This is a genomic window from Bacteroides sp. ZJ-18 (assembly GCF_011038705.2).
Lineage (GTDB): Bacteria > Bacteroidota > Bacteroidia > Bacteroidales > Bacteroidaceae > Bacteroides > Bacteroides hominis.
Window position 1 is genome coordinate 3690979 of the sequence record NZ_CP072198.1, and the last position, 115343, is coordinate 3806321.

The following is a 115343-nucleotide window of genomic DNA, read 5'->3' on the forward strand; positions in this document are numbered from 1 at the left end:
TGGGAAAAACGGATGTAGAACGCCAGCATATCAATGTAGAGAAGATGAAGATGCTGGGAGCCACAGTCATCCCGGTAACATCGGGTAACATGACACTGAAAGATGCTACGAACGAAGCCATCCGCGACTGGTGCTGCCATCCTTCGGATACGTATTACATCATCGGTTCCACCGTAGGACCACACCCGTATCCGGATATGGTGGCACGCTTGCAGTCGGTCATCAGCGAAGAGATAAAAAAGCAACTTCAAGAAAAAGAGGGACGTGACTATCCGGACTACCTGATTGCCTGTGTGGGCGGAGGAAGCAACGCTGCCGGAACCATCTACCACTACATCGATGACGAACGGGTTCAGATCGTCTTGGCCGAAGCCGGTGGCAAGGGGATAGAAACCGGAATGACGGCAGCTACCATTCAATTGGGTAAAATGGGAATCATCCATGGTGCACGCACGTTCGTGATCCAAAACGAAGACGGGCAGATTGAAGAGCCTTACTCTATCTCCGCCGGACTGGACTATCCCGGTATCGGACCGATGCATGCCAACCTCGCCGACAAAAAACGGGCATTGGTGTTGGCCGTCAACGACGATGAAGCCATCCGTGCCGCTTACGAACTGACCCGGCTGGAAGGAATCATTCCCGCACTGGAATCGGCACATGCACTGGGAGCCTTGGATAAAATGACCTTCAAACCGGAAGATGTAGTCGTGCTGACCGTATCGGGACGGGGAGATAAAGATATAGAAACTTATTTGGGATAAATCATTTCACCACAGATTACACGGATTAACACAGATTTTTTAATCTAATTACCCACAAAACAGATCGTCAATCTGCGAAAATCTGTGTAATCTGTGGTGAATTCAAAATCAAATTAAAAAGAAAAAAATTATGAATACCTTTCATTATACCACCCATAGCAAGCAGGTCTTGGGCGACCTGCACACTCCGGTAAGCATCTACCTCAAAGTGCGCGATATGTATCCGCAATCGGCATTAATGGAAAGCTCGGATTATCATGCCGGAGAAAATTCCCTCTCGTTCATCGCACTCTGCCCATTGGCAAGCATCGGCATAAACAGTGGAATAGTGACCACTACGTATCCCGACAACAGCCGCCGGGAAGAACCACTCAGCAAGACGTTCCACGTAGAGAATGCGTTCAACCGCTTCATCAACCAGTTCCATGTAGTGGGAGCCGATAAGAAATTCTGCGGACTGTATGGCTATACCACTTTCAACGCAGTGAAGTACTTTGAGCACATCCCCGTGAAAGAAAGCCACGACGAGCAAAACGACGCTCCGGACCTGCTATACATATTATATAAGTACATCATCGTCTTCAATCACTTCAAGAACGAGCTGACTCTGGTGGAAATGCTGGCGGAAGGAGAAGAAAGCAGTCTGTCACAACTGGAATCGGCCATAGAGAACCGCAACTATGCCTCGTACAACTTCTCAGTGACCGGTCCCGTCACCAGTACCATCACCGACGAAGAGCACAAAGCGAATGTACGCAAAGGTATCGCCCACTGCCTCCGGGGAGACGTCTTCCAGATTGTACTGTCCAGACGGTTCATCCAGCCTTATGCCGGTGACGACTTCAAGGTATACCGCGCGCTACGCAGCATCAACCCCTCCCCTTACCTGTTCTATTTTGACTTCGGCGGATACCGCATCTTCGGTTCGTCACCGGAAACACACTGCAAAGTAGAAGACGGACAAGCCTATATCGATCCGATTGCCGGAACCACACGGCGTACGGGAGACACCATAAAGGACAAAGAACTGACGGAAGCACTTCTGGCCGACCCGAAAGAGAACGCAGAGCATGTGATGCTGGTAGATCTGGCACGCAACGACCTCAGCCGCAATTGCCACGACGTGCGGGTGCTGTTTTACAAAGAACCGCAATATTACAGCCATGTCATCCATTTGGTAAGCCGCGTCAGCGGAGCACTGAACAAAGGGGCGAATCCGCTCAAGACTTTCATCGACACTTTCCCGGCCGGGACGTTGAGCGGCGCACCGAAAGTACGTGCCATGCAGCTTATCAGTGAGATAGAGCCGCACAACCGCGGAGCTTACGGAGGCTGCATCGGTTTCATCGGACTGGACGGGGAACTGAACCAGGCTATTACGATCCGTACTTTTGTAAGCCGCAACAATGAATTGTGGTTCCAGGCCGGAGGAGGCATCGTGGCACGCAGTCAGGACGAATACGAACTGCAAGAGGTCAACAACAAACTGGGAGCACTGAAGAAAGCAATAGATCTGGCCGTAAAACTAAAAAACTAAAAGGCATTCACCACAGAGGACACAGAGGACACAGAGATTAATTAGCTGCGCTCCATCTGTTTTCAGATAAAAGAACCTAAGAACCCATAAAGAATTATCTGTTCTTTTGTTCTTATGTCTAAAAAAAACTTTGTGTACCCTGTGTCCTCTGTGGTGAACCCAAACTCTAAAACAAATAAAAAAACAATGAATAACAAGATAGATCCCCTTAACAGACGGGAAGAAGCGATTCTGCTCCTGGACAACTATGACTCTTTCACTTACAACCTGCTGCACGTGGTAAAAGAGTTGGGAGCCACTAACATTGAAGTGTTCCGCAACGACGAAATTTCACTGGAAGAAGTGGAACGTTTTGATAAAATCATCCTTTCGCCGGGACCGGGCATACCGGAAGAAGCCGGACTGCTGCTACCCATTATCCGGAAATATGCACCGACCAAAAACATCTTAGGAGTTTGCCTGGGACATCAGGCCATCGGTGAAGCCTTCGGGGCAGCACTCGAGAACCTGACAGAAGTATACCATGGCGTACAGACTCCGGTCAACATCCTGAAAGAAGATGTTCTTTTTAAAGGTTTGGGACACGAAATACCCGTAGGCCGCTATCATTCGTGGGTAGTAAGCCGCGAGGACTTCCCCGAATGCCTCGAGATCACCGCCGAAAGCCGTGAAGGACAAATCATGGCATTACGGCACCGCACGTACAACGTACATGGCATCCAGTTCCATCCCGAATCGGTGCTGACTCCGCAAGGAAAAGAAATCATTAAAAACTTCTTAAACCAATAAACCCCATGAAACAGATTCTATATAAATTATTCGAACATCAATACCTGGGACGGGACGAAGCCCGTACCATATTGCAGAACATTGCACAAGGCAAATACAACGACGCACAAGTGGCCTCACTGATAACCGTCTTCCTGATGCGCAACATATCGGTAGAGGAACTTTGCGGATTCCGTGATGCGTTGCTCGAAATGCGCGTACCGGTGGATCTGAGTGAATTTGCGCCTATCGATATCGTAGGAACCGGAGGGGACGGCAAAAATACATTCAACATCTCTACCGCAGCCTGTTTCACTGTGGCAGGAGCCGGATTTCCGGTAGTAAAACATGGCAATTACGGTGCCACTTCCGTCAGCGGAGCCAGCAACGTAATGGAACAGCATGGAGTAAAATTCACCGGCGATGCAGACCGGCTCCGCCGTTCTATGGAAAAGTGCAACATCGCCTATCTGCATGCCCCTTTGTTCAACCCTGCCCTGAAAGCAGTGGCACCGATACGGAAAGCGTTGGCCGTACGTACCTTTTTCAATATGCTCGGTCCGTTGGTAAACCCTGTCATACCGCAATATCAGTTACTTGGAGTCTACAACCTCCCGTTGCTCCGTCTGTACACATATACCTATCAGGAGAGCGCCACCCGCTTTGCCGTTGTACATAGTCTGGACGGGTATGATGAAATCTCCCTGACCGACGAATTTAAAGTGGCTACCTGCGGCAACGAAAAAATCTATACTCCGGAAAGTCTCGGCTTCAACCGTTACGGAGAAGCCGACCTCGACGGCGGAAATACCCCGGAGGACGCAGCAAAAATATTTGATGCTGTTATGGAAGGAACGGCTACGGAAGCACAAAAGAACGTAGTGGTTGTCAATGCTGCCTTCGCCATCCAGGTGATCTGTCCGGATAAACCGATAGAAGAATGCATCGCCCTCGCCCGTGAATCACTGGACAGCGGCAAGGCAAAAGAGACCTTAAAGAAATTTGTTGAACTAAACAGATAGGAAAACTATCGCCCACCCAAAAGCATGAAAGATATATTATCCGAAATCATCGCCAACAAGCGTTTCGAAATAGACTTGCAGAAACAGGCCATCCCATCGGAACAGCTTCAGGAGAAACTATCTGACGAAATACAGCCCGGATACTCCATGAAGCAGGCACTAACTTCTTCGTCTACCGGTATTATTGCAGAATTCAAACGCCGCTCTCCATCCAAAGGATGGATTTATGAAGACGCACGCCCCGAACAGGTAGTGCCGGAATATGCAGCCTCAGGTGCTTCGGCGCTTTCTATCCTCACGGACGAAAAGTTCTTCGGAGGAAGCCTGAAGGATATCCGTACGGCACGCCCGCTGGTAAATATTCCGATTCTGCGCAAAGATTTCATAATCGACGAATATCAACTGTATCAGGCCAAAATAGTCGGAGCCGACGCCGTACTGCTGATTGCTGCCGCACTGGATACAGAGAAGTGCCATGCCCTTGCTGAAAAAGCTCATGAACTGGGATTGGAAGTCTTGCTGGAAATCCATACTGCCGAAGAGTTACCATTTATAAATAAGGAGATCGATATGGTGGGGATCAATAACCGCAATCTCGGCACTTTCTTTACGGATGTGGAGAACTCGTTCCGATTGGCCGGACAACTGCCCCGGAACACAGTATTGGTGTCGGAAAGCGGCATATCCGATCCGCAAACCGTGAAGCGCTTGCGTAATGCCGGATTCAGAGGATTCCTGATCGGAGAAACGTTTATGAAAACCGGGCAACCGGGCAAGAAACTGGAAGAATTTATAAACGAATCGAACCCAGTAACCCATTCCCATGACAAATTCACCACAGAGTAGCACAGAGGACACAGAGGGAAAATTTAAGATATTTCTGTGGACTTGAAAATTAAAACTCTGTGTCCTCTGTGTCCTCCGTGGTGAATCGAAATCAAAACCATTCAATTAAGAACAAGAATGATAAACGACAAACTGATAAAAGTCTGCGGAATGCGCGAAGCCGACAATATCCGCGATGTAGAACAACTAAAGGTCGACATGATAGGCTTTATCTTCTACCCGAAGTCTCCCCGCTGCCTATGCGAGCTTCCGGCTTACATGCCGGATGCGGCAAAGCGTGTGGGTGTCTTTGTCAACGAAGACAAAAAAGAAATCGAGATACTTGCCGACCGTTTCAGTCTGGATTATATCCAGCTGCATGGCAATGAATCACCGGAATACTGTCATTCACTCCGGTCAACCGGGTTAAGGCTGATCAAAGCGTTTTCCATCGCCCGGAGAAAGGATTTTGAGAACACCGAAGCATACGAAAAATCTTGTGACTATTTCCTGTTTGACACCAAATGTGAACAACATGGCGGCTCGGGCAATCAATTCGACTGGACGATGCTGAACAGTTACAAAGGGAAAAAGCCTTTCTTACTTAGCGGCGGAATCAATCCATACAGTGCTCCGACCCTGAAAGAATTGCGTCATCCCCAATTGGCGGGTTTTGACCTGAACAGTCGTTTCGAAACCAAACCGGGACTGAAAGAGGTAGAAAGACTCAAGTTCTTTTTAGAGCAACTGGGGAAATAAAACTCCACCGACCCTGAATATAAAAAAGTAATGAATTAAAAATAAAAGTGTATGAACAGAATAAACCAACTTTTCAGTAGCAATCCCAAGGATTTGCTATCCATCTATTTTTGTGCCGGCACTCCTACACTGGAGGGAACAGCCGAAGTGATCCGTGCCCTCGAGAAACATGGAGTAAACATGATCGAAATCGGTATCCCTTTCAGTGATCCGATGGCAGACGGCATTGTAATCCAGAATGCAGCCACACAAGCCCTACGCAACGGGATGTCGCTCAAACTTCTGTTTGAACAGCTGCATAATATCCGCCGGGATGTAAAAATCCCATTGATATTAATGGGATACCTCAACCCGATTATGCAGTTCGGCTTCGATAACTTCTGCCGGCAGTGTGCCGAATGTGGAATCGACGGTGTCATCATTCCCGACCTTCCCTTCAAAGACTATCAAGAGCACTTCCGCAACATTGCGGAGCAATATGACATCAAAGTGATTATGCTTATCACTCCCGAAACGAGTGAAGAGCGTGTACACGAGATTGACGAACATACGGACGGTTTTATCTATATGGTTTCGTCGGCTGCCACCACAGGGGCACAACAGGACTTTGACGAACAAAAACGTGCGTACTTTAAAAAGATTGAAAAGATGAATCTGCGCAATCCACGCATGGTAGGTTTCGGCATCAGCAACCGGGCCACTTTCCGTGCTGCCTGCGATAATGCCTCGGGAGCCATTATCGGCAGCCGTTTTGTTACTCTGCTCAATGAAGAAAAGGATCCGGAAAAGGCCATTCTCCGATTAATTGACGGAATAAAATAAGAACCAAACTCACCACAGAGGACACAGAGCAACACAGAGACGATTTTAAGTCGTTGTTTGTTAGTAAAGAGCTCTGTGCTACTCCGTGGTGAAAAGAGTCTCGACACAGTCTCTTTTATCATTTATAGTTTATAGTTTATAGTTCTTTTTTGTATCTTTGTCGGCAAAACAGCAAAAAAGATACAGATATGAAAGCAGATTACCCCTCCGTATTACTCATTTATACTGGTGGAACTATCGGAATGATAGAAAACCCGGAAACCGGTGCTCTGGAAAATTTTAATTTCGACCATCTACTAAAGCACGTACCCGAACTGAAAAGATTCAATTACCGCATCTCTTCCTATCAGTTTGATCCCCCTATTGACTCTTCGGACATGGAACCGGCATTCTGGGCCAAACTGGTTAAGATTATAAACTATAACTATGACTCTTTTGATGGGTTTGTCATCCTTCACGGCACCGATACAATGGCGTATACAGCTTCTGCCCTCAGCTTCATGCTCGAGAACCTGAGTAAACCTGTCATCCTGACCGGCTCTCAACTCCCGATCGGTACACTACGCACAGACGGCAAAGAAAACCTGATTACAGCTATTGAAATTGCAGCAGCCAAAAATCCGGATGGCACCGCAATCGTTCCCGAGGTCTGCATCTTTTTTGAAAACCATCTGATGCGTGGCAACCGCACGACTAAAATCAACGCTGAAAACTTCAACGCTTTCCGCTCGTTCAACTATCCCCCATTGGCACGAGTAGGCATCCATATTAAATATGAACCTAACCTGATCCGCAAACCGGATCTGACCAAGCCTCTGAAACCTCACTATCTGTTCGATACGAACGTAGTCATTCTGACACTCTTCCCCGGGATTCAGGAGGGGATCGTATCTGCACTGCTCCATGTGCCGGAACTAAAGGCAGTAGTATTAAAAACATTCGGTTCAGGCAATGCACCCCAGAAAGAGTGGTTTATCAGGGAACTGAAAGACGCTACGGACCGGGGTATCATTATCGTCAATATCACTCAATGTGCCTCCGGTGCCGTCGAAATGGAACGCTATGGCACCGGTATCCAGCTGCTTCAGGCAGGAGTCATCAGCGGATACGACAGCACACCGGAATGTGCGGTCACCAAATTAATGTTCCTCTTAGGGCATGGACTCGACAATAAAGAGATCAGGTATAAAATGAATTCTTGCCTGATCGGCGAAATAACCAAAAGGACCGAATAAACACTCCATGCACCAGGCCTCTTTGGCATCTTCGTTATCACCGGATCGTATTATTCCTAAAAAATATTAATGACGTTATAATAAGTTATATTTCAAACAATACAGGCCGATTAATAGTTGTACATTTGTGTCGAATATTTGCAAATACTGAACAAAACAAACAAATATGAAAACAACAATTAACAAACTATTTTTTGCATCGTCAATGATCCTATCGACGGCGTGCATTACAGCTTGCGTTGATGATAACAAAGATCTCTATGACCCCTCTTATCAAACTCCCAATCCCATGGAGGATATCAGTGCTCCGGCGGGATTCGACTGGTCGTCTACAAATTCCATAAAATTTAGCGTGGAAGTCGATGATGAGTTTGACGGACAGTATTATTATACCGTAGAAATATTAGATAAGAATCCGCTTGAAGCAACAGCAGAGGATCCCTACAATACTTTAGCCAAAGGAGTTGCCAAGAAAGAAGAAGCTTATCAGACCGAAGTAGTGTCTTCCAAGGATATAAAGTATCTTTATGTCCGTCAGACTGACCCACGTGGCAGGGACCAGATAAAACAAGTGGAAATCAGCGAATCAACTTCCCATGTTCAATGCTCTTTTACAGGTACGTCTGCCATCAAAACGAGAGCTTTGGTAGCCACCAGAGGGAATAACGGAGGAATTGACATTCCTAAAAGAGCAGAACAAAGCTATGACACCAATGGAGCTATCCCGATAACAAGTTCTTCCCAAGTTTTGGAAGGAGGGAAAGCCTATATTGTAACCGGAAATTTCCAAGGAAAATTTAAAGATACCTCTCTCAGCAACTCCAACAGAGCGACTGTCTATATACAAGGAAACTGGGAACCGGCACAAACTACTACTCAAGACTTCCTGGATATTATTGTTCTGAAGGGTGGAACGATTAAGGGAACGGGAACATACCTGAAACTACAGAATGCAAGTAATTTAACGATCCAATCCGGAGCCACGATTACGATAACTAAATTGGAAGGTAATACGCAAAGTACGATCTGTAATTTCGGTGAAATAAAAGTGGGTAATCTACTATTAAATTCTTTTGATCTCCTCTATAATGGGAATAAAGTAGATATTGAACACAATATAGATGCCTCTCAGGGAGGAAATATTCATAATTTCGGAGAATTAGATGTAGAAGAAGAAATAAAATTGAATACTTCTTCAATTGTATACAATGCTGCCGGAAGTGAGTTGGAAGCGAAGAAATATACAGCAGCCGGAAGTAAGAACGTGAACTTCGGAGAAATGGAATTCGATACATATGATAGCGGTGAAGCGGGAGGTTCCCTATATAATAACTGCATGCTCTTTGTAGAACATATGAAAGCAGGAGGCATTATTTATCTGGATCATGGAGTCATAGCAGAAGAAAAAGAAGATGACAAGAAAAAGGATTATTTTGAAGAAGCTGATGATATATACTTTTATGACAATGCCAAACTGACGTTGGCCAATGGTTCAATGATAAAAGCAGAAAAAATAACCATTAACTCCGGTTTTTCAGCTATAGGCGAAGGAGATGAAGCTTCTCTATTGAAAGTGACCGATAAATTACAGATCGATAACTGGTCAAATAAGTTTAGTGGTAAACTTTATATCAGCGGTAAAATCAGTTGTTCCCATAATGACATGTATCAAGCGGGAAGTGAGGTGATCTTTTCAAGCGAGCCCGATATCATCATAACCGGCTGCAATGGAAAAACGGAACTGCCGGATCCTGCTCCGGAACCTTCTGATCCTAACTTCCCGATTATTGTGGATGACAACCATAATTATACATACCTGTTTGAAGACCAGTGGCCTCTGTATGGAGACTACGACATGAATGATATCGTTCTGGAAATAAAACACAGAAAGATAAGTATAGACAAATGGAATAAGATCACAGAACTCGACCTGACGATTGAGTTAACTGCTGTCGGTGCCCAGAAAGCAATTGCAGCCGCCATCATGTTCGACGAAATTCCGGCATCTGCCATCACGCAGCCTGTTACTTACGCAAACAACTATCGTCCGATATCATTCGACCTTACTGATAAGAATATAGAGAAAGGCCAGGACTATGCGGTAGTTCCCTTGTTTGACAATGCACATGCACTGATGGAGCGCCCGGCAGGTTCGTTCGTCAATACAGTTTCCGGTAGTGACAATAACCAAAAGGACTCCAAGATCATCAACTTTACACTCAGATTCGACCAGGCGTCGGCACCAAGCAGTGATGCACTCAATATAAACAAACTGAATCTCTTCATCATCACTGACAGAGGCAGCAAACGAAAAGAGATCCACGTAGCCGGATATCAGCCAACCAAACTGGCAAATACTGAACTGTTCGGAGGCAACAATGATGCATCCTCCGTAAACGGAAAGAAATATTATATCAGCAAAGATAATCTGGCATGGGGCATCATAGTTCCCACCCAATTTAAATGGCCGTTAGAATATACAAAGATTCAAAATGCATATAAACAGTTTGCCGGATGGGTAACCAGCGGTGGAGTGAATAACACAAAGTGGTGGAACGATTTTGATAATACCAAAGTGTTCCAGACCAATAAAAATTAGAACAGACTATTGAACAGAAGGCTGTGTCAAAACTCACCACAGGAGGACACAGAGTAACACAGAGGCAATTTTAAATTGTTGATTATTAGCAAAAAGACTCTGTGCTACTCTGTGTTACTCCGTGGTGAAAATAGTTTCGACCCAGCCTCTTTTCGTGTCTAAAAGAGAGCCTTCAGATAAAAACACTTCTTTTAGAGAACATTGTTACAGAAATATTATATATATTTGCAGTACTGAGTAAATATACTCTATCTTACACTTAAACAAACAACAAAGCAAACATCATAACGATACTTAATCACATTATGAGAAAGAAGATATTACTTGTTGACGATAAAGAAACGATTGGTAAAGTAGCGTCAATCTATTTAGGCAAAGATTACGATTGCCAGTATGTACAAAATCCGATAAAAGCAATTGAATGGTTATATGAAGGTAATTTACCGGACCTGATAATATCAGACATACGAATGCCGGAGATGAGAGGAGATGAATTCCTGCATTACCTGAAGCACAATGAATTGTTCAAAGACATTCCCGTCATTATGCTCTCCAGTGAAGAAAGTACAACCGAAAGAATCAGATTATTGGAAGAAGGAGCCGAAGACTATATCCTGAAACCTTTCAACCCCATGGAGCTAAAAATCCGTGTCAGAAAAATCATAGACTAAATGCCACATCTCATTTATATCGGGAGACATACTGCTACTATCGAACATTTCTCTAAGATAGCTGAAGGTGCGTTTTATGCCATTCAAAACAGCAAGAAAGCGAGCGAATTTATCGATAAGATTCGTGAAAAGTATGATATAGCGATCCTTTTCGAAGAACGGGATCTATCAAAAGATATTCCTGAGATCCAGTATCTGAGAAAAAAATTCCCGGGTGTATACATCGTCCTTGTCACTGAAGGAATCAATAAAGAAGACAGGCCCGTCTATCTGAAAGCCGGTATCAATAATTCAATGTCGTTTGATTCTACCTCCGAAGCATTTAAAAACATGTTGGAGTTTATGATGCGACGGAAACAGCAAAAAATTAACGATATCAACGAAAAAGGATCGAACTTACAGGCTTTCAGACTGCCTTTATGGAAAAGATTATTTGATATAACTTTCTCGTCGATAGCCATACTCTGCTTATCTCCGATACTGTTAATCACAGCGTTAGCCATCCGGATGGAGAGTAAGGGTGCCGTAGTGTATAAATCCAAACGGGTAGGAAGCAACTACAAAATATTCGATTTCCTGAAATTCCGTTCCATGTATACCGATGCGGACAAACATCTGAGAGACTTCAACCAGCTTAACCAATATCAGGCCGAGGAGGAGGAACAGAACCCGGCGGAAGAAGAACTGCTGATCAGCGATGATATGGAGCTGAATGAGGAAGAAATCATGCTTATTTCAGATGATTTCGTCATATCCGAACAAAGCTATACAAATAAAAAGTCCGTAGAAAAGAAAAATGCGTTCGTTAAACTGGAGAATGATCCCCGCATCACCAAAGTGGGACGCATCATCCGTAAGTACAGCATCGACGAACTGCCGCAACTTATCAATATCCTGAAAGGAGATATGTCCATCGTGGGCAACCGCCCTCTCCCGCTTTACGAAGCCGAACTGCTGACAAGCGATGAATATATCGACCGCTTCATGGGACCAGCCGGACTAACCGGACTTTGGCAGGTAGAAAAACGCGGAAGCAGTGGGAAGATGTCCGCTGATGAACGTAAGCAACTGGATATAAAATATGCCAAAACGTTCTCCTTCCAACTGGATATGAAAATTATCCTGAGAACTTTCACGGCGTTTATACAAAAAGAGAACGTATAACCGTACATATGAAACTATGGATACTTTTATTCAAATAACAGATTTTATTCTGTTTCTGTGCTTCAGCCTGTTTACCATCTATCTGGGAATACCGGCAGTGGCAGCTTCTTTAAAGAATGCCACGCGATACCCGAAGACAGGAAAGAAACATAGATTTGCCATTCTGTTCCCTACGGATACTCCTTTCTCTTTTTCGCCCGACTATCCGGAAGAGCTGTATAAAGTATTCACTTACGAAGACCTGACAGAAACCGTAGGTACGCTGGATGAAAAGGACTTTGATGCCGTAATCATCCTCGGGAAAACAACCCGGATTGAACCTGCGTTTCTGAATGAAATAAATAAAGCATTCGATGGAGGAGCCAGAGCTATCCAACTTCATCCTATCACAGAAAACCGTTCTACCCGGAAGCAATACTTTCAGGCATTGAACGAAGAAATCAATCATTCTTTCTTCCGGAAAGGCGCCATCCGCCTGGGAGTATCATCGGCCTTATGCGGTACGGATATGGTGTTAGATCTGGCATGGCTGAAGAAGAACCAAAAGAGCCGTAAGAGCAATCTGGAAAGAAGATTAGTCCGGCAGGGCATCTTCGTCGAATATCTGGAAACGGTAAAAGTCTACAGCAATGACATACGTATCCCACAATATAAAGTAAGATTCTCCAAGGCCCTCTCAGCACTTCCGGAAGCAATGCTCACGGCACACTGGGATTATTGCAACAAGATTTTCAGATGGGTTCTGCCTTCCTGGAGAACAGGCTTAACCGCCATTTTTTTCATCGCAATACTGTTGCTTTGCTACAACTGGACTCTGTCTTTAAAGTGGTGGGCCTTACTTTACGTCCTGATATTCATCGTATGTCTGGCTATCCCGGATTATCTGGTAGGACAGAAAACCAAGAAATAACCAACTCTCCCCGACTATGGCACTGAAAGAGACAATCAAACAGAACCCTGCACTTAAACAAGCCGTACACCGATTCATCATGCATCCGGTGAAAACACGTCCCAACTGGTGGATACGCATATTCTCTTTTCTCTACCTGAAGCGGGGGAAAGGTTCCGTGATATACCGAAGCGTACGCCTCGACCTCCCTCCGTTCAACCTTTTCTCTCTTGGAAAATACTCGGTAGTAGAAGATTTTTCGTGTCTGAACAATGCGGTGGGTGACCTGATTATCGGTGATTATACCCGGATCGGACTGGGAAACACAATTATCGGCCCTGCAACCATCGGTCACCATGTAAATCTGGCACAGAACGTAACGGTGACCGGTCTTAACCATAACTATCAGGATGCAGACAAACGTATAGATGAACAAGGAGTGAGCACTCGGCCCGTCACGATTGAAGATGACGTGTGGGTAGGCGCCAATGCAGTCATCTTGCCCGGCGTGACACTGGGAAAGCACTCGGTGGTAGCCGCAGGAAGTGTTGTCAGCCGTTCTGTTCCCCCCTACTCCGTATGTGCAGGCAGTCCGGCCAAAGTGATCAAGCAGTTCAATCCGCAAAGCAAAATCTGGGAAAAAATAAGCCCGAATGGGCGAAAGTAACTACATATAGTGAGATATCTTACGTAATATACCCTAAAAAGGGGATTGTGGCAACTGTGAAAACACGCTATCTTTGCAGTATCAGAATTCAATTAATTAGTCATAATTTTATTACGTAGCCACATTTGAGTAAAAGGAACAATCCCGCCGAAGTGATTTCGTCGGGATTTTGTTATTTATATGGTTACCGGACAGATCAACCGGATATGAGACAGTGAAGAGAAAACAGTAAAATCCGGACATAAAAAAACGAGTAAATTCTTCAGTAGAATTACCCGCCCCACATCAGAAAAGCCATAAAGGCTTTTCTTTAATACCTCAAAATTCCTAAAAACACAATCTTCTTTTTACCTAAAAACTCTCAATACCTATTATTCTTTTACCTTTAAAAATCTTTACCTAATTGAAAATCACTTGAAACTTTTAATACCTTAAATCTTTATCTAATACCTAATATTCTATTTTACCTTAAAAAGCAATTTCCCAACTGCACTGCAAAGATACGGCTTTTTTCTAACCCGACAAGCGGTTTTATGTTTTATAACATTCTTTTAGAGCTATAAATCCTTTACGTCACTTAGCTCAACCAGCTTATTTACAATAGCATAGATGGTCAGACCGGCCGCACTGTGTATTTGCAGCTTCTTGCTGATATTTCTGCGATGTGTGATCACCGTATGGATAGAAAGAAAGAGTTTTTCGGCAATTTCCTTATTGGTCATTCCCTTCACCACACAAATCACGATCTCTTTCTCACGTTGACTCAGAGCCTCCTGGCTATCCTCCTCTTCTTCGGGTTCTATATTCTGCAAGAGATTGATTTTATTGGCCAACGCCTCCAAGTCATCGAAAATAGAAATGGACGCATCGTACTTACTGAGCAGCGAAGCATCGATAAACGAACTGACCAATGCCACTACCCTGATTCCCTTGCCGGCAGTCTCTTCACGGAAACGCGACACATCGAAAAAGTCGCCAAATGTAGGGTTGACCACCAATATATCGGGGAACTGTGTACGCAGGCAATCGTTGAGTGCCTCTACCGACAGCAGTTCTACCGGTTGAATTTTCAGATTGGGTAAACGTTTCAAAGCCAGCGTCAGGCCACTGCGAATAATCACCGACGTCTCGGCTACAGCTATACGGATTGATTCGTTATTTTTCATTTTCTCGCATCCTCCTTTCCAGTTTCAGAATGGCAGGAACAAACAAATAGTCTTCTACTTTACAGTGTGATTCAAGCCCTTCCTCACAAGCATAAATATCAAACAAGGCTGCATTCAGCACATTGGTATTTGCCTTGGCCGGACAATATTTAATAATAATGTTTTTCAGCTCCGTAAGCCGCTCTCCTACCTGCTCGTGATGTTTTGAGAAAGTGCTGATCTGATAATTCTTAGGCGCATTGCCATGAATCAGCGTATCCACATACTTAAACACTGTTTTTTCTTCATACTCCATATGTTTGCGTACCTCCCGCATATATCCGTCGAAGAACTTCAGAATAAGGAATGAAACATCGTCCTGCGAACAGTCAATGGCTTCAATCAACTTCCTCCGAATGGCCGGCAGACAGTAATCGAGAAAATAGATATGCGCTTGTCTCAGATAATCGACCAAAGCCGGTATGGAAATATCGTCGGCACTGCCGTCCATACGTGAGAACCCTTCAGCCATGAAATTCACAACAACCAAAAATGTATGGCAATCTACATTGTTCATCTCACAGACCTCTTTCACTGTCTTGTCACCAAACCCTAATGAAAGCCCAAAGCGGCTCATAACTTGTAAAAGAGAATAATTATCACCGATAAGGTCGATCATTTTATCGGTTGGTTTATATTTTTGTAGTTTATCCATCAACACCTTAATTATATTACGGGTGCAAAGAAACACAATATTCAGATGGTACGCAATCACTATAAATAGGTATTTTCACGATAAATAAACTAAAAAAACACAAGAAATGACGAAACAGGACGGCATGTAAACAACAAAATCATGGATTATCCTTCATCGTTCACCACTATTTTTTACCTTTGCATCAATCAACTAAAACATAACAATATGACAAACGAACTGGAGCTGAAATATGGTTGTAACCCCAACCAAAAACCCGCGCGTATCTTTATTAAGGAAGGCGAACTGCCCATCGAGGTCCTGAACGGCAGACCCGGATATATCAATTTGCTGGACGCCTTGAACAGTTGGCAGTTAGTGAAAGAACTGAAAGAAGCAACCGGACTTCCGGCTGCCGCTTCATTCAAGCACGTAAGTCCGGCAGGTGCTGCGGTAGCAGTGGAAATGAGCGAAACATTGAAGAAGATTTATTTCGTAGACGACATGGAACTTTCTCCGATGGCAACTGCGTACGCCCGTGCCCGGGGTGCCGACCGGATGTCATCTTACGGAGATTTCATCGCCCTTTCTGATGTTTGCGACGAACCGACAGCCCGCATCATCAACCGTGAAGTGTCGGACGGAGTCATTGCTCCCGGCTACACTCCGGAGGCACTCGAGATTCTGAGAAACAAACGGAAAGGTACTTATAATGTAATCAGGATAGATCCGGCATACCGTCCGGCCCCCATCGAACATAAAGACGTATTCGGCATTACATTTGAGCAGGGACGCAATGAACTGAAGATTGACGAAAGCCTGCTAAAAGAAATGCCTACCCGGAACCGGAACATTCCGGCTGATGCCAAACGTGACTTGATTATCGCCCTGATCACTTTGAAGTATACACAGTCCAACTCCGTATGCTATGCCAAGGACGGGCAAGCCATCGGCATTGGTGCAGGACAGCAATCACGCATCCATTGTACCCGCCTGGCCGGAAACAAAGCCGACATCTGGTATTTGCGCCAACATCCGAAAGTGATGAATCTGCCTTGGAAAGAAAAGATACGCCGTGCCGACCGTGACAACACGATCGACGTATATATCTCGGACGACTATATGGATGTGCTGGCCGACGGCGTATGGGAACAGTTCTTCACCCGGAAACCGGAAGTGCTGACCCGTGAAGAAAAGCGTGCATGGCTCGATACGCAATCGGGCGTAGCTTTAGGCTCGGATGCCTTCTTCCCTTTTGGAGACAACATTGAACGTGCGCACAAAAGCGGCGTGAGCTACATTGCCCAGCCCGGTGGATCAGTTCGTGACGACCATGTGATAGATACCTGTGACAAATACGACATAGCGATGGCCTTTACGGGCATCCGGCTATTCCATCATTAATAACAATCGCCCCCTTTACTCCCCATTTATAGTGATAACTACCCTGTTATTTCCACTATAAATGGGGATTTTCTGTTTCTTCCGAACCTCTTATCTTTGCCACATCATTTAAAAACAAGATCAGAAAATGAATAAAATTGGAGTATTTTACGGTTCCACAACGGGAACTACCGAAGATGTAGCCCGCCGGATTGCAGAAAAACTGAACGTTCCTAAAGGTGATATCCACGATGCCTCAAAACTGAACGACGAGTTAGTGAAAGAGTATGATGTATTAGTGCTGGGCACCTCTACATGGGGAGCAGGCGAACTTCAGGATGATTGGTATGATAGCATTAAAGTGCTGAAAAAGGCCGACCTGTCTCACAAATTTGTAGCGCTCTTCGGTTGCGGCGACTCAGATTCATACGGCGATACCTTCTGCGACGGCATCGGCATCCTGTACGAAGAGCTGAAAGACACCCATTGCACCTTCTGCGGAGCAACCGACCCGTCCGACTACACATTCGACTCTTCTGTCGCAGTAGTCAACGGCAAATTCGTGGGACTTCCTTTGGATGAAGTTAACGAAGACAACAAGACCGACAAGCGTATTGCCCAATGGACTGAATCTTTAAAAAAAGAATGTATCAACTAATTTAAAATTCCGACGAACGTTATGGCTATCGAACGAAAAGTTCCGGGTGAAATACGAATTTTCCTGAACCATGTATACGAATTCAAGAAAGGGATACGCAACATGGTGCTCTACACCATGAATAAGGAGCACGAAGCGTTTGCCATACAACGTCTGGAAAAACAGAATATCAGTTACCTGATACAAGAAGTAAATACCAATAAGATAAATCTGTTCTTTGGTAAGGCCGAATGTATGGAAGCCATACGGCATATCATTATTCGGCCTTTGAACCATCTCACTCCGGAAGAAGATTTCATATTAGGCGCCATGCTCGGATACGATATCTGCCAACAATGTAAACGATATTGCAGTAAAAAAGAAAATATAAAGATTGCCGGCTAAGTTTCAGATTGTTTTCAGTACAAGGACACGGTTCATCCGGCAGAAGGATACAGCCACGCCGGAATGAACCAACAGGATGACACAGAGTTTCGCAGAGGGAAAATAACAGCCAGCCCTGCGGAACTCTGTGTCACATTGTAGCGAGCCCACTTGCCCCCATACAACCACACAGTCGCCTGATAAACCGTGCCGGTTTCGCCTACCTCTATTTCATAAAGAATGTTATCCCCGTAGTACTTTCCGCAGGAAATTTGTTTTATAAGAAAACAATTAATTAAAAATACCCGAAAACAAGATGATTAAAGCATTCTTCAAAAAGAACCTGCTCACATTTGTCGGACTGGCAATAGGAGCTGTAGGAGGATTCCTGTATTGGAAATACGTAGGCTGCACCGACGGCACTTGTCCCATTACCTCCTCGCCGGTCAACAGCACCCTTTGGGGAGCTGTGATGGGCGGATTACTTCTGAACCTGTTTAAGACAGGCAGTACCCCGAAAAGAACCGACTAATCCCCACATCTTATGGCAACCGCAAACGAACAAGAACAATCAAGAGCCTACTTACTTGCAGGCATGTTTACGCTTTCACTGCGCCTCGTAGTGGGATGGACTTACTTTTCAGCCTTCTGGCGACGCCTTGTACTCGAAAATAAACTGATACCGGACAGTGCCGGATACATCGGAGAAAAGTTCAACCATTTCCTTCCGAACTCGATAGGTATCCGTCCGGTAATCGAATATCTGGTATCCACCCCCGATATGCTGTGGTGGGCAATGGTGATCTTCACCCTTGTCGAAGGGGTAGTCGGGTTACTCTATATGTTAGGGTTCTTCACCCGCCTGATGAGTATCGGTGTATTCAGTCTGGCCACCGGTATCCTCTTAGGATCCGGATGGTTAGGAACAACCTGCCTGGACGAATGGCAGATCGGTATTCTGGGAGTAGCTGCCGGATTCACTATCTTCCTTTCCGGTGGTGGAAGATACTCGGTCGATTATCTGACAGAGCGAAAATTCGCCTTACGGAAGAAAGCAGGCTGGCTGGTATGGCTGACCTCCGGAGAATTACCTTTAAAGACCAAACGCTTTGCCAATATCAGTGTGGCAGGTGCCATCGTCATCTTCGTACTGACCCTGTACACCAACCAAGAGTTTCACAACGGTGTCTGGGGACCACTGCACAATAAGTCCGTCAAACCGAAGATTGAAATATCCGACGCACAAATAGAGAACAACTCTTTGTCATTCAGTGTTTATCGTGTTGAAGGTGCCGATGTATACGGCTCTTTCCTGATCGGTATCAGCCTGAAAGACGCCAACGGACACGTTGTGTTAGAAAAGAAAGGAGAAGAACTGGCTGACTTCCCAATCGGAAATATCGATAACAAATACATTGCCCGGGTAGCTCCGGGTAAGCATAGCCTGGTGATTCCGCTCGGAAGCAAAGCAACCCTTACAGTCAATGATCCGGCTATGGGAACTTTGCCCAAAGGAAAATACGAATTGGTACTGACCGATATCAGTGGCATCACCTGGAAAAAAGAGATCGTCCATTAATAACCATTAAAAAGCAGAAAAATGAAAAAGAGCATTCTTATCCCCTTCCTATTTATAGGATTGCTGGCCTTTGCATCTTGCAAAGGGACATCCGAGAACAAGACAACTGCCGGCGCAGATACGGTACAAACGGAAAAACCGCAACCGGGAACCATCCACCTGACCCGTGCAGAGTTTCTAAAGAAGGTGGCCGACTATGAAAACCATTCGAAGGAATGGAAATACCTGGGTGACAAACCGGCTATCGTAGACTTTTATGCCGACTGGTGCGGTCCCTGCAAAATGGTCGCTCCGATCCTTGAAGAATTATCCAAAGAGTATGCCGGAAAGATTTATATCTATAAAGTAGATGTAGACAAAGAACCGGAACTGGCAAAGGCTTTCGGCATACAGAGTATTCCCACCCTCTGGTTTGTACCGATGAAGGGAGAGCCCCAAGTAAGCATGGGGGCTTTATCCAAAGAGCAACTAAAAGGGTATATCGATAAAGTTCTGTTGAAACCATAAACGATGATGCGGCCTCACCCGGCAAACCGGTACTGAGGCCGTTTTTGGGGATTTATCGTTTTTCTGATCTATGAACTTTCATGTAGCCATCGGTCAACGTTTTCATAAAGGCCACGATGTCAGCTTCTTCTTCCTGTGTCAGTCCGAGATTTCCCAATTCATCCTTGTTCACGGTAGCAGGATACTCGGCAGGTGGAAATTCATCACTCACGTCCCGCACATTATAGAAATGCACAATCTCCTCAAGTGTCTTAAAATAACCGTTATGTCCATATGGAGCCGTGAGTTCCACATTGCGCAACGTAGGCACACGATACTTGCCATTCTCACTTTCAGCATTGACAATAGCCCCCAACCCCAAATCCACCGAATCGGCAGTTAGCAGGAAATATTCTGCCGGCACCTTATAATGCGGATGATCCGGCAACTTCGGTATACCCAGATTATCATAAGTATGATCGGTAAACAACGTGCGGTGTGCCCGCTTGTCACGATCCAGGACATGGCATTCGGCACATTGCCCTTTCTCCTTGAAAAGCTCCTTTCCACGCGCTTCCTGTGCGGTCAGCTGATAATTTCCTTTTTTATAGGCATCGTACTTGGATGTAAAAGGATTGATTTCTTTGGATGACTGATAAGCCACCAGTGCGTCCGTAACGTAAGCAAACAGCGAATCGGCATTACCCGTTTCGCCATATATCCGTATCAAACGGTCATAATACGGAGTACGTCTCACCTTTTCGGCCACCATTTGTTTGTCCTTATTCCCCATTTCCACCGGATTCAGCAAAGGAACACCCGCCTGATCCTGCAAAGAAGGAGAACGGCCGTCCCAAAACAGACCTCCCACATAGCTTTCATCTTCATCATCATAATGTAACTCAGGCACAAAAGCGGCATAACATACCGACATGGAATTGCGCTGAGAAAAGAGTCCCTGCACTGCGCCTTCGGATATGGCACGCGACTGTTCATCGGCAAATCCCCGGGAGACGGCATGGCAAGTGGCGCACGACTGTCCGGATGGTTCAGAGAGCGAAGTATCATGGAAGAGGAGTTTACCCAACGCTTCTTTCTCGCTTCCGCCTTTGTGAGGCGGATGTCCGCACGAGATGCAGACAGAACCCATCAGTGCGGCTAATAGTAGTTTATGTGTCATCATAGTTGTAAAAACAGGGATATAGTTGTTTCAGGGTTCAAAGATACATCATTTTCTGAAAAAGGTATAAAAAAGCCCGGTCGAAATCACATCGCCCGGGCCCCTCTAAACAGGCTCTTACGAATCTGTTCCACGAAAATATACTATAGTTATAAAGAAGTTCTATTCCTCTTCGGGCCAAAGTTCTCCCGCAACCATTTCAGCCATTCTCAGCGTATGCCATTGCTTCTCCTCAGCCTCTTCATAAGATTCCGAAGGTAGTACCTCAGCATTGGGAATGCAGAGTGAGAAGCGGTGCGAGGGAATATAACGTACAATCTGGTCGATCTTAGCCCTTAGTTCTTCCAACTCTTCCTCTACGGGATAATGGGAAAGGACGAAACCAAAAACCGATTGCTTTTCCCGTATGAACCACAGCAAACGGTTTTTGCCACAACATTCCGAATCATAGTCGAGGAAAAAAGCATTGATGCCCTGTAGTGAGAAAAGCATTTCGGTAGGCGAGTGAAAAGCGATGTAAAGGTCGGCAGGCAGATTTTCCAAAGCCATGTTGTTGACACGAATAGCATTATCTGTCACCGTGCGCGTTGCGTCATCGAGTTGCAGATAACGGCATCCCGATTTATACAATTCCATAATCAGCTTCTGATACACCTGTGCAATATCCACCAGCAATGTCTCGAGTTCGGGATAAATCAGATCAAGTTGCGTCCGGTTTGCGTCCTTCATCAATTCGGCCAGCAGGCGCGAAGGCGCCGGAAGCACCTGCTTAGCTATTACATCTCCGCCGGTTACCCCGGTAAGAAAAACAAAATCATCGAGCACCGGATGACGATGCACATCGATCCTGCCGGTCAGTTCGACAGAAGTCTTTCTGTCATCCCGGAATCGGATGCCATCCAATCCGCACATAAAGTCGAGCGGCCACGCATCACTGCGGAAACGGCCGTCGGTGACCACCTTCAGCCCTTCTGCCTTCAGTCTGTCCACCAGATTCCGTATTTCGGCATCTTCGACAGCACGCAAAGTAAGCAGGCTGATTTGTTCGTTTCGATATTGCTCACGGGCTTCTCTCAATGCAGGAGGCAGAAGAAAAGTACCGGCAACGTCTACTTTGAACGGAGGAACTACTTTTTCCATACGCTCTACGTTTTTAATATTGATTGTTACTATTGTGCTTTGCTCCTAACCCACGAGGAACCAAGACTTATCAGCGAGAGTGGCAGGTCTTCTGACTTAGCTTCCATTCCGAACGCCTTCCCGGCTTACACGAGCCAGTGGCAAAAGAGTATCCGATCGGAATGTTTGTATTAAAGCCTCACAGCAGCGGGACTGTCCGGGAGTCACACCCGGTTCCCTTTTAATCGCCAGAAGCAGGAAAGCTTTGGCGAACCAATCTGCCGACAAATATAAAAACAATAAATCAGATATTTGTGTTCAGAGAGATACTTTTTTCAATCGGAGCCTCTGCCGAAGTAAAACAGAGGCTCTGTCCGGACAGAACAAAGGCTCCGTCCGACCGGGACAGAGCCTTCGTTTCAACCAAGCAGAGGCTCGGTTTCCAGACTAATTGCAACGGGCTTAATAGCTGATCTTTACTCCGGCAAAATAGCTTCGCGGAGCAGCCGGCCCATAGATATATCCGGAGTCACGTTCCACTCCCTGGTCAAAGTCATTCTGATAAGCGTTGAACACATTTTGTACACCGGCGCTCAACTGGAGGTCTATCGTCTTATAAAGTTTGAAATCATAGGCCAACTTAACTCCCATATCGAAGAAATCGCGCGTATTGACCGCTATGTCATTCTTGATATAACCTGCCATATGCTGTACCAGCATCGAACCGGTATAGGTTCCCGACAAGGAAACGGAGAGCGGTTTGACAGGGGTATAGGTTGCCGTGAAATATCCATAGGTATTCGGAGTACGGAAAATCTTCTTCTGAGCCGGTGCCGTTTCACTCCATTTTTCGGGTTCGTCATAGCGGCTTTGCTGCAAGGTGACTCCCGCCTGCAACTGGAACAAAGAGAGGTAAGCCATTTTTCCTTCCATCGACAGTCCCAGCACTTTCGCTCCCGAACCATTGCGACGTTCTTTAATCAGAATCCCGTCCCGCACTCCGATGTTCTCGAGAACAAACACATCCGACAGCTTGGTATAGAAACCTTCTACCAGGAAGTTCACCTGAAAAGCACCGAAGCGGTGATACATATCCGCCGAAGCACTGAAACTCTGCGACTTCTCTTCTTTGAGATTCTTGGCGCGCTCAATCATAGACACCGTTCCGCCCACATTCTCAATATGCAGGTCTTCATCAAAAGCCTGGGGGGCACGGAATCCGGAAGAATAGCTCAGACGGAGGTTGACGTCTTGTGTAGGATTGAAACGCAAATTGGCACGGGGACTGAAGATGACATGGTTGATCAGATTATGCTTGTCCAGACGTCCGCCCAGCAAGATACTCCACTTTTCATTTTTCCATTCGTTCTGGAAGAAAGCGCTACCAATATTCACCGTCTGCCTGGTATAGCGATTGTATCCCCACATATCATCCTTCAGATTGTCCCGGTTATATTCCAGCCCGGCAGTCAGATCGGCAGGCATAAAGAGGCATTTATCGAAACTGTACACATACTGGGAACCGCCGATAAAGGTCAGGTCCGTCGTCTTTCCATAGGCATTCAGGTCCTTTTTACTACCGTAATAGCTGTCGCGGTCCGTATGCTGTGCCGATGTATACAGTGTCAGGCGGTGCTTTTCGTTCGGAGCAAAATAGTCGAACTTCAATCCCCCACCATTGATGGAATGTTGAATCTGCTCGGCAATATCGGCTTCGTGAGGCGGACGGTTCAGCATGTTGCCGCCACGGCGGAACTCCTGCAAGTGATGATACTCAAATGTTAGTTTGGAGTATGTACTTGTTTTCAGGAACGAACGGAAACCTACTGTCTGGTTTTTGAGTTTAGGCATTTCGGAATAACCGTCCCCGTCGTGATCATACGCATCGCGATGTCGGTTCTGACCGAACACATAGAGTCCTGCCCGGTGATCGTCGGTCACCAGCGAAGCATTCAGCGAGGTATTATTGTCGAAAGACGAGCTGCCGCCAATAGAAGTAATGGTGTGTGCCAACTGCCCCGAATTGCGTAACGGCTCTTTAGTGATGATATTGATGGTTCCGGCAATGGCAGACGAACCAAACAGCGCAGAACCTCCACCACGCATCACCTCTACCCGCTCAATCATGTTGGCAGGAATCTGCTCCAAACCATAAACACCGGAAAGGGCACTGAAGATGGGACGCGAATCGATAAGAATCTGCGTATAGGGGCCGTCCAGACCATTGATGCGCACCTGCTGGAACCCGCAGTTCTGGCAATTCGTCTCCACACGCACACCAGGCTGAAAGTTCAGTCCTTGCGAGAGTGTAGGCGAGTTCGTATTCTCGAACATCTTCATATCCACCACATTGACCAGCGTAGGTGCCAGCCTCCGTTTGGTCACACTTCGATTGGCAGACACCACCACTCCGTCGAGGGCTACGGCATCCTCTTCCAGCTCGAAGTTTTCTTCAAGCGTCTTCCCCTTTTTAAGCGTGACGTTGCGGCTGATGGTTTTATAACCAACCGAACTGGCTTCGAGGACGAAATCCCCTTCGGGAAGGTTTTTAAGGAAATAGTGTCCGGTGGCATCCGTCACGGTGCCAATCGTGGTTCCTTTCAGAGCAATCGTTATATAAGAGAGGTGTTCACCCGTTTTTTTATCGAGTACATGTCCGATGATATTCGCATCGGAAGCTTTCAGTTCCGGGTGTTCCGGTTGGTCGGCCATAGCCGGCAACAAGGCACAGCACAGGCTAACGAGGAAAAATATGTATTTCTTCATTTTCGTTTCTGGATAGTAAAATTACTAAATAAGTTTCTCTAAATAAAGCAGTAAAAGTGAGAGAGATGCTTTATACGGCTGAAGGCGGCGCTCTCAACGATACCACGCCTGTAACAGACGAATGGTATCCTGCCCTCTCCGGACGCCACGAAAGCGTATAGAGCAGACAAGCAATAAACTGAAGGGATAGAAAGAAGATACCGGCTCCGGTAGTCACCACATGGTTCAGCAAATGAATCAATTGAAATTCGACTGTGGTGTGACTATGGGGAGAATCTTTCTTAAACGGGTGCGAATGGACAATGGTCACCCCGTTCACTACATGTGAGTGGGTGAAGAGCGTGATACCTGCCATGTACGATATAAAGAGTACAGGCAAAAACCATCGCATTATGTTCTGACAGCATTGTTTCATCCGTTTAGTTTTGTGGCAAAGATAAGAAGTATTCCCTTACGGAACAATCCCTATTTATGGGGATAATAAGTGTAACACCGCTTCAAGGTAGATTGTTCACACATTTTCATCATTATTAGGTATTTCAGATTCAGAAAATGGTCACCACCTTTGTGAAACACATTTAACATCATCTCTAAATTTAATTGATATAGGACATGAAAAAGAAAAAAGGACTGCCCCGCCTGTTTGAGATAGCGGGCGAGAAGAAAGGCCTGCTGATACTGGCAGGTGTATTATCGGCACTCAGTGCCTGTTGCATGCTGATTCCTTACCTGGCAGTCTACCAGGTACTGAATAATTTACTGGAAAATGCGGGCGAGATAAACAACGTCGACAAAGAGTATCTGACCGATTGGGGCTGGATAGCTTTTGCCGGACTCATCGGCGGATTGCTACTTCTGTACGGCGCACTGATGTCCTCACACATGGCCGCTTTCCGTATCCTCTATGGACTGCGGGTCAGGTTGTCCGAACATATCGGAAGACTGCCTCTCGGCTATCTGAACAACAGTTCTACCGGAGCGATCAAAAAAGCGCTTGAACAGAATGTAGAGAAGATCGAATTGTTTATCGCGCACACCATCCCCGACCTGGTGAATGCGGCCGCTACGGTAGCAGTGATGTTCGTCCTCTTTTTCAGCCTCAACGGATGGATGGCAGCAGCCTGCCTGCTGGCCATTGTCATCAGCATACTCGTTCAATTCTCACTGATGTTCGGCCGGAAGTCAAAAGATTTTTTCCGCCAATACTTTGACACATCGGAACAGATGAGTGCCTCTGCCGTGCAATACGTACGAGGCATGCCGGTCGTAAAGATATTCGGGCAGACAGTCGCGTCTTTCCGTCAGTTCAGCCAATCTATTTATGCATTCAAAAAATACGCACTGCACGTATGCGACACCTACCAACCGGGTATGGTGTGGTTCACCGTACTGCTCAACTCCATCGTGACGTTCATCCTCCCGGTGGGCTTACTGCTGCTGAGCCGCGAACCGGGCAATGTGGTACTGGCCGGAGTGTATCTGTTCTTCATTATATTAGGGCCGGGTGTAGCCGCCCCGTTTCACAAGCTCACTTTTCTCGCATCGAATACTCGGGAGATTGATGAAGGGGTCAACCGCCTGGATGCCATCTTTGAAGAAAAACCAGTGCCGGAACCCGTCATACCGCAATCACCCCATAAGCACGATATCCGCTTTGAGCATGTCAGTTTCTCGTACGAAAACACCAAGGAAACCACACGTACAGAAGCATTGAAAGACATCAGTTTCACCGCACATGCCGGCGAAATAACCGCACTTGTAGGTCCTTCCGGTTCCGGTAAATCGACCATCGCCAACCTGATCCCCCGCTTCTGGGATGTCACACAAGGAGCCATTAAAATAGGCGGAATCAATATCCGGGAGATTGCGACCGGGCAACTGATGGACCGGGTCTCGTTCGTATTCCAGGATTCATTTCTCTTCTTCGACACTCTCTACGAAAACATACGCGTGGGCAAACCCGACGCTACGGAAGAGGAAGTGCATGCGGCAGCTCGTGCGGCACAGTGTGACGAATTTATCGGACGGCTGCCCCAAGGTTACCAAACGCTGATAGGAGAAGGCGGTGTATATCTTTCCGGAGGAGAAGAACAAAGAGTGTCTGTCGCCCGTGCCATCCTGAAGAACTCTCCCATCCTGGTACTGGATGAAGCCACCGCCTTTGCCGACCCCGAAAACGAATACAAAATGCAACTGGCTCTGCAGGAACTGATCAAAGATAAAACGGTGATTATCATCGCCCACCGCCTGTCGTCCATCATCTCTGCCAACCAAATCATCGTCCTGAAAGAAGGAGAGATCGTACAGAAAGGCGTACACGCCGAACTGAGCCGGAAGGAAGGAGTATATAAAAAGATGTGGGATGCCTACACCGACGCCTTCCAATGGACTCTGAAAACCGAATGCCCATCCTGACTGATGTATCTTCCAAAATATAAATAAATCAATGAATGCAATTAAAAATATCACCATCGGCCACACGGAACGCCTGCGTAAACCTGTCGGCTACACTGTACTCGCTAATTTAGTGAACATTATTCCGTTTATGCTGTCTATCGAAGTGGTCAATATTCTTTTTCGCGCTTTTGACGGCAGCGGGCAGGGACCGGACATGCAACGGTTGTGGATCATCTTCGGTATCCTTGTCGCCTATATGTTCGTCATGGCTATGGCCGAAAGACAGGCATACAGATATAACTTCCGCGGAGCCTACGAAATGAGTGCCCAAGGAAGGATCGAACTCGCAGAGCATTTGCGTAAACTTCCCCTTGGCAGCCTGTTCCGTCATGATCCGGGCGACCTGGCAAGCATGATGATCAGCGACTTTACCCTTGCCGAGACAGGCATATCCCACCATCTACCTCAATTGATGGGGGCTCTTGTGATGCCTCTCCTCGCCTTCTTCTCTCTGCTCTGGATTGACTGGCGCATGTCTGTAGCCATGTTCATTGCCCTCCCTCTGGCCGTACTGGTTTTGCTGGGCAGCAACCGGTTGCAGATGCGTCTCGGTAAAAAGCATATCCGAGCAAAAATCAATGCCGGCAGCCGCCTTGAAGAATACTTGCAGGGAATACGCATCATCAAAGCTTACAACCTGTTAGGAGGAAAATTCGAACGTCTGCGCCATGCCTTCGCAGAATTACGTCGTGCCAGCATGCGTCAGGAAGCGTTAATGGGTCCCTTTGTGCTATTGTCCATCACGCTTATCCGGGCAGGACTGACACTGATGATCCTCTGCGGTGCCTATCTGCTGATAGGCGGCGAACTTTCCCTGCTGACTTTCGTCATGTTTCTGATCGTCGGTTCGCGTGTGTTCGATCCATTGACTTCGGCACTGACCAACTTTGCGGAGTTCCGCTACTTCTCTATCGCAGGCGGACGTATCCTGAGCCTGATGCGCGAACCGGAAATGCAAGGGAACAAACAGAGTCCCCAAAGCGGTGACATCCGTTTTGAGCACGTCACCTTCGGCTACGGAGAAACGGAAGTGCTGCATGACATTTCCATCACTTTGAAACAAGGATGTCTTACTGCGCTGGTCGGCCCTTCCGGCAGCGGAAAGAGCACGCTGCTCAAACTATGCGCCCGCTTCTACGACCCGCAACAGGGAAAAGTTACCTTCAACAACACCGACATGTCGGAGATAGAACCGGAAGCCCTCATGAAGCAGATCTCCATGGTTTTCCAGAATGTTTATCTGTTTCAGGATACCATAAAGAACAACATCCGCTTCGGAAAAGCAGACGCTACGGATGAAGAAATCGAAGATGCCGCCCGGAAAGCCTGCTGCCACGAATTCATCATGAAACTCCCCAATGGGTACGACACGATGGTGGGCGAAGGAGGTTGTACGCTTTCGGGAGGAGAAAAACAACGCGTCTCCATCGCACGTGCCATCTTGAAAGAAGCTCCCGTCGTATTGCTGGATGAAGCAACGGCCTCCCTCGATCCGGAGAATGAAGTAGATGTACAGAAAGCAATCAACACGCTGATTGCCGGACGGACGGTGATTGTCATCGCACACCGCCTGAAGACCATCAAGAACGCGGATAAGATTATCGTGCTTGAAAACGGATGCGTCACGGAACAAGGTACACACCGAGAACTGATCGGACGGGAAGGACTCTATTACAAGCTATGGTCCATACAAGAGAAAACAATGGGCTGGCAAGTATAACGGTGTCATATACAGAAGCGGGGCTGTGTCGAAACTCTTTTCACCACAGAGTAACACAGAGTAGCACAGAGTCTTTTTATTAATAATCAACAACTTAAAATCTCCTCTGTGTTACTCTGTGTCCTCTGTGGTGAGTTTTGACACAGCCGCTTTGTGTACGAACGGCCGATGGATTCACTCCACCCGTTTATTCCGAACGAAGCCAGGTCAGTTTGTGCCAAAGGCTTTCCAACGGTCCCTGCTTATGTCCTTTCAACCACCATTTGCAGAAGCGAACCTGCAAGAGGAAGAACAGAAAACCGATCAGCAAACTGACGGCATACCCGCAATAAGGCGCCAAATAGAGCGCAAACGGGAAATAGATAATGGCTCCGGCAATGGACTGGGAGATGTAGTTCGTCAGACTCATCTTACCGTAAAAGCGCAAGTCGGCAGTCAGCTTCCTGAACTTTTCCGTTTGGTATAACAATACGAACGAAGCAACCAGCACTACTGTGAAAGCAAACTTTTGCCACATATCCATCACCACACCCACCGTCTGACGTATCATGTCCGGCTGGCCGGCATCCGTCAATTGTACTTTCAACTGATAGAGAGGACCGAATAACACAGCACACCAGATCAGTGCTTTTACCCAGAAACGGGTCGTGCTCTCCGAGGTGACAAATAATTGTTTCCGTCCGATCAGCATTCCCAGCAAAAACAGTCCGGCCGTTTGCAGGAAACGCCCTGCACCTATCGCCCAAAACAGGCTCGCCTTCTGCCCCAAGGTCACATTCCCCCAGATGAACTTCCAGAAATCTCCCTCTTTGGTATAGTCCGCCACTTCAGCATACATCTGCCCTACTCCTAAATCGGGTAAGGAATGGGACGGATTGACAAGGTTCATCACGTAGTGGTACCACTCCACGGGCTGCAACAGCAGGAAGACAGCCAGGATAAATACTGCCCGGTCACTCCATTTGCGGACAATAAACAGAAAGATACCGACCACACAAAACAGCAGCAGGACATCTCCCGCCGGAAAGAACGCTGCATTCAAGGTAGCAAAACCACCCAGCAGGAGCAGACGCCAGAGAAAACGGTAACCGAAATCTTTCCCTTTCTTCTGTTGATTGGCATATTGTATGTAGAACGTTAATCCGAAGAGCAGAGCGAAGATGGCATAGGCTTTTCCTGCGAACAGGGAAAACGTGACACTGAACACTCCTTCGTTGAGAATATTGAGCCACTCCGGCTGGGAAGCAGCATCGGGATACACAGGAAAGATAAAATGTTCAAGGTTGTGAACCAGCAGGATCGCCATTACGGCAAAGCCGCGCAAGGCATCTACAACCTCGATACGGGGAGTTTTTGAAGCAATTGTTTGTCGCATGTTTTTTGTTGTTTTTAAGATACGGTTATTGAATAAGTGGCAAAAGTAATAAAATGAAGTGATAAATCATTCACTTCATACCTATATGTAAGTACGAAACTACATACATTATCTTTTTTTCGTCCTGAGAAACAGTACCGGAACAACGCACAGCAACGTGACAATAAAGGCAATGAAGAAATCGTCGTTGATGGCACTGATATATCCCTCCAGATCGATACGCTTCAGTACCAGCATTTCTGCCACTTCCTTGGCGGTATCGGGTGTGTTGCCTCCCGTATGTTCTATGAAGCGGCTTAAAGAGTGGATAGTCTGGCGGTATACGTCTCCCGTATAGTTCAGGGCTTCGCTGTATCGCTGTGTATGAAAAGCCGTACGCTGCGTCAGCAGATGGCTGAAGATGGCCACCCCAAAACTTCCTCCCATCTGCCGGACAATATTGGTGATACTGGAGGCTTGTGCCATATCGCTGTTACGGATATTCACCAACGACAGAGTCAGCAACGGAGTGAAAAGCAAGCCCATACCCAACCCACGCAAATAGAGACTCAGCATAATATACCACTTTTCGGTCAGGAAAGAGAGGTAATAGTTCATATAGAAACTGACGGCCATCAACAGAATGCCCGACACAATAAAGACTTTGGGATTGATGCGCTGCATCAGTTTACCCGATAAAGGCGAAGCGACTCCCTGGATAATGCCCACAGGCATAAAAAACATACCGGCCTGCAAAGCAGAGTACCCCAGATTGTCCTGCAAATAAAGAGGAATGAGGAACGTACTGCCGAACATACCGATACCAAAGACAAACAGGATCAGGTTGGATAACGCAAAGTCCTTGTCAACAAACAGGCGCAGATTGATAAGCGGTGTCCTGACAGTGAACTCAAAGTAGAGAAACAAAATAAAGGTGACCACCGCAATCCACATAGCTCCGAGCACTACGGGGCTGTTCCATCCCATGGAGTTGGTGGACGAATTGACTTCGGAAAGCCCATACATAAAGACAGGCAGGAAAATGGCAGAAGTAATGAAGCCGGGAATATCGAAGGGAACTTTGGTTCCTTTCACATGTTCCTTCTGTACAATGGCAGTTACGATCAAAGCGAGAATCCCTATCGGGATATTGACGTAAAAGATATAGTTCCAGTCCATGTAATCAACCAGGTATCCACCAATGGTAGGACCAAAAGAGACCGAAGCGGCGGAAGCGATAGACCAGAATCCCAATGCCGTCCCCCGTTGTTCGGGCGGAAATACATCGCTCACAATAGCCATACCGACGGGAAGGAGCATGCCACATCCAAAACCTTCGATCACCCTCCAGAAAATAAGTTCTTCGATAGTGGACGAACTTCCACACATGAAGGAGCCGGCTGTAAAGACAAGCAAGGATAAGAAATAGATCTTTTTATAACCGAAGCGTTCGGACAGCCATCCGGCGGCAGGCAGAATACTTGCCATCGAAAGCATGTATCCCGTCAGTACCCATTCGGCCACATTGATGTCCGCACCGAGCGTACCCATTATCACAGGCAGTCCGGTGTTGACAACAGTAGAGTCCAGCACCGCCATAAAGGTGCCTATCATAATGTTGCCCAGTACGATCCACTTATAAGAAGAACCTTCTTTCATTCTTTGATAATCTTCACGTTAGCAGACATCCCCGAAAGCAGGCGGAGATTTGCTTTCAATTTCTCTTTCCCTTCCACCCGGTCGATCGAGATTCTCAATGGAATCCTTTGGGCTACCTTCGTATAATTGCCGGAAGCATTATCGGGAGGAATCAGGGAAAACTCGGATGCAGCGTTGGCACCAATGTAGAAAATCTTTCCATAAAACGTCAGTCCGGGATAGGCGTCGAGGGTGAAAAGGGCCGATTGTCCCATACGGATCTCGTTAAATTTAGTCTCCTGCAAATAGACAGCCACCCAGAGTTCTTTACCTTCGTTCAGAGTGAAGATGTTTTCGCCCGGCTGCAACAAATCGCCGGGAACCACCCACTGTTTGGCTATCAGGCCATCTACCGGCGAAACGATCCGGCAATTCTCAGTCGCCGTACTGTCCAGCATGGCCAGTAATTCACCTCTCTTCACGCTGTCTCCTTCGTGTTTGAAGACCGCAGACAGCGGAGCCATCACACGGGCGGAAACGTTGACACGGCCGCCATCGAGATTTGCGTCTATCGTAGAGACGTATTTCCGATAGTTCCACCACCATACAATGGCAACGACAAAAGCGATGATAAGCAATATCACCAGCCAGATAAACTTTTTCTTATCAGAAGTATTCGATGTATTTGCAGCGTCCATAATTCTTGGGATTAGAGTTACAAGGATGGAAACAAAATCCGCAAGAAAAGGTTTGGAAAGGGAAGGAAAAGGAATCGGATTCCACTGAAAAACTCACCACAGAAGGCGCAGAGTAACACAGAGTGATTTTTAAGTCATGGAGGTGCGTCGAAAGTCTTTTCACCACGGAGTAGCACAGAGTATTTACTATAGTAATCAACAACTTAGAATTATCTCTGTGTCACTCTGTGTCCTCTGTGGTAAAATTTGACATGCCCCCGGAACTCTCCGGTGGAATAACTTAGTATACTACCGTTGCTATCACCTGTATAAACAGGATCAGGAATACCATTGCAATCGGGTATACCGTTGCATAAGCTACACTCGGGATATTGCTGTCTACCATGGAATCGGCAGCGGCAAGCCCCGGTGTACTGGTCATGCCACCGGTTATGGTACCCAGCAAATCGAGCAGACTGATTTTAAACACCAGACGCCCAACGAACGCAGCGATCAACATCGGTACGAGGGTGATGGCCGCACCTACTCCGAACAGCAACAAACCGCTCTCCTGGAAAGTAGCAACCAGATTCTTACCGGCCGATGTGCCTACCTCGGCCAGGAAAAGCAACAATCCCAACTGACGGAGCAACTGGTTGGCAGGGCCTGACATAGACCAGAGGATAGGACCTGTTTTACCCACCGCGCTCAGCAGCAAAGCCACCATCAGCACACCACCAGTCAATCCCGGTGAGAAAGATAATCCTCCAGGGAACGAGATATTAAGCTTACCGAAAATGACTCCCAGCACAATACCCATGGCAATAGGGAAGAAATCGGTGTCGGACAGCTTCTTGGCATTGTTTCCCAGTAAACGGGCTACTCCTTTGATACCTTCCTTCTCGCCCACCACCATCAGTTTATCACCAAACTTCAGTGCCAGATCGGGTGACGGTGAAAGGTCGATACCACTTCGGCGAACACGGGTCACGGTACAGCCGAAATTCTTCATCAGGTTCAAGTCGCCCAGCTGTTTATTTATCATGTCCTTTTTGGTCAACAGCAACGATTCTATCTCCTGCGTGTTTTCCAATGGAAGTTCACCTTCTTCACGTTCACCCACCAGTACGGCCAGTTGGGTCAATGCTTCCTCGCTACCCACTGCCTGGATGTAGTCTCCTTCACGAAGCACTGTATGGGCTGTCGGGATGGATATCTGTTCCTGATGTTTCAGACGTGAAATAACGGCTCCTGTCATGGCACGTGCATTGATCTGCATCAGGCTGCGGCCAAATACGCTCGGATTCGTGATGCGGTAGATACAGGTCCCCAACTCCGGGAATTGTCCCCGGCGTTCTATCTCGAGGCGACGGGCCTCCTTGTCAAGATCAATACGCATAATCTTAGGCAACAGCTTCACGAACAGGATGACGCCAATCACACCGAACGGATAGGCAATACCATAAGCGATAGACGCCAATGGAGAATTGGTGCTGTCGATGGCAACAGCCAGACCCGGCGTACTGGTCAGCGCTCCGGCAACCAGACCTACCACACTGGGAGTATCTATATCGAAAGCATACTTCAAACCGATAGCCGTAAAGCAGGCCGAAGCAATGATAAGAAGTGTAATGATGATCAGCGTCTTCCCTTTACTACGGAAAGAATCGAAAAATCCCGGACCTGCCTGGATACCGATCGTAAAAATGAAAAGTACCAATCCGAAATTACCCAGTTCCTTTGGGATAATTACACCAAAATGCCCAAAAAGAAGGGCAATGAAGATGACCGCCGACACATCGAGCGATAGCCCCTTGATCTTGATTCTTCCCAACATGAAGCCTAACGCTACGATAAGGAAGAGCGAGAAATAAGAGGAGTGCAATAAGTCAGTAAACATAAATAAAAAGGTTAATTTTAGTTGTTAGTGGTGCAAAGGTACGTAAAAAACTGTTTTCGGTTATAGTAAAAGAAGAAGTAATTTCCAAGGTCTGCAAAGTATTTATAAACATAAAGATAGACATATGGGGTAGATCATTAACAAAAAGATGCAAAAGAAAAGAATTCACTAACACGTACAACCGCAATAAGAGAGCAAACAGAAGAAAATTCGGCAGAAGCGAACGGATTCCCCCCTTCCCAGGGCAGTATAAACAGGGTGAATTTACGGACTTCCGGGCAAAAACGGGTAAGGATAAACACAAAAGGGTTACGCCATCCGGCGGGGATGGCGTAACCCTCCGGCTAATATACCATAATGATACGGAGTGGAAGGTATTATCCAAGTGAGGAAAAGACATTGAAAAGATCTTTTCCTTCTATTTCACCTACTGTCCAAGTTATAGACAAATGATCAAATAGAAAGTAGAAATATAAAAGAAGACCCTTATTTACCAAAATGGATTCCAATTGCTATCGGATGGCAACCGGACGGATGTAATATCTGCCAATACAAAAAAGAGTGAAGCGATTTCCCTGCGTTTTTTTCCAAGGCCTCCGGACAGGAAGCCAAACAGGGGATTCTGACACGTTTTAAATATCAGATTGACAAATTGCTTTTCAAGAAGAACTGATTTTCTCAACACATACAATCTTCCCCTTCACAACAAGCCCCTTTATACTCAAACTCTAAAGTGACATGGCTGACACCGGCATGTGCCAGTTCGTTCTTGATCTTGTGCTTCACCTCTTCCATACGGCGTAAATCGTTTATCACAATATGGGCAGTCAAGGCTGTCTCGGTAGTGCTCAACGCCCAGATGTGTAGATGATGGTATCCCTCTACCCCAGATTGTTCCAATATAACCTGTCCGATCCTCCCACTATCGATGCCTACAGGGACTCCATCAAGTGAGAGGCGAAGGCTGTCATGCAGCAAGCCCCAGGTTGATATAACAATTATAACAGCAATCACCAGACCGATAATCGGATCGACAATCGTCCAGCCGGTGTACATGATGACAATACCCGAAATGACTACTCCCACTGATACCAACGTATCGGCAGCCATGTGCAGATAAGCTCCCTTCACATTAAGATCCTTTTCTTTGTCCTTCATAAAGAGCCAGGCTGTGATGGCGTTGATGACTACCCCTACCCCGGCTGTCCAAGCAATGGCAGCACCTTCAACGGGAACAGGATGAAATAATTTCTCCACACTTTCAGTGACGATAATACCGACAGCAACCAGAAGGATGACAGCATTGAGCAAAGATACCAATACCGTACTTTTTTTATAACCATACGTATAACGGCTGTTAGGGTGCACTTTTGCCAACCGGAAAGCAAGCATAGCCAACACAAGACTTGCCACATCGCCCAAATTGTGTCCGGCATCGGAGAGTAAACCCAAAGAATCATAATAGAAACCGATGCCGAACTCAACGAGGACAAACAAAATGTTCAGCGTAATGCCAATTATAAAAGACTTATTGAGCGACGTCAACTCATGGACGTGCTCATGATGATGTTCGTGAGAATGTACCATTATCGATAAGATATTTATCTACTTTTAAAACAGTCCGGCAGACAAATTAGTTCAATGAAATATCATACATAAAAGAGATCAGGTGGTCTGCCTCTTCACCGACCGGTGCCTGTAGTAACACCAGAGACTTCAGTTCTTCAAGTTCAGCCTGGCAGACACAGAAATAAACATTCTGTGCCGGCAACTTCAGAAAGATCTTCCGGTTAGCATTCATTTTCCGGTTTACCTTCTCACAATAAGATCCGTTGATTGATACAATATAATTGCGGAGACATTCAAGACCAGCCTCGGACAGACGAAAGAAGAGGTTGCCAAATTCCAGATGATACACTTTACAGTGGGCACAGTAGGTTATCATTCCATTACGGGTTTTGCTGATTAATTCCATCATAACTTCGAAATTTTAGTAATGGCACAAAAGTACGCAGAGCACTGTGGGAAGACAATACCTATTAATGCCTAATTATCAGGCAACCGGTAATCACATATAGGGAGTCGGACCAATGATATTATCCGACAATACAAAAATGAATGTGCTGTAACGGGGCTGTTTCTCAGCATTTTGCTTCCCATAAGCGCGACAAAAACACTATAAATCCGGCAGGATAAACGGATAATATCCTCAAAAGAGCTTACTTATTTATGGGTATCCGCCAAGTTCTTTTTCACACTATTTAGGTATTGTAAGCCCTTTTTATTGAGCCTACCTTTGCATCCGAATTCAAAAATAATTCAATACTTATATAATAGTAAGACATACACATTTATCAGAATACTAACATTAAAAATAAGAAAACAAATGAGAATTAAGAATTTACTGACTATGATGTTTGTGTTGTGCGCCTGCGCAGCCTGCAATGACGACAAGAATGAAGAAACACCCCTCAACCAAGTGGTAGCCGGAAAATACGACGGATATACCAAAGCTGTAGCGCAATATTTCCCTGCCGGACAATATGCCGACAAGCAAAGCATCACACTGACCGCTAACGAAGACGGGACTGTGAACGTGACATACACTTCCGACTCCTTCGGTGAGTTCACCATCAACAATGCGACCGTAAAATCAGAAAGCAATACATACACCCTTAGCGGAAAAGGAGAGACCGTAATGGCCATGGCAGGAAAAGATCCCAAAACGTATGATTGCACCTTGAAAGGAACCATCGACGCGGCGAAAGCGGCTCCTTCTTTTGAAATATCCGTACCGGCCGTGATGGGCGGGCTGACTATCACTTTCACTCAGGGAGAGGCTCCGGCGGCGGCAATGGTTGCAGGCTCTTACGCGGGTTATACCAAAGCCGTAGCGCAATATTTCCCTAACGGAGAATATGCGGCAGACCAGACGATCAAAGTGACTGCTAATGAAGACGGGACCGTGAACGTGACATACACTTCCGACTCCTTCGGTGAGTTCACCATCAACAATGCGATCGTAAAATCAGAAAGCAATGCGTACACCCTTAGCGGAGAAGGAGAGACCGTAATGGCCATGGCAGGAAAAGATCCCAAAACGTATGATTGCACCCTGAAAGGAACCATCGACGCAGCGAAAGCGGCTCCTTCTTTTGAAATATCTGTGCCGGCCGTGATGGGAGGACTGACTATCACTTTCGCCAAAGGTGACGTACCGGCAAATAAATAAGTTAAGAACAGAATAGACCTGATAACAGAACAATCTCACTTACATGAAAATACATTCTCTGTTAATGAACTTTACTCTGCTGGGAACGATACTCGTATCGTTCTCAGCTTGTAATGGGATATTGAGTAACATCTATGACGAACCGGAAACTGCAAAGGATTTCGGTTTCATTGCAATAGACCGTGCCAATCACAGCGGTACAGTCCGGGTGGACGCAACCCAATATACAAAGTGGAACTACATCAACCTGCACACCCTGCGGATTGACTCGGCCAAGATTACCTCCGAAGGCGCAGAAGATCCGGCTGCATGGGACCTCGCCATTCATCGGTATGATGTAAAGACGAATGGCGGTGAAGTGCTTGAAACCGACTTCCAGAGCCTGAATGCACTGAAGAATGCGGACAGCATGCCGCAAGGAACATTCGTGGCAGACGAATGGACGACGAACAAAATTGCCATCGACGTCTCACACATGATGGAGGATGACGGATACCTGATCTACGCCCCGTCGGACTACAATCCGGAGCTCTCAAAATGGCTCGATGTAGACACCCGAGAGATGCCTCCCATTTACACTCCGTCCAATAAGGTATATCTGCTTAGGATGGAGGACGGCACCATGGCTGCCATTCGTCTGACGAGTTATATGAACGCCAAAGGAGCCAAAGGGTACATGACTTTTGATTACCTGTATCCATACGAACCGTAATCCCCCTCTGATAAAGATAAAAACAAATAAAATAAATATGCAAAGACTACTTAAACAGGCATGTTGCCTCTTCGCAAGCCTCTTGCTGACAAGTGTAGCTGCCGCACAACATAAAATATCCGGTAAAGTGATCGATACCGACAAAGAAGCACTGGTCGGCGCTACCATCACTTTGAAAGAAAAGCCATCCGTCGGTACCACCACCGACACGGAAGGGCACTACACCCTGACACTTCCGGACCAGAAGGAGTACACCATTCAGGTCTCATTCGTCGGCTATGTAACGACTTCAAAGAAAACAACGGCTGCTCGGCAAGGCCGTCTCGACTTCGTCCTGAAAGAAGACCTGATGGATCTGGGTACAATAGTCGTCACCGGAACACGTACCCCGAAACTGCTGAAAGATGCTCCCATCATCACCCGGGTAATCACAGCGGGCGATCTGAAAAAGGTGGATGCCACGAATATCGGACAATTGCTTCAGGTAGAACTACCAGGCATCGAATTCTCTTACTCGATGGACCAACAGGTGCAACTCAACATGCAAGGATTCGGCGGTAACGCCGTCCTCTTCCTGGTAGACGGCGAACGCCTGGCGGGAGAGACACTTAACAATGTAGATTATAACCGCCTCAACCTGGACAACGTGGAGCGGGTGGAGATCGTGAAAGGGGCAGCTTCTACGCTGTATGGCTCGAATGCCATCGGCGGCGTAATCAATATTATCACCAAGGCTTCGGATGATCCGTGGAACCTGAACCTCAATACCCGTTTTGGAGTACACAACGACCAGCGACACGGCGGTACGGTGGGGTTCAATGCCGGTAAGTTCTACAGCCAAACCAACGTGCAATATACCAACATAGACTCCTACGACGTGAAACAGGGAGACTATACAACCATCAATGGCAACAAGACCTGGAATGTGAAGGAACGACTGATGTTCACCCCGAACGAACAGCTACGGCTGACGGCACGTGCCGGTTATTATTTCCGTGAACGGGATGCATCACCGGAGACCAAGAACCGCTATCGCGGATTCAGCGGCGGACTGAAAGGGAACTATGACTTAAATACCCAAAGCAACCTGGAAGTTGCCTATACATTCGACCAGTACGACAAGAGTGACTATCTGGTATCGTACAAGAATGACATCCGCGACTACAGCAACGTGCAACACAGCGTACGCGCCCTTTACAACTACACGTTCGACGATAAAAACACGTTGACCGTCGGAGCGGATTACTTGAGAGATTACCTGATGTCGTACCAATTTGAAGACAACGGTGATTACACGATGCACTCTGCCGACGCTTTCGGACAATTCGACTGGAACCCGACGGAACACTTCAACGTGATTGCCGGATTGCGGTTCGATTACTTCTCCGAATCGAACGTGCGCCACTTCTCACCCCATCTGGGATTGATGTACAAGATAGGAAACTGCTCCCTGAGAGGATCATATGCGCAAGGATTCCGTTCGCCCACCCTGAAGGAGATGCACATGGACTTCTACATGGCAAGCACCATGATGATTTATGGTAACCCGGATCTGAACCCGGAAACCAGCCACAACTTCTCACTCTCGGGAGAATACACCAAGAATCGTTACAACTTCACGCTGACGGGTTATTATAACCTGGTGCACGACCGCATTGATTATAGCTCTTTCAGAGATACCGACGGAACAATTGCTCAAATATATACCAATACTCCACGGGTGGACATCGCCGGAATCGATGCCAATGTTTCTGCCAAATATCCCTGCGGCATAGGCGCACGCATCTCGTACACGTACATCCATGAGTTTATGCGCGAGGGACAGGCAAAGACCACTTCTACCCGCCCCCACTCGGCTACAGTACGACTGGAATACGGCAAAACGTGGGACCACTATGACTTCAACCTGTCACTCGACGGACGTGCTTTGTCGCAAGTGAAAACAAACCAGTATACCTCCAACGATCCGAATGCCGGAACGGAAAAGGTTACTTATCCGGGTTATACCATGTGGAATCTGACTCTCACGCAACGAGTATGGAGAGGAATCAATGTGAATATGGCCGTCAACAACCTGTTCAACTATCGTCCTGATTATTATTACGCCAATTCGCCCTATACAACGGGAACCAATTTTTCCGTAGGGCTTTCGTTAGACGTTGACCGGATATTCAGAAAATAACAAACAAGATTAGGACAGTCGTATTCTCTGGGTACATCAGCATACGAATGAGTTCAATTCGTTTTAAAATCACTGATAATCAAAGCATTGAACAATTCACTCAAACAGTCTGATATATCAATAAACAGATCATTGAACCAGCAATTAAAACAGATAAAATAAACCAAAGAACAAGAAGCAATATGAAAAAGAAACAAATCATCACAGCCTGTTGCGTGGCCGCGGCAATACTCGTCGGAGTATTTGTCTGGCAGACCTGTTTCAGCGCCACGAAGATTGCCTTTGTCAATTTCCAGACCATCAATCTGGGAAATATTTCAAAGGCGAACGACAACTCGTTTGTCAAACTAAGAGAAGTCTCTACGGATCACCTGGACGAACTGACGAACTACGATATGGTGTTCGTCAACGGTATGGGATTGCGCATCGTCGAAGAGCAGCGCCAACTGATACAACAGGCAGCCGACAAAGGCGTACCGGTGTACACCTCCATGGCAACCAACCCCGCAAACAATATCTGCAACCTCGATTCGGTACAGATGAAACAGATACGCCAATATCTTACCCATGCCGGAAAGGTAAACTACCGGAATCTGCTTTCGTATGTCCGCAAAGAGATTGACGGCAAGCTGATCTCGGCACCTGCACCGGAAGCACCGGTAGAGAAACCGACCGATCTTCTCTACCACGCCGGAGTGAAAAATCCGGATGACGAAATGGAATTCCTAAACGTGTCCGATTATGAAAAGTTTCTCCGCGAAAACGGACTCTATAAAGAGGGGGCACGCAAGATTGTGATCACCGGACAGATGGCGGATGCCACGGAACTGATTAAAGCACTCGAAGAGGCGGGACACAACGTGTATCCGGTCTCTTCTTTCACCCGGTTCATGGAGTTCGTCCGTGAAATCGGACCGGATGCCGTTATCAACATGGCACACGGACGCATGGGCGACGCCATGGTGGAATATCTGAAAGAGCACAACATTCCTCTCTTCGCCCCGCTCACCATCAACAGTCTGGTGGAAGACTGGGAAAACGACCCGATGGGTATGTCCGGCGGGTTTCTTTCGCAAAGCGTAGTGACACCGGAAATTGACGGTGCCATCCGCCCGTTCGCCCTCTTTGCCCAATACAAAGATGACGAAGGATTGCAACATTCATTTGCTGTTCCCGAACGGTTGGAAACGTTCGTAAGCACAGTGAACAACTACCTTTCCCTGAAAACAAAACCCAACAGCGAGAAGCACATAGCCATCGTCTACTATAAAGGTCCCGGACAGAATGCGCTGACAGCAAGCGGAATGGAAGTAGGCCCCTCGCTCTACAACCTGCTGTTGAGAATGAAGAAAGAAGGTTACCGAGTGGAAAACCTCCCTGCCAATGCCAAGGACCTGGAGAAAATGATCCAGGCACAGGGAGCCGTATTCGGCATGTATGCAGAGGGAGCTTTTGATGAATTTATGAAAACCGGTAACCCCGAACTGGTGACCAAAGAGCAATACGAAAGCTGGGTGAAAGCATCGCTCCGTCCCGAAAAATACGCTGAAGTGGTAGCTGCCAACGGTGAGTTCCCCGGCCAATACATGACTACGTCCGACGGACGTCTGGGCATCGCACGGTTGCAGTTCGGCAACGTAGTACTGATGCCGCAGGTGGCAGCCGGCAGCGGAGACAATGCCTTCCAGGTGGTGCATGGCACCAATGCCGCACCTCCCCACACTTACATCGCTTCGTACCTCTGGATGCAGCACGGGTTCAAGGCAGATGCGATGATTCACTTCGGTACGCACGGAAGCCTTGAATTCACTCCACGGAAACAGGTGGCGCTGTGCAGCAACGACTGGCCCGACCGCCTTGTGGGAACTCTTCCGCACCTTTACATTTATTCCATCGGCAACGTGGGAGAAGGCATGATAGCCAAACGCCGTTCGTATGCCACCCTGCAATCTTACCTCACGCCTCCTTTCCTCGAAAGTAGCGTACGGGGTATCTACCGTGACCTGATGGAGAAAATCAAGATTTACAATAATGCCACCGGATCGAAAGAGAAGCAGTCGCTTGCCGTGAAAGCACTCACCGTGAAACTGGGCATTCACCGTGAACTGGGACTGGACAGCTTGCTGACCCGCCCATACAGCGAGGATGAAGTGGCACGTGTGGAGAACTTCGCCGAAGAACTGGCCACGGAAAAAATCACCGGACAGCTTTATACAATGGGTATACCCTATGAACCGGAGCGTATCACTTCTTCCGTACTTGCCATGGCAACCGAGCCGATAGCTTACAGCCTCCTGTCACTCGACAAACAACGTGGCAAAGCGACAGCCGATGTAGAGAAGCACCGCTCCCTCTTTACGCAGCGTTACCTGAATCCGGCCCGTGCTTTGGTAGAAAAACTGATAAGCAACCCTGCACTGGCAACAGACGAACTGATCTGCCGTACAGCCGGTGTCAGCCCCGAAGAACTGGCGAAAGCACGCGAAATAGAAGCTTCACGCAATGCTCCGAAAGGAATGATGGCGATGATGATGGCTGCCGCTGCCAAAAACAAGGCAGAGGACAAGACCGGAAAGGCAACACATAAGATGCCGGAAGCCATGAAGGAGAAAATGAAAGAGATGGGTGCTCACATGGATTCGTCCAAGGCCATGGAAATGGCAAAGAAAATGGGTGCCAGTCCGGAAGCCCTGAAGAAGATGGAAGCAAAGATGAATCCTCAAAAAGTGGAAAAGAAACCTGCCCAAAAAGAATACAGCAAAGAGGAAATCAACTTCGCCCTTGCCCTGACGGAGGTGGAACGCACCATCCGAAACGTGGGTAACTATAAGACAGAGTTGGCCGACAGCCCCGAGAAAGAGTTCGCCAGCCTGGTCAATGCCCTGAATGGCGGATACACTGCGCCTTCACCCGGTGGTGATCCGATTGCGAACCCCAACACTCTGCCTACAGGACGCAACATGTACGCCATCAACGCAGAAGCCACTCCTTCGGAGTCGGCCTGGGAAAAAGGAGTGGCACTGGCCAAACAGACCATCGAAACTTACCGAAGCCGTCATAACGACAGCATTCCCCGTAAAGTCAGCTACACACTCTGGTCTGCCGAATTCATTGAAACGGGAGGAGCTACCATCGCACAGGTATTGTATATGCTCGGTGTAGAGCCGGTTCGTGACGCCTTCGGGCGTGTCAGTGACTTGAAGCTGATTCCATCGGCCGAATTGGGGCGCCCCCGTATCGACGTAGTGGTACAGACATCGGGACAGCTCCGTGATATTGCAGCATCCCGCCTTTTCCTGATCAACCGTGCGGTAGAGATGGCCGCGGCTGCCAAAGACGACAAATATGAAAACCAGGTAGCGGCAAGTGTGGTAGAAGCCGAACGGGCACTGACCGAGAAAGGGGTAAGCCCGAAGGATGCCCGTGAGATGGCTGCTTTCCGTGTGTTCGGCGGTGCCAACGGAATGTACGGCACAGGTATTCAGGAGATGGTCGAATCCGGTGACCGCTGGGAAAATGAATCAGAAATAGCCGCCACTTACCTTAATAATATGGGTGCTTACTACGGTAGCGAAAAGAACTGGGAGGCCTTCCGGAAATATGCTTTTGAAGCCGCACTGACCCGTACGGATGTAGTGGTTCAGCCTCGTCAGAGCAATACATGGGGGGCACTGAGTCTCGACCACGTATACGAGTTTATGGGAGGCATGAACCTTGCCGTACGCAACGTGACCGGCAAGGACCCCGACGCTTACCTGAGCGATTATCGCAACCGTAACCACATGCGCATGCAAGAAGTCAAAGAGGCTGTCGGTGTAGAAAGCCGCACCACCATCCTCAACCCCGCTTACATTAAAGAGAAGATGAAAGGCGGTTCTTCCTCTGCCGCCGAGTTTGCCGAAACTGTAACCAATACATATGGCTGGAACGTGATGAAACCTGCCGCCATCGACAAAGAACTTTGGGACAACATTTACAATGTATACGTAAAAGACGAATACAATCTGAACGTGAAAGAGTTCTTCGAAACACAAAGTCCCGCCGCCCTTGAAGAGATGACTGCCGTCATGCTCGAAAGTGCCCGCAAAGGTCTGTGGAAAGCAAGCGCCGAGCAGGTTGCCGAACTGGCAAAACTCCATACCGAAACGGTAAACAAGTATCGTCCGTCGTGCTCGGGTTTTGTATGCGACAATGCCAAACTGCGCGAATACATCGCTTCCAAGTCGGATGCTCCGGCTGCCGCACAGTACAAGGAAAACATCACCAGGATACGTGAAGCAAAAGCTTCGGGCGATGCCAAAGGAATGGTGATGAAGAAAGAAGAGATAAACCGGACACCGGAAGAACAAAAGACAACCCTGAGCAACATTGCCGTGGGTGCAGCCGTAGTAGTGGTGATACTGGCACTCGTACTCTTTGTCCGCAAACGTCGTAAAACATCAGAATAATCAGGAGTATGGATACAGTCGTACTTGTATTAATGCTGTTAATAGCATTCAACTTTCTGCTGAAACAGACTTTCTGGAAAGCAGTGGCGGTAGGCATCATCGCTGCCGTTGCCGCCCTGTTTGCGGGACTGATGTGGCCGTATGCCATCGAGCAGTCGAAAACACAGATTGCCGACTGGCTGGGCAACACCGCCCTGATGCTGGACACTTCCGTTTTACTGACTATCGAGGTCAGCCTCCAGATGGCCTATGCCATGCTGGCGGTACACGTTGCCAGTGCCTATCCGGTAAAGCCCCGCACGCTGCTCACCTACCGATTCCTGAGATGGTTTCCGGGACTGCTTATCTTCCCGGTATTATTCAGCGGGCTGGTCTATCTTATCTTTGCTTTCCCGGGGACACCATTCACCACCGTGGCGTGGGGGTATGCCGCTTGTGTGTTAATAGCCATCCCCGTGGGACGCCGGGTGCTGCTCTATCTCCTTCCGGAGAAAGAACTGCGGTTGGAACTCTTCTTCCTCACTAACGCATTGGTAGCCATCCTGGGGATTGTCGCTACCGTGAACGGACGGACTTCCGTAGCCGGAGTCAGTGAAGTGAACTGGGGAGCACTGGCCGGCGTCGGAGGAATAACCGTCATCGGCAGCGCCATCGGACTCGGATGGTGGAGACTGAAGAAAAAAAGTAATCAATCATAAAAACAACAGGTAAATCAACTTTTTAAAACTGATCGACAATGAATATCATATCAGACATTTTATATTGGATTTCTACAGGACTGCTCGTTCCTGTTATCGTATTGCTTATCGTATTATTCGGCCGTGCACTTCTGTTGGTCGGCAGTTTCTACGGACAGTATCTCTCGATACGCAAGACAGAGGCACTGCTCCGCAACGAACTGAACGCACTCACTCCTGCCACTGTTACTGAACTGGCAGCCAAATTGCCGGAGAAATCATCATCCCTCGTCATATCCTATATCCGCCAGGTACTCGAAGCACACGATAGTCCGGCACAGGTACAACGCCTGCTCGCCAACTTCGAGATTGCAGCCGACAAAGACCTCGCCATTTCTAAAACACTGACCAAGCTCGGCCCTATCCTCGGATTGATGGGCACGCTTATTCCGATGGGTCCCGCCCTTGCCGGACTGGCAAGCGGTGACATCGCTTCGATGGCCTATAACATGCAGATCGCTTTTGCCACTACCGTTGTCGGACTGGTAGCTGGAGCCGTAGGGTTCCTCACTCAACAGGTGAAACAGCGCTGGTATCTTCAGGATATGACCAATCTGGAGTTTCTTTCCGAATTGTTGAACGAAAAACGTGCGGCCCGATGAAACGAAACCTGCTCAGAAAAGAAGAAGATGCCGACCCGATCAGCGTCGTATCGAACCTGTTCGATGTAGCCATGGTATTTGCCGTAGCCTTGATGGTAGCTCTTGTCAGCCGCTACAACATGACCGAAGTGTTCTCTCAGGAAGACTACACCATGGTGAAAAACCCCGGAAAAGAGAATATGGAAATCATCACCAAAGAAGGACAGAAGATCAACCGTTATACTCCTTCGGAAGACCAGCAGAAAAGCGGCAAGAAGGGAAAGAAGGTAGGTATTGCCTATGAATTGGATAACGGGGAAATCATCTACGTCCCGGAAGAATAAGTACTCTCGACAGGACTGTCCCCCGAAAGTTGGCAAACAGCGTATAAAAGGGCATGTCAAGAGTCTGTTTCACCACAGATCAGCAAATCACACAGAGATGCGGTTTACAGATAATCCAAGCAATTATCTTCTCTGTGTAGCCTGCTGTTCTGTGGTGAACTGCTGATATACCCATCCGGCACTCTGCAGACGGGAATTTCAGTATCCGGTTGTCGGCCGGCAAACAAAAGACCTGAACCTTTTTGCCCTCAAACATTTAAGTCTTTTCAGTGAAACACTTAAGCATTCTCAGCGAAACGTTTAAGTCTTTTCAGAAAACGTTTAAGTCTTTTTCGGAAACTCTTAAATCTTTTTCTCCCCCCACGAATCAAAAGCCCAATGCTGTCTCACGGCTCTGAATAACAACCGGAAACAAACTTTCCGGGAATTCCGCCTTTATGCAAATATCATTTCCTTTCAATTGAAACAGATCAACAACTCTCCAAAAAGAAACCTGCTTCTCCTTTTGCCTGCAATTTTTTTGATTACCTTTGTCCCCCGAAAAGACGCAATTCACCCGTTAAAAAGGATATCCCCCATCTAAGACCTAAACCGGAATCGAAGCACTATACAGACACATCAACCGCATTCCCTTCACCGGAAATGTAGAAAAGCAACATGTATGTATCACTGATTTAAGAAAGAGTAAAAAGATCAAAACCTTATGGACATCCACCAAGAATTAAAAGAACTATCTAAATTCCTGTCTGAATATTCCACCAGCCTGATGGCCGTAGGTGTACAGACATCACGCATCGTACGAAACACATCGCGAATTGCCGAATCTTTCGGCTTTTTCTGTGACATGACCATCTTTCAGAAAACCATCATCATGACGTTACGCGACGCCGATAACTCACACTCGTACAGCACAGTAAACAAAATCAAACCCATGGGGCTGAATTTCGCCATCAACTCCGCCCTCAGTACCCTGAGCTGGGAAGCGTATGACGAGCATCTGTCTCTCACTGAACTCCAGCGACGTTATCACGAAATAGTCAGCAAGCCGCGCGAAAGCAAATGGCTCGTACTGATCCTCGTTGCTTTTGCCAATGCGTCATTCTGCCGCCTGTTCCAAGGTGACTTTATTTCTATGGGGATCGTATTCGCCGCCACCCTGGCAGGTTTCTTCGTCCGTACCGAACTAATGGGACGTCACTGGAATCATCTGGCAGTATTCATCATCTCTTCGTTCATCGCCTCGATGATCGGCAGCACAGGCTACCTGATGCACTGGGGAACCACTCCGGATATGGCTTTGGGTACCAGCGTCCTCTACCTGATCCCGGGTGTACCACTGATCAACTCCATCATGGACATCATCGACGGACATGTACTGGCGGGAACATCGAGATTTATTAATGCCTGTCTGCTTATTATTTGTATAGCAATCGGCCTTTCAATGACCCTTTTAATCACCGGAATCAGCACTTTATGATGAATATAGAATTTATAACCGCCATTATACTCGACGGCGCATTCGCCGCCATTGCCGCCATCGGATTTGCCATCATCTCCAATCCACCCCGGAAAGCCATATTGATCTCTGCTTTTCTGGCGGCCGTTGGCCACGGATTACGCTACTTCCTGATGCATACGCATCTGTTCACGATGGACATCGCCACAGCCTCTTTCTTTGCTGCCGTCTCCATCGGTTTGTTAGCCATCCCCTTTGCCAAGGCAATCCATTGTCCGGCGGAGGTATTCTCGTTCCCGTCTCTCCTGCCGATGATTCCGGGAATGTTCGCTTATAAAAGTATCCTGGCACTGACAAAGTTTATGCAGACCAAGGATGAAACTGCCTCCTTGCAATATCTGGTAGATTTCTTCCACAATGGCAGTACCACTATCTTTGTGTTGTTTGCCCTGGTTGTAGGAGCTGCCGTACCGGTATTTATCTTCCACCGCCAGTCATTCACAGCTACACGTTTACTGAAGAAACTGGTAAAGAAGGGCTGACAGAAAGGCTCACCACAGATTACACGGATTCCCACAGATTAATGATTTATCTTATGGATAAGAACAATCAAAAATCTGTGGGAATCCGTGTAATCTGTGGTGAAAAAAACACCGGAAAACTTCACCTATTTCCTTGCTTCGGCAATGTAAGCCAAGGCTTCGGCACATTTCCCGGTGACATATCCCCAGTCTCCGGCCGTTACTTTATCTTTCGGGAACAATTTGGACCCCATGCCTACGCAGAACGCACCTGCCTTGAACCAAGACGTCAGATTCTCCCTCGTAGGTTCCACCCCACCGGTCACCATCAACTTGGACCATGGCATCGGAGCCATCAGGCCTTTTACAAAATTCGGACCATATACATCTCCCGGAAATATCTTGCAAAGATCACAACCGGCCTCCTGCGCAAAGCCCACTTCCGAAACCGAACCGCATCCCGGTGTATATACAATCAGCCGGCGATTGCATATCTTAGCAATCTCCGGATTGAATAGCGGCCCTACCACGAAGTCAGCCCCCAACTGTATATATAAAGCCGCAGTAGCCGGATCGACCACAGAACCGACACCCATAGCCATTTCCGGACACTCACGGGCTGCAAACTTCACGATTCCGGCAAATACCTCCTGGGCAAAATCCCCCCGGTTTGTAAATTCAAAAGCACGGACGCCACCTTCATAACAGGCCTTTAGCACTTTCTTCGCCACTTCCACATCTTCGTGATAGAATACAGGAATCATGCCCGTTGTCCCCATCTTAGTCAGGACAGCTATTTTATCAAATTTAGCCATATCTATTTATTTACAATTGAATTTATCTTTGTACACGTCCACTCGCATCGCCTCCGGCCAGCGCCTCGACTTCTGCCACAGAAACCAGATTGAAGTCTCCGCTGACGGTATGCTTCAATGCCGATGCCGCCACGGCAAATTCAAGCGCTTCACCCTGTGTAGGCTTCGTAAGCAGACCATGGATAATGCCTCCGGAGAACGAATCCCCACCACCTACCCGGTCGACAATCGGATCGATGTCATAGTGCTTGGAAACGTAGAATTCCTTACCATTATAAATCATGGCCTTCCAGCCATTGTGTGACGCGGAGAAAGATTCACGCAGTGTCGAGATAACATAGCTGAATTCAAACTCTTCCGACATACGCCGGAAAATCTCCTTATACCCCTCGGCATCCGTATGTCCGCTTTCCACATCCGCGTCGGGCTTGAATCCCAGACAAAGCTCCGCATCTTCTTCATTACCGATGCAGACATCTACATACTTCATCAAAGGTTTCATCACGGATTGTGCCTTCTCCTTTGTCCACAGTTTCTTACGGAAATTCAGATCGACCGACACGGTCACCCCGTGACGCTTGGCAGCCTCACATGCCAAACGGGTCAATTCGGCTGCTTTGTCCGAAATGGCGGGAGTAATACCCGACCAATGAAACCAATCGGCTCCCTCCATAATCCTGTCAAAATCGAAATCCGCCGCATCGGCTTCGGCAATGGCGGAATGCGCACGATCGTAAATCACCTTACTGGGGCGCATGGCAACACCGGTTTCCAAATAATAGATGCCGACACGGTCGCCTCCCCTGGCAATATAATCTGTCATCACACCATATTTGCGGAGTGCATTTACAGCCGACTGCCCTATTTCATGTTCAGGCAGCTTGGTTACAAAATAAGCATCATGGCCATAATTAGCGCAGCTCACAGCTACGTTAGCCTCACCCCCACCGTACACCACATCGAAAGAGTCCGATTGAACAAAACGAGTATTTCCCGGAGGAGATAACCTGAGCATGATTTCGCCTAACGTAACGACTTTCTTTCTCATAATTCTATATTTAGTTAGTTTTGAGTTTAATTTGTTTCTATTCTAAAACGATCGATCTTAATTGTTCAGTTACAATTTATTATTCACCCCCCAATCTTCTCAATAACATACTGGATATATGAACAATAGCAATGTATAAAATAGACACCGGCAAAGTCCGTGTGCGGACACAAAGATACACAGATTTTCATGATTACAAAAATTATTATATATTTGTGTCCATAGAAATAAAACTATTATTGTGTCCGGGCACAAAACCCCGCATAAATAAAGAAGACGCATGAATAAATTGCCAGAAAGAATCAGAATCAAGGATATTGCCCGTTTGGCAAACGTATCTGTAGGAACTGTCGACCGCGTGCTCCACGGCCGTAGCGGAGTATCGGAAGCAAGCCGGAAACGGGTGGAAGAAATCCTGAAGCAACTGGACTACCAGCCCAATATGTATGCCAGTGCACTGGCCTCCAACAAGAAATACACTTTTGCCTGCCTGTTACCCAAGCATCTGGAAGGTGAATACTGGACAGACGTGCAGAAAGGTATCCGTGAAGCGGTTAGCACATATTCCGATTTCAATATCTCAGTGGACATCACTCACTACGATCCTTATGATTACAATTCGTTTGCAGCAACCAGCCGGGCTGTCATTGAAGAACGCCCGGACGGAGTGATGTTTGCTCCTACCATACCGCAATACACAAAAGAATTCACCGATGCACTGAACGGGTTGGGTATACCTTATATATACATCGATTCACAAATAAAAGATGTCCCTCCCCTCGCCTTCTTCGGTCAGAACTCCCACCAAAGCGGATACTTTGCGGCACGTATGCTGATGCTGCTTGCCGGAAACGACCGGGAGATCGTGATTTTCCGTAAGATACACGAAGGGGTGATCGGATCGAACCAGCAGGAAAACCGTGAAATCGGTTTCCGCCAATATATGCGGGAGCATCATCCCGACTGCAATATCCTTGAACTCGACCTGCACGCCGACCCGAATATTGAAGACAACCGTATGTTGGACGACTTCTTCAGCGAACATCCGGAAGTGAAGAACGGGATCACGTTCAATTCGAAAGTATACATCATCGGTGAATACTTGAAAATGCGTCGGAAAAACAATATCAACCTGATCGGTTACGACCTGCTCGAACGGAACGTGGCTTGCCTGAAGGAGAGCACCGTCTCTTTCCTGATTGCCCAGCAACCCGAGTTGCAAGGATTCAACAGTATCAGGACTCTATGTGACCACCTGATATTCAAAAAGGAGGTGACATGCACCAACTACATGCCAATTGACCTTCTGACCAAAGAAAACATCGACTATTATAACTTTTCCCTCTTCAGATAAACCATATCCCGGAGCAAAATTCCATCTTCACAGATGGGATGATCATAATGGTCGGTAAAGAAATTCTCAACGCGGTGGGAAGGGACAAATCCGCAAGACTGATAGAACGAAAGTGAGTGTGGAGTATCGCCCGTCCCCACAAACATAACCGAGCATCTGTCCGAATAGTGACGGAACAGGAATTCAACCAGATATCTGCCGTAGCCCTTGCGCTGGCTCTCCGGATAAGTCGCGATATTCTTCAGTTCGTAAATACCTTCCCCCTCGTTGGTCACCACACAAGCCGCTCTGAGCTCTCCCCCGTCGTACAAGGTAAACATCTCCCCACGTTCCAGATAGCGGTCCACCATATCCTCCTGTTCGTCTGCCAGCAGGAGCAAATCGAGGAAACGCTTTTTATCAAAAAACACTTGCTCTACCTTCATTTCCTTTCTCCTTCCCTGTGTTCAAGAATCACCGTCATGTGGTCCAGTGCCCAGCCTACCAACGCCTCTACATGCGGAATCAGACTGCGTCCCGTCTCCGTCAGGCAATACTCCACTCGTGGGGGCACCTCCGCATACACCTTTCGTTGTACCAATCCGTCGGTTTCCAGTGTTCGAAGCGTGACAGTCAGCATCCGTTGCGAAATGTCATCAATCGTTTTATGAATGTCACTGAAGCGCATCGTTCCGTTCGCGTTCAGCGTTACCAATACCAGCATCGACCACTTGTCGCCCAGCCGGCACAGTACGTCCCTGATAGGACATGTCCCTGTAGGATGAAAATTTTTCATTTTTTAATCTTTTCTATTCCATTGAGTTCCAGCAATAGTTATCTCTATGTAAGTTCCTTATTCTGAAGTTCGTTCTTGTTTATCCGCACAGAGAAACATACATTTGCAAGCACAAAAGTAATAAACTTACGAAAGATAACTATTGTTTCACTTAATAATTTATGTTATGGCAAAGAAAGTTGCAGTATTAGCAGTCAATCCGGTCAACGGATTCGGTTTGTTCCAGTATCTGGAAAGTTTTTTCGAGAATGGTATTCCGTACAAAGTATTCGCGGTGTCAGATACCCGGGAGATCAAGACCAATTCCGGCATCACCCTGTTTGCCGATGACGTGATAGCCAATCTCAAAGGACATGAAGACGAATTTGACGCACTTGTATTCGCTTGTGGCGACGCAGTGCCGGTATTCAAAGACAATGCAGGAAAGGCCTACAATGTAGACCTGATGGGAGTAATCAAAGTATTTGGTGAAAAAGGCAAACTTATGATCGGCCATTGTGCCGCCGCCATGATGTTCAATTTCACCGGAATCACCGCCGGAAAGAGGCTGGCCGTCCACCCGCTTGCCAAACCCGCTATACAGACGGGACAGGCGACTGACGGGAAATCGGAAATTGACGGTAACTTCTATACCGCACAAAATGAAAACACCCTTTGGACAATGATGCCTCAGCTGATCGAGGCTCTGAAGAAGTAACGCGGGACACCTCTGTTACAGCACTTATCACGACAGTGTGCCGGAAGCTATTCATAACGCCCCGTCTGCTTCCCGGCACACTTTGTGTTTTCCACCCTCACTCGATCTTCTGCTTCAACCTTTTCATATAATCAAGTAAAAACAGGTCATAATTCATTTATTATTAATACTTTTACAGTCGAATAAACAAAACATCGCCATCATTCAATAGAATTTTATGACTACTTCCTTTGGAGTAACATCCATTTTCTGTACCCCATTGCTGAGAAAACTGTTGGTTCTTTTCACATGTTTCCTATCAGTAAGCCCTGTATCCGCCCAAAAAGAGGCAATGAATACCAAAGACTATATTCTGGTCATTAACACCTATACGGAAGCCTTCGCATGGAGCAACCGCCTGATCTTTACAGCAACCGAATTTGTCAAGGATGATCCTCACTTAGCCATTTATGCCGAACACATGAATCTCTTGATGATGGATAATGACAGTACACTGTGTGAATTCAAGACCAACCTGTTCGAGAAGTATGGTTCCCATTCCCCGCGCGCGCTATTATTGCTGGGTAATTCCACCTTGATGTTGCGGGACGACTTCAGAAAGGTATGGGGTGATGTCCCGATCATACTCTGCTCCGAAAAAGACTACATCGGTCCCAGAGAATATTATTTGAAGAAACACCCCGTCCCTCCGTCCGAACGAATCCCACTGACCGAACTGGCCCAGCCCTATAACCTCGTCCTTCTTTACTCCAACCAATACATACGTGAAAACCTGGAGTTAATGTTTCATATCCTTCCCGATATGAAAAAGCTGATTTATGTAGGCGATCAGAGATTCGTCAATCAAACGAACAGTATAGAAATACAGGAAGTATTACAATCCAGCCATCCCGGGGTCCAATATACTTTTTTATCTCCTGAGAATATTCTGGAGACCAACCAACTGATCGACTCTCTCAACTTTGTCGATCCCCGGACCACCGGCATCCTGTTTTCTTCCTGGTTCTATAAGCGGAAGTTTGCGGGCAACACTTCACTGTCTATCGTATCACCCAAAATTGTTTCTACTGTTTCACCTCCCCTGTTTGCCCTCAGCACCATTGACGTAAAAGACAAAAGCAGCGGGATGACCGGAGGATATTCTTACAATCAGACAGAATTCGACAAGCGGCTTCTCGGTATATTTTCCGATGTACTGAATGGCAGGCAACCCCGCACCCTCCCTTACTATTATCCTCAGGACGGTATGCCTATCATCAATTATGAGACACTGATCCATAAAGGATTTTCTCCCGACTTATGTCCGGCCAACACGTATTTCATCAACAAACCGCGCACCTTCTGGGAACAATACAGCTACTTCCTTATAGGTACATGCATCTCCATCCTCCTACTCGTCCTGTTTTTCCAGTACCGCATCCGCACACTGAACAGGCTTAAGAAAACACAGTTGAAAGAGATAGAGACCATGACCAGCTATAAAAACCTGATCAACAACATGCCCATCCTCTATATGCAGGAGAAGCTGATAACAAACGAACAAGGCATAGGCACAGATTTGATCTACCTGAACGTAAACCCCCATTTCGAACAGAATTTTTTCCGCAGAGAAGATGCAGTAGGCAAGAAAGCAAGTGAGATGTTTCCCGAATCCCTCCCCGAGTTCCTGCACTTCATCCAGATGTCACTCAAGGAAAACCGGGTTGTTACTTTCCCATACTATTTCAGGAAAATCAATAAATTCTATGATATCGTCCTCAAAGGTACCCATCAGAATAACGTGGTTGATATTTTTTGTCTGGACAGTACCGAATTACACCTGGCACAACAAAAACTGACCGCCACCAACCACAAGCTGTCGATGGCATTGGATGTGGCAAATATCATTCCATGGAAATGGGATCTGCTCAGCAAAACCATCCTGTGTGACATCAACAAACCCATCGAACTCAGTTCACCCGGCAACAGCGTGAACGACGAGCAACTGGCCGTGCCGGACACGCAATACTTCTCAAAGATATTCAAAGAAGACCGCAAACGGGTGGAACAGGCATACAAAGACCTGATTGAAGGTCGCACGGACAAGGTAAAGGAGGAATACCGGGTTATCAACGTACAGAACCACACCCACAAAGTGGAATGGGTAGAAGCCCAGGCCGCCGTAGAATCCCGCGACGAAAACGGAAATCCTACCACGCTGGTAGGCTCTTCACTGGTCATTACCAAACGAAAAAAGATGGAGATGGAACTTACCACGGCCAAAGACCGCGCCGAAGAATCCAACCGCCTGAAATCGGCTTTCCTTGCCAACATGAGCCATGAAATCCGTACTCCGCTGAATGCCATCGTAGGCTTTTCGGGTATCTTGGCATCTACCGATGAGGAAGAAGAAAAACGGGAATACGTCAACATCATCGAAAATAACAACACCCTGCTCTTACAACTGATCAGCGACATCCTCGACCTGTCGAAAATAGAAGCCGGCACCCTTGAGTTCCAATACTCCAACGTCGAGCTGAATGCCGTAATGAAAGAGCTGGAAAGCACGTTGCAGCTCAAGATGAAATCCGAAGCCGTGAAATTGGAATTCGTACCTCCGGCAGACCGCTGCCTGGTTCATCTGGAAAAGAACCGTGTTTCCCAGCTGATCATCAATCTGGTGACCAATGCCATCAAGTTCACCGAGAAAGGGAGTATCCGCTTTGGCTACGAGCTTCGCGGAAAAGAGCTTTATTTCTACGTTGCCGACACCGGTTGCGGCATTGCCAAGGACGAGCAGGAAAGCATATTCGGCCGATTCGTCAAACTGAACAGTTTCGCACAAGGCACAGGGCTCGGACTATCCATCTGCCAGACACTGGTCAACCACATGGGCGGACACATCGGTGTGGAGTCTGAGAAAGGTAAAGGTTCCACATTCTGGTTTACCCTCCCTTACGAAGCCGCATCGACAGCCGAACCTGTCCGGAAAACAGTTATACAGCCCATTGCGGTAGAGAAAGACAAACTGACCATCCTGATTGCCGAAGACAACGAAAGCAACTTCAGGTTATTTGAGTCCATCCTCCGCCAGGATTACCGCCTGCTTCATGCCTGGGACGGCCGCGAAGCCGTAGAAATATTCCGCAAAGAAGATCCGCAGATTATCCTGATGGACATCAACATGCCGGTCATGGACGGATATGAAGCCACTAAAGAGATCCGTAAATATTCGGCCAAAGTCCCTATCATCGCAGTTACGGCCTTTGCCTACGCTTCGGACGAACAGCGGGTGATGGAAAGCGGTTTCGACGGATACATGCCCAAACCCATCAATGCGCGCCAGTTACAGGCACAGCTCAAAGAGATTATGCAGAGACGGATCATCCTGCTATAACAACAGGATGACCCGTTTTTAAGGTCTTTATTCGTGTTTACAGCCACTTCGTAAACCGCTTCACATACCATTGTTTAATAAGCTGCGTCAGCACACAATAGCTCAGCAGGATGCCTGCCAACCAGGGGAAATAACTGAGCGGCAACGGCATCAACCCGATGGAAGCCCCAAACTGCGTGAAGGGAATGACGATTCCCAGAACCATGATGACGGACGTTAGTCCTAATACCGGCCAGGATGCCGTACTCTGAATAAACGGGATCTTGCGGGTACGGATCATATGTACAATCAACGTTTGCGACAGCAAGCCCTCTACAAACCAACCGGACTGAAAGAGAGTCTGATGTTCGGGAGAGTTGCAACCGAACACATACCACATGACCAGAAATAAGGCTATGTCGAAAATAGAACTGACCGGACCGATAAAAATCATAAAACGGCTCAGGTCGGATGCATCCCATTTGCGCGGCTTCATCAGGTACTCCGGATCCATCCGGTCGAACGGAATGGTGGACTGCGACGTATCGTACAGCAGATTCTGAACAAGCAGATGAACAGGCAGCATAGGCAGGAAAGGCAGAAAGGCACTGGCAGCCAGCACGCTGAACATATTGCCAAAGTTAGAACTGGCAGTCATCTTGATGTACTTCATAATGTTGCCAAACGTTCTGCGTCCCTCTATCACTCCATCTTCAAGCACCATCAGATCCTTCTCCAGCAGAATGATGTCGGCACTCTCCTTGGCGATGTCCACAGCCGTATCCACAGATATACCCACATCGGACTGGCGCAGGGCGGAAGCGTCATTGATGCCATCACCCAGGAAGCCCACCGTATGTCCCAATTCCTGCAGCAAGGTGATGATACGGGTCTTCTGCATGGGAGCCAGCTTCGCAAACACGGTAGTCTGCCGTATTCTCAACTTCAGTTCTTCATCCGTCAGCCGCTCTATCTCCGTACCGTTCAGCGTACAGGCCGTATCGACTCCCACCTGACGGCAGATGGTACGTACAACCGCTTCGTTATCACCGGACAGCACTTTCACATCGACTCCATGGCTATGGAGCTGCCGGATGGCATTGGCTGCCGAAGGTTTGGGAGGGTCGAGAAAAGCGAGATAACCGATCAGCACCATTCCGGATTCGTCTTCGACAGAAAAATCATGTTCTTTTTCTACCCAACTCTTCTGTGCCACCGCCAGCACACGCATACCTTCTTTGTTCATCTGCTCACTGATGACAAAGGCTTTTCGCCGCAGCTCATCGGTCAACTCGTGAACGGTTTTGCCGAACTCTGCATGAGTGCAGATTGCAAGCATCTCCTCTACCGCTCCCTTGGTGATGATCTGACGCTTCCTCTGTTCGTCTTCCACCACCACGGACATACGTCGGCGGGTAAAGTCGAATGGGATTTCGTCTACCTTGGTATAAGCATCCCTGAGATAATCCAACTGTAACTCACGAACATGTGAAAGGATGGCACGATCCATCAGATTCTTCAGCCCCGTCTGAAAATAACTGTTGAAATAGGCATGACGGAGTACGCGGCACTCGTGATCCTCGCTCCCGTCAGCATTGATAAACTTTTCCAGCACAATGTGGTCGCGGGTCAGTGTCCCGGTCTTATCAGTGCAAAGAATGTCCATCGCCCCGAAATTCTGGATGGCGTTGAGGTTCTTGACAATGGTCTTTTTCTTAGCCATAGAGACAGCTCCTTTGCTCAGGTTAGCGGTGACAATCATCGGAAGCATCTCAGGAGTCAGTCCCACGGCTACGGAAATGGCAAAAATAAAGGCTTCGAACCAGTCGCCTTTCGTCACTCCGTTGATGAGAAACACCAGAGGCACCATCACCAGCATGAAACGGATCAGCAAAAGACTGACATTGCTGATTCCTTTATCGAATGCCGTCTGCGCACGTACGCCAACGATACTCCGGGCGATGGTGCCCAGATAGGTATCTCGCCCTGTACCGAAAACAATGGCACGTGCCGAACCGCTCACTACATTGGAGCCCATGAAGCAAATATCATCGAGCTCGACCACACTGCCGGAACGGTGACGATCCTCCGCCAATACGGCACACTTCTCTATGGCATCGGATTCTCCGGTCAACGAGGACTGGCTGACGAACAGGTCTTTCGACTCGATGACGCGGACATCGGCCGGAATCATATCTCCGGCAGCCAGACAGATGATGTCTCCCGGCACCAAGTCTGTAATGTTGATCTCGTACGGCTCCGGGGCACCGCTACGAATGACGGATGCGGTATTTTTCACCATCTTTTGCAAAGCATCCGAAGCCCTGCCGGAACGCCACTCCTGCGAGAAGCGCAACACGACACTCATCATCACCATACTTCCGATGACAAGGATACTGGTCCATTCCCGCTCTTCGGGCCGGGCCATCCAGACGTCGAGCACCAACGACACAAGCACAAGTGCCATCAGTACACCGATAAAGGGGTTGATAAAAGTTTTGCAAAACATCAGAAGCGGATTGGGGTGCGTCTCTTGCACGATTTTATTCTCACCGCAGCTTTTAAGCCGCTCTTCCGCATCCTCCTCCGAGAGTCCGTGGGGGGTAGTACAAAAATAGCCATACACCAACTTCAGCGGTTGGGTTGCTGCCAGAAATACCTTCTCGGTATTGAACTGCACAGTCTTGTCTGTTTGTTTCTTTCTAAAAATCATCATAGTACATTTTTTTTAGAGATACGGGGCCGCTCCCTATTGGAAGAATCCCATTCATTCATTTGCCTTTACAGTACAAAGGTAGGGAGCTCCCCGCAAAAGGGGCGTTAGAGAACGATTAGAGTACTATTAGAGTTTTATTAGAGTTTCTTCAGATATGAGGAATTTCCACCGTATAGACCGTACCTTCACCCGGCTGGCTATTGACGGTGATTTCACCCTTATGGGTATGTATGATCTTTTGAGTCAGCATCATCCCGATGCCGTTTCCACGGGCATAGTCTTTATTGCTTCCCCGATAGAAAGGAGAAAACAGGTATTGCATGTCATCGGCATTCATACCGATACCCGTGTCCGAAAAGCGGATAACAGACTTTTGCTCCCAAAAGCTGATCTGGACGAAAGAAGTGTAATTGGCGGAGAACTTGCAATTGTTCTCCATCAGATTGACAAAAGCTGTTTTCAACAGGTAGCCGTTGCCCAACACCGTGAGGACGGAGTCATCATCAGCTTCTTCGCCGAATATCAATTCGATGGTATAGTCGGGGTTGGCTTTCATCACCATCTCACGGGCATCGAGCAGAAGCTCGTCCAGACGGATCTCTTCCAATTTGATCTGCTCGGGCAGATAATCGGCCTTGGCCAGATTGAGCAACCCTTCGGAAAGTTTCACCAACTTACGCGAATCGTCGAGCGCATTACCGATGGCACGGCGATATTCTTCGGAAGAACGCTCTTTCAGCAGAGCCAGTTCAAGTTCGGCAATCAGGGCAGCCATGGGAGTACGCAGTTCATGGGACACATTGCTGACGAACATTTTCTGAGAATCGAAAGACTGTTCCAGCCTTTCCAGCATCCGGTTGAAGGTGGTGGCAAGTTCGCCCAATTCATCTTTTTCGTCCTTCACCGGCACACGCAGGTCGAGACGGGAAGCAGAAATAGCTTCCACCTCCCCGAGAATATCGGACACAGGAGCCAGGGCACTCCGCGAAAGCAGGTAACCGACTCCCGCCAAAAGAGCGATACCTAAAAAGAAAAGAACAATCAGCATGGTCTGCAAAGAGTGTTGCTTGGCATATCCGTAACCATCGAAAGCAGCCGCTGTGATGACGTAAGGTTTACCATGGAACGTGTAAAGGAGCCCGATGACCTGATAACCGTCCTGATAAAACTCGATAGATTTATTTTGCAAAATTCGGTCGATCATCTCAGGGGTCTCTTTCACCAGGTCGATCTGCTTGGCATCATGATAAAGCAAATGGAAAGTAGTATCGTAGATGGCTACCTCCACTTCATTGATAAATTCGCGGTTGTTGAGGTAAATGGACTGCATGGTCTTGGCATCCACCCGGTTGTCGAGGAAAAGGTTGGCTTTGGTGATGCCTTCCTTTTTCAGGTCACGGAAGAATTCATTGCTCCGGTTCCGCTCCGAAAACAGATAGATAGCAGCTACCAGCAACAGAAAAACGGCTGCCGTGAAACCGGTATAGCGGAGAGTGAGCCGGGTACCTATCTTCATAACTCCTGTCTGAATATAAAGCCCATACCGGGTTTGGTATGGATCAGTTTCACATCATAGTCCCGGTCTATCTTTTTGCGGAGATAGTTGATGTACACATCGATAAAGTTGGTGCCCGTATCGAAATGGGTATTCCACACCTTGTCGGCTATTTCAACACGGGTAAGTAACCGTTCGGGGTTCTCGGCCATATAAAGCAACAGGTTATACTCTTTGGGGGAGAGTTTGATCTCCCTCTCCTGCCGATAGACGGTTTTTGTCTGCCGGTCGATGCGCAAGTCCGCATAGACGAGTTCCGTAAGTTGTGTTTCGGGTATACCGGGAAGTCGTCGTTTCAGCAATACCTTGATACGGGCATCGAGTTCGCGGAAATCGAAAGGTTTCACCATATAGTCGTCAGCCCCGGCATCGAAACCGTCGAGCTTATCATCCGTTGTGCCCAACGCTGTCAGCATCAGTACCGGAACCCGGTTATTGATGTTCCGTATCTCTTTACAGAGTTCGAAACCACTCATCTTCGGCAAGATTACATCGGAAATGACCATCTGAAACTCTCCGGCACGGAACAGGCGCAACCCCCAAACTCCGTCGTAGGCAAGTTCCACCTGATAACCGGACTCTTCGAGACCGCGCTTCAGCAGCTCCGCCACACGCTGTTCATCTTCCACAACCAGTATCTTTATCATGATGCAATCCCTCCTTACCGTTAGTTATCAATTCACCGGGCACAAAGATAAACACATAATGATAAATCCTCAACAGTATCGGTGTTTATTTGCCTCTTCTCGTTCCGGCCGCATCCGATGCTTGGTTCATGCCTACAGTGAACTACCGGCTAACGGGGAGAATGACTTAACGGGTATTGCTGTCGATAATGGGTATTGTGACCTAAATCATTTCATCAAGAGTTTCAAACGCTTTACCGGAAAAACGCCGTTACAATATTACAAACAAAAGACAGACACCGCCGGAAAATAAACAGGGTGTAGCCATCCGGTCCGGATAGCTACACCCCAAGACACCTAAGGCTACACCCTCCCCCCGGTTGGGTGTAGCCCTATTGTTCCTGCACGGCATAAACCACTTCGTGCGCTTCTGTCAACTGGGGAACCTCCAGTTTATCCAACATCACATCCAGAACCGGCTCCGGCACTTTATATTCGCGTATGCCGTTTTGCCGCCGCCAGACGGAGTAAGGTTTCTCTATATAGACTATTTTCACCCGTGCCCCATAGGTGATGAACAAATCGACCAACTGGGCACGTCTTTGGCGGGTCACATTGGTGGCATTCCAAATAAAGTCCTGTCCCTTCCGGAGGTAGCCCCGTGCCTGCTCTTTGGCCGTTTGTGTCACCCAGCCGTTAGCCGCTTTATCCGTGGGGCTGAGTTTATGTTCGCGTCGGATAGCATCCAGACTGACAACCGGCATATCGGCACATCGAGACTCTATATAATAGTCTTTCCCCATACCGGGCAGACCTGCAAGCAAAGTAACCTCACATCTGAAATCATCGTGGGGGACATAATCGATATAAGCCTGATTCGTATGAAAATAATGGAAGCGGGCCGTATCACCGGCAAATGCACGGGCTTTCCCCCAGCATTGTTGTTCACGGCAAAACATTTCAAAGAATTCGGTAGCTTCCAGCAGTATTTCCCTGTCCGTGCAGATACGCCCGCAAATATCGGCCACAGCCAACTGTTTCAGTAACGAAGTGTCCAGCCTCAGCGAAGCTTCACAAGCACGTTTCAAGGGATCTTCCCGTTCCATCAGCCAGATAGGCAAACCATGGTGGCGTACCAGAGAGGCAATATGCTCGCGAATACCGAAAGGTGTAGAAATATCCCTGTAAAGGAGGGTGCGTACAGTAGCTTCCCCCCGCTTCGCATGATTTTTGGAGGTGATCTGCCCATTGCCTTCATCGACCGAAGTCGAACGCTTTTCTACATCGTGAAGTAAAGCGGCTGCCCAAAGGATCTCCCGGTCCTGCTCCGCAAGCCTCAGATAGGAAGGCTGTTGCTGCAATGCCTCGAGTACCATGCGGGTATGTACGGCTACACTTCCCTCGGCATGATGCAAAGCGTGCTGGGGAACCAGATCCATATCCCGCACCCAACTGAACTGCTGTACCAGTGAATCCCAATCTTTCCGTTCTGTCAATCTCCAAATCATTCGTTACCTCCTTTCTCTTGTTTCGACTCCCACACCAGGCGGGCACGCTTCCAATGCCGTGTCCAATGCTCGTCTGTCTGCACATGCCCCTGACGGACATACTTAAACACATTACGGACAAAGTCTGCGGTAAGATACTCGCCGGCATTGCGGGTTACTACCCCTTCACGGGTACAGTCCATCCCTGTCAGCGCATCACGCGATCCGAAGACACTTGGTTCCCCGGCCAGGCAGATGACATGCTGTTTCAGGGTTTCGGCTGTTAGTCCGTTTACCTGCTCCGTACACAATTCGGGTACAGTAGGCAAATCGAACAAAGCAGCATAAAACTTCACCTCTTCCCACGACAGCCATTTGTCGAGACAGCGGGCTGCGAACACATAAAAATGTGTCTCCAGCCGCTTGTACTCGATGGAATGAACAGCATACAGATTCTCGCCGAAGAGTTCAATATCTCCCAGGTCATTCTTCAACAACTCCCAATGCTGACGCAACTGGCTCGTCCATGGTGAAGTGGTAGGAGCAGCATGCGAACGGGCAAAAACCCCGTATCTGCTTAAACAATTGTTCTCCCCATCCAGTTTTTCGGTATGGACCAGCGTGTCTATCTCCCGGATATCCTCCCAATAGGTATGATTGATTCGGTCGTCACTCGTCGTCCCGGGAGAGAACGGATAGTGGTAGGTACGACCATATTTTTCTGATAACATAGCTTTTTCTTTTAATCGTTAATACTCAAAACCGGAGCTCTTCTTGAATGACCTTCACCGGGTTTCCCCTTTGAAGGCTGTTGTGGTTACTCCAGTTAGCCTGTGCCTGAATCATTGCCTGCTCTACATTCCAAGCAGTCAGCTTGACCAGCAATCGTTCGGTGGCCAGTTTCTTATTCTGCCATTGTGAACGTTGGTCGGATGCCACTACACTGATTCCGCTGGGAATATGGACAGCCCTTACAGCAGATTCCGTCTTATTGACATGCTGTCCGCCGGGTCCGGAAGCCCGCAAAGTTTCATAACGGATTTCATTTTCGGTTGCCTCACAGCTTTCGGACAGCAAGAAGGTCTGCACACCGACAAACCAATTTTTGCGTCTGTGATGAATCCGGTACGGGCTACGGGCAATCCACAACACGGTTCCCTCCCACTCTTCCACCAGTGTATCGCAACCTGCACCTTCAAGTGCAATGACTACCGACAACAATGTACGGTTGGCAGGACCGGCTTCTTTTTCCACTATTTCCACTTTCAGTTTCCGGGTCTGGGCCTGTTTTAATATTCTCTCAAGCACTAATGCCACTACACGGCAACACTCCACGGGACCACGTCCCGAAGTGATTTGTAAATACGTCTTTTCCATCATTCTACTCTTTATTCATTCGTACGATACAGGGCATAAAGGTACCTTGAATTTCCACCAATGCCTCCTGAGTCTGCATCACCCGGTCAATGTCTTTGTAAGCCAACGGCATTTCTTCGACACTACCGCCAATCAGTGTCACGCCGGCCTGCGAAAGATACTTCTTCAGTGCTGACTGGGTAAAACTGTCTTTCGCTTTTTGGCGGGACATGGCGCGTCCTGCTCCATGAGAAGCGGAACAAAGGGCTTCACCCACTCCTTTTCCACATACCAGATAACCGGGGGTGGCCATACTTCCGGGAATCAGTCCCGGAAGGCCCTTCTGAGCCGGAGTTGCTCCTTTACGGTGTACAATGGCAGTTTGTCCGGAAGCAAGTTCCTCCTTCCATGCAAAGTTATGATGGTTGTTCACATTGGCCAGAGGTTTCAGTCCCAGAGCTTTGGCCAGATTCAGATGAATCCGTTCATGGCAGGCACGGGCATAATCGCCTGCCAGATTCATACTAAGCCAGTATTCCTGCCCCTCTTCCGTATCCAATCCCAACCAGGCAAAGTGCTGAGCCTCGCGGGGCAAGCGACAGATGTCACGGGCCAGCAGACTGTAATGTTTGGCAATGGCAGCACCCAGCCCCCGTGAACCGGAATGGGAAAGCAAAGCCGCATAACTACCCTCCGGAACTCCTAAGACATTGTCCGCCTGCAAGCTGATCCTGCCAAACTCCACAAAATGATTTCCACCACCGGAACTTCCCAGTTGTCGCACCGCTTTGCAATGCAGCCCTCTCAGCAATTCAGTCATTCGGAACTCTTCCCGGTCAAGTACCTCGTGTTCCTGAACAAAAGGCAACCCGCCATCCATGCCGAAATGAGTGAATTCTTTCAGCGCTTCTTTCATCTGATGCGAATAACGACTTAGAAAGTCTTCCCCGGCATCAAACAGGGTAAGACTCATCCGGCAACCTATATCAACTCCCACCGCATACGGAATGACTGCATTATCCGTAGCCAATACTCCGCCTATGGGTAATCCGTAACCGGCATGTGCATCGGGCATCAACGCTCCGGCAAGAGTGACCGGAAGGCGCATAGCCAGATTCATCTGTTGTTTGGCCAATGTTTCAATATGCTTGCTTCCGTATGTTTTATAAGCCAAAGGCTCGTCGAGCAAATCATACGACGTAAAACTTTTTTCGACTAAAGTAGGAGAAAGTTGTTCGGCCAGTTTACTCCATACTTCGTTGTTTTTATATATTTCGGGATTTCCGAGTACATCGCCCAGGATAGCTAATATCCGCTCCTTTGTCTCGTGTTTACAATACTTGTTGACGAGGGCAACGGCCAGACTACGGGCCACGTTGTCTCTATATCCCAGTTTGCTTAAATCTTTCAAACGTATTCCCATACTGTTTTTCTTTCGCATACAATACCGGCTACCTGCCATGGGCAGGCAACAGACAATATGCGGGATACCAATACTTTAGAAAAGGATATAACACATCCTGTTCACAGCATTGAAGTGAATAATAAATAAATTAAACGTGATTGTGGAACTAATCAACCTGCATCGCCAGCAGCAGAATTGCGATGCGTATAAAAAACAAAGTTGCAAAGCCCCATCCTCCCGACGGGTCAACTCAGTTCCAAGTTTGAAGATATTATTTCTCTGACATAATTAAAACCCTTTCTGATTATTTAAAGGGTGAATACTCTGTTTATCGGCGGCAAAAGTAATAGTTCTTTTTATTCCCGCAAAACAAAAAGACATTTTTTTTCAGGAACAGTACCCATATTCATGAAAAAGCGGCACGAATCACTTCGCACCGCCCCTGTTGCTAACTCGCACCAAAGCTTCCCGCCTCACAGCGTTCTTCTCCGGAAATTTTTAAATGCATGAAGCGGTTAGCGTTAATCTTTATATTGTCGGTGCAAAATTACCGTTTTTCTCCCTATCATTCACTATCTTTGCACCTCAAAATTTTAAGAATCATTCAATGATAAACGAAGAAAAGATACATAAAAGCACTTCAGGCTGGTGGGCACTCAGCCCTTTATTCGTATTCTTATGCCTCTATCTGGTCACCTCCATCCTGGTGAACGATTTCTACAAAGTTCCTATAACGGTGGCCTTCCTCATCTCGTCGTGCTATGCCATCGCCATCACACGGGGACTGAATCTGGAACAACGCGTCTATCAGTTCTCGGTAGGAGCTTCCAATAAAAATATCATGCTGATGGTGTGGATATTCATTCTGGCAGGAGCCTTTGCGCAGAGTGCCAAGCAAATGGGAGCCATCGATGCCACTGTAAACCTCACACTCCATATTCTGCCGGATAACCTTTTATTGGCAGGCATTTTTCTGGCTTCTTGCTTTATCTCCTTATCTATCGGTACCAGCGTGGGAACCATCGTGGCACTGACTCCCGTTGCCATCGGACTGGCGGAAAAAACCGGCATAGACCTGCCGTTTATGGTAGCGGTGGTAGTGGGCGGATCATTCTTCGGAGATAATCTTTCGTTCATCTCCGACACAACCATTGCCTCGACCAAGACACAGGAATGCGTGATGCGTGATAAGTTCCGGGTAAACTCCATGATCGTAGTGCCTGCCGCACTGGTGGTATTAGGTATCTATATCTTTCAGGGACTTTCGGTAGCTGCTCCGCCACAGGTACAGGAGATCGAATGGGTGAAAGTGATTCCTTACCTTATCGTATTGGGAACGGCCATAGCCGGAATGAACGTAATGTTGGTCTTGATAATAGGTATCTTCACCAGTGGTGTAATCGGTATCGCTACAGGCAGCCTCGGATTCTTCGATTGGTTCGGAGCTATGGGAACGGGCATTACCGGAATGGGTGAACTGATCATCATCACTCTGCTGGCGGGTGGAATGCTTGAAACCATCCGCTACAACGGAGGAATAGATTTCATTATTAACAAACTGACCCGGCATGTAAACGGAAAACGGGGAGCAGAACTCAGCATTGCCGCACTGGTGAGCATTGCCAACCTCTGCACGGCTAACAATACGATCGCTATCATCACTACCGGACCGATTGCTAAAGATATCGCGAAGAAGTTTCATCTGGACCGAAGAAAGACAGCGAGTATCCTCGATACTTTCTCGTGCCTGATACAGGGGATCATCCCTTACGGAGCACAAATGCTGATTGCTGCCGGACTGGCACAGATCTCTCCGCTCAGTATCATCGGAAACCTGTATTATCCGTTTACAATGGGTATCTGTGCGCTGCTGGCCATTCTATTCCGTTATCCGAGGAGGTATTCCTGAATAGCGGACGGCTTACTTCCGGATATTCTGTAAATAGGCCTCGAGCGATTCATCTTTGCCCAATCCTAACTTCTTGCGGATACGGCTTCGTCCGGAATTGACACTGGCACGCGAAATGCCTAAAGCAAGGGCTATCTCGTCAGTGCTCTGATTCAGCAAAATCAGCATACAAAGCAGTTCGTCGTTACGGGTCAGTTCGGGGCATTGGCAGCGCAAAGCGGGCAAATAATGGGGATAGAGTGCGGCAAACGAAAAGCTCAGAATGGGGTTATTATTATAAAAAAGAACAGGAAGTCTTTGTCAATCAAAACAAAACCCCTATCTTTGCACTCGCTATTACGAGTTAATAGCATTAATTCAAATCATTCATTAAAAACATTTATTTAAAATGGCAACAAGAATTAGATTGCAAAGACATGGACGTAAAAGCTACGCTTTCTACTCTATCGTTATTGCAGACAGCAGAGCACCACGTGATGGTAAATTTACAGAGAAGATTGGTACTTACAACCCTAACACCAATCCTGCTACAGTAGATTTGAATTTCGAACGTGCTTTGCACTGGGTACTGGTAGGTGCACAACCTTCAGACACAGTTCGCAACATCCTTTCTCGTGAAGGCGTTTACATGAAGAAACACCTCCTTGGCGGTGTAGCTAAAGGTGCTTTCGGTGAAGCTGAAGCTGAAGCTAAATTCGAAGCTTGGAAGAACAACAAACAGTCTGGTCTGGCTGCTTTGAAAGCTAAAGAAGATGAAGCTAAAAAGGCTGACGAAAAAGCACGTCTGGAAGCTGAAAAGAAAGTAAACGAAGCAAAAGCAAAAGCATTGGCTGAAAAGAAAGCTGCTGAAGAAGCTGCTAAGGCTGCTGCTGAAGCTCCCGCAGAAGAAGCTGCTCCGGCAGAAGAAGCTGCAACTGAAGCTGCTGCTGAATAATAATCGGCAGTATCTATCATTAGTAAATAGGATTAAAACGATAAAATCCTCTCCGGTCCTGCCGGGGAGGATTTTTTATTAAGGCCATTCGGCAACCGGATTCACCACAGAAGGCACAGAGGGTTGCCTCAAAAGTTCTTTTCGCCACAGATTATCAATAGTGATAATCAATGACTTAAAATTCAATGTGTGTTACTCTGTATCTCCTTTGGTGAATTTCAGCACATCCTCGCATTAAAAACACTGCCTTTTATTTCAGCACAACATAACGCAAAAAAACCACCTGATCTCCCGTTTTAACCGTTCCTTCTTTCAAAGCTTTCTCGTCTACACGGAAGGTTTTGAGGTATTTCTTCAGGCTTTTGGTCACCGTGTAGGGTTGTTCTTTTTCATATCCCAGAATCTTTATACTACCGTCTTCGTTGATCGTGACTTTACATTTAATATTAAAAGTCAACCCGCGCAATTTCTTGGCTTCCGCTTTGTTTATCCAGAAAATATAGGTTGCCTTTCCGATATCATTCTTCTTTTCGACCTTCTTCTCTTTAGAGTATTTATCGTATACTTTAAACGAAGGTTCACTTTTACTGCTGCCATCTCCACACGAAGTGCAGGCCAACAGAACCGACAACAAGATTCCAAATACTTTTTTCATTATTGAGCTCCTTTCTGCTTAGCGTATATTACATAACTATTATCTTCTTCTCCTATCGACTGACCAAACTCCCGCAAGGCATTCGCACTCTCCCCGGCCATACCGCTCAGATAGGCTTCGATCTCTGCTTTCAGCGATCCAGGCTCCACGAGCCGTATATACTGCCTGTCGTAAAAAGCCCAGGGTGTCCATAGCCGGTCCGGCATACCTCCCATAAAATCATTCACTATACGGAAAAAGGTTCCGCGCAACGATTTCTTATCTACTACAAAGTACGAAGTATCCTGAGATTCCCACAGTCCGTCACCTACCTGCTTATCTACCGCCAACTTTCCGATATAAACCCGGGGTAACTCGTAATACATCGTCATCGAACGTTTCCGATTTCCGATATCGAGCGTAAAGCGGGGCGTCAGCCTGCTCTCCGAACGTATATAATGATAAAGTGTATCAGGGCGTAACTCCCAGAAGGTCGAGATATAGAGATCGACTGCTTCCGTATTGGCCCCATACGCGATATCATTACTATAATCGGGAACAACAAACAGATGCTTAGGTGTGGGAACAGAGTCCAACAGATTTCCTTCAAAATCCTGTGTCCATGCAACCAAAGGGTATCCGGTAAAAGGAAGTGCCCCCACTGTAATCTCTCGTTTGTCCGTATCGATCCGGAACATGGCTTTGGAGACAGGCCGATGCAGCGGAATGGATGGCAGCGGTTTCCCTTTCAAGTCGTAAACATAGATAACATTACTGTTAGCAAAAGGGATCAGATAAATGCAATTATGTTTTTCATCAATCCGGGCTTTATATATAGAACGATACTCTCCCGGTCCCTGCCCTATAGCACCTATATCGGTAATGAACTTTCCCTTTTTATCAAACAACCGGCAGGGATGAAGTGTATAAACAGAACCGTAAACGAGAATGTAGTTTTCGGAGACACATAGATTGCTTACCCCTACCATCGCTTCATCGCGGTTATCCAACTTGATGATCCGAAAGTCCTCTACAAAGAAGCTGAGCGGTAAGTCAATCGTATCTTTCAGTACATTTAGATCACATACCACAACAGAATCCTGACCGGTCCACTGACGGGAAGCCACAACCGGCCATTGCTCCGATAAGTCCTTCTCTTCTATCTTCGGAACAGCCGAACAAGAAGAGACTAAAAATACTCCCCCCAGAATTGAACTCAAGAAAAGTAATTTCCCGGAATTTTTCATATACCCTCCTTTTCTATAAATACAAAGATAAAAATAAAAACGAATATCTTACGAATATTCCGTAGTTTTTTTTATTCATTCCGGAGTTTGTCTATATAAATAGGGCACGCTACAGAAGGCACAGAGTTTTAATCCTTTGTTTATAAGTACGTCTGAAAGAAATATTTTTCATTGTACCCTCCGCACACTCTGTGGCGAAAGTACACAAAATTATACACCCGCCGGACACCACATAAAAAAAGATGCCCGGGATAAATCCCGGACATCTCTCCTTCAAGTCTGTTTGGACAGACTGGTAATCTCTTTTGATTAATATCTGTCACGACCGCCGCCATAGCCGCCGCCACGATTACCACCACCGTAACCGCCACCACGGTTGTTACCGTAGCCACCACGACTACCACCACCGTAATTGTTATTACGACGCGGTCCTTCTTCTCTCGGACGTGCAACTGATACAGAAAGTGTTTTTCCGTCTATTTCTTTTTCGTTCAGTGCTGCGATGGCAGCATTTCCCTCTTCGTCATTCGGCATTTCTACGAAACCGAATCCTTTAGAACGACCAGTCTCTCTGTCCATGACAATTTTGGCTGAAATAACTTCTCCAAACTCTTCGAATAATTCTCCTAAATCGGCGTTGCTAAGATTATAGCTGATGCCTGCAATAAAAATGTTCATTGAAAAAAAATAATTAATACAATTAATAAAATTTGTTATGTTAGAGAAGTCTTAATAAGGAGATAAATTACTCTACAAGTACCTTGGAAATAAAACACATCCTATCAGAAATCTTTAATACGCGGTAAATATAGACATTTACAATAGATTGAGAAACAAAATCATCATTTTCTTTTATTTTTTTATCAAAATTCAGATTTCAACGTTACTTTAATCTCATCTTTGCTTCCTCCGTCTGCGGCTCCGGCGTCTCTGCATCTTCTCACGTTTATAGCGCTGTACCCGTTTATAAATCATCCAGCCACTCATTAGTCCCACTACCACAAAAATCAGAATAGTAATGCCCACTCCGAGATTGTCGCCCTTTATGCGTGACCAAATTTCAAGAACTTCTTTCGTCTTATCACCAAAATCACGAATCATGGCACAACGCTCCACCACTTCACGATCCGGATACTGAATCTTGTCAATCTGCAGGCTGTCGGCACCCGGTCCGAAGAAATAGCTCAGATCGGAATAATATGTAAGAGTTGTGTCCACTTTCGCTTCCATGATCTCGGGCGAAGCCACAGCACTTACGTAACCGCTCGCTTCCATATTCCGCAAGGCAATGTCGGGGCGGCACATGAAGTTGATGAAGTAGCTGGCAGCTTTCGGGTTACCGGCATACTTAGGAATCACCCACCCGTCATACCAGATGTTGCTTCCTTCACGGGGTACGGCATAATCCAGCTCCACTCCTACCGCATCCGCTTCCTCGATGGCCCACTTGGCATCTCCGCTCCAGGTCATGTTGAGCCATGCTTTATTTTTAGTCATCATCTCTTTGCCGAAGTCTGCCTCCCAACCGGCTATATTGGGCTTCATTGCTTTGAGATATTTCTCGGCAATCTCCATCGCACGGGGAGAATAGTCGTTCATCAGATCTTCGACCGTCACCTTACCATCGGCGAGTTCACGGGCATGGGCGTAAATGATGGCAGTTCCGTATGCATCCCGGTAACTGTCTTTCATCAGTATCTTACCGGCATATTTCCGGTCCCAAAGACAATTCCAGCTTTCGGCATCGGCTTCGGGCACAAAAGCTTTATTATACAATATCCCGGCGGTTCCCCACATATAGCATACCGCATAATGACTGGCGATCCGCCCCGGCTGACTCAGTTTATCAATCTGTTCACGGATATAAGGCGATACGTCATTCATGTAATCGGGCGAATGGGGAAAAACAGTGTCGATGGGCAACAGCAGGTTTTTCTTTAACATCCGCTCGATGATGTATTCCGAAGGACATACCACATCGAAATCTTCGTGTCCCTTCTCAATCTTGGTGAGCATGATTTCGTTAATATCAAAGGTTTGATAAACGATGCGGATATCCTCACCCGTCTGCTCCTTATAATATGCCTGAAAGTCTTCGAGCACCCCATCACCGATATAATCGGCCCAATTATAGATTTTCAATACCTTCTCGCGAGGTTCACCGGAGTTGTAACAACCGGAAAACAAAAGTGACATCGCCAGGGAAAGGGTTATTAATAGTTTGTTCATTAGCACTTTATACAGTTTCTTGATTCTCGTAAATTCTCTTCTTTTTCGATTTAAAACAAAAAGGACATCACTTTTTCTCCTTACCCGCACGCCGGTTAATGACAATCAGCAATGCCAGCACCACCACGAAGATAATCGTCGAAAGGGGACGCAGCTCCGGAGTAAGCCCTCCCTTGCGGGCATCGGCATAAATATAGGTGGAAAGTGTCTCAAGTCCTTCGTTACCGATCGTAAATACCGTTACCGCAAAATCATCGATAGAAAGTGTCAGCGCAAGCATGAAGCCGCTAATCATTCCCGGACGGATCTCCGGGATAATCACTTTGCGAAGTGCCTGCATCGGGGTTGCTCCCAGATCGAGGGCAGCTTCGTAAATATTAGGATTCATCTGCTTGAGGCGGGGCAACACGCTGAGCACCACATATGGAGTACAGAATGTGATGTGCGCCAATACCACGGTCGTATATCCCTGAGATATGCCGAGCGAAACAAACAGCAGGAACAGGGAAATACCGGTAATAATATCACCATTCAGAATAGGGATACTGTTCACAAAACTGATGGCCTTCCGCGAACGTGCCTTCAGGTTGAAGATGCCGATAGCCGTGATGCTGCCCAACAAAGTGGAAGCCGTAGCCGCTATCAAAGCAATGGTCACGGTATTGATCAACGCATTCATCAGCGAATGGTGCGTGCCGGTAGTAAACAGTGACGAATACAGTTTCGTGGAGAATCCGGTCCAGTTGCCCAACACCTTTGCTTCGGTGAAAGAGTAGATCATAATAATCACGATAGGCGAATAGAGCAGCAAAAGGAGTATCCACAAATAGGTCTGGGCAAAAATTTTCTTTACCATAGCCCACCTCCTTCGTTCGTATTATCTTTGTCGTCGGTGCTGAACAGAGAAGTCGCCGCAATCAGCAACAACATGATCAGTGACAGGGCCGCTCCATAATTCCACATACTATTATTGATATTCTCCTGGATAGTGGTACCAAACAGTTTGATGTTGTTCATCGTCAACAACTCGGCAATGGCAAAAGTTGAGATAGTGGGCATAAAAACCATCATGATGCCACTCATCACTCCCGGCATGGAAAGCGGAAGCACCGCCTTGAAAAACACCTGGACGGGATTGGCACCCAAGTCCTGCGCAGCCTCGATGTAACTGTGATCCATCTTTTGCAGGGTGTTGTAGATAGGGTAAATCATGAAAGGTATAAAGTTATAGACCATACCGAATATCAAAGCTCCCTCACCCAACGGGACACTGAAGAAGTCGAACAGGGCTACTGTTGCCAACGTACGTACCAAGATGTTGACCCACATGGGAAGAATAAACAATACGACCATCGTTTTCGAGCGGTTCAGCTTTGCGTTGCTTAGTATCCAGGCTGCCGGATAACCCAGCAGGATACAAACGATAGTGGTAATGATGGCAATACCGATGGAATAAACAAAGGTATTGATAGCCTCGTGATGCTGAAAAAACTTCGCAAAGTTTTCCAATGTCAGATGTCCGCTGTCATCGGTGAAAGCATAGACCACAATAAGGAGTAGCGGAATAACGACGAAGATCGCCGAAAAGATAATGTAAGGGAGCGTCCAACTCTTACGTGATGAAAAAAAGACCGATAATCTTTTCACTCTTAACTCTTATTTTTATTTAGTTCTTAATTACTCTGATACCGTCCGGGGGGATGGTGATACCTACACGGTCTCCATCGTCCCATACGTCGTTCGTATCTACAAATACATTCTCGTCCCAATCCGAAAGCACAGTCAGATGATAGTGGTCGCCTTTATAAAGGATGAACTTCACCTCTCCGGTCAGCGTACCGTCTTCTTCGTTATCCTGAAGAATCACTTTGTCGAAACCGACTTCCACTTTCACTTCGCTGCCGGCATCAATTCCGGTAACAGGAGCACACTCGAAGTTACAACCCAGAAACTCCACATGGGTTTCGTCAATCAGCTTGCCTTCGAAGGTATTGCACACGCGCTCTTTCTTCATTATATGAATATCAAACGGTTTCACCAACAGCCCAACGAGGGCACCGACCTCAAAATGATGATAGTCCTGTACCAGAAATTCATAGCCGTTGCAAAGGACGGTCATTTCATAATGTACCCCCTTGAAGACGGACGACTGCACCATGCCGGCCAGTTGTGCCGCTTCCGAAACCGGAAATATATAAAGATCCTCCGGACGGATCACTACGTCTACGGGCATGTTTTCGCCGAACCCTTCGTCCACACATTCGAACTCGGTATTGCAGAAACGTACCAGTTTGTCGTGTATCATCACACCGTTCAGGATATTACTTTCCCCGATAAAATCGGCCACAAACGAATTGGTAGGTTCATTGTAAATATCAATGGGAGTGCCGATCTGCTGGATTCGTCCTTCGCTCATGACGACAATCGTATCGCTCAGCGTCAATGCTTCCTCCTGATCGTGGGTGACATATACAAAAGTGATCCCTAATGATTTGTGCATCTCCTTCAGTTCCATCTGCATGTCTTTGCGCATCTTCAGGTCGAGAGCTGCCAACGGTTCGTCGAGCAGCAGCACTTCCGGTTCGTTGACTATGGCACGGGCGATAGCCACACGTTGCTGTTGTCCGCCGGACAGCGAATCTACGTCACGGTATTCATAGTCCGTCATCCCCACCATCTTCAAAGCGGCCTTTACCTTCTTCTCAATGGTCTGCTTCGGCATCTTTTTCAGCTTCAGCCCGAAAGCAATATTATCATATACATTCAGATGCGGAAACAAAGCGTACTTCTGAAACACCGTGTTTACCGGACGTTTGTGCGGAGGAGTCTGCGTGATTTCCTTCCCCGATATTTTAATTTCGCCTTCCGAAGCAGTCTGGAAGCCGGCAATAAGGCGTAACAAAGTAGTCTTACCACAACCCGAAGGACCCAGGATGGTGACGAACTCACCTTTTTTTACATTCAGGGTCACATGATCCAGGGCAGTCTTCTCTCCGAAGAATTTAGACACACCGTTCACCTCAATAATGGATTTGCTTTCTTGCATATTCATACTAATTTGGGGTGCAAAGGTACACATTTATCCGATTCGTACATACATGTTAATCTAATATAACAGAGAAATTCTATTCCGAATAAAAAAAACGGCTATCTTTGCATAAATATTTATTCATAAAACATACTAAAGCAATGAAAAAGTTAACTTATCTGGCTGTTGCAGCGGTTGCTCTGGGAGTAGCATCTTGTAATAACAGCAAACCCGGTTATGTAATAACAGGTACTGTGGAAGGCGCTTCCGACGGCGATACCGTATTTATTCAGGAACGTGTAAGCAGACAGTTCAACAAACTGGATACAGCCATCATCGCTAACGGAACATTTACATTCGAAGGCGTACAGGATTCCGCAGTGAACCGTTACATCACTTACTCTAAAAACGGTGACGGAGCATATGTAGATTTCTTCCTCGAAAACGGTAAAATCAACGTAAATCTGTCTAAAGATAATAAGTCGGCAACCGGTACTCCGAACAATGACGCTTATCAGGAGATACGGAACAAGACCAATGTGATCGATCAGAAACAGGCAGCCATCTACCAGGCTATGGGCGACAGCACACTGACCGATGATCAGAAGTTGGCAAAACAAAAAGAATACTCACAGCTGGAAGAGGCATACAGCCAGGCTATCAAAGAAGGTGTACAGAAAAACATCACCAACCCGGTGGGTATCATGTTGTTCAAACAAAGTTTCTATGAAAACTCTACCGAAGAGAATGATGCTTTGCTGAAACAAATACCTGCCAACTATCAGAATGACGAACTGATTATGAAAATCAAAGAAGTTACCGAAAAGCAGAAAGCGACTGCTGCCGGTCAGAAATTTATCGACTTCGAGATGCTGACACCCGACGGAAAACCGGTAAAACTATCCGACTATGTAGGAAAAGGTAAAGTGGTATTGGTTGACTTCTGGGCAAGCTGGTGTGGTCCTTGCCGCCGCGAAATGCCGAACATCGTAGAGGCTTACGCTAAGTACAAAGGCAAGAACTTCGAAATCGTAGGCGTGTCTCTCGATCAGGATGCTGATAAATGGAAAGATGCCATCAAGAAGCTAAACATCACCTGGCCTCAAATGTCCGACCTGAAAGGCTGGCAGAACGAAGGTGCACAGTTGTATGCCGTAAACAGTATTCCTCACACCATGCTGGTTGATGCTGACGGAACAATTCTTGCACGTGGCCTGCACGGAGAAGCGCTCCAAGCCAAACTGGAAGAAGTATTGAACAAATAGGCTGTATCAAAACTCACCACAGAGGACACAGAGTAACACAGAGGCGATTTTAAGTTATTGATTATTAACAAAAAGACTCTGTGTTACTCCGTGGTAAAAAGAGTTTCGACACAGCCTCTTCATTTCACAAATGTCCCGGACAGGGGCTTTCAAAACCAAACCTATTTCAGTGAATCGGCATAGGAACAGAGCTTGACAATCTGATCCACATTCTCAAAATTCACTTTATTCTCTCCAATGTATTTCTCTATTTCCGCACGATGCTTTGAGTAGATTTTGGCAAATTGCTTAAAATTGCGGAACTGTTTCATTTTATCATCTTTCTCCACCCAATAGATATGATGCCGGTTGCCGACAATCATCTTCTCACCTTGCAACTGGTATGATTGTCCATTGCTCATGACAGAGCCGTAACTCTGAACTGCCGTTGTTTCCGAACGGGTGCCATAGGCTCCCACAGGGGCTTCCTTACGTGCAGATGCTTTATACTGGACATACACTACCGGTTTTGTCGGCAACATTTCTATTCCGGCTCCGTTGGATTCCGGATAAAACGTACGCTCTCCTATCTTGATCAGCAAAATATCTCCCGGATTGGCAAGTTCCTTCACCTGCTTATCCTGCGGATCTACAAAATAGAACTTGTTGGCTACTATATTGTAGTTCATTTTTGACTTCAATTCACCACCGGCTCTGAGAACCACCTGGGCATCTTCATACTTATCAAACAGGAACGAAGCCGTATCGGCCTGGGCTCTCAACTGCCAGAAACTGCACAGTGCAAAAGCAATGAAAATAAAAAACCTTCTCATAATACATCGATATTAAACAATAAAAGGCTGTTTTGACAGTATACACTTCAAAACAGCCTTTCAAATAGTTATGGTAAATCTCTCTTTACTTTACATACCAATCAGACAAACCAACGCACATAACAGAAGTCCTGACGGTGAGGCAGATCCGGATTTTTCGGGAACATACGGTATGATACTTTGAAGCTTCCTGCATTCGACAAGCTGTGTTTAGCCTGGAATGTATACAGATCGCCTTCTTTCTTAACCACGCTGAATGGTTCTACCGAATAAACATGCTGTTTTCCTTCCGGAGTCGTATAAGTTGTAACCAACTCCAGTCCCACTGCATCGTTCAATCCTTTTTCATCAACGACAATGGTAATCGTATACTCCTTGCCGCTTTCGATATCGCCTTGTGCAATGTCTGCTTCTCTATCTCTTGAAACGATCTCGATGGAATCCCACTTGGCAACCACTTCTTCTTTCCATGCTGCAATTTCTTTTGCCTTCGCATTATCATTGGCAGACAATTCTTTGAAGCGCTTGGCTTCCTTGCAGTAGAATTTGCTATAGTAATCGTCGAGTTGACGCTTCATTGTATAGTGAGGAGCAATCTGAGCGATTGAGTTTTTCACACTTCTAATCCAGCCTTCTGAATACCCCTTCTTGTTGCGGGCATAATATAACGGCAGAATTTCTGTTTCAAGAATACTGTAGATGGTAGCTGCATCGAGCTGATCCTGATGTTCCTGATTCTGGTAAGTACGTTTCTCGGTCAATGCCCAACCTGCACCTTCGCGGTAACCTTCAAGCCACCATCCATCGAGCACGGAGAAGTTCAATACACCGTTCATCAAAGCTTTCTCACCCGATGTACCGGATGCTTCAAGCGGACGGGTCGGCGTGTTCAGCCAGATATCAACCCCACTCACCAGACGGCGGGCCAACTGCATATCGTAGTTTTCGAGGAAGATAATCTTGCCCAGGAATTCCGGACGCTGAGAGATCTCAACAATCCTCTTAATCAGCCCCTGACCTGCACCATCGTGCGGGTGGGCTTTACCTGTGAAGAGGAACTGTACCGGATAATCGGGGTTATTAACAATCTTCGACAGACGTTCCAAATCGGTGAACAGCAGGTGAGCACGTTTGTAAGTGGCAAAACGGCGGCCGAAACCAATCAGCAACGCATTCGGATTGATCTTATCCAACAGAGATACAATGCGTGACGGATCTCCCTGGTTCTTCAACCACGTTTCACGGAACTGCTTGCGGATATAATCCACCAGCTTGTTCTTCATAGTTACACGGGTCTTCCAGATTTCTTCATCGGGCACATTATAGATAGCTTCCCAAATCTTCGGATTTGACTGATCATACAGGAAGCTTTCGTTGAAATATTTAGCATAAAGCTGTTTCCATTCCGTAGCACTCCAAGTAGGAAAGTGTACACCGTTGGTCACATAGCCCACATGGCTTTCCTCCGGGAAGTATCCTTTCCAGATAGAAGAGAACATCTCCTGAGAAACCTTTCCATGCAGCCAGCTCACACCGTTCACTTCCTGAGAAGTGTTGCAGGCAAATACCGACATACAGAAACGTTCTCCTTTGTCACCCGGATTGTTACGTCCGAGATCCATCAGATCGTCCCAGCTGATACCCATCTTTGAGGGATAGCCACCCATATACTTGCCAAACAAACCTTCGTCAAAGTAATCGTGACCGGCAGGAACCGGAGTATGAACCGTATATAAAGAAGATGCACGAACCAACTCGATAGCCTGGTCGAAAGTAAGACCGGTAGCTACATAGTCGCAGATACGCTGTACGTTGATCAGGGCAGCGTGTCCTTCGTTACAATGATAAATATCTTTCTTGATGCCCAGTGCTTTCAGTGTCAGCATACCGCCGATACCTAACAGGATCTCCTGTTTCAGACGGTTTTCCCAGTCACCTCCGTAGAGTTGGTGAGTGATAGGACGGTCAAATTCACTGTTCATTTCGTTGTCTGTATCGAGCAGATACAAAGAAATACGTCCTACGTTTACTCTCCATACATTTGCATGTACGTAGTAATCCATATAAGGCACATCCACTACCAACGGTTTTCCGTCTGCATCCGTCACACGGTCGATAGGAAGCTGACCGAAGTTCTGTGCTTCGTAATTGGCAATCTGCTGCCCGTCCATAGACAGCGTTTGTGTAAAGTAACCGTAGCGATACAGGAAACCTACCGCGCAAAGATCTACATTGCTGTCAGAAGCTTCTTTCAGATAGTCGCCGGCCAGTACACCTAAACCGCCGGAATATATTTTAAGAACGTGATTCAAACCATACTCCATGCTAAAGTAGGCTACAGAAGGACGTTTATCGTCTGGCTTCACATCCATGTAGTCTCTGAATTTAGCATATACGTCATTCATACGTTTCAGGATAACCTTATCTTTTGATAAAGCTTCCAATTTTTCGTAACTCATACGTTCAAGCAAAAGTACCGGATTTTGACCAGCTTCTTTCCAAAGGGTCGGATCCAAATCTCTGAACAGTTCAGTAGCTTCATAATTCCATGCCCACCAAATGTTGCGTGCAAGTTCAGATAATTTCTCTAATTCCGCAGGAACACGTGACTTTACAGTTACCTCCTTCCAATTCGGAGTATTCACATTACTTACTTTAATTTTCATAATGTTATTGTTTACTTGTTGATGAATAAATACTTAGTTTAGTTGACGTTTCATTGCATTGCGCAAAGCAATATCATAAGCCTCGTAATAATACTTGATGAAATGCTTCCATAAAGCCTGTTCGGCCACAGCCGCCGCATGCTTGCGGATTTCTTTCACCTCAATTTCCGTTTTACCCGAGAACAGCGCGATCGTATCCTTGATACCGTCGGCAACTTCTGAGTAATTATAGTCCGAACGATGCAGCACCTCTACTCCATTATCAAGCCCATGCTGATTCTTCAGGCTGTTCACCCAAAGACCGAAGCCTGCCAGGTCAGTCGTAATGGTAGGTACGCGGAAGGCTACACTCTCAAGCGGAGTATATCCCCAAGGTTCGTAATAAGAAGGATAGACACTCAAGTCTTCTCCCAATATCAAGTCATAATATTCTTTATTCAGGATTCCATCCTTTCCATCCAGATAACACGGGACGAAAATCACTTTCACCTTATCTTCCGGACGGTTTCCCATACCCAGATACTTCAACATGTCCAACACCTGATCGTGGGTCATATTATGCAGCCAATGGGTAATGAAAGGCACTTCAAGCGGAGTATCGAACTTCTCTTTGCTCTTCAGGCGGGTCTGCAAGTCCTCGCGGGGCTCTCCTACCCAACCCGGCACATTGACAAATGCCAGTACGTTCTTCTGCAAATCTTTGTCCCGGTTCAAGCGGTTCAGCGATTCCAGAAACACGTCGATTCCTTTGTTCTTAAATTCATAGCGTCCGCTGGTACCGATAATCAACGTATCATCGCCCATATTGGTTCCAAGAAGTTTATTGGCCACGTTCAACATCAGCGAACGGGCACGTTTGCGTTTACCGGTGAAGGCCGTTCCCTGAGGTACGAAATCGTCCTCGAAGCCATTCATCAGCACTACGTCTGCTGCCTTATCCAGCAACTCTTTACACTCGTTATTAGTGATTTCGCTTACTGTCGTAAAGCAGTCGACATGATGTGCGGTCTGCTTCTCAATAGAGTGCTTCGACTGCATATTCAGTTCCTGGGCCATCTGGTCGCCATTATAGGCAAACAGATAATCATATAAGGGTTTATCGTTTCCGGCAATGCTCCGGCCGATAGAGGTAGCGTGGGTAGTGAAAATAGTCCCTATTTCGGGTACGGCCAGCTGCACATATAGTGCTCCCAAACCGGTCATCCATTCATGTGCCTGATAAACAACCTTATCATTTTCAGTCAGATTATAACGATAGAAGCTCTCTACCACTTTTCCAGCAGCATACGAGAACATGGATGCTTCGTCATAATCGCCGTAAGCATGCAACGAATCTACCTGAAAATGATTCCACATTTCAGTATAGATTTCATTCTTTTTCTCAAAGAAAGGCTGAAAATCAACCAGAATAACAATGGGTTCACCCGGAATATTCCAACGTCCGACACGGACAGAAAGGTTATCTTTATTGAGGGCATGTTCTTTCCATGCCGCACAGAGGTTGTCAGATTCTATAAACAAAGGGTTTTCTTTTCCTTGCCACACATCCGGCCCTATGAAGAATAATTTGTCACGGAAGTTAGTTTGCAACGTATTTGCCCTTGTGGACAAAACAGTATAAATTCCTCCTACCTTGTTGCACACTTCCCAACTGGCTTCGAAGATATAATCGGGGGTTAATAAATCTTTTACCATATAAATGTTTAAAACTCTTTTTATTACGCAGGTGCAAAAGTACGCATTATTTATTGAAAAATAATACTTTATACAAAAAATATAAGCAAAATAGCACAAACAAGCGTTTACAACGAGGTTTCAGAGCATAAAAAAAGACTTAAGTGTTTTTGGAAAACGCTTAAGTCTTTTCAGAAAACACTTAGACGTTTTGCTGAAAACGCTTAAGTGTTTTTATAAATCATTAGCTTATCATTTATGCCAGCGCACTACCGATAAGGAAGGTAGCTGCCAATGCCACGATAGCATAAAGTTCGGGGAATACAGCAAGAATCAATGTGTTGCTGAATACATTATGGCCTTGTCCGATGGCTGCAATACCATTGGCGCAAACCTGTCCCTGGCGAATAGCGGAAAACAGGGCAACCAGTCCGAGGGCAATACCTGCACCCAATACGGCAGAAGCCTGAATGGCAGTTATCTGCGGAGTAAGGATGCCGAAGATAGTCTGGAACATAAAGTAGCCTGCGAAACCATACAATCCCTGTGTACCCGGAAGAGCTGTCAATACAAGGAAGTTACCGAATGCACTATCGTTCTTCTTCAATGCGCCGATAGCAGCGTTACCTGCGATAGTCACTCCGTAAGCACTTCCGATGCCCGACAAACCAACCATAACCGCGATGCCAATGTAAGCAATAAACAAATTCATTTCCATAATCTTAATTTTATTTTTTAATTTATTATTCTACTATTTTTCTTTTTATTTCTCTATTTTCTGAATGGTTTGTACTCCTTGCCGCCGCCTTCGTAACCGGAATTCTTGAAAAACTCCACGAAAGTCAGACGCATGGGGTGAACCATGGCTCCGAGCACATTCATAAAGATATTGATGGCATGTCCGATAACGAATATCAGCACCATCACAATGGGACCGGCAATCACATTGTCCGGACTCATGCCTACTGCCAGACTGTTGAATACTCCGGCAAGAATTCCTCCTGACAATCCCAGAGCGAATAAACGCACGTATGAAAGAACGTCACCCAACAGCCCCGTTGCCATGTTATAAGAATCCCATAAACCCAGTCCGATATTAAGAAAGATATTCTTTCCGGGACTGTTGAACAGGAAAATCATAATACCGGCAATGCCCATAATGATCAGATGTACGGTACTTCCCATCGGCATCACTTTCGGCAACAGCGCCGAAAAAGCCAACGATAACAGGAGAATGATCCACCCGATCGTCGCAATGGCGTATTTGAAGCCAAACTGGATGGTCTGATTGACAGCCTTCAATACCATACCGAACAGAATCTGCACCGCACCCAAAATCAGTGAGAGCTGGAACATGTCATTATTATCCATAAAGACTGCACTCTTCAGGCGCTGGATGAACGGCCAGGGCAGGTCGTAAATATTGGCACCGAAGAAGGTTCCGGTCAGCAATCCGCAGAAGAAAGTGGAAGTAGCCAGTATCTGAATCAGAGAGATGATCGATTTGGCCGACGGACTCAGTTTCTTTGCCAGCAAACGGTAAGCGGTAGCCCCCACAAACAGGAACAAGCCATATCCGGAATCTCCCAGGCAAAGTCCGAAAAAGATCATAAAGAACGGAGCAAAGAACGGCGTCAAGTCCAGTTCGTTATATTTCGGCAACATGTACAATTTGCAAATCGGCTCAAACCAGGCAAAGAAGCCTTTGTTGTTCAATTCAATCGGAACATTGTCTTCCGGTGTCGGGTCTGTGATCTCGTAATAAACATGTGCGTCATTCAGATAGGCTTCGATTTCAACCTTACTGGCAGCAGGAGCCCATCCTTCAAGCAACATCAATTTATCACCGGCAGTCTGCTCCGTACTTAAAACGACCTTTGAGAATTCTATTTCAGTCTGCACCTGTTTCAAAGCCTCCTTCAGCGAAGGTATGTCGGTTTCAGACAAAGCAACCAACTTCTTTTCATTCTCTTCAAGTGCAATCCCGGTATTGGTATACTGCATTTCAAGTTGTGCCAATGACTGCGACGGCAGTTTAGCTTGCTCTACATCCAGATCGACCTCTTCTCCGTCTTTGGTCACGGTGACGAAAAAGACCTTTGAAGAAATACGGCAAATAACCATTGCATTATATTCCGCTTCCCATTCTTCTTTGTAGTTACCTTCGGGACAAGTATAGAATCCGACCACATAACCGGCATCTTTCAACCGCTGTATGCCTCCCGGTTCAAAATCGCCCCAGGCTTCCAAGGCATCTTTTTCCTTTCCGCAGATTTGCTGCTGTTGCAACAGTTTACTATGTTCGGTTTGCAGAGCATCTATTTCGTCAAGCACCTGTAGGCCACGTTCAGCACTGCCTCCATGGGTTGCAATGACCGCATCTTTCCCATGTTTCTGGTTCTGTAACAATTTCAATGCGGCGGCAAGACGGGCAGAAAGACGGATGTTATCCTGTAACTCGGCATTCTCAGCCGCTCCCTGCTGTTTCTCCACAATATGAACGACTCCGAGTTCCCGAAGACTGTTCAGAAAAGCTTCGTACTCCTTATGATAAACCAGGAATGTGAGTTTCTTCATTTTTGTAATCATGCCTCTGCCTCCTTCCTTTTTTCTTGCTGTGATTTCAGAATCTTTTGCGACGACTTAGACAAATTCTCCTCATCTTCCATGAAGCGTTTTATCTTACGCAAAGCATCCTGATAACCAGGTATCTGTACCTTCTCAAAAAGATTAACTTTCTGAGTGGTCTTTTTCCTCGCATGTTCTAACAAGCCCAGCTTGGCCAGCGTGAACTCACGCTCTATAGCGGTATGCGCCAACTCCTTAAGCAAATGTATACCATCGGCATACCATTTGGGAGCATTAAACAGGCTGTACGGACGAATCTCGAAATCTACATTCTCGAGTAAAGGCACCCTTACACCGGCTATTTTTTTGATACCAAGATGAACATCATTTACTTTTATCAATGAGGTGTCAAACTCATTCCAAAGTGCGAACATGGCTTCATAAGCCTGGATTTGTTTTTCCAGCCTTTCCTCCAGATCGGCAGCTTCGCTTTTACAGCGCTTCACTTCCATGCGAAGGGCACTCTCCTTATTTTTAATAATCGGGAGGGTACGCACCCGCACTTTCAGTTGCTTCTCGAGCTGCTGAAGGGAGGTTTTGTTATATTGAAACTTTATAGCCATCTCGTTTATTTACTATTTTTTCCAATACTGATCTACCAGTTCCTTCTTGATATTCACTTCTTCCGGACGGAAATATTTGCCGAACAATCCCCATGCCACATCCAGCATTTCTGTCGTATCCAGATTGACGTCGATGGCAAGCAACTGATTGGAATAGTCCTTGGCAAAAGCTAAAGTACGTTCGTCATAATTGGTCAGGTCAAAACCATTCTCCAACTTCGTCTTGGCGTTAGCGGCATCGGCATACAGACGTACCGCAGCATTCATCACCTGTGGATGGTCCTTACGGGTCTTCTTACCGGTTACCAACTGTTTCAGACGGGACAATGAACGGAACGGATCGACAATAACCTTACCAATATCGCTATCACGACGCAGGAACAACTGTCCTTCGGTGATATAACCGGTGTTATCGGGTACGGCATGCGTGATATCACCGCCGGACAACGTAGTCACAGCAATAATTGTGATGGAACCACCATCGGGGAACTGTACCGCTTTTTCGTAGATTTTAGCAAGGTCCGAATAAAGAGAGCCCGGCATAGAGTCTTTCGAAGGAATCTGATCCATACGGTTCGACACGATAGCCAAAGCATCGGCATACGAAGTCATATCGGTCAGCAGAACCAATACTTTCTGATTGTGCTGTACTGCGAAATATTCAGCCGCAGTCAAAGCCATATCCGGTACCAGCAGACGTTCTACCGGAGGGTTCTCCGTGGTATTCACGAAACTGACGATACGGTCGAGCGCACCGGCATTGGAGAATACATTCTTAAAATACAGGTAGTCATCGTTTGTCATACCCATACCTCCCAGAATGATTTTATCTGTTTCCGCACGCAATGCTACGTTCGCCATCACTTGGTTAAACGGTTGGTCCGGATCGGCGAAGAAAGGAATCTTCTGACCGGAAACCAGGGTATTATTCAAGTCGATACCGGCAATACCGGTTGCAATCAGTTCTGAAGGTTGTTTACGGCGTACCGGATTCACAGAAGGGCCTCCGATCTCGACTTCCTGTCCTTCAATCTCCGGTCCTCCGTCGATAGGATCACCAAAGGCGTTGAAAAAACGTCCGGCCAGTTGCTCGCTTACTTTCAGCGTAGGCGATTTACCCAGAAATACCACTTCAGCATTGGTCGGGATACCTTCCGTACCCTCAAACACCTGCAAAGTCACTTCGTCACCAGCTATCTTTACAACCTGAGCCAGTTTACCATTCACAGTGGCCAACTCATCATAACCTACCCCTGTAGCTTTCAGCGAGCAGGTAGCTTTGGTAATCTGAGTAATCTTAGTATATATTTTTTGAAATGCTTTTGTAGCCATGTTATTATTTACAATTTAGTTACAATCCACTATTTGACACTTCTCTCGGCAACCAACTCCTTCAATTGCTTCTGGAAACCTTCATATTGTTCCGATTTGAACTTTGAATAGTTCATTTGCTTGCAGATGTTAATCATCTTCTTGAAGTAGTCCATAACCTCATTAAAGTTGTCAAACTCAAATTCCGTATGACAGATGTCTATCACCATGTTCAAGATAGCTTCCTGGCGCTCCATCGGAGTAACGGCGTCAATTTCATCGAATGCATCCTGTTGCAATATAACGAAATCAATCAACTCCGACTTCCAGAAAATGACATGATATTCTACCGGCACACCGTCATCACCCAAGATGTTGATCTGCTCGGCAATTTCCTTACCACGCTGCAAACGCGTTTTGATCTCATTCACTTTACCGATCCATTCGTCATTGATGTGTTCGGCAATGTATGCCTCAAATTCAGGATATTCGATATATTTAGAATAAGAGTCGATCGGATTCACAGCCGGATAGCGCTTCTTATCGGCACGATCCTGTTCCAGCGCATAGAAACAACGGGCTACCTTTTTAGTATTTTCAGTCACAGGTTCCTTCAGGTTACCTCCGGCCGGAGATACCGTACCGATAAAGGTAATAGAACCACTCTCACCGTTATTCAGTTTTACATAACCTGCACGACCGTAGAAGTTAGAAATGATTGAGGACAAGTCCATCGGGAATGCATCCGGCCCGGGCAACTCTTCCATACGGTTCGACATCTCACGCAATGCCTGTGCCCAACGGGAAGTAGAGTCTGCCATCAACAGGATCTTCAATCCCATCGCACGATAATATTCGGCAATCGTCATAGCCGTATACACAGAAGCTTCACGGGCCGCTACCGGCATGTTCGAAGTATTGGCGATAATAATGGTACGCTCCATCAGCTTACGTCCCGTATGTGGGTCCACCAGTTCTGGGAACTCAGTAAATATTTCCACAACCTCGTTCGCACGTTCACCGCAGGCGGCAATGATCACAATATCGGCCTCTGCCTGTTTAGAGATAGCATGCTGAAGTACGGTTTTACCTGTACCGAACGGACCGGGAATAAATCCTGTCCCCCCCTCTACTATCGGATTGACAGTGTCAATCACACGTACACCGGTTTCAAGCAATTTAAACGGACGCGGTTTTTCTTTATAATTCGTCATAGCCCTTTTTACCGGCCACTTTTGAATCATATTCACTTCAACGTTGTTTCCCTCTTCGTCTACCAAAACAGCAATTACGTCTTCAATCTTATAATCGCCTTCAGGTACAATCGATTTCACCGTGCAAACACCTTTCTGCGTGAAAGGTACCATGATCTTCAATGGCTGGAAGTTTTCATCCACCTGTCCTAACCAGGCAGATGCTTCCACTTTATCCCCTACATTGACAAGGGGAACAAAATGCCATACACTTTCTTTATCCAACGGATAGGTATATTGTCCTCTCTTCAGGAATACGCCATCCATCTTATCAAGGTCGTTTTGCAGACCATCGTAATTCTTCGATAACATACCGGGACCTAAGGTCACCTCAAGCATGTGTCCGGTAAATTCGGCTTCGGCCCCCACTTTCAATCCACGAGTGCTTTCGAACACCTGAACATATACATGTGTACCTACGACCTTAATCACCTCCGCCATTAATTTATCGCCACCGGTTGAGATATAACAAATCTCATTTTGAGCTACCGGTCCATCAACGACGAGGGTCACCATGTTGGCAATAACGCCACTAACAGTTCCTTTTGTTGCCATATATTTTTTTAATTTATTTATCCGAGTTTGGCAGGATTACCTGAATTCTGCGGGAATCTGCACTTCATTCTTCAGTGACTCTATGATACTGCGGAACAGTTGATTTCCTCTTTCCTTATCCAAAGAGATCCAACGTTCAATCATTTCCAGTTCCAATAAGAAAGCAAAAATACGTTCGATGGTAAAATAGTTAAAGAAAATAGCTTCCTCCATCCAGTTCCACCGTAAAGCATCCAACTTCTTCTCGCGTTCTACCAGTTCTGTTATTTCACTGATTTTCACTAACTGATCCAGAAAATCCACTTCACCGGAAAGTCCGAAATCACGGGCTCCGGAAGTTCGCAAAGCCTCACATATTTCCGTATCACCCACTATATTGCGGGCAACATCCCATTTATACTTCCGAGCGGTCAATGCCACAAGGATATTGTTAATTGTAAGATTGAATTCGAACCAGGAAGCCACAAACTTATTTCCGCATTTCATTGCATAATCATAATAAAGTGCAGCCAGATGATCTTCCAGTAAAACAGCATTGTCTGCCGGAGTATTGAAATAGTCGGAAATGAAAGTAGCAAGATATGCAGGAAATTCTTTAGTACTGATTTCTCCTCCTTCTTTAAGAACAGAGATATATTCAGCAAGTTCCTCCGCGGAGAAATTTCCCCGGGTATCAATGGCGGCTTCCTTATCTTTCAGAAGCTTCAGTACATTGGCATTATCAAACTTCAAATAAAACAGATCAATTAATTTTTGATCTGAAGCTGACAAGCCCGTGTAAATTTCCGTTTTAAAATCAGCTACTGTATAGCTCAGCTTACTGTCCTCAAGTGCGAGTTCCGGCAAACCGGCTACCAAGTAATAATATTTACTCATAACGCATCCCTTTAGAATAACATTTCTACCAACTGAGGACGCAGGAATGCTTTAAAGTAATTCATAAATTCCTCTTCTCCGAAATTCACTTTATATGAACCGTCTGCAGGAGATACAGAAAACAATGCCTTAATACCATTCACTTGTTCTATGGTAACACCTTTGTCTAACAATGCTTTAGCATTGGCCGCAAAATACTTTCTCAAAGATTCCGCATCAGAAGTTGAGATGATAATCGGCTCGTCTACGCTCCATTTGGAAGCCAGAGCTACGATAAAAGCACTCAGAAAATCTTTATTCTGTGCAAACTCCTTTACCGGTGCGGTCACAATTTTATCAGTTACCATAGTGGCTATTTCTGATTTCAACGCATTTACTGCCTGACCGGCAAACAGTTTCAACTCTGATTTGGTATTCTCTGTCAGTTCATCGGCAGATTTACGAGAGGTGGCAATAATTGATTCAGCTTCTTTATGGGCATCTTCAACGATTTTTTTAGCTTCTTCCTGAGCATTCGCAATAAGACGGCGGGCTTCTTCATTACCTTTTTCGACGCCTTCGCGATAAATCTTATCGGTCAACTCTTGAATTTTGTTTTCCATATTCACGGACTATTTAGAAGTTTATATTATAATATCTAAGTGTTTCTCATCAGATTCTCGCCAAAAGTACAAAATTCAATCTGATAAAAAAAGAGAAAAGAGGAAGAAAACTGTTCGTAATCGCGAAAAGAAGCGTCCAAAAGTAAAGGTTATGACGATCCCGACACATTTATCTTCCCGTTTCATCTTTTCAGATGATGGCAAAGATAAACAGTCTGATAATACATCAAACATTGAATTATGATAAAACCGGAAAAATGAAGATTGAGTCAGGAGTATATGGGATGAAGCCGATAAAAAGATTGTCAGGAGATATTGCTTATACCCAAAAACAAGTCATCCCCTCGTGTCTTCTGACCCGAGGGGATGAACTCTCTGAAAAAAACGGCAACTACCTACTCTCCCACTGTTACGCAGTACCATCGGCGTGATCAGGCTTAACTTCTCTGTTCGGAATGGGAAGAGGTGGAACCCTGATGCTATAGTCACCTGAATAAGGTAGACATAATGTACAAAAGTAAACTTAGCCGTCTATCACCCGGATAGTAAAGCTAAACGGATATATAAACCATAAAGGACAATAAAAGAAAGTCATCGGGCAATTAGTAACGCTCGGCTGTGATGTTACCACCTGTACACCTGCGTCCTATCAACGTTGTAGTCTACAACGACCCTAAAAGAAATCTAATCTTGTGGCTGGCTTCGTACTTAGATGCTTTCAGCACTTATCCAATCCCGACTTAGATACCCGGCAATGCACCTGGCGGCACAACCGGTAAACCAGAGGTCAGTCCAACACGGTCCTCTCGTACTAGTGTCAGAGCCACGCAAATTTCATGCGCCCACGATAGATAGAGACCGAACTGTCTCACGACGTTCTGAACCCAGCTCGCGTGCCACTTTAATGGGCGAACAGCCCAACCCTTGGGACCTTCTCCAGCCCCAGGATGTGACGAGCCGACATCGAGGTGCCAAACCCCTCCGTCGATATGAGCTCTTGGGAGGGATCAGCCTGTTATCCCCGGAGTACCTTTTATCCTTTGAGCGATGTCCCTTCCATACGGAAACACCGGATCACTATGCTCTAGTTTCCTACCTGATCGACTTGTAAGTCTCCCAGTCAAGCGCCCTTATGCCATTACACTCTGCCGCCGGTTACCAATCGGCGTGAGGGCACCTTTAGAAGCCTCCGTTACACTTTTGGAGGCGACCACCCCAGTCAAACTACCCACCAAACAGTGTCCTCGCAACTGCGAGTTAGAACTCAAATAATCAAAGGGCCGTATTTCAACAGCGACTCCACAAATACTGGCGTACCTGCTTCAAAGTCTCCGGCCTATCCTACACATCAATTACCCAAATTCAATGTTAAGCTATAGTAAAGGTTCACGGGGTCTTTTCGTCCCATCGCGGGTAATCGGCATCTTCACCGATACTACAATTTCACTGAGCTCACGGTTGAGACAGTGTCCAGATCATTACACCATTCGTGCAGGTCGGAACTTACCCGACAAGGAATTTCGCTACCTTAGGACCGTTATAGTTACGGCCGCCGTTTACTGGGGCTTCAATTCAATGCTTCTCTTGCGATGACATCTCCTCTTAACCTTCCAGCACCGGGCAGGTGTCAGGCTGTATACGTGATCTTTCAATTTTGCACAGCCCTGTGTTTTTGTTAAACAGTTGCCTGGACCTATTCTCTGCGCCCTCCCGTCACCGGGTAGGGACCCTTTATCCCGAAGTTACAGGGTCAATTTGCCTAGTTCCTTAACCGTGATTCACTCAAGCGCCTGAGTATATTCAACCCGACTACGTGTGTCCGTTTGCGGTACGGGTACCATTAAGATTAAGTTTAGCGGATTTTCTTGGGAGTATGTTTACACGCACTATTACCGTTTTCCGAGGAAATTGGTATACTATCAGGTTCGACTCTTATCCCGGATTTGCCTGGGATAATCAACATCTACACCCTTTAACGGACTATTCCGTCAGTCCGCGGCGTTGTCACTCCTCCGTCTCCACGTCACTCTTAATGCTAGTACAGGAATATTAACCTGTTCTGCCATCGGCATCACCGTTCGGCTGAGCCTTAGGACCCGACTAACCCTGATCCGATTAGCGTTGATCAGGAAACCTTAGTCTTGCGGCGAGGGGGTTTCTCACCCCCTTTATCGTTACTTATACCTACATTTGCTTTTCCACACGCTCCAGTAAAGCTCACGCTTCGCCTTCAACGCAGAGTGGAATGCTCCCCTACCGATACTTACGTATCCCATAGCTTCGGTAAAACACTTGATGCCCGATTATTATCCACGCCAAACTCCTCGACTAGTGAGCTGTTACGCACTCTTTAAATGAATGGCTGCTTCCAAGCCAACATCCTAGCTGTCTTAGCAATCTGACTTCGTTAGTTCAACTTAGTGTTTATTTGGGGACCTTAGCTGATGGTCTGGATTCTTCTCCTTTAGGACATGGACCTTAGCACCCATGCCCTCACTCCTGAGATCGAACTAATGCGCATTCGGAGTTTATCAAGACTTGATAGGCGGTGAAGCCCTCGCATCTTATCAGTCGCTCTACCTCACATTAGTAATTCTCAAGGCTGCACCTAAATGCATTTCGGGGAGTACGAGCTATCTCCAAGTTTGATTAGCCTTTCACCCCCACCCTCAGGTCATCCGGAAGCTTTTCAACGCTTATCGGTTCGGTCCTCCAGTTAGTGTTACCTAACCTTCAACCTGCCCAAGGGTAGATCACTTGGTTTCGCGTCTACTCCTTCCGACTATCCGCCCTGTTCAGACTCGCTTTCGCTTCGGATCCACATCTCAAGATGCTTAACCTTGCCGGAAAAAGTAACTCGTAGGTTCATTATGCAAAAGGCACGCCGTCACAACTTACGCTGCTCCGACCGCTTGTAGGCGCATGGTTTCAGGGACTATTTCACTCTTCTATTCGAAGTGCTTTTCACCTTTCCTTCACAGTACTGGTTCGCTATCGGTCTCTCGGGAGTATTTAGCCTTACCGGATGGTCCCGGCTGGTTCACGCAGAATTCCTCGTGCTCCGCGCTACTCAGGATACCACTACGCTTCAGTTACCTTAGAATACCGGGCTATCACCGTCTATGGCGCGACTTTCCAGTCGCTTCTTCTCAATAACTTTCTTGCGAGAGCGTGGTCCTACAACCCCACACATGCCGTAACATGGGTGGTTTGGGCTATTCCCCGTTCGCTCGCCACTACTAGGGGAATCATTATTTATTTTCTTTTCCTGCAGGTACTAAGATGTTTCAGTTCCCTGCGTTAGCCTCCAACTTAGTTGGATGACATTCCTTCAGAATGCCGGGTTGTCCCATTCGGAAATCTTCGGATCAAAGGTTATTTGCACCTACCCGAAGCTTATCGCAGCTTATCACGTCCTTCATCGCCTCCGAGAGCCAAGGCATCCGCCATGCGCCCTTATTTACTTTCTTTTATCGCCAGGTTCATCTCCTTTTCTTAAAAAGGATCTGAACCAAATGGTTCGATATATACTTTTAGCTCTTACTAAATTTACTTTTTTCTGTACATCATGTCAAAGATCGTATGATAACATTCGGCAACTTGTGTTGCCAGCGTATCAATGGTGGAGAATAACGGATTCGAACCGTTGACCCTCTGCGTGCAAGGCAGATGCTCTAGCCAGCTGAGCTAATCCCCCAATCATACAAGATATCAATCTCGTCTTGGTAGTCCCAGGCAGAGTTGAACTGCCGACCTCTACATTATCAGTGTAGCGCTCTAACCAACTGAGCTATAGGACTAGTTCAACCGTGTCCTGTCTTAGACTCGGCTTCTGTTTTTCTCTTGTTTATCTCTATCTATATTGCTATAGACGGTCGATCTATATTCTATAAATAAACAAGTACCAGTAGTACAATTTTAGAACCGATGAACGTCGTTTCCAACATCGCTCCAGAAAGGAGGTGTTCCAGCCGCACCTTCCGGTACGGCTACCTTGTTACGACTTAGCCCCAGTCACCAGTTTTACCCTAGGACGCTCCTTGCGGTTACGTACTTCAGGTACCCCCGGCTCCCATGGCTTGACGGGCGGTGTGTACAAGGCCCGGGAACGTATTCACCGCGCCGTGGCTGATGCGCGATTACTAGCGAATCCAGCTTCACGAAGTCGGGTTGCAGACTTCGATCCGAACTGAGAGAGGCTTTTGGGATTAGCATCCTGTCACCAGGTAGCTGCCTTCTGTACCCCCCATTGTAACACGTGTGTAGCCCCGGACGTAAGGGCCGTGCTGATTTGACGTCATCCCCACCTTCCTCACATCTTACGACGGCAGTCTCTCCAGAGTCCTCAGCATGACCTGTTAGTAACTGAAGATAAGGGTTGCGCTCGTTATGGCACTTAAGCCGACACCTCACGGCACGAGCTGACGACAACCATGCAGCACCTTCACAGCGGTGATTGCTCACTGACATGTTTCCACATCATTCCACTGCAATTTAAGCCCGGGTAAGGTTCCTCGCGTATCATCGAATTAAACCACATGTTCCTCCGCTTGTGCGGGCCCCCGTCAATTCCTTTGAGTTTCACCGTTGCCGGCGTACTCCCCAGGTGGAATACTTAATGCTTTCGCTTGGCCGCTTACTGTATATCGCAAACAGCGAGTATTCATCGTTTACTGTGTGGACTACCAGGGTATCTAATCCTGTTTGATACCCACACTTTCGAGCATCAGTGTCAGTTGCAGTCCAGTGAGCTGCCTTCGCAATCGGAGTTCTTCGTGATATCTAAGCATTTCACCGCTACACCACGAATTCCGCCCACCTCTACTGTACTCAAGACTGACAGTATCAACTGCAATTTTACGGTTGAGCCGCAAACTTTCACAACTGACTTACCAGTCCACCTACGCTCCCTTTAAACCCAATAAATCCGGATAACGCTCGGATCCTCCGTATTACCGCGGCTGCTGGCACGGAGTTAGCCGATCCTTATTCATATTATACATACAAAACAGTATACATACTGCACTTTATTCTAATATAAAAGAAGTTTACAACCCATAGGGCAGTCATCCTTCACGCTACTTGGCTGGTTCAGGCTCGCGCCCATTGACCAATATTCCTCACTGCTGCCTCCCGTAGGAGTTTGGACCGTGTCTCAGTTCCAATGTGGGGGACCTTCCTCTCAGAACCCCTATCCATCGAAGGCTTGGTGAGCCGTTACCTCACCAACAACCTAATGGAACGCATCCCCATCCTTTACCGGAATCCTTTAATAATCAAACCATGCGGAATGATTATCCCATCGGGTATTAATCTTTCTTTCGAAAGGCTATCCCCGAGTAAAGGGCAGGTTGGATACGTGTTACTCACCCGTGCGCCGGTCGCCAGCAAAGAAAGCAAGCTTTCTTCCTGATGCCCCTCGACTTGCATGTGTTAAGCCTGTAGCTAGCGTTCATCCTGAGCCAGGATCAAACTCTTCATTGTAAAAGTATTGTTATATATCCCAATAAGGGACAATATTAGCTCTGTTCAGGATGTCGAAAATTTATTGACGGTCATTTTTTCATATACCTATATAATAAGTATTGACGGTTCTAAATTTACTTGTACTACTTGTATTGTTTATCAATTTTTCAAAGAACTCTTCTTTTCGATTGTGCTTCGTTTCAAAAGCGGGTGCAAAGGTAAAAGGTTTATTTTAAAACACCAAATGTTTTGGAAGTTTTTTTTTAAAATGTTCTCCCGGTCTGTTCTCTGGCTCTCTTAGCGAAAGGGAAAGGCACCGGAATAAACGCCTTTTATCGCGAATCGGACTGCAAAGATAACGAATTTTAATATTAAACTCCAAAGAAAAAGGAAATTATTTTTGTTGTTCGTTAAGGCAATCAATACGCGGCTGCAACATGTCAATTTCAATCGGCTCTCCCTCTCTTGGAAAGCGGGTGCAAAAGTACGCGATTTACCAATACAAGGCAAATATATAAGGAAGTTTTTTTGAATAAAAATATAAATTCAGATGTAAATGGCTGAGGGAGAGGTAGGTTTTAGAGCATACTTTTAAAAGAAGGAAAAAGGGAGGGCCAAGGGGACACATTATTATAATATATAGAGGGGGAATTTTCAGGAGATAAAGGAAAGGATATGTGCTACGAAAGGGAGGAGAACGAGTGTTTTGGGGTGGAATTGCGGAGAAAAATAGGGAATTGGAGGAAAATTGGAGGGGATGAAACTGGAATTGGACAGGGACTGAATGGAGAGTGAACGGGAATCAGATGGGAGTCAAACAGGGATTAAACTGAAAAGTCGGTGGGAATCAGACGAGGATTGGACGGAAATTAAAACAGGAATCAGACGGGGATTGAATGGAAATTGAGCAGGAGTCAAACAGTAATCAGACAAGGATCAAACAAGAATCAGACGGGAATTGAACGGAATCCTGCGTTAACATTGTTAATGCGGTTGGGGAAACATTTATTTCAGGGATGGAAATAACAAGGCTTTTGCTTCGAAAAGACTTGTTATTTGGAGACAAAAGCCTTGATTTAACATCCTGTTAAATCAGGTAATAGGAAGAGAAGAAACGAAAGGAAGAAAAAGATTGAAGATGAAGACAATAGAGAGACAAGGGAATGTTTTCCGGGAAAAGGGATAAGTGGCGGACCGAAAAGGATAGTTACGATTGAAGTAAGTATAGTTGCGATCAAAGCAGATATGGGTGCAATCAGAGCAGGTATAGGTGCAATTAAAGCAAGTGCCAATGCAATTCGGAAGAACACATTTGCGATCCGTAAAGCCTAGTTATACAATATTTTCACAAGCAAAATTTGGGATGGAAACGGGAGAAGCCTACCTTTTAAACCAAAGGCTCGTTGGTTTAAAACCAAGGAAGCGTTGATTTTAGAGGTAAAGGGTCTTGGTTTTAAAAGTAAAAGGATGGCCGTATAAGGAGGCTATAGGGGCGTTTTTCAGAAAATTGAGAAATGATCAGAGAAAAAGGGAGAATAAGGAAATATACCGATTTAAGAAAAGACGAAGTTGAAAATTAACGGTAATTGAACCACAGATTAAAGTAAGTCGTTACTATTCTTATCCTCCTCCCCTTCCATTTATAAGAATAGAATAAGAATAGTAACGACACTAACAATTTCTATTGAAAGCCCTTCTTACAAATAACCGGCATAAGAGGGCAACAGTAAATTTGTATAATCCGTAGTGAACTATTTACGACTCCTTCACCAACTGCCCCATAGCCCATACCGCCTTGACGTTCAGATCACGATCCAGGATCAGAATATCCGCATCTTTATCCTTCTGGAGAGATCCTTTACGGTCATAAACTCCCATAATACGGGCAGGAGTCTCAGAAGCCATACGTATGGCATCTGCCAGAGGAATATCAGCCTTCACCATCGTACGCACCAACTGATCCATGGTAGCAATACTACCTGCCAAGGCCGAACGGTCGGCAAGCTTGCACACACCGTCTTCTATAATAATACGGGGATCGTCAATTGCCTTGCCTTCAGCAGCCGCATATGAAAGTGCGTCGGTCACCAGGCAAGTATGCTCCACTCCCTTCAGCTTATAAGCCAGTTTCAAAATAGTGGAAGGCAAATGAATGCCGTCAGCAATCAGCTCGATAGTCATGCCATCGGTCAGATAGACACTCTCAACCGTTCCCTCGTATTTATATTCGCGACGCTTATGGAAGCCCGGCATTGCATTGTAGAAGTGCGCAGCATGTGTAAATCCTGCCTCGTATGCTTCCTTTATGCCATCATATTCGGCTTCCGTATGCGAAACAGCTCCTACAATACCCTTCGACCTCAGACAACGTGCAAAGTCAAGTGCTCCGGGCAGTTCGGGAGAGGCATCCCAACGCTTGATGCAATCGGTGCTTTCAAGCAAAGAGGTGTATTCTGCCACATTGACTTCTTTCACTTGGTTTGCAAACTGTTCTCCCGCCATCTTACGGTTCAGGTAAGGGCCTTCCACATGCAAGCCGAGTATCGGGCTATCGGGTTCGGCCATCAGTTTTTCGCATATATCTACAGCTTTGCGTATTTCGGAAAACGGAGAAGAAGAAAGTGTCGGGAAAAAACTGGTGGCGCCGTGCTTCATGTGTGCAGCTATCGCCGTGCGGAAAGCCTCTTCGGTACATTCCGTAAAATCGTGTCCTCCTCCGCCATGGGCATGCATACAAACAAAGCCGGGAACAATATACATTCCTCTGGCATCCACCAGATCGGCACCGATCAGCGCCAGGTCGCAATTAGTTACTTCCAGAATTTTTCCATCTCTCATCAACACAGAACCTTCGTTCAACCAACCTTGCGGAGTAAATATGCGTCCATTGATAATTTGAGTCAACATGATAAATTATAGTATTAGAGATTCATACTCGTGTTATTTTTGTTTATTGGAAACAAAATTAGACACTTCTGTTGAGATAGAAAAATAAAATAGCTTTTCTTTTCAGTTTTATTTCAGAAATAAGCCTTTTCTTTGCAGGTAGAAATAAAAAGCCCTATGAAAATATTAATAATCGAAGACGAACCCTCACTGAGGGAACTTATCCAGCGTTCGCTCGAAAAAGAACGCTACGTAGTGGAAGCTGCCGCAGACTTCCAGTCGGGATTACGCAAGATAGAGGACTACGATTACGACTGCGTCTTGCTGGACATTATGTTGCCTGACGGCAATGGGCTGAATCTGCTGGAGCAACTGAAGAAGATGCATAAACGGGAAAATGTAATTATCATCTCGGCCAAAGACTCCCTGGACGATAAAGTACTGGGACTGGAACTGGGCGCTGACGACTATCTGCCCAAACCCTTTCACCTGGCCGAATTAAATGCCCGCATCAAAAGTGTGATCCGACGCCAGCGCCGCGACGGAGAAATGGACATACGCCTGGCCAACATACGTATCGTTCCCGATACATTCCAGGTATTCGTAGATGACAAGGAAATAGAATTAAACCGCAAAGAGTATGATATTCTTCTTTACTTTGCCAACCGTCCCGGACGACTGGTAAACAAAAACACACTTGCCGAATCGGTGTGGGGAGATCATATCGACCAAGTAGACAATTTTGATTTCATCTATGCGCAAATCAAGAATCTGAGAAAGAAACTTAAAGATGCCGGTGCCTTGGCAGAACTTAAGGCTGTATATGGATTCGGCTACAAAATGACTGTTGAATAAAAAAAGACCCTACCTCCATGAAGTTGATATACCGCATTATCATCCGCATCGCACTCATGCTGACAGTTGTTCTCGGGGCATGGGCTGTATTTTTCTATATAGCCGTGATAGATGAAGTGAACGACGAAGTAGACGACTCTCTGGAGGATTACTCGGAAACCATCATTATCCGTGCCCTGGCCGGAGAAGAACTGCCCTCGAAAAACAATGGATCGAACAATCAGTACTATCTTAGAAAAGTAAGCAAAGAGTATGCCGACGAACGCGAAGATATCTGCTACAAAGACTCCATGGTTTATATTGTGGAAAAGGAAGAGACTGAACCGGCACGCATACTGACCACCTTATTCAAAGATGACGAAGGGCAATATTACGAGCTTACCGTATCGACACCGACGATCGAGAAGGACGACCTGAAAGACGCCATGCTGGGATGGATTATTTTTCTGTACATCGTCCTGCTGCTCACCATCCTGATTGTCTGCATCTGGATATTTCACCGCAGCATGAAGCCACTTTACAATCTGCTGCGCTGGCTGGATGCCTACAGGATAGGCCGTCCCAATCGCCCTTTGAAGAATGAAACGCAAATTATGGAGTTCAGGAAGCTGAACGAAGCAGCCATCCGCAACGCGGAACGAAGCGAGCACATCTTTGAACAACAAAAGCAATTCATCGGCAATGCTTCACACGAAATGCAAACGCCGTTAGCCATCTGCCGGAATCGCCTGGAAATGCTGATGGAAGACGACTCCTTGTCTGAAGCACAGTTGGAAGAGCTGATAAAAACGCACCAGACCCTGGAGCATATCACCAAGCTCAATAAATCGCTGCTGTTACTATCCAAAATAGATAACGGACAATTCTCCGAGACCCAAACGGTGGAATTCAACAGTATGCTCAAGCGATATATAGAAGATTATGAAGAAGTATACGGCTATCGGGAAATTGAGCTGACGTTAGATGAACAGGGAATATTCCGGGCGGAGATGAATGAATCATTAGCAGTCGCCCTGATAACGAACCTGCTCAAAAATGCGTTTGTACACAACGTAGACAGTGGACATATCCGGATTGAAATAACCGGCCATAGCATGACCTTCAGGAATAGCGGCACAGACCGTCCCCTGGATGCGACCCATATCTTTGAACGATTCTATCAGGGAAGCAAAAAGGAAGGTTCGACCGGACTGGGACTTGCCATAGCCGACTCCATCTGCAAATTACAGCATCTCACACTCAGGTATTATTTTGAGAAAGATGAACACTGTTTCGAATTACGGAAGAACAATTTCACCACAGATTACCCAGATTAACACAGAACGAATTTAATCTACTGAAAGCCGGCGACATTCATCTGCAAAAATCCGTGTAATCTGTGGTGAATACGACTCCCCGGCACACCTGCCTGTACAAAATCTTTTCATATCTATTGCGAGAAGGACTTCCCGCTCAGCGTTAAATGTTGTGTAAATATACAGTATAAGTTCAACCGGATGAACAAGAGTAATCGAACTTTTATTTAGAAAAAAGTATCAAAATGGAGAGAATTCCCAATTCTTTTCAGAATCGACCTTCATCTTTGCATTATAAATTAATTGCTAAAAGTAAAAACCAATAAAAAAAGACGATTATGAAAAAGTTACTTCTTTTATTCGTATGCCTGTTCACTCTGCAAACCATCGCAAGAGCGGACGATGATAAACCTATCCAGGTAAGCCAAATGCCGCAGAAGGCACAGCAGTTCATCAAACAACATTTTGCCGGCAACAACATTGCCATGGCCAAAGTTGAAAGCGATTTCTTACAGAAAAGCTACGACGTCATTTTCACCGACGGCAACAAAGTGGAATTCGACAAGAAAGGAAACTGGACTGAAGTAAATTGTAAATTCAGTGTAGTGCCACAGGGCATAATACCCGCTCCTATCCAGAAGTACGTAACCACCAACTATGCGGACGCGAAGATTCTGAAAATAGAACGTGATAAAGCGGATTATGAAGTGAAACTGTCCAACGGATGGGAACTAAAATTCGACTCTAAATTTAACTTAATCGATATCGATAACTGATGTTACGCACATATACGGGTATAATTCCGCTTTATTACAATATGCGCATAACATGAATTGACAACTAAAAAAAGTATAGTAGAAATGAAACTGAAAATGTATTTTCTTCTTTTGGCACTGGGTGCCCTGGGATTACAAAGCTGTGATAACGATGATGATGATGATCTGTCTTATGTACCGGCAGAACTGAAAAACGCATTCACCGCAAAGTACCCGACAGTCAGCAATGAAAAGTGGGAAACAAAAGGTAACTATTATGTGGCTGACTTCCGCCATCAAAACTATGAAACCTCTGCTTGGTTTACTCCGGACGGAACATGGCAAATGACAGAAACCGACATTCCATATCAGGCTCTGCCCTCAGCGGTAAAAAGTGCTTTTGAAAGCAGTGAATATGCAAAATGGAAAATAGATGATGTAGATATGCTGGAACGTCTGGATATGGAAACCGTATATGTCATCGAAGTAGAATCCGGCAAACAAGAGTTCGACCTGTATTATTCGGCAGAAGGAATCCTCATTAAAAACGTTGCAGACACGGACAATGATTCGGGAAATTACCTTCCGGCGGAAGTCCCCGCAGCCATCGAGAACTTTATAAAAGAGAAGTATCCGAATGCGCGCCTGGCGGAGATTGAAGTGGAACATGGAATGACAGAAGTCGATATTATCCACAACAATATCAGCAAAGAGGTTGTATTCAACAGCTCCAACCAATGGGCATACACTTCCTGGGACGTACACCGGAATGCACTACCGGTTGAGGTGACCAGTGCCATTGCCTCTTCACCACAATATGCCGGATATCACGTAGATGAAGCCGACTTTTTTGAAACTCCCACAGGCGAATACTATCTGGTTGAACTGGAAAAAGGAGAGCTGGAAGTAAAAGTGAAAATCACCACAAAAGGAGAATTCATCCCATAAGTACTAAAACCGTGACAGGTGACCGACCTGACACAATGCATAAAAAGTGTGTCAAAACTCTTTTCACCACGGAGTAACACAGAGTAGCACAGAGTCTTTTAACTAATAATCAATAACTTAAAATCGCCTCTGTGTTATTCTGTGTCCTCTGTGGTGAGTTTCGACACAGCCTCACTTTTATTGCTTATTTATACCAACCGGTATCTGCCCAACCGGAAGCCTTATACCATCCCGTATCCCGGTAGGACGTATTGGTAGACTCCCTATTCGTCATTGGAATATAAGTGGAAAGCCCTTTCGCCTTTGAGTCCATGGTAAACATGCCGACGTATGCCGAATAGTTGCGCGGAGTCGACTTCCAGTAAACCATTACCTTATCAAAAGCCGCCTTCCATGCATCATAATCGCTGTTACCGGCTGTCAGCTTGTAAATATACTGATCGAGGTCATGATATAACGCCAGGTATCTCCGGTCATAACACATCACCCCTGAAAGATCGAAATCAGTCTTTCCCGTCACATATTTGGGAAGTATCTTTGCTGTGGCAGCTGCCAGATTTTCAAGTTCACTCATTTTTGCGACTCCCACCGAAACCCCACCGGTCCAGTTTTCATTAGTCAGCCCTACCCCGTCGTTATACCTGTTTTCATAGTAGGTATAATAAGCAGAGACAATCTTCATGGTCGGGTTTCCGGCAGTAAACATAGCGGGAACCACGTCTTCATAAGGAGCTCCTACACCGGGAATTTCAGTAGGTGAGCTGATCATATAGTCACCGCAGTCACGTAAAGCATAAGCCACTTCCACCGACTCCATGAAACAGGCATCGAAGAGCAAGAAATCAAGCTTTGGAGCCACCTGTAAGGCTTCGTGCAGATCGTCTATATTCATATAATCATTGCCGTCTTGTCCGAACCAGCGCGTTTTGGCCGGCGAGGGTATCCATCCTTCTCCATGCGACCAGAAGCCCATACCGTAACTCTCTGCCTTATAAGTATTGAAAGCAGTTGAAATGACTTTTTTCATAACAGCCACATCCGTTGAGTTCTGTTCCGGATAGTTGGCAACCACTTCTTCCACAACCTGCCCTTTACTGTTTTTACCCAAACGAACCAGACGGGGAGCCGAATAGTCATCGATATAAACCAACAGATTATTAGACGTTGCATCCACCTGCTTCATTCCTTTTATCATTTCTTCCATATCCAGCCGGGCAAATGGAGACAAAGAGTTTTGCGCCATCATATAAATTAAAACCGTACGCGAACCATACGCCGGAAGAGTAGGTTCATCTTCATTCCGGCAAGCGCTGAACAACATGACAAAACTTACAAAAAAAAGAATCATTTTTGATTTCATATCTGTATTGAATTTAAAACCTAAAAAAAAGGATGCTTAAAAGCTCCTCCATCAGGAGCTTCTAAGCATCCCCTTCTTATATAACGTTTAAGTTATTCTTCCGGTTTAGTGAATTTAAAACTTTGGGTATCTATTTTCTCAAGAGCCACCGATTTATTCTTTTTATATTTGCCCAATACCTTTGCAGCCTCCTTTTCAAGTTTCTTCTGATTCTCCGAGAAGTAGATCATACAAGTACGGTTGGGTTGTCCTTTATCAATCTCCAGATAGTTTTTCAGTTGATAGCTGTATATCTCTCTATGCGGCAGAAATCCGTTTTTATCCAGCGCCACGCTATCGAGTACCTGAATCTCGGTGTAGTATACCACTGTATCGGTAAATGACGCCGATACTCCAAAAGCATAAACGGGCTTATGTTCTCCTTTTTTCAACGAAAACGCCGAGCACAATGTAAACACTAACGCTACGGCAAACAGTATTTTTACGTATTTCATATTCTGTTATTATTTTAACTTCGCAAAGATAACAAAAAAAAACGCCCATCAAAAGATGAAGCGTTTTTTAAATACTTTTTCGGAAACTGATATATCTTGCTTATCCCAAGTAAGATTTGAGCAATTTACTACGATTACTTTGTCTTAATCTTCTGATTGCTTTTTCCTTAATCTGACGAACACGCTCACGTGTGAGACCAAATTTGTCGCCGATTTCCTCTAATGTCATTTCCTGTTGTCCGATACCGAAAAACATCTGAATGATTTCTTTTTCCCTATCGGTTAACGTAGAAAGAGCTCTATCAATTTCCCTCGCAAGAGACTCATTAACCAGAGAACGGTCTGCCATGGGCGAATCATCGTTCACCAACACATCGAGCAGGCTGTTGTCTTCTCCTTCAACAAAAGGTGCATCCACCGAAATATGACGGCCGGATACTTTCAGCGTATCGGAGATCTTGTCAACCGGAATGTCCAGTTCACCTGCCAGCTCTTCGGGAGACGGACGACGCTCGTTCTCCTGTTCGAACTTAGAGAAGGCCTTGCTGATTTTGTTCAGCGAACCAACCTGGTTCAACGGAAGACGAACGATACGGGATTGCTCTGCCAATGCCTGCAAAATAGACTGGCGAATCCACCATACAGCATAACTGATAAACTTAAAACCACGTGTTTCATCAAACTTCTCGGCAGCTTTGATCAGTCCTAAATTGCCTTCATTAATCAAGTCGGGCAAACTCAAACCTTGGTTCTGGTACTGCTTGGCTACGGATACGACGAAACGAAGATTGGCACGTGTCAGTTTCTCTAATGCTACACGGTCACCCTTACGAATGCGTTGAGCGAGTTCTACCTCTTCTTCCACAGTAATAAGGTCCTCGCGACCGATTTCCTGCAAATACTTGTCAAGAGAAGCGCTCTCTCTGTTAGTGATACTTTTGGTAATCTTTAGTTGTCTCATTCTTATAAAACAGATTTGGAGTGCAAAGTTACGACAATTTATTTGTTAACGTATAAATTTCCACAACTTTTTCACCATTAATTATCTACTACTACAAACAAAAAGAGTGTCGACTGGTTGATTGCCGGCACTCTCTTTTCGATTTCCTTAGCTATTATTAAGCTACCAATTACTTTTTTCGGCAGACGATTCACTGGTGTGACCATACTCACCACACAGCAGCTTTCAGCTAATTTACTCCTGAGTCAAGTCTACAGCGTAATATCCGCGTTTTCCTGAAGGGAATACTCCTGTGAGGAAGAGCACCTGGTTCGGTGATTTCACAGCAGCTTTCATCACTTCTTCAAGATCGCTGACTTTACGCATCGGCTGATCGTTGGCTTTCAGGATGATGAAGCCCTTTCGTACACCGGCATCCGCCATCTTGCCCGAAGTCACTCCGGTCACCTGCAAGCCGTATCCGAGATTGAGTTGTCTCTTCAAGTCGTCCGGCAACTCCTTAAAGGCAGCACCCAAAATCTCCATACCTGCATCCTTCACAATCTTTGTTGTACCTTGTTCATTCTTCAACGTTACGTCGATATTCTTTTCTTTCTTGTCACGCATCACCTTCACGGTAACTTTATCACCCGGACGATGCTGTGCAATGGCTTCCTGCAAATCGGCGAAGTTCTGAACTTTCTTGCCATCGATGCCGATGATGATGTCGTTCACCTTGATATCGGAACCGGCAGCAGAACCGCCATCCACAATCTCACGAACCCACACGCCGTCTACAACGCCAAATTCTTTGCGTTTATCGGCCAAAGTAGCTCCCGACTTGTCAATCGGCTGATCGGACATCATGTCGCCGTCACCCGCAAGAGAAGTACCCTTGATTCCCAGCAATGCACGCTGTACGGTTCCGTATTGTTTCAGGTCACTGACCACTTTGGTCATCACGCTCGTCGGAATGGCAAAACCATATCCGGCATAAGCACCCGTGGGTGAAGAAAGAACGGCATTGATACCTACCAACTCACCTTTTGCATTGACCAAAGCTCCACCACTGTTTCCCTGATTGATAGCGGCGTCTGTCTGGATAAACGATTCCACACCGCCAATACCGTATACGCCCAAAGTACGTGCCTTGGCGCTGACAATACCTGCGGTTACAGTCGAAGTCAGGTTGAAGGGGTTACCTACCGCCAAGACCCACTCTCCCACTTTCAGGGCATCCGAATCGCCGACAGGAATGGTCGGAAAATCATTTCCTTCGATTTTGACCAAAGCCAGATCCGAATTCGGGTCGGTACCGATCACACGGCCTTTAAACTCACGGTTGTCATTCAACTTCACAACAATCTCGTCCGCCCCGTCAATCACATGGTTGTTGGTTACGATATAGCCATCCTTCGAAATGATGACTCCCGAACCGAAACCGACACGCGGCTGGGTCTGTACACGGCGCTGCTGTCTGCCTCCATTACCGAAAATATCTCCGAAGATCTCGGCAAACGGATCTCGCACGGTGACTGTTTGTTCTTTAGCTTGTTGAGTCGATTTTATATGTACCACAGCATGAAGCGAATTTTCTGCTGCCTGCGTCAGATCCACAGGCTGTGCATTAATGGCGTCATAAGCAGCCAAGCGGGCATTGGGATTCTGGCGGAACTGTTCGCTGAACGACAGGCTGTCTCTGTTTTCCGGTTTCAACATCGTATACGTTGTCACTCCGGCAACTCCTGCGCTGAGAAGAACAACCGCTCCTACCCCAAGAATGTTTTTTGTTGTCTGTTTCATACTATTCTTTTTATTCATTTAATTGTTAATATTCCACTTTCATTTAACATTTACGACGTTAAAATAACGACAAAAATCATTCTGTTATTCTCCTTGTCACTCTTTTTTGTTCTCTTTTAACAGTGAATCTGCAGAGCTTAACAGCGGTTAACGGCAGAGACTGACAAATTAGCATTCGTTGCATGACACACAAGTATTTAGAAGGCAGAAAAAAGACTTAAGCGTTTCCCTCGAAAGACTAAAGTCTTTTTGAGAAACACTTAAGTCTTTTCGGAAAACGCTTAAGCCTTTTATGGAGAATGAACTTAATAATTCAAGTAGTCTATATCCATATGATAACTCCATTGCGGGAAGTACAGGTTTCCCCCTTCCCACTCTACCTCCCCACGCTGGAAATCAACCGTTTCACTACGCGGATATTTCTTCTCGGGAACCAACGGCATGGAATAGTCACTGTTGACTATCATACGCCAGGAATCGATACCTCCCAGAAAGAACATCTTTTCTTCGGGATTGCCGGCAAATGAGGGAATGCCGAATGATTGATCTACCGGCACCCAGCCCGCGCCTTCGAAATAGACTTCCGCCCAATCGTGCAGGTTCCATGCACGGGGATGCATCATAAAGCCGCTCTGGAAACGGGCAGGAATGCCACTGCAACGGCAGAGGGTGATAAACAACAGGCTCACCTGGCCACAATCGCCGTGACGATTGTCGAGCACATATTCCGGAATATTCTCAATAGTGGAATATTCGCGGGCCGAGGCCCAGGGGAAATGATCGTTTATCCAACGGAAAATGCGTTGCGCCTTCAACAAAGGATTGGTTTCACCGGCTGTCAGATTGGCAGCCAGCTCTTTGATACGGGGTGAAAAACGGATATGTGTGTCCCGTTCGGCAGTATATTCTTTATAAAGAGCACCGACAGTATCATAAGGCAGTATATTTTCGGGCTTCAACGGATGCCATTCGGCACACGAGGTATATTCAAAGGTTTCCGAAAAGACCGTCGGCTCACCGGGAATGGCCTGCTTCTCCATATAGAGGGTGCTGTGCCGGCATGAAGGCGGGGCCAATGTATAACGGAGCTCGCTGGTACGTATCAGTTTCACGTTTTGCTGACGGGCCTGATCCGTACGGGGATAGGGCAGCCAGCAGCGGATCATTTTTCCGGCAGGAACCGCGTTGCTGTCCACCGTCAGCGTGTAGGTGACCCGCATCCGCTTGGGCTGCACGACAGGCGTTCTCTCTTTCCTGACAGCGGCCATCACTTCGGGCAGATGTTCTTTATTGACTTGTTCGCTCGTGCTCAGTGAAGTGCCTTCTTTCTCCATTTTGACGGCACAGCAGGCAGAGTCTATCCGGAACAGGTTGGGACCGGCATTGCGGAAATAACGTTTCTCCCCGTCGATCATCCGGCATTCAAGCGCTTTGCTCTCTTCCCATTGGCGCATCTGTTCGTCCGTCACGTCGGGAATGTATTTGCGGATATAGTCTTTCACCTGAGATTCGGTCAGACAGAAGTCCGCCAGCAACCGTTGGTGCAAGTCATCGTCCCAGTTGTAAGGCTTGGGAGCCTGCCGCGAAGTACAGGCTGAAAGGCTGATAAATACGGCAATTATATAAAGTAGGTTTTTCATTATCAAAACAGTTTCAAAGGTTTGTCCGCGTTCATAATTTAACCACACCAATTCCCGGAAGGTCGTTGAGCATGATCTTGCCTTTTACAACCTCCATCCCTCTGAAGCGGTCGTTCGCTATCAGCAGGTTTCCGTCCAGATCGGCAAAATCGACGGCCGGAGAGAATTGTGCGGCGGCAGAAACCGCGCACGAAGTTTCCGTCATACATCCCACCATCACTTTCATGCCTAACGCCCGTGCCAACGTAACCATCTTCCAGGCTTCCCGCATACCGGTACACTTCATCAGTTTGATGTTTATCCCCGTAAAGGCCCCCTTCAATCCTGCCACATCAGTCAGCCGTTGCAAAGATTCGTCGGCAAAAACAGGTAACGGACTATGCTGGGTCACCCATGCAATATCGTCCAACTGTGCTTTGGGCATAGGCTGTTCAATCATTACAACTCCTTTTTCTTTCAGCCACTGAATCATGTCCAATGCATATTTCTTATCCGTCCACCCCTGATTGGCATCGACCGCAATAGGCAGATCGCTCACCGAACGGATCGTTTCAATCATCTGTTTGTCATTCTCACGCCCTAACTTCACTTTGAGGATATTGAACTGCCCGGCCACCTCAAGGGTCTTTTCACGTACCACCTCGGGGGTATCGATGCCTATCGTGAAAGTGGTCGAAGGTGCTTTAGCCTTATCCAGTCCCCAGATCCTGTACCAGGGTGCTCCCAGAAGTTTACCCACCAAGTCGTGCAAGGCGATGTCTATGGCAGCTTTGGCAGCCGTATCTCCCGGAGTGATACCGTCTACATAAGCCAGTATATCTTCCAGCCGGAACGGATCGTCGAACTGCTCCAGATCGACCTTCTTCAAAAAAGCCATCACCGAGTCTACCGTCTGTCCCAAATAAGGAGGCATCGAAGCCTCGCCATAACCGATGACTCCGTCATATTCTATCTCTATCTGCACATCGGGAGTGGTGGTTCGCGAATAAGTAGCCACCGTAAACACATGTTTCAGTTTCAGCTCGTAAGGGAAAAAGCGCAATTTCAGCTTTGCTCCCAGGCCGAGTTTGTTGATCGCAAATGAAGCGGGGCTCTTCTCGCCGGCAAAAACACCTTGCAATGACAGCCCCGAACCTATGGCGGCAAAAGCAGCGGTCTTGAGGAAATCTCTTCGGTTTTGCATATCTATTTTGAGTTTAGTTATAATACGGATTCGTAACGGTGGTGTTTAAGGCTGCCTCCTTATTTATAGATGGCAACACACGGACTGCATACAGCAGGCGATTCAGGTTATACTCATCAAAATCGGCATCCGACGGATCGAAACTGCTGACATGGACATCGCCTTGTGAGTGAATGAACTTTTTATCACCCAGATAAATGGCCACATGAACCACACGCTCTTTCTTCCCGGCAGTGGCCTTCCGCCCGAAGAAAATCAAATCTCCCGGCTGAACATTACCGAAGTCAGGAGCAATGTCGATATGCTCGCCCACATAAGCCTGTTGAGAGGCATCACGGGGAATGATGATATCGTGCATAAATAAGGCGGTACGTACAAAGCCGCTGCAATCGACTCCCTTCGAAGAAGTGCCCGCCCATAGATAAGGAATCCCCATCATTGTATAAGCGGTGCGGATAATGCTTGAAGCGTCTTGCTTCAAAGAAGCACGCCACTCCTTTTCGGGCATCGATATCGATCGTGAGATATAAGCCTGCCGTCCGTCCGGATAAGAGACTTTATAAAATCCGCCTTGCGTACCTTCGTACTTCAGGCGGTTTCCGGCTACCACGTCCGACACGGATTGAGACTTTTCATCCGGCTGCTGATAAGTGAACCCATAATGCGACGTCACTACAATTTTATCTGCCTTGTTCCAGGCATCCAGCCCGGCTTTGGTGACCGGATGGATTCCTACCCGGTGTACCCATGCGATATAATTATCAGGTGTCTGGATGCGATACCAGTTGCGATGTTGCAACACTTTAACGGGCATTCCCATCAATGCCTGAGTAGTCATCTCCGAAGAGAAATCATCCTCTACACGCATATTGCATACAGAGAGATTGACAATGCCGTACATCTTTCCTTCCAGGGCCACGCTGTCCGGAACCAGTTGCAGGCTGTCCCTCACATCATAAGCCTTCTCTTCCAGTCCCGATAACAAAGCCGACTTAGCTTCCGCTGAGGTAGTCGCCCCCCTTACGGTAATCGTCTTTCCGGATACATCGTAATCCACATCCCAAAGGATGACACGCTTATCGGGAATGAACCGGTTGCGAACTTCACCGGACAACAGTTCTACATCTTGGGGAAGTGCGTTTTTCTTGTTCTCAGGAATACCTATACAAGCGGACACTGCCAGAAGCAGCGATACAAAGGGGATCATATTCTTCATGAAAGAAAGATTTGGGGGTTACATTTTTAGCAAAGATAGAAACTATTTCCGTTTTAGATATATTTTTTCAAAAATATTAAGAATAAGAACTGAAATTGAGCCATACGATGTTCACCACAGGGTAGCACAGAGTTCCACAGAGTTTTGAGTTCACCACAGATTACACGGATTAACACAGATATTTTAATTTAACTCTCAGTAAAATAAATTATTAATCTGTGATAATCTGCGTAATCTGTGGTGAATTTATGTCATTCGTGAAACTCTGTGCCCTCTGTGTCCTCTGTGGTGAACCGAACTAATCCTCCCTTCCGTTTGCTCAAACAAAATAATTCTTGTACTTTTGCTGACCAAAGCAGTTGGCCGGTCTGTCGCGTGTATTTCGGTACAGGAGGAAAGTCCGGGCAACACAGAGCATCCTACTTCCTAACAGAAAGCTGTCCGCGAGGGTAGAGTAACGTAGAAGAAAAGAACCGCCCCTCCCTCCGGGGAGAGGTAAGGGTGAGAAGGTGGAGTAAGAGCCCACCAGCCGTATGGTGACATATCGGGCTGTACGTCTTAGGAGTTGTAAGGTCATGTAAACCGGCGTTATGAGAGTTGCTCGCTCCATGTCGGAGGGTAGACCGCTAAAGTGGTGTGGTGACACCCCACTCAGATAAATGACAGGCACCTTGATTTATTCAGGGTACAGAACTCGGCTTATAGGCTGACTGCTTTTCTTTTTTTTAATTTCAAATAACAGACCTATGAATCAGCGTCTCTCCGATATATGGAAATTCATTACCTATGATATCTGGCGGATTACGGAAAGCGAAGTCACCCGCACCAAGTTCTCGATATACAATATCATCAAAACGATCTATCTCTGCGTCAACCGCTTCAACAAAGACCGCATCGTAAACAAAGCCTCAGCACTGACCTACAGCACACTGCTCGCCATTGTGCCCATTCTGGCCATCGTCTTTGCCATTGCACGCGGATTCGGTGTTTCCACTTTGATGGAAAGCCAGTTTCGTGATGGTTTCGGAGGTTCCACCGAAGCGACGGATGTTATCCTCCAATTCGTAGACTCGTATCTGTCACAAACCAAAAACGGTATTTTTATCGGAGTCGGCCTGGTCATGTTGTTGTGGACCGTGCTCAACCTGGTCAGTAACATTGAAATCACCTTCAACCGCATCTGGCAAGTTAAAAAAGGACGCAGCATGTACCGCAAAATCACCGATTATTTTTCAATGTTCCTGCTGATGCCGATCCTGATCGTAGTATCGGGAGGTCTTTCCATCTTTGTGGGCACTATGCTGAAGAGTATGGCGGATTTTGTTTTGCTTGCTCCTATCCTGAAATTCCTGATCCGTCTGATTCCGTTCGTGCTGACCTGGCTGATGTTTACGGGACTCTACATCTTCATGCCCAATACGAAGGTAAAATTCAAGCATGCACTGATCTCCGGTATCCTTGCCGGTTCCGCTTACCAGGCATTTCAGTTCCTGTACATCAGCAGCCAGTTGTGGGTGTCCAAGTACAATGCCATTTACGGTAGTTTTGCCGCCCTACCGATGTTCCTGTTATGGTTGCAAATATCATGGACCATCTGCCTGTTCGGTGCCGAACTGACCTACGCCGGACAGAATATCCGTAACTTCAGTTTCGACAGAGACACGCAGAATATCAGCCGCCGTTACCGGGACTTCATCTCTATCCTGATAATGTCTCTTATAGCCAAACGTTTTGAAAACAATGAAACGCCTTACACCGCCGAAGAGATATCCGAAGAGCATCGCATCCCTATCCGGCTGACCAACCAGATACTCTATCAGCTGCAAGAGATTCATCTGATCCACGAAGTTGTGACCGATCAGAAAAGTGAAGACATCGCATATCAGCCTTCCATCGACATCAATCAACTGAATGTCGCTTTACTGCTCGACCGGCTGGATACATACGGCTCAGAAGACTTCAAAGTGGATAAAGACGAGGAATTCAGCGAACAGTGGAAAGTATTACTCGACTCAAGGGAGGAATATTATAAAAAGGCAAGCAAAGTGCTGCTGAAAGACTTGTAGTTCACCACAGAGTAACACATTCACCACAGAGGACACAGAGGACACAGAGTTTAATTAGCTGCGCTCAATCTGTTTTCAGACAAAAGAACACACGAATACATAAAGAATCATCTGCCCTTTTGTCCTTATGTCTAAAAAAACTCTGTGTCCTCTGTGTCCTCTGTGGTGAATGTCTCCTGCCGGCAGAGGCCGTTCACCCTGCCGCCATTTACCTCCGATGATGCCGTCATTCCGTTCACTTCTCCCAAACGGGGTGCTACACACGACGTTCCGTGCTTGAGGTGAAAGGAGGATCGGGAGTAGCTCTGCTTTCTCTTCTTCTCCTTCTTCTTCTTTCTCTTTTAATATATTCTTTTCTTAGCACCGTGTTACGGTGAAACGCCCATTGGCAGCACGTTTCACGGTGACTTCCACCGCTCCCCACGGTGACGGTTCCGGCAACCGTAGTCCCGGTTGCAGCGGGTTCTCGACGGTCCGTCCCGGTTGAAATGCGGTTCTGGACGGGGGTGTTCGGGTCGGTGAATCAGAGATTATTCAGTTCATTAATAGCTGTTATAAGAAACAACTTTCTCCTTTTCTTTTCGGATCTTTTTCCGTTTCTCCTTCACCGGATAGCCAATCAGCACATCCAGCAACACACGTTTCGAAGACGGAATACCGGTCAGGCTCTTCACCTCTTTCTCGTCAAACCAACCGAGTATGCACGATCCCAACCCTTCGCTTTCGGCAGCCAGCACAATGTGCGCAACCGCAATGCCTATATCGATCTGCGGAAAATGCTTCCCTTTCAGTTTGCCGCCCAGCCTGGACGTTATGTTAGCCGACTCTTCTACAATCAGTATGTGCACAGGAGCATCTTTAGCAAATTTATTCATTCCCAACCCCGCAGCAGCTTTGCCAACCTTCTCCGCCAATAACGGATCGGTTACTACCACAAACTTCCAGGGTTGCGCATTGCATGCGGAAGGTGCCAAACGTCCTGCCTCGAGGATACGTTCCAGCTTATCCGGTTCCACAGGACGTGATTTATCATAGGCCCTGTCACTCTGCCGGGCATTTACCAATTGCAGAAAGTCGTTCATACCTGGTCCTGCTATTTATATTGAATCATCCGGCTGATGTACTTGCCGATGATGTCAAATTCAAGGTTCACAATACTGCCTACCTCAAAAGTATGGAAATTGGTATGCTCGTAAGTATATGGAATAATCGCTACCTGGAAAGTATCGTCCGTCGGATTGCATACCGTCAGACTGACACCGTTCACCGTTACCGATCCCTTATCTACGGTGATGTAGCCACGTTTAGCCATTTCCTTGTCGAAAGCATATTTAAATGTGAAATACCAACTTCCGTCCGCATCTTTTATACCGATACATTCGGCAGTCTGATCCACATGTCCCTGCACAATGTGTCCGTCCAGACGTCCGTTCATCATCATACTGCGTTCCACGTTCACCTTGTCCCCCACCTTCAGCAACCGGAGGTTCGAGCGGTCCAGTGTCTCTTTCATGGCAGTCACTGTATAGGTATCTTCCGCCATGCTGACCACAGTCAGACAGACTCCATTGTGCGAGATACTCTGATCTATCTTCAACTCGTTTACAAACGAACACTTCAGTGTGAAATGTATATTCTCCTGGTCTTTCACCAGTGCTACAACGGTAGCGTACTCTTCTACGATTCCGGAAAACATAGTTCTATTTTTAATATTAGGATTTACCATTCAAAAAGATGCATACGCGCATCAACGGGGGTCAAAGATACAAAGAAAATGGGAGAGAGTGAGTGAATAAACATAAAAAAGCGGGGCTTTTCACAAAGCCCCGCTTTTCAGTTTTCAATAGGTATTAGTTTTTTTTTAAGGTAAAAAGATTGTTTTCAGGATAACGGTGCAAATATAGGTGCTTTTCTCGTTATGAACCAAATATAAAAACATGTCATATAACATCTTTTTGATTTTTCTTTGGATTTATTATCATTTCAAAAAAAACTCCTGTAACCGAA

At 46.5% G+C, this 115343-nt stretch carries 92 protein-coding genes, 2 tRNA genes, 3 rRNA genes, 1 other RNA gene, 1 pseudogene and 1 riboswitch (1 of these 100 running past the window's edge); of the genes and pseudogenes, 43 read left to right on the forward strand and 56 right to left on the reverse strand.

Going from position 1 to position 115343, the window contains the following annotated elements; genetic code table 11:
• The 13 genes from trpB to G7Y45_RS14915 all read left to right on the forward strand — a co-directional run.
• Nucleotides 1-764, forward strand: the 3' portion of a protein-coding gene (trpB, locus tag G7Y45_RS14855) for a tryptophan synthase subunit beta (RefSeq protein ID WP_005806622.1). The gene continues 409 nt to the left of window position 1, outside the view; only the last 764 of its 1173 coding nucleotides appear in the window; the start codon falls outside the window, past its left edge; its stop codon occupies nucleotides 762-764.
• A 130-nt stretch (nucleotides 765-894) separates the two neighbouring features.
• On the forward strand, nucleotides 895-2301 hold the full coding sequence (locus G7Y45_RS14860) for an anthranilate synthase component I family protein (RefSeq protein WP_005820586.1): 1407 nt from the start codon (nucleotides 895-897) through the stop codon (nucleotides 2299-2301).
• Between the two features lie 186 nt (nucleotides 2302-2487).
• The gene (locus G7Y45_RS14865) at nucleotides 2488-3090 is read left to right on the forward strand and encodes an aminodeoxychorismate/anthranilate synthase component II (RefSeq protein WP_050550267.1); all 603 of its coding nucleotides are present in this window, start codon (nucleotides 2488-2490) and stop codon (nucleotides 3088-3090) included.
• Between the two features lie 5 nt (nucleotides 3091-3095).
• Nucleotides 3096-4091 carry an anthranilate phosphoribosyltransferase gene (gene trpD, locus G7Y45_RS14870; RefSeq protein ID WP_005778337.1) on the forward strand — a complete coding sequence of 332 codons (996 nt, stop codon included), beginning with the start codon at nucleotides 3096-3098 and terminating at the stop codon, nucleotides 4089-4091.
• Nucleotides 4092-4115: 24 nt separating this feature from the next.
• Nucleotides 4116-4937: an indole-3-glycerol phosphate synthase TrpC gene (gene trpC, locus G7Y45_RS14875; RefSeq protein ID WP_022012613.1), complete on the forward strand. Its 822-nt coding sequence runs from the start codon at nucleotides 4116-4118 to the stop codon at nucleotides 4935-4937.
• Nucleotides 4938-5054: 117 nt separating this feature from the next.
• Nucleotides 5055-5675, forward strand: coding sequence for a phosphoribosylanthranilate isomerase (locus G7Y45_RS14880; RefSeq protein WP_032540493.1), 621 nt, complete (start codon nucleotides 5055-5057; stop codon nucleotides 5673-5675).
• Between the two features lie 51 nt (nucleotides 5676-5726).
• Nucleotides 5727-6497, forward strand: a complete 771-nt coding sequence (gene trpA / locus G7Y45_RS14885) for a tryptophan synthase subunit alpha (protein ID WP_032530048.1) — start codon at nucleotides 5727-5729, stop codon at nucleotides 6495-6497.
• 188 nt (nucleotides 6498-6685) lie between these two features.
• Nucleotides 6686-7732, forward strand: coding sequence for an asparaginase (locus G7Y45_RS14890; protein WP_005778344.1), 1047 nt, complete (start codon nucleotides 6686-6688; stop codon nucleotides 7730-7732).
• A gap of 166 nt (nucleotides 7733-7898) precedes the next feature.
• The gene (locus G7Y45_RS14895; RefSeq protein ID WP_165015221.1) at nucleotides 7899-10331 is read left to right on the forward strand and encodes an LruC domain-containing protein; all 2433 of its coding nucleotides are present in this window, start codon (nucleotides 7899-7901) and stop codon (nucleotides 10329-10331) included.
• Between the two features lie 305 nt (nucleotides 10332-10636).
• Nucleotides 10637-11002 (forward strand): PleD family two-component system response regulator, encoded by a 366-nt coding sequence (locus G7Y45_RS14900; RefSeq protein WP_032530046.1) that lies wholly within the window; start codon nucleotides 10637-10639, stop codon nucleotides 11000-11002.
• Nucleotides 11003-12166: a sugar transferase gene (locus G7Y45_RS14905; protein ID WP_165015224.1), complete on the forward strand. Its 1164-nt coding sequence runs from the start codon at nucleotides 11003-11005 to the stop codon at nucleotides 12164-12166.
• Between the two features lie 16 nt (nucleotides 12167-12182).
• Nucleotides 12183-13076: a glycosyltransferase family 2 protein gene (locus G7Y45_RS14910; RefSeq protein ID WP_005778350.1), complete on the forward strand. Its 894-nt coding sequence runs from the start codon at nucleotides 12183-12185 to the stop codon at nucleotides 13074-13076.
• Nucleotides 13077-13092: 16 nt separating this feature from the next.
• Complete coding sequence (locus G7Y45_RS14915; RefSeq protein WP_005778352.1) at nucleotides 13093-13722, forward strand: DapH/DapD/GlmU-related protein; 630 nt, start codon at nucleotides 13093-13095, stop codon at nucleotides 13720-13722.
• Between the two features lie 557 nt (nucleotides 13723-14279).
• On the opposite strand, the gene G7Y45_RS14920 is transcribed toward G7Y45_RS14915, so the two are convergent.
• Both G7Y45_RS14920 and G7Y45_RS14925 read right to left on the reverse strand, forming a co-directional pair.
• Nucleotides 14280-14888 carry a response regulator transcription factor gene (locus G7Y45_RS14920; RefSeq protein ID WP_165015227.1) on the reverse strand — a complete coding sequence of 203 codons (609 nt, stop codon included), beginning with the start codon at nucleotides 14886-14888 and terminating at the stop codon, nucleotides 14280-14282.
• Entirely contained in the window at nucleotides 14878-15582 is a 705-nt protein-coding gene (locus G7Y45_RS14925; RefSeq protein WP_005778355.1) for a hemerythrin domain-containing protein, read from the reverse strand. The genes G7Y45_RS14920 and G7Y45_RS14925 overlap by 11 nt, the downstream gene beginning before the upstream one ends.
• A gap of 207 nt (nucleotides 15583-15789) precedes the next feature.
• Between G7Y45_RS14925 and G7Y45_RS14930 the strand changes: the two genes are divergently transcribed.
• The 6 genes from G7Y45_RS14930 to trxA all read left to right on the forward strand — a co-directional run bounded on the left by G7Y45_RS14930 (nucleotide 15790) and on the right by trxA (nucleotide 20051).
• Nucleotides 15790-16965, forward strand: a complete 1176-nt coding sequence (locus tag G7Y45_RS14930) for a phosphoribosylaminoimidazolecarboxamide formyltransferase (RefSeq protein WP_005806659.1) — start codon at nucleotides 15790-15792, stop codon at nucleotides 16963-16965.
• A 127-nt stretch (nucleotides 16966-17092) separates the two neighbouring features.
• Nucleotides 17093-17602, forward strand: coding sequence for a flavodoxin FldA (fldA, locus tag G7Y45_RS14935; RefSeq protein WP_165015230.1), 510 nt, complete (start codon nucleotides 17093-17095; stop codon nucleotides 17600-17602).
• A 21-nt stretch (nucleotides 17603-17623) separates the two neighbouring features.
• On the forward strand, nucleotides 17624-17986 hold the full coding sequence (locus G7Y45_RS14940; protein ID WP_005778362.1) for a DUF2023 family protein: 363 nt from the start codon (nucleotides 17624-17626) through the stop codon (nucleotides 17984-17986).
• A gap of 295 nt (nucleotides 17987-18281) precedes the next feature.
• On the forward strand, nucleotides 18282-18497 hold the full coding sequence (locus tag G7Y45_RS14945; RefSeq protein ID WP_165015233.1) for a DUF6132 family protein: 216 nt from the start codon (nucleotides 18282-18284) through the stop codon (nucleotides 18495-18497).
• A gap of 12 nt (nucleotides 18498-18509) precedes the next feature.
• Nucleotides 18510-19544, forward strand: a complete 1035-nt coding sequence (locus G7Y45_RS14950) for a TQO small subunit DoxD (RefSeq protein ID WP_005806662.1) — start codon at nucleotides 18510-18512, stop codon at nucleotides 19542-19544.
• 21 nt (nucleotides 19545-19565) lie between these two features.
• The gene (gene trxA, locus G7Y45_RS14955; protein ID WP_005778368.1) at nucleotides 19566-20051 is read left to right on the forward strand and encodes a thioredoxin; all 486 of its coding nucleotides are present in this window, start codon (nucleotides 19566-19568) and stop codon (nucleotides 20049-20051) included.
• 52 nt (nucleotides 20052-20103) lie between these two features.
• Here trxA and G7Y45_RS14960 read toward each other — a convergent pair whose 3' ends face one another.
• The 4 genes from G7Y45_RS14960 to G7Y45_RS14975 form a co-directional block, all read right to left on the reverse strand.
• Nucleotides 20104-21213: a cytochrome-c peroxidase gene (locus G7Y45_RS14960; protein WP_165015236.1), complete on the reverse strand. Its 1110-nt coding sequence runs from the start codon at nucleotides 21211-21213 to the stop codon at nucleotides 20104-20106.
• 159 nt (nucleotides 21214-21372) lie between these two features.
• A complete protein-coding gene (locus G7Y45_RS14965) occupies nucleotides 21373-22350 on the reverse strand; it encodes a methionine synthase (RefSeq protein WP_005778371.1) in 978 nt (325 codons plus the stop codon).
• 63 nt (nucleotides 22351-22413) lie between these two features.
• Nucleotides 22414-22622, reverse strand: a riboswitch (cobalamin riboswitch).
• Nucleotides 22623-22791: 169 nt separating this feature from the next.
• Nucleotides 22792-25095: a TonB-dependent receptor gene (locus tag G7Y45_RS14970; protein WP_005778375.1), complete on the reverse strand. Its 2304-nt coding sequence runs from the start codon at nucleotides 25093-25095 to the stop codon at nucleotides 22792-22794.
• Nucleotides 25096-25165: 70 nt separating this feature from the next.
• Entirely contained in the window at nucleotides 25166-25486 is a 321-nt protein-coding gene (locus G7Y45_RS14975; RefSeq protein WP_005806672.1) for a hypothetical protein, read from the reverse strand.
• A gap of 221 nt (nucleotides 25487-25707) precedes the next feature.
• Here G7Y45_RS14975 and G7Y45_RS14980 point away from each other — a divergent pair, with 221 nt between their 5' ends.
• The gene (locus tag G7Y45_RS14980) at nucleotides 25708-27510 is read left to right on the forward strand and encodes an ABC transporter ATP-binding protein (protein WP_005806677.1); all 1803 of its coding nucleotides are present in this window, start codon (nucleotides 25708-25710) and stop codon (nucleotides 27508-27510) included.
• 31 nt (nucleotides 27511-27541) lie between these two features.
• Nucleotides 27542-29272, forward strand: coding sequence for an ABC transporter ATP-binding protein (locus G7Y45_RS14985; protein WP_005806679.1), 1731 nt, complete (start codon nucleotides 27542-27544; stop codon nucleotides 29270-29272).
• 187 nt (nucleotides 29273-29459) lie between these two features.
• Here G7Y45_RS14985 and G7Y45_RS14990 read toward each other — a convergent pair whose 3' ends face one another.
• The 6 genes from G7Y45_RS14990 to G7Y45_RS15015 all read right to left on the reverse strand — a co-directional run bounded on the left by G7Y45_RS14990 (nucleotide 29460) and on the right by G7Y45_RS15015 (nucleotide 36819).
• The gene (locus tag G7Y45_RS14990; RefSeq protein WP_005820617.1) at nucleotides 29460-30647 is read right to left on the reverse strand and encodes a DUF418 domain-containing protein; all 1188 of its coding nucleotides are present in this window, start codon (nucleotides 30645-30647) and stop codon (nucleotides 29460-29462) included.
• A 108-nt stretch (nucleotides 30648-30755) separates the two neighbouring features.
• A complete protein-coding gene (locus G7Y45_RS14995; protein WP_005778382.1) occupies nucleotides 30756-32285 on the reverse strand; it encodes a DHA2 family efflux MFS transporter permease subunit in 1530 nt (509 codons plus the stop codon).
• On the reverse strand, nucleotides 32282-32962 hold the full coding sequence (locus G7Y45_RS15000; RefSeq protein WP_032537032.1) for an HlyD family secretion protein: 681 nt from the start codon (nucleotides 32960-32962) through the stop codon (nucleotides 32282-32284). The genes G7Y45_RS14995 and G7Y45_RS15000 overlap by 4 nt, the downstream gene beginning before the upstream one ends.
• A gap of 280 nt (nucleotides 32963-33242) precedes the next feature.
• Nucleotides 33243-34841 (reverse strand): aspartate:alanine exchanger family transporter, encoded by a 1599-nt coding sequence (locus G7Y45_RS15005; protein WP_005778385.1) that lies wholly within the window; start codon nucleotides 34839-34841, stop codon nucleotides 33243-33245.
• Between the two features lie 678 nt (nucleotides 34842-35519).
• A complete protein-coding gene (locus G7Y45_RS15010) occupies nucleotides 35520-36428 on the reverse strand; it encodes a cation diffusion facilitator family transporter (RefSeq protein ID WP_005778390.1) in 909 nt (302 codons plus the stop codon).
• A 46-nt stretch (nucleotides 36429-36474) separates the two neighbouring features.
• The gene (locus tag G7Y45_RS15015; RefSeq protein WP_005778393.1) at nucleotides 36475-36819 is read right to left on the reverse strand and encodes a DUF6686 family protein; all 345 of its coding nucleotides are present in this window, start codon (nucleotides 36817-36819) and stop codon (nucleotides 36475-36477) included.
• A gap of 408 nt (nucleotides 36820-37227) precedes the next feature.
• On the opposite strand from G7Y45_RS15015, the gene G7Y45_RS15020 reads away from it, so the two are divergent.
• From G7Y45_RS15020 to G7Y45_RS15060, 9 genes are all read left to right on the forward strand, one after another.
• Entirely contained in the window at nucleotides 37228-38073 is an 846-nt protein-coding gene (locus G7Y45_RS15020; RefSeq protein WP_032541472.1) for a calycin-like domain-containing protein, read from the forward strand.
• A 43-nt stretch (nucleotides 38074-38116) separates the two neighbouring features.
• Nucleotides 38117-38785, forward strand: a complete 669-nt coding sequence (locus tag G7Y45_RS15025; protein ID WP_005778396.1) for an HmuY family protein — start codon at nucleotides 38117-38119, stop codon at nucleotides 38783-38785.
• Nucleotides 38786-38822: 37 nt separating this feature from the next.
• A complete protein-coding gene (locus tag G7Y45_RS15030; RefSeq protein WP_165015239.1) occupies nucleotides 38823-40967 on the forward strand; it encodes a TonB-dependent receptor in 2145 nt (714 codons plus the stop codon).
• Nucleotides 40968-41149: 182 nt separating this feature from the next.
• Nucleotides 41150-45415, forward strand: coding sequence for a cobaltochelatase subunit CobN (locus G7Y45_RS15035; protein WP_165015242.1), 4266 nt, complete (start codon nucleotides 41150-41152; stop codon nucleotides 45413-45415).
• 8 nt (nucleotides 45416-45423) lie between these two features.
• Nucleotides 45424-46113 carry a hypothetical protein gene (locus tag G7Y45_RS15040; RefSeq protein ID WP_032540478.1) on the forward strand — a complete coding sequence of 230 codons (690 nt, stop codon included), beginning with the start codon at nucleotides 45424-45426 and terminating at the stop codon, nucleotides 46111-46113.
• 38 nt (nucleotides 46114-46151) lie between these two features.
• Entirely contained in the window at nucleotides 46152-46754 is a 603-nt protein-coding gene (locus tag G7Y45_RS15045) for a MotA/TolQ/ExbB proton channel family protein (RefSeq protein ID WP_005778404.1), read from the forward strand.
• Nucleotides 46751-47077 carry a DUF2149 domain-containing protein gene (locus tag G7Y45_RS15050; protein ID WP_005778408.1) on the forward strand — a complete coding sequence of 109 codons (327 nt, stop codon included), beginning with the start codon at nucleotides 46751-46753 and terminating at the stop codon, nucleotides 47075-47077. The genes G7Y45_RS15045 and G7Y45_RS15050 overlap by 4 nt, the downstream gene beginning before the upstream one ends.
• Nucleotides 47078-47780: 703 nt before the next feature.
• Complete coding sequence (locus tag G7Y45_RS15055; protein WP_005778412.1) at nucleotides 47781-48554, forward strand: threonine/serine exporter family protein; 774 nt, start codon at nucleotides 47781-47783, stop codon at nucleotides 48552-48554.
• Entirely contained in the window at nucleotides 48551-49075 is a 525-nt protein-coding gene (locus G7Y45_RS15060) for a threonine/serine exporter family protein (RefSeq protein WP_005806704.1), read from the forward strand. The genes G7Y45_RS15055 and G7Y45_RS15060 overlap by 4 nt, the downstream gene beginning before the upstream one ends.
• A 125-nt stretch (nucleotides 49076-49200) precedes the next feature.
• Here G7Y45_RS15060 and G7Y45_RS15065 read toward each other — a convergent pair whose 3' ends face one another.
• Nucleotides 49201-49869 (reverse strand): bifunctional 4-hydroxy-2-oxoglutarate aldolase/2-dehydro-3-deoxy-phosphogluconate aldolase, encoded by a 669-nt coding sequence (locus G7Y45_RS15065; RefSeq protein ID WP_165015245.1) that lies wholly within the window; start codon nucleotides 49867-49869, stop codon nucleotides 49201-49203.
• Between the two features lie 22 nt (nucleotides 49870-49891).
• The gene (locus G7Y45_RS15070) at nucleotides 49892-50917 is read right to left on the reverse strand and encodes a sugar kinase (RefSeq protein WP_005806707.1); all 1026 of its coding nucleotides are present in this window, start codon (nucleotides 50915-50917) and stop codon (nucleotides 49892-49894) included.
• Between the two features lie 280 nt (nucleotides 50918-51197).
• Between G7Y45_RS15070 and G7Y45_RS15075 the strand changes: the two genes are divergently transcribed.
• On the forward strand, nucleotides 51198-52271 hold the full coding sequence (locus G7Y45_RS15075; protein WP_032537027.1) for a substrate-binding domain-containing protein: 1074 nt from the start codon (nucleotides 51198-51200) through the stop codon (nucleotides 52269-52271).
• Here the strand turns inward: G7Y45_RS15075 and G7Y45_RS15080 are convergent.
• Both G7Y45_RS15080 and G7Y45_RS15085 read right to left on the reverse strand, forming a co-directional pair.
• Nucleotides 52247-52696 carry an N-acetyltransferase gene (locus tag G7Y45_RS15080; RefSeq protein WP_165015247.1) on the reverse strand — a complete coding sequence of 150 codons (450 nt, stop codon included), beginning with the start codon at nucleotides 52694-52696 and terminating at the stop codon, nucleotides 52247-52249. The genes G7Y45_RS15075 and G7Y45_RS15080 overlap by 25 nt on opposite strands.
• Nucleotides 52693-53046: a helix-turn-helix domain-containing protein gene (locus G7Y45_RS15085; protein WP_005778426.1), complete on the reverse strand. Its 354-nt coding sequence runs from the start codon at nucleotides 53044-53046 to the stop codon at nucleotides 52693-52695. The genes G7Y45_RS15080 and G7Y45_RS15085 overlap by 4 nt, the downstream gene beginning before the upstream one ends.
• Nucleotides 53047-53212: 166 nt before the next feature.
• Between G7Y45_RS15085 and G7Y45_RS15090 the strand changes: the two genes are divergently transcribed.
• Together G7Y45_RS15090 and G7Y45_RS15095 are read left to right on the forward strand one after the other, a co-directional pair.
• Entirely contained in the window at nucleotides 53213-53743 is a 531-nt protein-coding gene (locus G7Y45_RS15090) for a DJ-1/PfpI family protein (RefSeq protein ID WP_005806714.1), read from the forward strand.
• 331 nt (nucleotides 53744-54074) lie between these two features.
• A complete protein-coding gene (locus G7Y45_RS15095) occupies nucleotides 54075-57119 on the forward strand; it encodes an ATP-binding protein (RefSeq protein WP_241158973.1) in 3045 nt (1014 codons plus the stop codon).
• A 37-nt stretch (nucleotides 57120-57156) separates the two neighbouring features.
• On the opposite strand, the gene mgtA is transcribed toward G7Y45_RS15095, so the two are convergent.
• The 3 genes from mgtA to G7Y45_RS15110 form a co-directional block, all read right to left on the reverse strand.
• Nucleotides 57157-59811: a magnesium-translocating P-type ATPase gene (mgtA, locus tag G7Y45_RS15100; protein WP_165015284.1), complete on the reverse strand. Its 2655-nt coding sequence runs from the start codon at nucleotides 59809-59811 to the stop codon at nucleotides 57157-57159.
• Between the two features lie 151 nt (nucleotides 59812-59962).
• The gene (locus G7Y45_RS15105; RefSeq protein WP_165015253.1) at nucleotides 59963-61330 is read right to left on the reverse strand and encodes a HAMP domain-containing sensor histidine kinase; all 1368 of its coding nucleotides are present in this window, start codon (nucleotides 61328-61330) and stop codon (nucleotides 59963-59965) included.
• On the reverse strand, nucleotides 61327-62016 hold the full coding sequence (locus G7Y45_RS15110; protein WP_044300268.1) for a response regulator transcription factor: 690 nt from the start codon (nucleotides 62014-62016) through the stop codon (nucleotides 61327-61329). Before G7Y45_RS15110 ends, G7Y45_RS15105 begins: the two co-directional genes overlap by 4 nt.
• Nucleotides 62017-62074: 58 nt before the next feature.
• Here G7Y45_RS15110 and G7Y45_RS15115 point away from each other — a divergent pair, with 58 nt between their 5' ends.
• On the forward strand, nucleotides 62075-62308 hold the full coding sequence (locus G7Y45_RS15115) for an AraC family transcriptional regulator (RefSeq protein WP_165015256.1): 234 nt from the start codon (nucleotides 62075-62077) through the stop codon (nucleotides 62306-62308).
• A gap of 79 nt (nucleotides 62309-62387) precedes the next feature.
• On the opposite strand, the gene G7Y45_RS15120 is transcribed toward G7Y45_RS15115, so the two are convergent.
• The 4 genes from G7Y45_RS15120 to G7Y45_RS15135 are packed head-to-tail and all read right to left on the reverse strand — an operon-like array spanning nucleotide 62388 to nucleotide 66261.
• A complete protein-coding gene (locus G7Y45_RS15120; protein ID WP_165015259.1) occupies nucleotides 62388-63503 on the reverse strand; it encodes an AAA family ATPase in 1116 nt (371 codons plus the stop codon).
• Nucleotides 63500-64213 (reverse strand): RNA ligase family protein, encoded by a 714-nt coding sequence (locus G7Y45_RS15125; protein ID WP_165015262.1) that lies wholly within the window; start codon nucleotides 64211-64213, stop codon nucleotides 63500-63502. Before G7Y45_RS15125 ends, G7Y45_RS15120 begins: the two co-directional genes overlap by 4 nt.
• A gap of 25 nt (nucleotides 64214-64238) precedes the next feature.
• The gene (gene prfH / locus G7Y45_RS15130; RefSeq protein WP_032538059.1) at nucleotides 64239-64859 is read right to left on the reverse strand and encodes a peptide chain release factor H; all 621 of its coding nucleotides are present in this window, start codon (nucleotides 64857-64859) and stop codon (nucleotides 64239-64241) included.
• A 4-nt stretch (nucleotides 64860-64863) separates the two neighbouring features.
• Nucleotides 64864-66261, reverse strand: coding sequence for an RtcB family protein (locus G7Y45_RS15135; protein WP_005806733.1), 1398 nt, complete (start codon nucleotides 66259-66261; stop codon nucleotides 64864-64866).
• Between the two features lie 589 nt (nucleotides 66262-66850).
• On the opposite strand from G7Y45_RS15135, the gene G7Y45_RS15140 reads away from it, so the two are divergent.
• On the forward strand, nucleotides 66851-68152 hold the full coding sequence (locus tag G7Y45_RS15140) for a Na+/H+ antiporter NhaC family protein (protein ID WP_005806735.1): 1302 nt from the start codon (nucleotides 66851-66853) through the stop codon (nucleotides 68150-68152).
• Nucleotides 68153-68164: 12 nt separating this feature from the next.
• On the opposite strand, the pseudogene G7Y45_RS15145 reads toward G7Y45_RS15140, so the two are convergent.
• Nucleotides 68165-68404, reverse strand: a pseudogene (locus G7Y45_RS15145) (helix-turn-helix transcriptional regulator); the annotation flags it as partial.
• A 136-nt stretch (nucleotides 68405-68540) separates the two neighbouring features.
• Here G7Y45_RS15145 and G7Y45_RS15150 point away from each other — a divergent pair.
• A complete protein-coding gene (locus tag G7Y45_RS15150; protein WP_005778447.1) occupies nucleotides 68541-69086 on the forward strand; it encodes a 30S ribosomal protein S16 in 546 nt (181 codons plus the stop codon).
• Between the two features lie 250 nt (nucleotides 69087-69336).
• On the opposite strand, the gene G7Y45_RS15155 is transcribed toward G7Y45_RS15150, so the two are convergent.
• The 7 genes from G7Y45_RS15155 to potA all read right to left on the reverse strand — a co-directional run bounded on the left by G7Y45_RS15155 (nucleotide 69337) and on the right by potA (nucleotide 76248).
• Nucleotides 69337-69741 carry a DUF4891 domain-containing protein gene (locus G7Y45_RS15155; RefSeq protein WP_032542547.1) on the reverse strand — a complete coding sequence of 135 codons (405 nt, stop codon included), beginning with the start codon at nucleotides 69739-69741 and terminating at the stop codon, nucleotides 69337-69339.
• The gene (locus tag G7Y45_RS15160) at nucleotides 69741-70967 is read right to left on the reverse strand and encodes a 6-bladed beta-propeller (RefSeq protein ID WP_032542546.1); all 1227 of its coding nucleotides are present in this window, start codon (nucleotides 70965-70967) and stop codon (nucleotides 69741-69743) included. The genes G7Y45_RS15155 and G7Y45_RS15160 overlap by 1 nt, the downstream gene beginning before the upstream one ends.
• A 309-nt stretch (nucleotides 70968-71276) precedes the next feature.
• A complete protein-coding gene (locus tag G7Y45_RS15165) occupies nucleotides 71277-71645 on the reverse strand; it encodes an RNA-binding protein (protein WP_005778451.1) in 369 nt (122 codons plus the stop codon).
• A 216-nt stretch (nucleotides 71646-71861) separates the two neighbouring features.
• A complete protein-coding gene (locus tag G7Y45_RS15170; RefSeq protein WP_005778453.1) occupies nucleotides 71862-73196 on the reverse strand; it encodes an ABC transporter substrate-binding protein in 1335 nt (444 codons plus the stop codon).
• Nucleotides 73197-73263: 67 nt separating this feature from the next.
• The gene (locus G7Y45_RS15175) at nucleotides 73264-74052 is read right to left on the reverse strand and encodes an ABC transporter permease (protein WP_005778454.1); all 789 of its coding nucleotides are present in this window, start codon (nucleotides 74050-74052) and stop codon (nucleotides 73264-73266) included.
• The gene (locus G7Y45_RS15180; protein ID WP_005778456.1) at nucleotides 74046-74843 is read right to left on the reverse strand and encodes an ABC transporter permease; all 798 of its coding nucleotides are present in this window, start codon (nucleotides 74841-74843) and stop codon (nucleotides 74046-74048) included. The genes G7Y45_RS15175 and G7Y45_RS15180 overlap by 7 nt, the downstream gene beginning before the upstream one ends.
• A 19-nt stretch (nucleotides 74844-74862) precedes the next feature.
• The gene (potA, locus tag G7Y45_RS15185; RefSeq protein ID WP_206265630.1) at nucleotides 74863-76248 is read right to left on the reverse strand and encodes a polyamine ABC transporter ATP-binding protein; all 1386 of its coding nucleotides are present in this window, start codon (nucleotides 76246-76248) and stop codon (nucleotides 74863-74865) included.
• 137 nt (nucleotides 76249-76385) lie between these two features.
• Here potA and G7Y45_RS15190 point away from each other — a divergent pair, with 137 nt between their 5' ends.
• Nucleotides 76386-77489, forward strand: a complete 1104-nt coding sequence (locus G7Y45_RS15190) for a TlpA disulfide reductase family protein (protein WP_005778459.1) — start codon at nucleotides 76386-76388, stop codon at nucleotides 77487-77489.
• Nucleotides 77490-77650: 161 nt separating this feature from the next.
• On the opposite strand, the gene G7Y45_RS15195 is transcribed toward G7Y45_RS15190, so the two are convergent.
• The 16 genes from G7Y45_RS15195 to nagA all read right to left on the reverse strand — a co-directional run bounded on the left by G7Y45_RS15195 (nucleotide 77651) and on the right by nagA (nucleotide 98802).
• The gene (locus tag G7Y45_RS15195) at nucleotides 77651-78301 is read right to left on the reverse strand and encodes a hypothetical protein (protein WP_032530023.1); all 651 of its coding nucleotides are present in this window, start codon (nucleotides 78299-78301) and stop codon (nucleotides 77651-77653) included.
• A gap of 101 nt (nucleotides 78302-78402) precedes the next feature.
• Nucleotides 78403-80967, reverse strand: a complete 2565-nt coding sequence (locus G7Y45_RS15200; RefSeq protein WP_005806753.1) for a glycosyltransferase family 1 protein — start codon at nucleotides 80965-80967, stop codon at nucleotides 78403-78405.
• A 33-nt stretch (nucleotides 80968-81000) separates the two neighbouring features.
• Nucleotides 81001-82662, reverse strand: coding sequence for a glycosyltransferase (locus G7Y45_RS15205; RefSeq protein WP_005778464.1), 1662 nt, complete (start codon nucleotides 82660-82662; stop codon nucleotides 81001-81003).
• Between the two features lie 235 nt (nucleotides 82663-82897).
• The gene (locus G7Y45_RS15210) at nucleotides 82898-83359 is read right to left on the reverse strand and encodes a V-type ATP synthase subunit K (protein ID WP_002562679.1); all 462 of its coding nucleotides are present in this window, start codon (nucleotides 83357-83359) and stop codon (nucleotides 82898-82900) included.
• Nucleotides 83360-83412: 53 nt separating this feature from the next.
• Nucleotides 83413-85230, reverse strand: coding sequence for a V-type ATP synthase subunit I (locus G7Y45_RS15215; RefSeq protein WP_005778468.1), 1818 nt, complete (start codon nucleotides 85228-85230; stop codon nucleotides 83413-83415).
• Nucleotides 85227-85832, reverse strand: coding sequence for a V-type ATP synthase subunit D (locus G7Y45_RS15220; protein ID WP_005778470.1), 606 nt, complete (start codon nucleotides 85830-85832; stop codon nucleotides 85227-85229). The genes G7Y45_RS15215 and G7Y45_RS15220 overlap by 4 nt, the downstream gene beginning before the upstream one ends.
• A 12-nt stretch (nucleotides 85833-85844) precedes the next feature.
• A complete protein-coding gene (locus G7Y45_RS15225) occupies nucleotides 85845-87164 on the reverse strand; it encodes a V-type ATP synthase subunit B (RefSeq protein ID WP_005778472.1) in 1320 nt (439 codons plus the stop codon).
• Between the two features lie 29 nt (nucleotides 87165-87193).
• A complete protein-coding gene (locus G7Y45_RS15230; RefSeq protein ID WP_005778474.1) occupies nucleotides 87194-88951 on the reverse strand; it encodes a V-type ATP synthase subunit A in 1758 nt (585 codons plus the stop codon).
• 36 nt (nucleotides 88952-88987) lie between these two features.
• Entirely contained in the window at nucleotides 88988-89827 is an 840-nt protein-coding gene (locus G7Y45_RS15235) for a DUF2764 domain-containing protein (protein ID WP_165015268.1), read from the reverse strand.
• 11 nt (nucleotides 89828-89838) lie between these two features.
• A complete protein-coding gene (locus tag G7Y45_RS15240; RefSeq protein WP_005778476.1) occupies nucleotides 89839-90429 on the reverse strand; it encodes a V-type ATP synthase subunit E family protein in 591 nt (196 codons plus the stop codon).
• Between the two features lie 382 nt (nucleotides 90430-90811).
• Nucleotides 90812-90922 (reverse strand): 5S ribosomal RNA (rrf, locus tag G7Y45_RS15245).
• An 89-nt stretch (nucleotides 90923-91011) separates the two neighbouring features.
• Nucleotides 91012-93899: ribosomal RNA gene (locus G7Y45_RS15250) — 23S ribosomal RNA — on the reverse strand.
• A gap of 150 nt (nucleotides 93900-94049) precedes the next feature.
• Nucleotides 94050-94126, reverse strand: a tRNA-Ala gene (locus tag G7Y45_RS15255).
• 26 nt (nucleotides 94127-94152) lie between these two features.
• A tRNA-Ile gene (locus G7Y45_RS15260) sits at nucleotides 94153-94229 on the reverse strand.
• 155 nt (nucleotides 94230-94384) lie between these two features.
• Nucleotides 94385-95913 (reverse strand): 16S ribosomal RNA (locus G7Y45_RS15265).
• Together the 16S, 23S and 5S rRNA genes with 2 tRNA genes alongside form the textbook arrangement of a ribosomal RNA operon.
• 1737 nt (nucleotides 95914-97650) lie before the next feature.
• Entirely contained in the window at nucleotides 97651-98802 is a 1152-nt protein-coding gene (gene nagA / locus G7Y45_RS15270) for an N-acetylglucosamine-6-phosphate deacetylase (RefSeq protein WP_122143553.1), read from the reverse strand.
• 156 nt (nucleotides 98803-98958) lie between these two features.
• On the opposite strand from nagA, the gene G7Y45_RS15275 reads away from it, so the two are divergent.
• From G7Y45_RS15275 to G7Y45_RS15290, 4 genes are all read left to right on the forward strand, one after another.
• Entirely contained in the window at nucleotides 98959-99636 is a 678-nt protein-coding gene (locus G7Y45_RS15275) for a response regulator transcription factor (RefSeq protein WP_005779794.1), read from the forward strand.
• A 17-nt stretch (nucleotides 99637-99653) separates the two neighbouring features.
• Nucleotides 99654-100952: a HAMP domain-containing sensor histidine kinase gene (locus G7Y45_RS15280; RefSeq protein WP_165017756.1), complete on the forward strand. Its 1299-nt coding sequence runs from the start codon at nucleotides 99654-99656 to the stop codon at nucleotides 100950-100952.
• Between the two features lie 317 nt (nucleotides 100953-101269).
• Complete coding sequence (locus G7Y45_RS15285) at nucleotides 101270-101707, forward strand: PepSY-like domain-containing protein (RefSeq protein ID WP_022012486.1); 438 nt, start codon at nucleotides 101270-101272, stop codon at nucleotides 101705-101707.
• 84 nt (nucleotides 101708-101791) lie between these two features.
• Nucleotides 101792-102634, forward strand: a complete 843-nt coding sequence (locus G7Y45_RS15290; RefSeq protein WP_165017753.1) for a PepSY-like domain-containing protein — start codon at nucleotides 101792-101794, stop codon at nucleotides 102632-102634.
• A 184-nt stretch (nucleotides 102635-102818) separates the two neighbouring features.
• On the opposite strand, the gene G7Y45_RS15295 is transcribed toward G7Y45_RS15290, so the two are convergent.
• The 7 genes from G7Y45_RS15295 to G7Y45_RS15325 form a co-directional block, all read right to left on the reverse strand.
• Complete coding sequence (locus G7Y45_RS15295) at nucleotides 102819-103994, reverse strand: clostripain-related cysteine peptidase (protein ID WP_005806771.1); 1176 nt, start codon at nucleotides 103992-103994, stop codon at nucleotides 102819-102821.
• Between the two features lie 92 nt (nucleotides 103995-104086).
• Nucleotides 104087-104488, reverse strand: a complete 402-nt coding sequence (locus tag G7Y45_RS15300) for a hypothetical protein (protein ID WP_005806773.1) — start codon at nucleotides 104486-104488, stop codon at nucleotides 104087-104089.
• A gap of 100 nt (nucleotides 104489-104588) precedes the next feature.
• Nucleotides 104589-105449, reverse strand: a complete 861-nt coding sequence (locus tag G7Y45_RS15305) for an RNA polymerase sigma factor RpoD/SigA (RefSeq protein ID WP_005779810.1) — start codon at nucleotides 105447-105449, stop codon at nucleotides 104589-104591.
• Nucleotides 105450-105683: 234 nt separating this feature from the next.
• Nucleotides 105684-107231 (reverse strand): trypsin-like peptidase domain-containing protein, encoded by a 1548-nt coding sequence (locus G7Y45_RS15310; RefSeq protein ID WP_165017750.1) that lies wholly within the window; start codon nucleotides 107229-107231, stop codon nucleotides 105684-105686.
• Nucleotides 107232-107536: 305 nt separating this feature from the next.
• The gene (locus G7Y45_RS15315) at nucleotides 107537-108871 is read right to left on the reverse strand and encodes a transglutaminase family protein (RefSeq protein WP_165017747.1); all 1335 of its coding nucleotides are present in this window, start codon (nucleotides 108869-108871) and stop codon (nucleotides 107537-107539) included.
• A gap of 31 nt (nucleotides 108872-108902) precedes the next feature.
• Nucleotides 108903-110054 carry a dipeptide epimerase gene (locus G7Y45_RS15320; RefSeq protein ID WP_032542796.1) on the reverse strand — a complete coding sequence of 384 codons (1152 nt, stop codon included), beginning with the start codon at nucleotides 110052-110054 and terminating at the stop codon, nucleotides 108903-108905.
• A gap of 13 nt (nucleotides 110055-110067) precedes the next feature.
• On the reverse strand, nucleotides 110068-111270 hold the full coding sequence (locus tag G7Y45_RS15325) for an NlpC/P60 family protein (RefSeq protein ID WP_165017745.1): 1203 nt from the start codon (nucleotides 111268-111270) through the stop codon (nucleotides 110068-110070).
• 355 nt (nucleotides 111271-111625) lie between these two features.
• On the opposite strand from G7Y45_RS15325, the gene rnpB reads away from it, so the two are divergent.
• An RNA gene (rnpB, locus tag G7Y45_RS15330) (RNase P RNA component class A) lies at nucleotides 111626-111988 on the forward strand.
• A 28-nt stretch (nucleotides 111989-112016) separates the two neighbouring features.
• Nucleotides 112017-113336, forward strand: coding sequence for a YihY/virulence factor BrkB family protein (locus G7Y45_RS15335; protein WP_005779824.1), 1320 nt, complete (start codon nucleotides 112017-112019; stop codon nucleotides 113334-113336).
• Nucleotides 113337-113878: 542 nt separating this feature from the next.
• On the opposite strand, the gene G7Y45_RS15340 is transcribed toward G7Y45_RS15335, so the two are convergent.
• A complete protein-coding gene (locus G7Y45_RS15340; protein ID WP_005779827.1) occupies nucleotides 113879-114418 on the reverse strand; it encodes a nitroreductase family protein in 540 nt (179 codons plus the stop codon).
• Between the two features lie 11 nt (nucleotides 114419-114429).
• The gene (locus G7Y45_RS15345; protein WP_005806793.1) at nucleotides 114430-115032 is read right to left on the reverse strand and encodes a riboflavin synthase; all 603 of its coding nucleotides are present in this window, start codon (nucleotides 115030-115032) and stop codon (nucleotides 114430-114432) included.
• Nucleotides 115033-115343 lie beyond the last annotated feature (311 nt).

Bases quoted from the DNA above. Each gene is read 5' to 3' on its own strand.
- trxA (WP_005778368.1), top strand. From the start codon at position 19,566: ATGAAAAAGAGCATTCTTATCCCCTTCCTATTTATAGGATTGCTGGCC.
- trpD (WP_005778337.1), top strand. From the start codon at position 3,096: ATGAAACAGATTCTATATAAATTATTCGAACATCAATACCTGGGACGG.
- G7Y45_RS14900 (WP_032530046.1), top strand. From the start codon at position 10,637: ATGAGAAAGAAGATATTACTTGTTGACGATAAAGAAACGATTGGTAAA.
- G7Y45_RS15015 (WP_005778393.1), bottom strand. From the start codon at position 36,819: ATGATGGAATTAATCAGCAAAACCCGTAATGGAATGATAACCTACTGT.
- G7Y45_RS15115 (WP_165015256.1), top strand. From the start codon at position 62,075: ATGATAAATCCTCAACAGTATCGGTGTTTATTTGCCTCTTCTCGTTCC.
- G7Y45_RS14980 (WP_005806677.1), top strand. From the start codon at position 25,708: ATGAAAAAGAAAAAAGGACTGCCCCGCCTGTTTGAGATAGCGGGCGAG.
- G7Y45_RS14915 (WP_005778352.1), top strand. From the start codon at position 13,093: ATGGCACTGAAAGAGACAATCAAACAGAACCCTGCACTTAAACAAGCC.
- G7Y45_RS15080 (WP_165015247.1), bottom strand. From the start codon at position 52,696: ATGAAGGTAGAGCAAGTGTTTTTTGATAAAAAGCGTTTCCTCGATTTG.
- G7Y45_RS15000 (WP_032537032.1), bottom strand. From the start codon at position 32,962: ATGGACGCTGCAAATACATCGAATACTTCTGATAAGAAAAAGTTTATC.
- G7Y45_RS15040 (WP_032540478.1), top strand. From the start codon at position 45,424: ATGGATACAGTCGTACTTGTATTAATGCTGTTAATAGCATTCAACTTT.
- G7Y45_RS14945 (WP_165015233.1), top strand. From the start codon at position 18,282: ATGATTAAAGCATTCTTCAAAAAGAACCTGCTCACATTTGTCGGACTG.
- G7Y45_RS15105 (WP_165015253.1), bottom strand. From the start codon at position 61,330: ATGAAGATAGGTACCCGGCTCACTCTCCGCTATACCGGTTTCACGGCA.
- G7Y45_RS15025 (WP_005778396.1), top strand. From the start codon at position 38,117: ATGAAAATACATTCTCTGTTAATGAACTTTACTCTGCTGGGAACGATA.
- G7Y45_RS15090 (WP_005806714.1), top strand. From the start codon at position 53,213: ATGGCAAAGAAAGTTGCAGTATTAGCAGTCAATCCGGTCAACGGATTC.
- mgtA (WP_165015284.1), bottom strand. From the start codon at position 59,811: ATGATTTTTAGAAAGAAACAAACAGACAAGACTGTGCAGTTCAATACC.
- G7Y45_RS15035 (WP_165015242.1), top strand. From the start codon at position 41,150: ATGAAAAAGAAACAAATCATCACAGCCTGTTGCGTGGCCGCGGCAATA.
- G7Y45_RS15170 (WP_005778453.1), bottom strand. From the start codon at position 73,196: ATGAACAAACTATTAATAACCCTTTCCCTGGCGATGTCACTTTTGTTT.
- G7Y45_RS14965 (WP_005778371.1), bottom strand. From the start codon at position 22,350: ATGGAAAAAGTAGTTCCTCCGTTCAAAGTAGACGTTGCCGGTACTTTT.
- G7Y45_RS15295 (WP_005806771.1), bottom strand. From the start codon at position 103,994: ATGAAATCAAAAATGATTCTTTTTTTTGTAAGTTTTGTCATGTTGTTC.
- G7Y45_RS15275 (WP_005779794.1), top strand. From the start codon at position 98,959: ATGAAAATATTAATAATCGAAGACGAACCCTCACTGAGGGAACTTATC.
- G7Y45_RS15120 (WP_165015259.1), bottom strand. From the start codon at position 63,503: ATGATTTGGAGATTGACAGAACGGAAAGATTGGGATTCACTGGTACAG.
- G7Y45_RS14880 (WP_032540493.1), top strand. From the start codon at position 5,055: ATGATAAACGACAAACTGATAAAAGTCTGCGGAATGCGCGAAGCCGAC.
- G7Y45_RS14995 (WP_005778382.1), bottom strand. From the start codon at position 32,285: ATGAAAGAAGGTTCTTCTTATAAGTGGATCGTACTGGGCAACATTATG.
- G7Y45_RS15010 (WP_005778390.1), bottom strand. From the start codon at position 36,428: ATGGTACATTCTCACGAACATCATCATGAGCACGTCCATGAGTTGACG.
- G7Y45_RS15045 (WP_005778404.1), top strand. From the start codon at position 46,152: ATGAATATCATATCAGACATTTTATATTGGATTTCTACAGGACTGCTC.
- G7Y45_RS14985 (WP_005806679.1), top strand. From the start codon at position 27,542: ATGAATGCAATTAAAAATATCACCATCGGCCACACGGAACGCCTGCGT.
- G7Y45_RS14990 (WP_005820617.1), bottom strand. From the start codon at position 30,647: ATGCGACAAACAATTGCTTCAAAAACTCCCCGTATCGAGGTTGTAGAT.
- G7Y45_RS15135 (WP_005806733.1), bottom strand. From the start codon at position 66,261: ATGGGAATACGTTTGAAAGATTTAAGCAAACTGGGATATAGAGACAAC.
- G7Y45_RS15190 (WP_005778459.1), top strand. From the start codon at position 76,386: ATGAAAAAGTTAACTTATCTGGCTGTTGCAGCGGTTGCTCTGGGAGTA.
- prfH (WP_032538059.1), bottom strand. From the start codon at position 64,859: ATGGAAAAGACGTATTTACAAATCACTTCGGGACGTGGTCCCGTGGAG.
- G7Y45_RS14895 (WP_165015221.1), top strand. From the start codon at position 7,899: ATGAAAACAACAATTAACAAACTATTTTTTGCATCGTCAATGATCCTA.
- G7Y45_RS15285 (WP_022012486.1), top strand. From the start codon at position 101,270: ATGAAAAAGTTACTTCTTTTATTCGTATGCCTGTTCACTCTGCAAACC.
- G7Y45_RS15085 (WP_005778426.1), bottom strand. From the start codon at position 53,046: ATGAAAAATTTTCATCCTACAGGGACATGTCCTATCAGGGACGTACTG.
- G7Y45_RS15005 (WP_005778385.1), bottom strand. From the start codon at position 34,841: ATGTTTACTGACTTATTGCACTCCTCTTATTTCTCGCTCTTCCTTATC.
- G7Y45_RS15020 (WP_032541472.1), top strand. From the start codon at position 37,228: ATGAGAATTAAGAATTTACTGACTATGATGTTTGTGTTGTGCGCCTGC.
- G7Y45_RS15210 (WP_002562679.1), bottom strand. From the start codon at position 83,359: ATGGAAATGAATTTGTTTATTGCTTACATTGGCATCGCGGTTATGGTT.
- G7Y45_RS15315 (WP_165017747.1), bottom strand. From the start codon at position 108,871: ATGAAAAACCTACTTTATATAATTGCCGTATTTATCAGCCTTTCAGCC.
- G7Y45_RS15070 (WP_005806707.1), bottom strand. From the start codon at position 50,917: ATGAGAAAGAAAGTCGTTACGTTAGGCGAAATCATGCTCAGGTTATCT.
- G7Y45_RS15030 (WP_165015239.1), top strand. From the start codon at position 38,823: ATGCAAAGACTACTTAAACAGGCATGTTGCCTCTTCGCAAGCCTCTTG.
- G7Y45_RS15345 (WP_005806793.1), bottom strand. From the start codon at position 115,032: ATGTTTTCCGGAATCGTAGAAGAGTACGCTACCGTTGTAGCACTGGTG.
- G7Y45_RS15110 (WP_044300268.1), bottom strand. From the start codon at position 62,016: ATGATAAAGATACTGGTTGTGGAAGATGAACAGCGTGTGGCGGAGCTG.
- G7Y45_RS15335 (WP_005779824.1), top strand. From the start codon at position 112,017: ATGAATCAGCGTCTCTCCGATATATGGAAATTCATTACCTATGATATC.
- G7Y45_RS15125 (WP_165015262.1), bottom strand. From the start codon at position 64,213: ATGTTATCAGAAAAATATGGTCGTACCTACCACTATCCGTTCTCTCCC.
- G7Y45_RS15215 (WP_005778468.1), bottom strand. From the start codon at position 85,230: ATGATTACAAAAATGAAGAAACTCACATTCCTGGTTTATCATAAGGAG.
- nagA (WP_122143553.1), bottom strand. From the start codon at position 98,802: ATGTTGACTCAAATTATCAATGGACGCATATTTACTCCGCAAGGTTGG.
- G7Y45_RS14975 (WP_005806672.1), bottom strand. From the start codon at position 25,486: ATGCGATGGTTTTTGCCTGTACTCTTTATATCGTACATGGCAGGTATC.
- G7Y45_RS15205 (WP_005778464.1), bottom strand. From the start codon at position 82,662: ATGGTAAAAGATTTATTAACCCCCGATTATATCTTCGAAGCCAGTTGG.
- fldA (WP_165015230.1), top strand. From the start codon at position 17,093: ATGAATAAAATTGGAGTATTTTACGGTTCCACAACGGGAACTACCGAA.
- G7Y45_RS15140 (WP_005806735.1), top strand. From the start codon at position 66,851: ATGATAAACGAAGAAAAGATACATAAAAGCACTTCAGGCTGGTGGGCA.
- G7Y45_RS14890 (WP_005778344.1), top strand. From the start codon at position 6,686: ATGAAAGCAGATTACCCCTCCGTATTACTCATTTATACTGGTGGAACT.
- G7Y45_RS14920 (WP_165015227.1), bottom strand. From the start codon at position 14,888: ATGAAAAATAACGAATCAATCCGTATAGCTGTAGCCGAGACGTCGGTG.
- G7Y45_RS15055 (WP_005778412.1), top strand. From the start codon at position 47,781: ATGGACATCCACCAAGAATTAAAAGAACTATCTAAATTCCTGTCTGAA.
- G7Y45_RS15235 (WP_165015268.1), bottom strand. From the start codon at position 89,827: ATGAGTAAATATTATTACTTGGTAGCCGGTTTGCCGGAACTCGCACTT.
- G7Y45_RS15060 (WP_005806704.1), top strand. From the start codon at position 48,551: ATGATGAATATAGAATTTATAACCGCCATTATACTCGACGGCGCATTC.
- G7Y45_RS15075 (WP_032537027.1), top strand. From the start codon at position 51,198: ATGAATAAATTGCCAGAAAGAATCAGAATCAAGGATATTGCCCGTTTG.
- G7Y45_RS15155 (WP_032542547.1), bottom strand. From the start codon at position 69,741: ATGAAAAAAGTATTTGGAATCTTGTTGTCGGTTCTGTTGGCCTGCACT.
- potA (WP_206265630.1), bottom strand. From the start codon at position 76,248: ATGAATATGCAAGAAAGCAAATCCATTATTGAGGTGAACGGTGTGTCT.
- G7Y45_RS15305 (WP_005779810.1), bottom strand. From the start codon at position 105,449: ATGAGACAACTAAAGATTACCAAAAGTATCACTAACAGAGAGAGCGCT.
- G7Y45_RS14950 (WP_005806662.1), top strand. From the start codon at position 18,510: ATGGCAACCGCAAACGAACAAGAACAATCAAGAGCCTACTTACTTGCA.
- G7Y45_RS14910 (WP_005778350.1), top strand. From the start codon at position 12,183: ATGGATACTTTTATTCAAATAACAGATTTTATTCTGTTTCTGTGCTTC.
- G7Y45_RS14925 (WP_005778355.1), bottom strand. From the start codon at position 15,582: ATGGATAAACTACAAAAATATAAACCAACCGATAAAATGATCGACCTT.
- G7Y45_RS14960 (WP_165015236.1), bottom strand. From the start codon at position 21,213: ATGATGACACATAAACTACTATTAGCCGCACTGATGGGTTCTGTCTGC.
- G7Y45_RS15195 (WP_032530023.1), bottom strand. From the start codon at position 78,301: ATGAGAAGGTTTTTTATTTTCATTGCTTTTGCACTGTGCAGTTTCTGG.
- trpC (WP_022012613.1), top strand. From the start codon at position 4,116: ATGAAAGATATATTATCCGAAATCATCGCCAACAAGCGTTTCGAAATA.
- G7Y45_RS15290 (WP_165017753.1), top strand. From the start codon at position 101,792: ATGAAACTGAAAATGTATTTTCTTCTTTTGGCACTGGGTGCCCTGGGA.
- G7Y45_RS15300 (WP_005806773.1), bottom strand. From the start codon at position 104,488: ATGAAATACGTAAAAATACTGTTTGCCGTAGCGTTAGTGTTTACATTG.
- G7Y45_RS15320 (WP_032542796.1), bottom strand. From the start codon at position 110,054: ATGCAAAACCGAAGAGATTTCCTCAAGACCGCTGCTTTTGCCGCCATA.
- G7Y45_RS15050 (WP_005778408.1), top strand. From the start codon at position 46,751: ATGAAACGAAACCTGCTCAGAAAAGAAGAAGATGCCGACCCGATCAGC.
- G7Y45_RS15240 (WP_005778476.1), bottom strand. From the start codon at position 90,429: ATGGAAAACAAAATTCAAGAGTTGACCGATAAGATTTATCGCGAAGGC.
- G7Y45_RS14970 (WP_005778375.1), bottom strand. From the start codon at position 25,095: ATGAAGAAATACATATTTTTCCTCGTTAGCCTGTGCTGTGCCTTGTTG.
- G7Y45_RS15220 (WP_005778470.1), bottom strand. From the start codon at position 85,832: ATGGCTATAAAGTTTCAATATAACAAAACCTCCCTTCAGCAGCTCGAG.
- G7Y45_RS15310 (WP_165017750.1), bottom strand. From the start codon at position 107,231: ATGAAACAGACAACAAAAAACATTCTTGGGGTAGGAGCGGTTGTTCTT.
- G7Y45_RS14940 (WP_005778362.1), top strand. From the start codon at position 17,624: ATGGCTATCGAACGAAAAGTTCCGGGTGAAATACGAATTTTCCTGAAC.
- G7Y45_RS14860 (WP_005820586.1), top strand. From the start codon at position 895: ATGAATACCTTTCATTATACCACCCATAGCAAGCAGGTCTTGGGCGAC.
- G7Y45_RS15225 (WP_005778472.1), bottom strand. From the start codon at position 87,164: ATGGCTACAAAAGCATTTCAAAAAATATATACTAAGATTACTCAGATT.
- G7Y45_RS14930 (WP_005806659.1), top strand. From the start codon at position 15,790: ATGACAAACGAACTGGAGCTGAAATATGGTTGTAACCCCAACCAAAAA.
- G7Y45_RS15325 (WP_165017745.1), bottom strand. From the start codon at position 111,270: ATGAAGAATATGATCCCCTTTGTATCGCTGCTTCTGGCAGTGTCCGCT.
- G7Y45_RS15095 (WP_241158973.1), top strand. From the start codon at position 54,075: ATGAATACCAAAGACTATATTCTGGTCATTAACACCTATACGGAAGCC.
- G7Y45_RS15340 (WP_005779827.1), bottom strand. From the start codon at position 114,418: ATGAACGACTTTCTGCAATTGGTAAATGCCCGGCAGAGTGACAGGGCC.
- trpA (WP_032530048.1), top strand. From the start codon at position 5,727: ATGAACAGAATAAACCAACTTTTCAGTAGCAATCCCAAGGATTTGCTA.
- G7Y45_RS15200 (WP_005806753.1), bottom strand. From the start codon at position 80,967: ATGAAAATTAAAGTAAGTAATGTGAATACTCCGAATTGGAAGGAGGTA.
- G7Y45_RS15175 (WP_005778454.1), bottom strand. From the start codon at position 74,052: ATGGTAAAGAAAATTTTTGCCCAGACCTATTTGTGGATACTCCTTTTG.
- G7Y45_RS15165 (WP_005778451.1), bottom strand. From the start codon at position 71,645: ATGAACATTTTTATTGCAGGCATCAGCTATAATCTTAGCAACGCCGAT.
- G7Y45_RS14865 (WP_050550267.1), top strand. From the start codon at position 2,488: ATGAATAACAAGATAGATCCCCTTAACAGACGGGAAGAAGCGATTCTG.
- G7Y45_RS14905 (WP_165015224.1), top strand. From the start codon at position 11,003: ATGCCACATCTCATTTATATCGGGAGACATACTGCTACTATCGAACAT.
- G7Y45_RS15160 (WP_032542546.1), bottom strand. From the start codon at position 70,967: ATGAAAAATTCCGGGAAATTACTTTTCTTGAGTTCAATTCTGGGGGGA.
- G7Y45_RS15150 (WP_005778447.1), top strand. From the start codon at position 68,541: ATGGCAACAAGAATTAGATTGCAAAGACATGGACGTAAAAGCTACGCT.
- G7Y45_RS15065 (WP_165015245.1), bottom strand. From the start codon at position 49,869: ATGGCTAAATTTGATAAAATAGCTGTCCTGACTAAGATGGGGACAACG.
- G7Y45_RS15280 (WP_165017756.1), top strand. From the start codon at position 99,654: ATGAAGTTGATATACCGCATTATCATCCGCATCGCACTCATGCTGACA.
- G7Y45_RS15230 (WP_005778474.1), bottom strand. From the start codon at position 88,951: ATGGCAACAAAAGGAACTGTTAGTGGCGTTATTGCCAACATGGTGACC.